Below are 115,343 nucleotides of genomic sequence, written 5' to 3' on the forward strand. Positions count from 1 at the left end.
CACAAATAAGCCCATGCACTCATCATAAACCGCCCAATTAGTGACCCAAAACGCAAACTCAAAACCCGCTGACTAGGCACGACACCTAACCCAACCGGAAAATCAGCACTCACTTGTGCAAGTCAGGTCTGATCAACACCGCCAGGGCGGCAAGCAAGCTGCTGCGAACACACAAAAGTGCCCCGCGAGTAGGCGGGGCACTTTTGTGTGTTCGTTTGACGCAATGCGTCGCCTCAAGCAGGCGAGTTAGGCAGCTTTGCGCACTGTACGGGCCGCTTTACGAGCAGCTTTGCGTTCCTCGCGGGCTGCTTCTCGAGCGGCTTCGAGCGCTTTCTGCTGCTCTTCGCGGGCGCTGTGGATTGCTTCAACTTTTTGTTCTTTTGCATCATGAATCTTCGCGGCACGGCGTTTCGCGGATCTGCGACGACGTGATGAAGTGTTCAACAGTGAATCAATAATCATCGACGCACCAGCGCCAAGCATCCAAACGTCCTTGGCAACCGGGGTGCCTTCCTGCGTTGGCCGCACACCGTCGTCCTGAGTCATACCAGGGGTGTTGAGATACATGTTGAGCATGCCGGCGGAAAACGCACTGAGCGCAGCTCCCGCAAACCAGCCCGGAACTTTCGGAATCAATTGTGCTGCTCCCACACCGATTTCGGTGGCCGCGATGAACTTACGGAACGCAGCAGGCGACATATCAGCCAGTACGGGGACACCATTGGAGGCCATCTGTTGCAGACCTTCGGCTTCTTCATCCGACAAGCTGAGCTTGGAAATACCAGAGTTCAGGACAAAAGCACCGGTGGTCAAACGTATTGGCAGCTGAGCTAAGCTCATAAGTCTTCCTTCCATTCGGGACTCGTTATGGTTAACTGTAATACTTTCTTGACCAAATCCAACACGTTCCATATGCGCACAGGCTGCACACGCGACACAGGCAAGCTCACGGAGTTCCGCCACGGGGCATGAACATGCCAATTCGCAAGAAGCATCCGCGCCGCGCACCCTGTGAACATACGCCATGCGAAAGACCAAAAACACCACTATGACGCCGACTTCTGATCACCCTAAAACCCCAAACACTCCTCAAGACCCAATGCCGACACACCCGCAGAACGACGACGAAAGCCCGCGCGACCCAAATCTGATCGATGCGATCCCCAAGGGCTACCAGCAAATCCAAACCCGTGAGGGCGTCAAGATTGTGCGTGACGGTCCGGTGTCTTTCGTGCGGCGTGAATTATCCATGTCCCCGACCCGACAACGCCTGTGGCAAGATCATCTGGGGACGACGATTCTGCCGGTTACCCGTACCTTTGCCGATACGTCCGTGGCCCCGCAGTCACACCTGAGTGTGCCTGACGTCTGGGGACAGGCAGGACCACTCATCGTCGACATCGGTGTGGGCCATGGCGAATCGACTTTTGCCGGTGCGGTGCAACATCCTCAAGCCAACTTTTTGGCCGTGGAGGTTTATCGTCCGGGATTGGCCAAACTCCTGGACCGTGTGGTGACCGATGGGTTGACCAATGTGCGAATGGTCGAGGCGAACGCCCCCGAGGTACTTGACCACATGTTACCGGCCGGTTCTGCGCAGGAAATCTGGATCTTTTTCTCTGATCCGTGGCAGAAGAACCGCTATCACAAGCGCAGACTGATTCAACCAAAATTCTTAGATCAGGTAGCCCGTGCGCTGACACCCGGAGGGGTCTTGCGGTTGGCCACCGACTGGTCAAATTACGCCGCCCAGATGCGTGAGGTTGCCGATGCGCATCCAGCCTTTGAAAACCTTCACCCGGGACGCTTGGCCGGACCGGACTCACCATTAACACTGGCCCGGTTGCACGGCACCGATGATGACACGCCGCAACCTCTGGAGGAAGCCTTGGACGACGTCGGTGGTTGGGCCCCGCGGTTTGAGACTCGTCCGGTCACAAGCTTTGAGGCCAAAGCCCAGCGTGCCGGTCGATATATCTTTGACTTGACGTACCGAAAGATCAGCTAAAGCAACAACCCCATCCATGGGTGACTTTCCCCCTCCTGCAGCGAGCATCGTGCGTTCTACATTAGGAAAGACACCGCTCCCCCAGGTCGGCTGGATGGCCGATTGTGGAAAAGGTACCCTGAGCAGCTTTGCTGTGGATAACAGCCATAACAAAACAGCCGGAGCCTGTTGAATAGGTTCCGGCTGTTGCATGACAAATTGATCCAGTCCGCGCGCTCAGGCGCACGATGAAGACAGCCTAGCGGGGCAGGGCAAAACGTGGACGGTTCAGCGCATATTGCGGTTTGGACTGTTCCAGGGCGAACATGACAGCTTGTTCTACCCGATCGCGATCGAAGCGCCTGCGACGACGCTCTTCGCGGTAGGCGGCAACGGCGTCGTCGTCATGATGCTGATTGGAGGCGTCAGGACCATGAATATTCGTGGTCACGCCCGAGGATCCTGCGGTAAAGGTACGAGAGAAGGAGACGTGAGAACGCATCACCGTAATTTGGTCGACCAGGTCGCCCACCGTATCGCGGAGCTCTTGGACCTCGGCCTCAAGCTCGACGATACGGCGGATACCCTCCAGGGAGACACCGTCACGGGACAACGATTGGATACGCCGCAGTCGCCGGACATCTTCGGCGGAGTATCGGCGTTGGCCGCCAGCCTGGCGCGCAGGCACCACCAATCCCATGCGATCGTATTGGCGCAGGGTTTGGGGGTGCATGTCGGCCAGCTGGGCTGCCACCGAAATGACGTAAACCGGATCGTGTTTGTGACGGTTGACCATTACAACTTAGCCTTCTTTATCAGCTCAGCCCGAGGGTCGATGTCTGCGGTGGCCGCCCGATACGCTTCGACGGCGGCGTGTGCCTCATCGTTCAGGTTGGCCGGCACCTCGATGACCAGTTCCACCAAGAGGTCACCGGTACGTTTTGCAGTTTTCACGCCTCGTCCGCGCAACCGCAGGACACGGCCCGACGACGACCCAGCGGGAACACCGATTTTCACGGTGCCATCCAGGGTTGGTACCTCGATCGTAGTACCCAGTACGGCTTCGTCGAAAGAGACGGGCACCTTGAGGCGAATGTTGTAGTCATCGCGTTCAAATACCGGGTGGGAAGCGACCGAGACTTTGACCATCAGGTCGCCTCGACCGCCGGTGCCTTGTTGGCCTTTGCCCTTGACACGCACCGTTTGACCGTCTTTGACGCCGGACGGCACGCGCACCTCGGTGGGCGCACCATAACCGGTGTTCACCTTGGTGGTCGTGCCGCGAATGGCATCGGCGAAGCTAATGGTGATGGCGCTTTTCAAATCGGCACCCTTGGTCGGGGCTTGTTGGAATCCGCCAAAGCTCTGGCCGCCTGCGCCTCCGCCGCCGAAACCACCGAACACGTCGCTAAATCCAGAGTGTCGTCCCCCGCCAGCTTGGCCAAACAGACCAGAGAAGATATCTTCGAATCCCCCGGCGTTGCCACCACCGGGTGCGGTAAAGCGCGCACCTGAAGCACCCATGGCACGCAGTTGATCGTATTCTTGACGCTGCTTGGGATCCGATAACACCGTGTTGGCTTCGGTGATCTCTTTGAAGCGTTGCTCCGCGGCGGCGTCGCCGGGATTAGCATCGGGGTGATACTTGCGAGCAAGCTTGCGGTAGGCCTTTTTGATCTGCTCTGCGCTAGCGTTTTTATCAACGCCCAAAATGGCGTAGAAATCCTTTTCTAGCCAATCTTGAGAGGCCATGGAATCTCCCTCCTGTTATTCATTACCAGCGGAGACCATAACCTGGGCAGCGCGCAGTACGCGTTCGTTGTACAGGTATCCGTTGCGGAATACTTGGACGATGTGCTCGGCATCAACCTCTTGTGATGGTTGGCGCAGCATCGCTTCGTGGTGCGCTGGATCAAACGGCTCGCCCACCAGCGTCTCGCCGTCCTGTTTCACCAGGCCCACACCCTCAAGGGTGGTCAAAAGTTTGCGCGCAATAGCAGCAAATGGGCCGTCGAGGTCGCCTGCGGCATCTGCGGCATCAATGTCGTCAAGTACTGGCAGCAAGGATTCCAGCATCGAGAACTTGGCGTTGTCTTTGGCGACGTCACGGTCGCGGTCGACACGGCGGCGATAGTTCACGAATTCGGCTTGCAACCGCTGGAGGTCTTCGCGCAGCTCGGCGGCCTGATCGGTATCGGCTGACGGCTCTGGAGCCTCTTGCTCAGATGCTTGCGCTGAAGCAGCGTTGAGGATGTCTTCAACCTGCGACAGCGGATCGGCGTGTTCCGACGACGCCTGCTCAGCTTCAGCAGACTCGGCCTCGGTATCCGATTGGTCGCGCAGCTGCCCGGTTTCTGGGTCGATACGGCGTTTATCGGTGAAGCGGATCGGTTCTTGGTCTTCGTTGTGTGGCTGATCGGTCATGATAATTCTCCTTGAAAAACTTAACACGCGAGGCCGGCCGGAAACCGGCCGGCCTCGGTTACAAACGTTGAGCAGCTCAACGATGAAGAAGGTTACTTCTTTTCGTCTTCGTCGATAACTTCGGCGTCAACGATGTCTTCGTCGTCCTGGGTAGCGTCAGCGTCAGGCTGTGCGCCCTCCTGCTGCGAGGATGCATACAGTGCTTCACCAATCTTGGTTTGGGACTGCTGCAGTTTCTCGAATGCCGCCTGGATTTCGTCGTCGTTATCCTGTTTTTCAAGGGCTGCCTTGAGCGCGTCGACGTCGGCCTGAACCTCGGTCTTGACGTCTTCTGGCAGTTTGTCGTCGTTGTCTTTGAGTAGCTTGTCGACCGAGTACGCCGTGGTTTCAGCAGCGTTGCGGGCCTCGGCGGCTTCGCGGCGCTTCTTGTCTTCCTCAGCGTGGGCTTCGGCGTCTTTGACCATGCGATCGATTTCATCATCCGATAGCGAGGTGCCACCGGTAATGGTCATCGACTGCTCGGTCCCGGTTGCGCCGTCCTTGGCGGAGACGTGGACAATACCGTTGGCGTCGATGTCGAAGGTGACCTCGATCTGTGGGACACCGCGTGGGGCCGGTGCAATACCGGTCAGCTGGAAGTTGCCCAGTGGCTTATTGTCACGGGTGAATTCGCGTTCACCCTGGTAGACCTGGATATCCACCGATGGCTGGTTGTCATCAGCGGTGGTGAAGGTCTCGGAGCGCTTGGTTGGGATCGCGGTGTTGCGCTCGATCAGTTTGGCCATCACGCCACCCTTGGTTTCGATACCCAAAGACAGTGGAGTGACGTCGATCAGCAGTACGTCTTTACGTTCACCGGCAAGCACGCCAGCCTGGATGGCCGCACCCACGGCGACAACCTCATCTGGGTTGACACCTTTATTCGGTTCTTTGCCACCGGCCAGTTTCTGAACGAGTTCAGCAACGGCTGGCATACGGGTCGAGCCACCAACCAGCACAACGTGGTCAATGTCCGAAACCGAGACGCCGGCTTCCTTGATGACGTCTTCGAATGGGCGACGGGTGCGTTCCAGTAGATGCGAGGTCATGTCCTCGAATTTGGCGCGCGAGAGGTGCTCATCCAGGTGGACCGGACCGTTTTCGGTCACGGACAGGTACTGCAGCGAGATGTTGGTCGAGGTTGCCGAGGACAGTTCTTTCTTGGCCTGTTCTGCGGCTTCCTTCAGACGCTGCAGGGCGATTTTGTCCTTGGACAGGTCGGCACCGGAAGCCTTGGCCTGATCCAGCAGCCAGTCAACGACAACCTGGTCCCAGTCGTCGCCACCCAGACGATTGTCACCGGCGGTGGAGCGAACCTGAATGGTCGAGAAATCGTCGTCGTCCTTGCCAACTTCCAGCAGGGAGACGTCGAACGTACCGCCACCGAGGTCAAAGACCAGGATCAGTTCGTCTTCTTTACCGCGTTCCAGACCGTAGGCCAGAGCGGCAGAGGTTGGTTCGTTGATAATACGTGAGACGTTCAGACCGGCAATTTCGCCGGCTTCTTTGGTGGCCTGGCGTTCGGCGTCGTTGAAGTATGCCGGCACGGTAATGACGGCGTCGGAGACCTTTTCGCCAAGGTACTCTTCGGCGTCGTGCTTGAGCTTCATCAAAATGCGAGCCGAGATTTCCTGGGCGGTGTACGTCTTGTCGTCAATTTCGGCTTTCCAGTCGGTACCCATGTGACGCTTGACCGAAGAAATGGTGCGTTCTGGGTTGTTGACGGCCTGGCGCTTGGCGATATCGCCGGTGAGGACTTCGCCGCCCTTGGTGAATGCGACCACTGATGGGGTGGTGCGAGCACCTTCGGCGTTGGCGATAACGGTTGGGTCGCCACCTTCCAGTACAGCAACCACCGAGTTGGTGGTACCCAGGTCAATACCTACAGCACGTGACATATGGGAATCCTTTCGTAGCAAATACTTTTGCAGTATTTCTGTTGCAATGCTCTGAGCCCACTCCTTGAGCTCTCTACACTCAAGGTGCCACAGATTGCGACGCTGTGTCAAATAAACCTGAGTCAAGCAGGCTCAACTTTTACCTGTTATCTACAGCGCCGCTAAACCCGGTTTTATTCCGTGCCGCAGGACAATGGAGTTTGCATATACACGCTGTGACGGGATCATCGACCGGTGCATCATGGTGGCCTAGCATAGAGTCATGTCACGCTACTCCGCCGCTCGTCCGCTCATTATTGGTATCGACGGCCGTTCTGGATCAGGCAAAACGGTGTTGTCGAAAGTCCTAGCCGACAGTCTCTCGGGTCACCACGAGGTCACTGTGCTGCGGCTGGAAGACTTTTATCACGGCTGGGACGGGCTGACCACTGGCATCGAAAAATTTAGCCAAGACGTCCTACCTGCCTTAGCCGCAGGCGAAACTGCCACGTATCAAACCTGGGATTGGAATGCGCCGGACACGCTGGACGGCGGGCCCGGACCGGTTGTGACAACCCGGCCAACCGAGGTCATAATCTGCGAGGGTGTAGGCATCGGAGCCCGCCCCAACCGCGAATACCTGGACGTGCTGATCTGGCTGCGAGTGCCCGATAAGGTCCGGCATAAACGCGCCATGGGACGCGACGGCGAAACCTACCGGGCCCACTGGGATCGCTGGGCAGCTCAGGAGCGCGCCATGTTGGATCAAGATCAGATTTACGACGCCGCAGATCTGGTCCTGGTGGCCAATGAGCCCGATGAACGCCACCACACCTCGGCGCTGGCCGTTGTCCAAGCGATGTTGGCCTCCGGGCGCAGCCTGGAAGATCCTACACCCGCCGAGCAGCCTGATTCCTAAACCCCGCGCATTGCCTCGGCTGTGCCGCAGCGCACGCCCGGGCTTATTGGAGCGCGGAGGTCAGCCGGAACACGTTATCTACCCAGCGGTGATAGCGCGGCCGGGCCAACCAGTCTTTGAGTAACAGGTGCTCACATTTGGCCTGATACATATCAATAATCGCATCGAGTTTGGCAACCTCCTCGGACCCGACCACCATCACGGTCAGCTCAGAGTTGAGCGAAAACGAGCGCATATCCATATTCGATGACCCAAAGACCCCGACGTCGTCGTCGATGGTAAACATTTTCGAGTGCAACACATCCGGGTCCGGGTAACGGTAGATGTGAATCCCGGCGCGCAACAGTTGCTCATAATAGGACTGCTGGGCGTGTTGCACGGCCAACTGATCGGCGCGGCGCACCACCAACACCTCGACGCGCACCCCGCGCTGGGCGGCGGTGGTCAGGGCATAGAGCATGGAGTCATCGGGCACCAAATACGGGGTGACGACCCGAATAATTTCCTGGGCAGAATAGAAGAGGTGGTTGAATGCCCGCAGATTATTTTCGTGCGAAAAGCCCGGCCCGGAGGGAATGACCTGGGCTGCCGGGCCCTCGTGATCTTCAATTTCGGCTTCGGTCACATCGCGCAGTTCTTGGTGCAGTTGCTTGCCGGTTTCCGAGAACCAGTCGGTGGCAAATACGACGTCGAGCGAGGCGACCGTGGGCCCCTCGATCCTGGCCATCATATCCACCCAGTGGCGGTTGAGCCGGTGGGCCGAGGCCCGCTTATAGCCGGGTTCAATGAGATTGATTGACCCGGTGTAGCCTACGATGCCATCGACGACGACCATCTTGCGGTGGTTTCGCAGATCCGGGCGTTGGTACTGACCGCGCCAGGGTCGCACCGGCATGAGCCGGAAGTACTCAATACCGGCGGCATCCAGGCGGGCTACCAGTTGCCGGTAGCCTTTGATTCGGGCGGTGCCGATGTGGTCAAAGAGCAACCGCACCTTCACGCCGCGGGCCACCGCCCGGGCCATCGCATCCAAGACCAGATCGGCGTAGCCGGCACGGTGTTTCGGATCGGTACCGATGATATAGAACATCACGTTGACGTAGTCTTGGGCCCGGTCAATATCGGCGGCCATTTTCTGCAGCGTCAAGCGGTAATCGGTGAGGTATTCAAATGAGTTACCGTCCAGCATGGGAAAACCCGTCAACCGACGGGTCAGTTTCGAATTTGCCGCCACATAATCCGGGGCCGCCCCCACCTGGTCCGGCAGATCCAGGTGCGCGGTTGCCCGGCGCAGTTCCGAATTGACTGCAACCTGGCGCGAGCGGCGCTGACCGCCCAGCCGGAACGACCCAAACGTCAAAAACAGCAGCAGACCGGGTAGCGGAAAGAAGAAAATAACCAACAGCCACGCCATGGCCACGGCAGGACGCCGGTTGCCCGGGACAATGCCTAAGAGCGCGATACGGATGGCAAAGTCGGCGGTTGTGAACAACGCACGCACCCAAAACGGGAAATCCGCCAAGTCAGCCACCGACCACATCATGCCAATAGTCTAAGCCACCGGCCAGGTCATCCCGGCTTCTGGGCACCCGAATATCAAATTTACGCACCCAACCGATTCCGATACAGTTGTATAGGGCTACAAACGGCTCACCACACTTTCATATACAAGGGTGAACATGGCAACGCTTCTTTATCGTCTTGGGCTCAAGGCAGCCAAACGGCCACTTGCAGTGATTTTCTCCTGGCTGGTCATGATCGCAATCGCTGCGGCAGCTTTCCTATCCTTCGGGGGAACGCTGGTGTCCACCGTGGATATTCCCGGCACGCCGACGGCGCAGACCACCGACCGGTTACAAGAAGAATTCCCGGATGCGGCACGTGGGACCGGCAATGTCGTATTCCAAACCGAGGACGGCTCGGCATTTAGTGCCCAGCAGCGTGAGGCCATCACCGCGGTCTTGGATGAAGCCCGCGACGTCGACGGGGTGGCCGACGTGATTGATCCGTTTGCCACCGACGCCGAGCTGGCCGACCAGCAACAAGAACTTGCCGACGGTCGTGCAGAACTTGAGGCTGCTGGTGAGCAGTTAGAGTCAGCGCCTCAACAGCTTGACGCCGCTGAAGAAGAACTCGATGCCGCCGAGGCTGAACTACAAGCCGCCCAAGAACAATTGGACGCCGGCAAGCAACAAGCCATCGGTGCCGGGATGCCAGAGGCGGCCGTTGAGCAACAGTTTGCCGCCCAGCAAGCCCAGTTAGATGCAGCAGTTGAAGAACTGCAAGCCGGTCGTGACCAGGTCGAACAAGAACGTGCCGCCTATGAAGAAGGCGTCACCGACTACGAAGACGGCCAAGTGCTCATCGAGTTGGGCCAGCGGCTGCTGACCGCAACCAATGATTACTCGGTGGTCTCCGAGGACGGCTCTGCTGCCATCGGTACCGTGCAGTTCGTGGATCATGACATGGATGTCTCCACTGATGTTCGCCAGGACGTGGTCGGCACATTCACGGATGCCTCGATCGACGGCGTGGAAATTCTGCCCTCTCAGGAACTGTCCATGGCCGTGCCAGAAGTCCTCGGCTGGGCCGAGGTCGTTGGCCTGGTGATCGCCGGTATCGTGCTGGTCATTATGCTGGGTACCTTCATCACCGCTGGCCTGCCACTGCTCAACGCTCTGGTCGGCGTCGGCGTGGGCGCACTGGCTGCCATGGCATTTTCCTCGGTCATCGAAATGAGCTCGGTGACCCCGGTGTTAGGAGTGATGCTCGGGTTGGCCGTGGGCATCGACTATGCCCTCTTTATCGTCCACCGGCACCGCACCCAGCTGAAATCCGGCATGGAGCTGCGCCACTCGATTGCCATGGCCAACGGCACCTCGGGCAACGCGGTGGTCTTTGCCGGCTCCACCGTTGTGATTGCCCTGCTGGCACTGAATCTGACCGGTATCCCGTTCTTGGGGCTGATGGGCACCGTCGGTGGCTTCGTGGTCGTGGTTGCTGTGTTAGTGGCCATCACCTTGACCCCGGCCATGCTCTCCCTGCTGGGCGTCCGAGCCCTGTCCAAACGCGAACGCCGCGCTGGGCAACGCCACGATCAGCAGGTCGCCGAGCGCAAACCGTTGAAACCCATGTCGACGGCGCGCGCCGTGCTGACCGCAATCGGCACCATTGCCGTGTTGGCCATCATCGCCATCCCGGTCTTTTCGATGCGTCTGGGGATCCCAGATGGTTCCTCCGAGGCTCCTGAAACCACCGAATACCAGGCCTATGCCGCCCAGTCCGAGCACTTCGGTGCTGGCCGCAACGCTCCCATCGTGGCCGTGGCCGATATTCCGGCGGACTTATCGGAACAAGATCTGCTAACCACTACAGCCCAACAGGCCGAACAAATCGCCGCACTTGACCAGGTCCAGCATGTGGTCCCGGTGGGTGAAAATGAAGCCGGCGACATGTTGATGTTCCAAATCATCCCGGTCCATGACGCCAACCATGAACAGACCGTGAACCTGGTCTATGAACTGCGCGGACTGGATCCGGCCGGGGAGGTCACCAATCTCGCACTGGCCGGGCATGCCACCGGCGTCATTGATATCTCCGATGCACTGGCCGAAGTGCTGCCGCTGTATCTGGGCGTCGTCGTGGGACTGTCGCTGCTGATTATGATCCTGGTGTTCCGCTCACTGGTGGTACCCCTGATTGCCTCCGGCGGCTTCGTGCTGTCCGTGGGCGCGGCCATGGGCGCCGTCGTTGCCATTTACCAGTGGGGCTGGTTGGGCGATATCTTCATGGTTCATAACCCGGCACCCGTGCTGTCGTTCTTGCCAACCATTATGATCGGTGTGCTGTTCGGCCTGGCCATGGACTATCAGCTGTTCATTTCCTCCGGCATGCGCGAGGCCTTTGCCCACGGCACCGAAGCCCGCCTGGCCGTGCAAAAGGGCTTTGTGCAAGGGCGCTCAGTGGTCGCGGCCGCGGCGATCATCATGGTCTCGGTCTTTGGCGGATTCATTTACGCAGATGACCCCTACATCCGTCCGATCGGTTTCGGGCTGGCCATCGGCGTGCTGTTTGACGCGTTCCTCGTGCGCATGCTCATGGTGCCGGCCCTGATGCACCTGTTGGGCAAATCCGCCTGGTATCTACCAAAATGGTTGGACCGTATTTTGCCCAACGTGGATGTTGAAGGCGCCAAACTGGCCGAATTGACCGACGGCGCTCAGCACGGGGCGCACGTGGAGCAGACCGTCACCGATACGCCCGTTACAACCACCAGTCGCAACGTCTAAGCTTAGAAACAGTCCCCTTTTGAGAAAGGCACAATCATGAATGATGTCACGCAACGTCTCCTGCGCACCGGGGTTTCCATCGGCGCCGGCTTCATTGGCACCAAAGTCGTCGAAGCCATTTGGAAAGCCGCAACCGGTGATGACGAGGCTCCAACCACCGACGACGATCAGGCCACACTGCTCAAGGTCGTGGCATTCGCAACGATTTCCGCAGGCGTCTCGGCGCTGCTAGAGGTCGGCTCCCAGCGCCTGGTTGCCAAGGCCGTGTCCAAGACCGGTAACAAAAAGACCAACCAACTGGGCCGGTCAGAAGTCTAAGCTCGCAATGAACTGATGCACTGGTGGTGCCGGAGGGAAAAAGCCTTCCGGCACCATAAGTGTTTAACAACGTCTTACCAAAAGGCTCGCGCGGTTTCAGTGGCACCCGAGACTTCAGTGAGGCCGGCATCCATGACCCGGACGTGTCGATCGGCGCGCTCCCAATCTTGGCGTGAGGGTTCAGTGACGCGGATGCGAAAATCATCCTCGCGCCAGTCGGTCAGCACCTGTTGGGCGGCCGGATCACCGGCGGCAACTTGCTCAACGAGTCGCTCATAGGCCAGTTGGGCGGCGTGGCCAACCTGGGCGGCGGCCTTGCCGGTGGTCAGTTGCGTGTGCGGGGTCAATTCCACCGTCACGAGCGTGTTGTCCTGCGCCGAATCATGCAGTCGGGGCAATTCGGTGTCGCGAACCTGCAGTTTCTTGATCGCGGCCGGCACCGGGTCTACCGGGCCGGGGACAAAGGCCCGCACCGCAGCGCTACCCGAGGCGGCGGTCACGCCGTCCAGCGACTGAACGTCATCCCAGCGTTTATTTTCCGCTCGACGGGCCACCTTGCGAATCCATCCGGCGCGCCAGTGGGCCACCGCATCAGCCCACGGCCCATTGGGCTCTGTGGTCTGCGGATCGTCCAACAATTGAACCACGGCCGACCCGGCGGCTTCTAACACGTCGATGTGGTTCGCGGGATCCTGCTTATTGCGATGGATCACCAATTGCATGGCCCAGGGTTGTTCATGATCGGGATGTTCGGGACGCGACACTGGATGACTCATATTGCTACTCTAACGCTGCCCCGGCCTAGCGGCGTCCTAGGGTAGAACCATGGACACCAAGCTTCCCGAGCCCTGGACCCCGTGGCGGACCCCTTCACCATTACAGGGGCGCCGTCCAACCAAAGAAGAGCTGGCCGAGGCAGCGGCCAACGGGATGACCTTGGACGACGTGCTGCCCTACCCCGCAGATCGTGACAACGCGGGCCTGCTGCGACTGCTCATCGTGGGGACAAATCCCAGCCCGTGGGCTGCCTCAGTGCAAGCGCCTTTCGCCCGCCCCGGGAACCGCTTCTGGAAATCTCTGTATGCCGGCGGTGTGACGGAAACCCTGGTCAATGATTCCAATGGGATGCAACGATCCGACGAGCTGATGTTGGCCCGCCGCGGAGTTGGGATCACCAATATCGTCTCCCGGCCAACCTCACGGTCCAGTGAGCTCAGCCGCGAAGAGCTGCGCGCCGGATGCGCCCAGCTGGTGCAGCGAGTGCAGGTGTTGTGCCCACCGGTGGTTGCCTTTACGGGGATCACGGCGTTTCGCAGCGCTTTTGATGCACCGAAAGCCGTGTTGGGGTTGCAGCCGACCCATAACCTCATCGGATGGCCCACTTCGTCGCAACTGTGGGTGGTCCCGGATCCCAGCGGCCTCAATGCCCACGAATCTGTCGAATCGTTGGGAGAAAAATGGGCCGAAGTCTGGGCCGTCAGCACTCAAGCAAGACAGGAACGCTAATATGACCGTCTGGAACCCGACCATCCTGCTCACCGGTGCAACCGGTGGCCTGGGCCAAGCCCTGGCCACCACGCTTGCCACTGGTAGTGGCCGACTCATTCTGCACGGCCGCAATGCCCAACGATTGCAAGACCTTCGAGAAGACCTAGCCGGTGCAACAGCGCAGCTCGACGTCGTACAGGCCGATCTGGCGGATTTGTCTCAGGTTGCGCAGCTGGGCCATGACGTGGCCCGGCTGACTGATCATCTGGATGTTGTGGTGCATAATGCCGGGGTGGGTAAAGGTGCCACGGATACTCGTGAGGTCTCTGCCGATGGCTACGAGTTGCGCTTGGCGGTCAATCACCTGGCACCGTTTGCCCTGACCAAGCACGTGCTCCCGCTGCTTGCGGCCGGGGCACCCAGCCGAGTCGTCAATGTGGCATCTGGAGCCCAAGAACCCATAGATTTTGACGATCCGCAGCTCGAACAGCACTATTCGGGCAAGCGTGCCTATGCGCAGTCTAAATTCGCCATGGTGGCCACCGGCTTCAAAATGGCGCGCACCTTGGCGCCCGAGGTGGTCACGGTCAATAGTTTGCATCCGGCAACCTTAATGCCCACCCGGATGGTTCATGAGGGCTACGGCCGAACGGTTGATGAGCTACAAACCGGTGTGGATGCCGTCATGCAACTGATCGTCTCACCGAAACTTGACGGGGTGTCCGGCAAGTACTTTTCAATCCAGCAACCCGCCACAGCACACCCGCAGACCTATGACGCACGGGTTCAAGACCGTCTCTGGGAGCTCAGCGAATTCCTGACCGGTGTGCGTTATTGACGCCAGCTCGAGCTGTCCTCGGCATCGGCCTCAGCCGCGAGGCGCTCTTGTTCAGCTATCGCCTCGGCTAGATCATCCACGGCGATATGTCCCGAGTCCAAGTGGTGCGAACGATACGTTGCCCGCCCCACCAAGTGCGCAGACACCGGAGCGGTAATGAGCTGTGCGAGCCATGCCACGATCAACACCGGCACCACGGCCCAGGTTTTCAGCGCAAACCCCAAACCGGCCAGTGCCAGAAACAGCCCCAGCACCTGGGGTTTGGTGGCCGCGTGCATGCGCGACAACACATCCGGAAAGCGCAGCAGGCCAAATCCGGCGACCGCCGATAGCAACGTGCCCAGCACTAACAGGACCGCGGCGACGATATCCATCCAGGAATCAAAGGTAATCTCCACTTAGACCTCACCACCCGTCGGGCCTTGTTGCGGTTCGGGTTCAGCTTGATTTGCTTGGGCGCCTTCAACGGTAAAGCGGGCCAGCGTGGCCGAGGAAATAAATCCGATCAGCGAGGCGACGACCACCAGCACAATAAAGTAGGTCGAGTCATTCAGCGCCATCCACACGGTGAGACCGGAGGAGAACACAATTAAGATGACGTCGACGGCGATGGCACGATCCAGCAGGGCCGGTCCGCGGATAATGCGATACAGCGCTCCGAAGGCGCCAAAGGCTAGGAAGAAGACACTGATCCAGCCGGCGAGGGACAAAATGCTCATGAACCTTCCTCCTGCTCCGTGAATGCATCGGCATCGGACAATTCGGTATGACGACGCACTATCCCGTCGTCGGCGGCATCTTCGGTTTTGACCAGTTCGTAGTCGCGTTTGGATCCGAAGCCCCGAATCATGCGGGCTTCAATATCCAAGGAATCCACCCGGAATGCTTCGGCTGCATCCTCGTCCGGAATGTCCAGCACGTGTAAGAACAAGGTGGAACTTGGTCGGTCGACGTCGATAACCAATGACCCCGGGATCAGCGCATACACGTGACCGACCAGTGTCAACAGCAAGTCATCTTGGGTGCGCAGTTTTACCGCCACCACCGAGTTGACCACTTTGGGGCCGGGCTTGCCGGCTTTGACGGCGACGTCCCAGGTGGCTGCGGTGATCTTCCACAGGAAGTAGAACATAAATTTGATGGTGTGATACACATTGAATCGGTCTGCAAAAGGTACCGGTGGCAGCCGGAGCAAGAGCATAACCGCTGTGCTGAAGATAATGCCCAGCACGAACGTGCCCAACGTAAGATCCTGCCACAGGGCCACCCAGATAAAGGTCAGGCCGACAATCATGGGCCACTGCGATAACCGTGAGCGTTTATCTTCGATGGCCGAAGGCATATCAGGATGCCGGTACTGCGAAGTCTTCGGGATATTCGGCATTACTTTGTGCCTCCTTCCGAATCCTGTAGGGTGCCCGCTCCATCAGACCCCTCGATCCCCCAACCTTCAAGTTGATCGGCTTCCAGCTGGGCCTGTTGGGCGGCCTCATCGCCTAGGACCGCCTGAATATACGGGGTCCGATGAATCATGTCATCGGCGGCTTCATCTGCAAAATCAAATAGCGGCCCGGCAACAACGGTCAGTGCCACACCCACGGTCACCAAGGCAATGGTGGGCGCAACCAGGCCTGGCGAGTCTTTGCGCAGTGGCTTTTTGCGCTGATCAACACGCTTGGCTTCTTCGGTACCACGCATCGCTGGGTCTTCGGAATCTTCGACTGGACGCCAGAAGACACGCGTCCAAATGCGCATCATGACCAGCAGTGTGAGCAGCGAGGTGACAATCGAGGCGGCAACGAGCACCCAGGCCAGGCCCGATCCATTGGACACGCCGGCTTGGACCAAACCGACTTTGCCGATGAAACCGGAAAACGGTGGGATACCACCCAGGTTCAGTGCCGGGATAATGTACAGCACGGCCACCAGCGGGGAGATTTTCAGCATCGACCCGAGACGGTCAATATTGGCTGATCCCGTGCGATATTCAATCAGACCGGTGACCAAGAACAGTGCGGTTTGAATGGTGATGTGGTGAACAATGTAGAACACGGTGGCGGTGAGGCCGATGTGGTTGGAGACCGCCACACCAAAGATCATGTAGCCGATGTGTGAGACCAGGGTGAACGACAAGACACGTTTGATGTCGAACTGTACTAGGGCGCCAAGGATTCCGACGATCATGGTCAGCGCGGCAACAACCAATAACAGCGAGTTGACGCGATCCCCCGGAAACAGCAGGGTTTCTGTACGGATGATTGCGTAGACGCCGACCTTGGTTAGTAACCCGGCGAACACGGCGGTGACCGGTGCTGGTGCGGTGGGATAGGAGTCCGGCAGCCAGAACGACAGCGGGAACACTGCCGCCTTGATCCCGAAACCAACCAAGAGCATCAGGTGCAACATTTGTTGAAGATCCGGGTCCAATTCTCCAAGTTTCATAGCCAGATCGGCCATGTTCACGGTGCCGGTTGCGCCATAGATCATGGCGATGGCCACCAGGAAGATCACCGATGAAACAACCGAGACGACGACGTAGGTCACCCCGGCTCGAACTCGCGGTCCAGTCCCACCAATGGTCAACAAGACATAGGACGCCGTCAACAGGATCTCGAAACCAACGTACAGGTTGAACAGGTCTCCAGCTAGGAACGCGTTGGAGACACCAGCGGTCAGAATCAAAAATGTTGGGTGGAAGATTGAAACGGGTTGTTGCGAAGACTCATCACTGCCCACACCCTGGGCTGATGAGAACAGCAACACGAGCATGACGACAATGGAGGAGACCACGAGCATCAGAGCTGAGAATCGGTCCACGACAAGCACGATGCCGATCGGTGCTTCCCATCCCCCTAACAGCACGGCTTGGGCGCCACCGTTGATCCACACATCGATCAGCAGCCAGATCTCCAGGCCGAGCGTGATGGCCAATGTGCTGAGTGTGACGGCCACCTGGCTCACTGGTTTGCGAACCAGAGTGAAAGCAATGGCTGCGCCCAGGATGGGCAGCAGGACCGAAAGGGGGGCCATATTGACCACGGAGAAGTCTGTCACCAGCGGTCACCTTCTTTCGGTTCTGCCGTGTCCACGTTTGGGTTGGCTTCGGTGGTGTATTCGTAGTAAATATTCGGGTCTTCGTGGTCTTCGAGGAATTCGGATGCTTCATCGGCGATGAGCGCGTCGTCTTCGGCGTCGTAGGTTGGCTGTTCAGCAACCTGAATGTCTTCGATATCGACTTGGACTTCATCACGCCGTGCCAAGACCCAGGATCGGTAGATCAACGCCAGGATGAATGCGGTGACCGCAAAGCTGATGACGATGGATGTCAGGGTGAGGGCCTGGGGCAGCGGATCTAAGTACTCATCGGCGGCGATGTCGTCACGGAAGATCGGCGGAAGTCCGGCGGGGCCTGCCATGATGATGATCAACAGGTTGGCGGCGTTCGTGAACATCATCAGCCCGAACATGATTCGAGTCAGGGTGCGGTCCATCAGCAGGTAGATGGCCGCAGCAAACATGACGCCCATCATGATGAGCAAGACGGCATCAATCGTCACGTTGGCCTCCTGAAGTTTGCGCACTGACTCGGGCTGCGGTCATGCGCTGTTCGGCTTCGATCCGGTCACGGGTCTCAATCTCATAGCGTCGGTCCACTTCCGAGCCCAGCGAACGCAGCACATCGACGACCAGGCCGATCACTACGAGGTATACCCCGATGTCAAAGACCATGGCTGAGGCGAAGTGCACGTGGCCAAACAGCGGCAGCACGACTTCAACATCGTAGGCCTGGAAGACCTGGCCGCCGAAGAACAGCGGCACCAAACCGGCCACGGCGGCGATGGCCAGACCTGAGCCGAGAATAATCCCGGCTGGGATCTTGATGGATTGCTCCAGCTCGAAGCGACCACCGGCAACATATCGGATGGCAAAGGCGATACCAGCTAAGAGTCCCCCGGCAAATCCACCACCGGGCAGGTTGTGGCCTGAAATCAGCAGGTAGAGCGACACGAGGATAATGGCGTGGAAGATCAGACGGGTAATCACTTCGAAAATGATTGACCGTCGTTCGGGCGCCATCGTTGCTCCGGCAACAATCCATGGTTGACGTTGTACATTGAAGAAGTTGCGGAAGCTTTTGACTTCGGCTTCGTTCATCGCTGACTCTTCGACACGGTACGCGCCCACAGTTCCTACGCTGATTTCCGATATGCGCTTGCGTCGTTTCTCGCGTTCAGCGATGAAGACCAATGAGGCAACGCCCGTTGCGGCGGCGGCGAGTACGGTAATTTCGCCGAAGGTGTCCCAGGCACGCATATCGACCAGGGTGACGTTGACGATATTTGTGCCGCCGCCTTCGTAGTAGGACAGTTCTGGCATGGCCAGCGAGATGGGGTCGGCAATTCGTGAGGCCATCACGGTCGCTGCGATCCACATCATGACCAGACCAAACCCAATGGCCAAGAGCGCTCGGGCCCACTGTTTGTCATGTTGCTCTTGGACTTTGGGAATCTCTGGGGGCAAGACGCGCAGTCCCAAGACCATTGCCACGGTCAACACGGATTCCACCAGCACCTGGGTGAGGGCGAGATCTGGTGAGCCTTGGAAGGCAAAGACTGCAGCCAGGGCGTAACCGGTGGTCGACACCAGCAGCACGGCCCAGAACCGCCGTTTCGCACGGATCGCTGAGATCGCAGCCAAGATCATGACGATGGCCACCACGAAGTACACCGGGTGACCGGTTAGCATCCAGTCGCCGGCAAATGCGGCGTTGGGCAGGGAGATGGTGGCGTCGTCGGAGTTTGTTGGGAACAGCAGGATGGCCAGCGGTGCCAGGCCCGTGACTGCCAGGATGATGTAGAGGTAGAACGACAAGTCACCGCGTTGGGTACGACCGGTGATCCAAATGGCCAGATCATCGAGCCGAGCCAGGCTATGACGGTAGACCCGCGACATATCAAGCCAAGTGGGTACTGCGGCTTGCACGCTGCTGACGTGACCGCGGATACCAAACAGGCCAATACCGATCAGGATGATCACCGCGGACAGGCCCAGAGCGAGGTTGAAGCCGTGCCACAACGCCAACGGTTCCACATGTTCACCTTCGATGTGTTCGAAGGTGTGGCTATATTCGTAGGGTAATGCTCCGACCCAGCTGGGGACGAAGGCTGCGATGACGCCGGCAGCCGAGAGCAGTGCTGCTGGGATCAGCCCAAGACGTCCAAAGCCGCGCAGTGCCGGAGTCTGAGGAAGCTCTTGCAGCTCGCCCCCTGCTCGAACTTTTTTGGTAGCAAATGCCGCCCACATGAAGCGTGCGGTGTAGGCAACGGTCAGGATGGAACCGAGCACAACAATCACCAATGGAGCCCAGCTCCAAACGGCGCCCCAGAAGTTGGGTTGGCCCAGCAGGAATGCGTCGGTTCGCCACAGTGCCCAGTCCGTGGCAGCCTGCATGACGGTTTCTTTACCGATGAAGCCGAACAGCGGTGGGACACCGGCCATTGAAAGTGAGGCAATAGCTGCGGTCCAGAATAAGCCCGGATGAGATGTGCGCAGTCCAGAAAGTTTTGTGAGGTCACGGGTTCCGGTGATCTTGTCAATGGCACCGACCACCATGAACAGTGGGGCTTTAAAGAGTGAGTGGGCCAGCAGCATGGCCAAGCCTGCTTGGGCGGCGGCAGCTGTTCCTAATCCGTTTGCGATCATCAGGAAGCCCAGCTGGGATACGGTGCCGTAGGCCAGGATGAGTTTGATGTCGGTCTGTCGCAGGGCTCGCCATCCACCCACCAGCATGGTCCACATGCCAACGCCGAGCACCATGAATTGCCAGATATTTTCCCCAGCAAAGGCCGGAGCAAAACGTGCCACAAGGTAAATACCGGCTTTGACCATCGCCGCGGCGTGGAGATAGGCGGAGACTGGTGTCGGAGCTGCCATGGCGGCAGGCAACCAGAAGTGGAAGGGCACTTGAGCGGACTTTGTAATTGCCCCCAGTAGGACCAACCCAATAGCCCAGGTCATGTAGGTCCCAGCGAAATCCCCGGTGAGAAGGTCAGCACCTTGGGCTACGATCTCCGAAACGCGATATGTACCGGCGGCATGACCCAACATGATCAAGCCGATCAGCATGCCCAGGCCACCCAGGGTGGTGATCATCAGAGCGGTCATCGCGGACCGGCGAGCGAAGATACGGTGGGCTTGATAGCCGATCATTAAGAACGACAGGATCGAGGTGATTTCCCAAAAGACATAGAGCACCAGCAGATCGTCAGTGACGACCAAACCAAACATGGCGCCGGCAAACGCCAAGAACTGGGCGCCGAAACTGCCTAAACGCGGTTCCTCTGCTTTGAAGTACCTTGCACAATAGACCAGGACGGCAGCGCCCACGCCTAAGACGATCAGTCCGAGAAACGCGCTCAAGGTGTCTAAACGAAATGAGAGTTCAATACCCAGCGGTTTGATCCATTCCCATGTTTGCACAAGGGATGTATCTTGCTGGTCCGCAGCAGCGCCCGACGCTAACAGTTCCTCGGATGCAAGGACTTTCGGTAATTGTGCCGCAAGCCAGATAAATCCAGCTGCAGGTATCGCTGCGAGAATGAGGAAGCCTGAACGTCCCGATTTATGAATAATCAGGGGTGCGATGAGTGCAACCACAAAAAGTGCGAGCAGCACAATCAGCACAGTTGCCTCCGTGAGGTCTAGGGGACGGTCACCTGCTTAACCTTACATAGTGGACGGCGGCTTTGGCGCAGAGCGCTCTAAGTCCACATTCTCGACCTATCCCGCTTAAGTCTTGTTTTATCGGTTCTAGTTTGGTTTATCCCACGAAACCTGGATCAAGAGCATTACAAAAATCACCGTTGTGTTACTCATCAGCGAACTGAAGTTTACGAACGTGCTTCCTTTCGTCAGCACATCGATGCGACAGTTGAAAACCCCGATCTGACGCCGAAAAAGCGCCATCAGTAAACTGACGTGCCACCTCGCAGACGGTACCCGAAGCCGGAATATGAAGCAGTTTCAAGTGGCGTTCTGTTATCAGCGCAACAAAATTTGCGTCGTAGATTTCAGCGGCAGTTTGCCCCTGACGTGGGGTTGAGACTGAGGAGGTGCTGACGTCTACCGTTCGATGATAGATCGGTGGAAATTCAGGTGTGACCTGGAGGCAGTCGGTCCGCGTTGATCCTGATAGCGGTTAAGGTTTGGCCCGGTACCGTAGGGGTGCTCGGATGGTGAGGTCAGGGCAAAGAATGCCATCTGCCCAATTTTCGAGCCCGGCCAAAGTTTTATTGGCAGGGTCGACATGTTGGATAGTTCCAACGTGACATGCCCGGAGAATCCGGGATCAATGAAGCCTGCGGTGGAGTGCGTCAACAAGCCCAGGCGCCCCAGGGAAGATTTACCTTCTAAACGAGCAGCAACGTCGTCGGCCAGCGTTACTTTTTCATAGGTTGAGCCCAATACAAATTCTCCGGGATGGAGGATAAATGGCTGGTCTGGTTCTACATCAACCATGCGCGTCAGGTTGGCCTGTTCTATGGCCGGGTCGATGAAGGGGTAGTTGTGGTTATCAAACAGCCGGAAGTACCGATCTAGGCGTACATCCACGCTGGCCGGTTGCACCATGGCAACATCCAGGGGATCCAGACCGATCCGACCAGTTTCTAATGTCTTCTTGATATCACGATCCGATAAAAGCACAGCTTAACGCTAGCGCACGATCCGGTTGAGGCTTTCATTATGGCACCAGGCGTGCCGTGGCGAAGCATCGATTAGAAAATCAGCGCGGATTCGGGCGGCAGATCGACTTTGACATCTAGATTGGGAGCGATCTCAAGGTAGGACGGTTTGCCGTTGTCTATAAATAGCATGACGATGCCTTCGGAGATAAAGGCTTCCAGAATGATGGGCTCTTGGCTCGGCGGCACTTCATGTCCGTCAACCAGTAACTGGAATGATGGGCACTTGCCACAGTCGCACAGTTTTCCAACCGACAGACGGTCTATCATTTCGTGGAGATCGTGACGCCAGTTTCGCCAGGCGACGGACCCTTTTAAACGATCAGGGTCGGATGCTTTGGCGCTGGTAATCATGGCGCTAATCAACGTTCGTTCTGCATCTGTGAGGGACCGGGTCATGGCTGCTCCTTTCCACCGGCACCAGCACCGTGAGCTATTCGCCAGGGCGAATAGCATCTAGCATTTCTTGGGCAAGATCCGCAGGCGCGTTCTGGCCCTCTTTGGTTCCAATAATTTTTGGACGTAAGACATGGACGTCGACAACTTCGGAATTGTATTCCCGCTGGATTTGTCGGGCCAAGCTATCGACCGCCATCTTTGATGTGGCATAGGCCCCGCCTTTGGCGAACCGTTTTTCGACCGCGGTTGCAGAGGTTAGCACGACCGTGCCCCCACCATGAGTTTGCCAGTGCGGCAGAATCCTGGAGAGGACCTTGGTAGTTGGGTAGACATTTTTGTCCATCATGTCTTGGAGAGCTTCGGTAAATCCATCGGCGCCAATGCCCTGATCACCGGTATAGCCACCATTCAAAAACAGTGCCCCGCGAAGCGTGTGTGCATATTGCAGCGCGGTTGTCACCATCGAATCAATACACGCTGTGTCATCCAATGAGCCCACTACAAGGCTGATCCGTGGGTCATCATAGGGTGGGCCTGAGACCTGTCGCCGAGAAAATACGACAAGGTGATATCCAGCATCTGCCAGTATTGGCAGCACCTGCGACCCGAGGTTTCCTGTCCCACCGAGGACGATGAGTGCTTCTTGCGCCGACTGTGACATGGCAAGCCTTCCTGTTCATATCGCGTGGCTCACTATAAGAATAACAAGCCCCCGGCATCGAAGCTCGACACCGGGGGCGGTTCCATCTGAAAGTTATGCTTTTGTCATGAGGTGGGGTGCAAGTGGCCTATTTACTTACGGTAAGGCTGGCACAAAACATTTCATTCTTTTGTTCGCGGGCCTTGGTGTAGACATAGCCAATAGCGGCCAGGACGGCGAGCTGAGTAATAATGAGGCTGACGGTAAGCGCGTACATCTGAGCGATCGCTGTCACAACGACCAATGCAGACAGGACGGCAACCGCAGCACCCAGCCCACCCAGTAGTGTGTTCTTATTCTGGTGATGAATCAAAGCTGCTCCCTCCTGATATTCATTCGTACTGCAGTTCAACATCTTCTTTTGAACTACTCATAATATATCGCGCCACGACCACCGGTTCCAGACAATTTGGGCTGACCAAATTAGCGAACATTCAATGTGCCCTAATTGGTTACGAAAGGCTAAACTACCGCAGAATTCCGCGATTTCCCGCCTCGGAATTACGCAACGTGAGCAAATTTCCGCCCACAGGACACAAGGTCGCTACCAAAGTGAGTCAGGCTACACCCAGTGCAGCGGCCATATTTCACTCATGGCGCATAAATTGGGTGGGATAATCCTATTTATCGGCCTCAGCGAGGACCGAACCCAACAGGATCGTCACAATAACAGCGAGACCCACGGTCACCAGAGTGACAACAAACAGTTCCATTGCAGCAAACATTGCAATACCTGCACCGAGAATAGCTAGAATTCCAGACAGCCACCAGATTCTGGTTCGTCTGCGTTGTTGGTCAGCCATTACTTCCTATCTCGGGGCGCTTCCGGGTTGTACCGGGTGTAGTTTAGTGCAGGTGCATCGCCGTCACGAATGATGTCGTGACGCCACTACTTGACGAAAGGTACCAGTGTCACAGGTTCTGTCGGGGTTTTTCATTATCTGGCTGATCATCCTGGTCGGGTATGCAGTCGGGAAAACTGGTGCACTGGGAAAGAACGCCCAACCGGTCCTATCCCGGGTAGCGTTCTTCGTGGCGTCTCCCCCACTGCTGTTCAACACCTTATCCAACAGCAACGTGTTTGTAGTCCTGGGACCACAACTATGGATCGCAACTCTCTCGGCAGGCATTGCCGCCGGACTGTATCTGATCAGCGCACGTTTTCTCCTCACGCAGCGAAGTGGCTCCGAGAAAATGATTGCCGCCCTCTCGGCGTCACTAATTAACTCTGCGAACCTGGGCATTCCGATTGCCGCCTATGTGCTGGGAGATGCCAGCTATTCAACGCCGGTGATTCTGTTTCAACTGGCGATCTATACGCCGATTTATGTATTCGTCCTCGACACCCAGACGCTCAAGGAATCACAGGACCGGACTTCGAGCACCAAGGTGGTGCGCGCCGGCTTCTGGCGCAGTCTGGGGCGCATCTTTGCCACCGTGATCCGCAACCCGTTGATCATCGGTTCTGGGGCGGGTTTGCTGTTTTCAGTCACCGAGTGGCAACTGTGGAAACCCTTAGACGAATCCATTACGCTCATCGCCGGTGCCGCGATTCCTACCATGCTGATGGCCTTTGGGATTTCCTTAGTTGGTTCCCGTCCACTGGATAAGGAACAGGGACGACGTCGCGACACCGTCCTGGCGGCGACCATCAAATTGATCATTCACCCGCTCGTCGCCTGGCTCCTGGCTCAGTTTGTGTTCCAGCTGGACGCGCACGAGGTTCTGGTGGCTGCGGTCTTAGCATCTTTGCCGACGGCGCAAAACGTGTTTGTCTCGGCGTCTCGCTATAACACCGGACTGATTGTTGCCCGAGACACCGTGTTTGTGACGACGATTCTTGCGATACCGGCGATGATCCTCGTTGCGGGTCTGTTAGCCTAGAGCATTATCCGTCATCTCGAAGGACATTAAGGTGCCCAAAACTTCCAGACAGCGGCCTGTTGCGACCCGGCCGGGCTTTTGGGGAATCATTATCGGCGCACTGGTACTTGTTGCTGCCGCCGTCATTATGCTGCTGAATTCCTTGGTATATAACGCTGAGTCGGTCGTCGAGGAATACGTCGATGCACTGCGTGCCGGTGACGGTTCCACGGCGATGGCGCTGTCGCAGGGGTACCTGGCGGAAAATGCTCCCGAGACGATCTCCACGGTGTTATTGGACGGTGAGGCGTTGGCCGCCTCGGCTGCAATGCTAGAAGACGCCGAGATCGTGGCGACCGATGCCGACGTGCCGGACAGCTTTCGAGATGCAGAAGTATCCCAGCAAGTAGTTGAGATCCGCTATCAGGATGCGCACGATGAGGCCCAGTCAACCTCGATTGTGGTCGATAAGGTGGACACCTCGTGGCTGTTCTTTAACACGTGGCAGCTGCATCCACTGCCGTTACAACAAGTTGAATTGACGCCGCTGCAAATGCCAGAAAATGCCAAGGCAGATGAACCGGTGGCTCACATCAACGATGAGCCCACTCCCCTGCTGGGGCTCAATGGTTCCCCGGCAACGCTGGCGGCTTTTGCGCCGTCGTCCATGGAACTTGAGTATCACGGCACGTATTTAGAAGTCGCTGAGCCGGTAGAACTGCTCGCCCACGATGTGTTGGCGGCTGGCGCGCATACGGATTTTGAATTCGAAGTCCAACCGACCCAGGCGGTCGATGACGCCATCACCCAAGAAGTACAAGAACAGCTGCAGCGGTGCACGCAGCAGCAGGTGTTGAAGCCCACCGGCTGTCCGTTTGGATATGAAACAACCAACCGGATTGTGCCGGAATCGGTGAACTGGTCGATTGATGTTCCAGAGGTGCAGTACTCCTGGGAGGAATCCGAGCCGACGATTGATCGGATCATGGCCACTGCCGTGCTCAATGCCCAAGAGATTGATATTGGGTCGGGTCAGCAGTCAGAAGTGCGCCACGAGGAACCCTTCGAGATGACTGCGCAGTTGGAGCTGACGCCAGAGAATCTGCGGGTGCGCCCCGACTGGCAGTAGCTAGGCGACACCGTGGAGGGTAATTTGACCGACCCAGGCGTTCAGCGCTGATTCATCAAGCGAATCGGTGCGGAAATAGGCGGTGTCGCGGGGGTCAAAGGCATCCATGGCGATCTGTTGGGTTTCGGTCGGTCCTGCTGCGGTGCCCAGCGCGACGATGAATAGCGATTTACTCTCAAGTTCAGCGTATTGGGCGGTCAAGAAGTTTCGTGCCGGGTGGTTGAAGGTTTCTTGTGTGGCTTCGGCAACCACAATGACGGCGTCGACGTTATCGACGTAGCGGGCCGCGCGTGCCAGGTCCACAACGGCGATGGTGACCCCTCGCTGCTCTTTCAACAGGGTGGCCAGGCGGTCGACGAAGTGTTGGGTTGCTGGTTCGGGGCTGTGTGCGATCAGAGTGGCCATGAAACAACACATCCGTTCGGGTAGACGACACGTTTGGTGCCTAGTCTATCCCGAACGGATGGTTGTGTTGAGTCTGGATTTTAGTGGATACCGCGCAGGTCGAGGTCCAGTTTGTCGTGTGCGCCGTCGGAAGTATCCGCGTGGATAGTTACCGGAATGCCCCAGTCTTGCTGGTACAGGTGGCAGGCGGCGGAATCCGGGATCGGTTGGCCGTGCTCGCCATCGCATGCGGCAGCACGTGCGGTGACATGCAGGACGCCTTCGGTGATCTCTGGGTTGAGCCTCAGCTGGCGGGTCAGCCCGGTTTCGCGGCCTTCGCCTTCCAGCAACAGGTTTTCCGGAGTTGAGGAGATGGTCAGCTGAGTTGGGTCGCCCCAGCGGTCATCGAGCTTCTGGCCCTTGGGTGCGGTGAACGAAATGTTGATCGGCACATCGCCGGCAACCAGCTTGGTTGGTGGGCGCTGCACCTGCATTGCGCCCTCGTCGACGTGTAGGAATTTTTCGGGCACCGAGATGCGCACCAGCTGATGGGCATTGGTTTCGACGACGACGATCGATACCGCTGTGCCTTCGGCATCGGTTTCGACCAGGATGTCGGAGGGTTCTTGCAGGTCGCGGGCGACCGTGGTGACTTCGGCCGGTTTGGTGGTGCCATCCGGGTTCAGGGTTTGTGGTGCCCAGCGACGAATCGCGTGGTTATAGGTATCGGCAATTAGCACCGAGCCATCGGGCAGGTTGGTGACACCCAGCGGGTGTTGCAGGCGGGCGTCTTGGGGTTTGCCGTCACGGAAACCAAAATCAAACAGTCCGGTGCCGACCACGGTGCCTACTTCTGGTTTCCCTGAGTCGCTCTTGGTCGACGGGATCACATAGCGGACAGCCGAGGTTTCGGAATCGGCAACCCACAGGGTGCCCTCGGCATCAATGGACAGCCCAGAGGACTGCGCCAGCCAGGCCTCATCTGCGGGCCCATCGAGCAGACCCTCCAGAGCGGTACCGGCATAGATCGCCAGTTGCTTGCTCACCGGGTCATACGAGAACAGCTGATGGGTACCGGCCATCGCGATGATCGCTTTGGACTCGGCTTCCGAGTACTGCACATCCCACGGGGTCGACAGTGAGGTTTGCACAGCCTCGGTGGCAAACGGTGCGAGGTCCACGGTTTCAGCATCGTCGCTATCGGCTTCTGCCTGGACACGCTCGGAGTCGATCAAACGTTGCACGCCGTTGCCGGCCACGGTCGAGACCTCTCCGGTGGCCAGGTTCACGGCGCGCAGTCGGTGGTTGACTGCGTCTGCGATCAGCACATCGTAACCAACCTGGGCGGCGATGTCTTCGGGCAGAAGAGCCAGACCCTGTGGCTCGTTGAACAGTGCGATCTCGCGGCCGCCGTCGGCATGGCCACGCACGGAGATCAGTTCGGGATTGGCCTGGGCAGCCGCTTCGGAAACCGAATCTCCCGTGCCATTACCACCAATGGTTTGCAGCACGGTTTCCAAATCGTCGGCGACCTCAACCAGGCGGTGGTGGCCGGTATCGGCAACCAAGAACGAACCGGTCTGGGTCCCGCGAGCGCCGAGCGCAATGGCCTTGCCCGGGAATTTCAGGTCACGTGCCACCGGTTCTGGTGCAACGTATGGTCCCTCTCCGCGGTGCAGGGTGCCCTTGGCATCGTGTTCTTCAATGAGCTGGTCGATCAGCGAGTACAATCCGGACACGTGTCCTTCACCGGTCAGGTGGGCCACCACGTAGCCTTCCGGATCCACGACCACCAGGGTCGGCCACGCGCGTGCTGTGTAGGCCTGCCAGGTGATTAATTCTGGGTCATTGAGCACCGGGTGGGCAATGTCGTAGCGTTCGATCGCTGCGGCCACCGCCGAGGTTTCGGCCTCGTAATCAAATTTTGGTGAGTGTACGCCAACGGTCACCAGCACATCGGAGTATTTGGCTTCCAGCGGGCGCAGTTCGTCGAGCACGTGCAGGCAGTTGACACAGCAAAATGCCCAGAAGTCTAAGATCACGATCTTGCCGCGAAGATCTTTGAGGCTCAAGTCTTTATCGCCAATGTTGAACCAGGTTTCGCCAACCAGTTCAGAGGCGCGGATACGAGGAGTCGATGGTGCCGAAGTCATGCCTTGTATTCTTCCTTATCCCCCATGCGATGCAAGCGATTGCGTCACATTCAGTAGTCAGTTTTCACGGTGAGCAAATCGCAACATTTCCCTAATGCACAGGTTCAACGCCACGAGGTGTTAAGATATTTCTTGTACCAATGACGACGGCGACCCTGGCCGTTGCACATTGTGCGGGTGTAGCTCAATGGTAGAGCGCTTGCTTCCCAAGCAAGATACGCGGGTTCGATTCCCGTCACCCGCTCTGTTTATGTCCGCGTGATCTTGCAGAACTTCGACTCACCAGTTTCGCGTTGACCTATTGTGTTTGCCGATGTTTTTGGCACTCTCCAGTCAAGTTTTTTTACTCCTCAGACTGATGTTTTAGGGCTCAGATCCACTAAAATGAGATAGCACCAGCAGCTACGCGAGGTGCATCAGCTGCGAGGATCAGCAGGAGGTTTCCATGCCCGAAACATACCTCATCCAAGATTATCTACCACCCAAGGCCCGCAAGATCATCTACCTCGCGTACGCCTTAGCTGGTCTGGCCATCGGTGCTACCCAGGTCGGAATGGCGGCGGCTGGGATGGCGTTGCCCGTGTGGTTGACGGTGACGCTCGCAGTCTATGCATTCCTTGGTGGTGCTGTCGGGCTGACCGCCACCAAACATACGCCGACGCAACGTGACACCGGCCCTGCGGATCCTACGACTCAACCACCTCAGGTGGTGCTGCCCTAAACGATCCGTTTACCTGCAATATACTTCGTCCCGCCACTGGCTATCATCGGCACGACGGGACGAAGTTATTTTTGTCTGGGGCATCTCGGCGCAGCACGCTATGTCAGTCCAACGACCAGCGCCGGAATTCTGTATTTTCAAAAATCTGCTGTGGGGCAAAGGATGAAAACAACACGACGCCCGGATAGTCGCGCAGTTGTCGGCGCAGCATGGCTAAGCCATCTTCATCAAGTGCGGCGTCGACATTTTCTAACATCAGCAACGGCGGGGTGCCTAGCATTGCGCGGGCGATTTTGAGCCGGGCGACATCGGAACGAGCCCAGGGTTCGCCGTCGTTTTTCAACATGGTTTTCAGACCCTTGTGCTCGACGTAGACCAGCGGGCTCAGACCCACTTGATGCAGCATGCCTTTGACCTCATCGACCGAGGCTTTCGGTGATCTGTAGGAGACCAACCGCTGCACCGAACCGCGCTGCAGCGGCACATGAATGGAGGCCGCCCCTACGAGGTCGCGGCGCACAGCCGGTGGTGCGGCGTCGTATTCAATGCCATCGATCAAAATGACCGGCCTGTTTTGGTCGTCGTCGTCGGATTCAAGCGGGTTAGCGCCCTGGATCAGGATGGTTTTGAGCACGGTGTGGATTTTTTCGGCATCAATGGAATCCACCAGGATGCGTTCACCGGCTTGAGCGTGTAAGTCTGGTAGCTGAGTGCGATCCACGGTGAGATTTTCAATGACGACGCCGGACTGGTAGTCCCGTTGTGGAAGGGGCGTGCCGCCGTTGTTCTCGGACGATTCGTCCTCGTTATCCGCAGCGTCGGCTTGTGCGGATTTCCAGGAGCGCTCTTGGGCGCGGACGGCACGCCGGATGTCTTTGGCGGAGTTCAGGATCGGGGCGATGATGCGTCGAGCGGCTCGGAAGTTTTGTCGGTATTCAACCACGCGTCCCAGGTCGCTCATCGGGGTGGCCATAACACCCAGCAGCGTCATGATCGAGGCAACGCCGGCGACGTCGATAATACCCAGTACCGCCAGGTAGACCACGCCTGCGGTACATAGGCTGGCTGCGGTGACGGTCAGGGCGCGAATGAACCCGGTAATGCGAGCGCGGTGGACTGCGGCACCCACAACTCTGGAGGAGTCACGATCCAGGGCGTTGAGTTCGCGGCGCACAGCACCGGCAACCTGGACGGATTCCCCGGCCTGGACCGTATCGGCAATCCGGGCCGACATGCGACCTCGATACCGGCGCACGGTGCGAGCCCGTTCGCGGGCTCGGCGGGCCAGAAACGGCATCATGAACCCGGTAACCGCCAGCGGGATGGCCACGGTGACGGCTACCGGCCAGTTGGTGATTGCCAGGCCGGCCAGGATCACCGCGACCAGCGGTAGGGCCGTGAGCATCGGCACGATCCCCTGGGCGATCCAGTTGCGCACTGCCGTGAGATCATTGGATGCGCGGGTGACGACCACGCCCAGCGACCGGTTACCGATGTTATGCAGTGCGGCGGCGACGAGGCGTCGTCGTTGTTCATAGACGTAGTCTTGGCCAAGATCTTCGGCCACCACACGTTCGACCCAGCGGGCCACCCCGATGCCCAGCACGGCACCGGCCAGCCCCGCCATGGTCCCCCACGGAGGGGTGTGGTCCTGGGCGGCCGGATCGGTGGTTGACAGTCCAGACAGCAGCCCGTCGACCGTCAACGCCATGACCAGCGCCAGTACCGCTTGAATAATGCCCAGGATCACCAGGGCGATCAGCAGGTACCGGCGTCGGCCGCGCCAGACTTTTGGCATGCGCTCGGCTTTTTTCTGCGCGGCGGTATCCGCGGGACCGGCTGCTTGGTTGGGTTGAGCCGCCGAGGTATGCGTGGATTGTGTCATGAGCGCACCAGCAGTGCTGCCGCCTCTTCTGGGTGGGTCAGATCAAAGGTTGGGATGACCGGCACATCGAGTACCTGGCGGGCTTCGATCGTGGCCAGCGGTGAGGCGGTCATAACCCCGGAGGCCACGGCCACGTGTAGTCCAGCGGCCTGGAGTTCCTGGACCCCGGCGCGAGCGCCCAGGGCATCGGTGGCCGAGAAAACCACCTGATCAATGGTGTCCTGGAAGACCTCATCGCGCAGCAGCTGGGCGGTTTCTTCCTGGTAAATCCCGTCGGCAATTTCTACGACGACGACGTCGGTCTGAGCGTCGGAAAGCTCTTCGACCAGGCCCAGGGTCAGAGCTTTGATATCGGCCATGTTGAGTTTGAAGGTTGTGGGGTAACCGAAGTCGGTGAAGTCTAAGACGCGGGCGGCACCGGCGTCATGATAGATCATGGGGTCGTTCCCAGCACCGGTTCCAGTAATTTTACCGGCGGTCACCCGGCGGCCCGAGGCGGTTAGCCCGTTGATGAGGCACGCCATGGTCGTGGATTTACCCGAGTTCATAGCCGTACCCAACACGGCAATGACTTCTGGACGACGCTGGTTGCCCAGCACCGGTGGGACGGCGTCGGCATGAGCCGGGATGCGGTGCGGGGCGAAGTCGGCAATATTGACCACACCGTGTTGGTTGGCCAGCAGACCGATCGGCTCGATGATCGTGGGGTCTTCCATGTCCTCGTGGGCCAGTGTCACAGTGCCTGCAATGCCGCCGGCGGCAACCAGGTGGCAGGGTTGAAGCGAGTCTGGCACGTGGGCCAAGAACTGGTCTGCAGCATAGCGGTTGCCGTATGCCAGCATGATCAGCGCGCCCTGAAACAGGATGGCTTTGCGAGACGCTGGGGTCTCGACGCGTTTGTGGTTCAGGATCTCGGTGACCCGGGCGATGACGACGTCGCCGCTGCGTGGCACCACGGAATCACCGAAAAGCAGGTGGAAAGCGGCCGGGTTCTCATCAACTGCAGCCCCCACGAAACGGGTTGTATACGAGGCCTGCACTCGTGACGGCATATCTACTCGAGTCACGACCGGAGGCAGCTGGTCCGTGAGGGGGTGCAGTGATGCTGACCGGTCAGTCATATCGGTTGTGTCTGGGGTGACAAATATGCTGGTCATGGTGGAGACCTTTCATCCGTTGCGGTTCGAGTAAGACTAGTTCAGCAACACATCATGAGGTTTTCATGACGGTTCCATGAGAGGCCTCTCATGAATCATCCTGCATCCGCATGATGCTGCGGATCTAGCCGCTCAGAAATGCTGAAAAGTTCATATGAAATTCACCCTGCTTCAAGCAAATTCCCAGCACTTTTCTAGGACAGCTGGGAACCTACCGGTAAGTAGGGCAGATAGGAGACCCCCGAGGTGTTGTACGTGAATTTAATTCCCATAATGTAACGGATGCCCACGTGCATGCCCCAGGCTGCGATCGAGAAGATCTGTCCGCAGCGTCTATTGACCATCGAGATGGGTGCGCCCAGTTCAATGAGCAGCGTGGCGACCCCGGCCAGCGTGAAGAATTCGCGGGCGTTGTACAGGTCGCCTGCGGGGTCTGGGGCTGTGGTACCGAAGACTTCTTTTCGGATCGCATCGGCTGCGATCTGATCACGCAGGGTGTTGCCTTTGGCCCAGGCCCACCCTGTGGGCTGCGAACCTTGGCCACCCCGGAAATACAATACACCGCAACCGTGGCGATATTCATTGCCGTGGGGATCCCGCCGTAGGCGCGATCAAACCGCTGCGGGGTCAGGGTTTTTTCTTTCACTAGGGCATCCACCGACAGTGCGTCGGCACTGCGAGTTGTGCCCAGCACCATCTGGTGCAGCAGCGCCATATTGTCGTTGTGGAAAATCATGCCCCACGAGTTGCGATAGCTCAGGGTCCACAGCTGCAGCGCCGCATTGACCGGTCCGGTCACGCGGTGGGCCACACCCAGTGTTGCCAACACGTTGGTGACCTGGGCAGCATCAAAGAGCACATTGGCAACTGTGGGCGGCAGTGGTCGACGCAGGACCTTCACCGGGCCAACCGGATAAAAACTCGAGGCATCTTGTGCATGCAGTGTGCGGAACATTGCACGACGACGCATATTATTCCAGATCGTAAACGCTCCGGCGCTGAGCCGCAGCACCGCTGGACGCACCGGTTGGGCAGCGGGCCGCAGGGTATTGACCACGCGATACAGAAGGTTACGGTGTTTCATGCGATATGCTCCTCGAGCAATTCGGCAACGCCGCCTACCTCACATTGGGCGTGGATGGTTTCTCGAAACGGCTGGTCGGAGGGGTCGGTGGTGGAAAAGTAGTCATCGAACCGAAACCGGCTGCGCACCACCAGAACCCGCACAACGTCTGTCTCGTTGCGTCGCGGGGCGGCTGCCAGTGCATCGGCGTACCGCTGGGCAATGTTTGCAGCCTCACCGCGACGGATCCCGCGAGCGATTTGTTTGCGCACCTGATTCAGACCGCCGGTGCCGTAATGACGGTAATGCAGTGGGATGCGCTCCCACTGGGAGGTTATACCGACGACGTGTGGGACCGTCACCCGACCCTTCCGATCGGCAGAAAACATCGGGTAGGTCGACATCGGAAACGAGTCGTGTTCGACCTTCTTGCGCTTTATCTCCCGTGGGGTACCGAGGTAATGACGCAGCGGTGATAAGAGGACCCCGGCAAACGCTGCATAGCCGGCAACCGCCCACAGGTCACGGTTGGTCACGGCTGGTTGTTGGGGTGGTTTGATCAGGCGAGATGTCAGATGTGAGAGCGTCGACATGGCGAGTGGGTCTTCCTTTCGGTGTTAATCAGAAAAATCACGAGCCACGGCTCGTGCCGCCCAGGCTCCGGGCATGCCATGGACGCCGGCACCCGGTGGGGTCGACGACGATGCCAGGTATAAACGTGGGCTGTCAGCACAGTGTTTCGTTCGAGTTCTGAGTCGGTAAGGATCAAGGGTGAGGCCGGGACGGAGGAGAGCTTGGAGCCCGGTCATGGCTCCGCCGGCGATATCTCCGCCGATCAAATTGGGGTTCCAGGTTTCCAGGGCTGCCGGTGATGTTGAGACCTGTTTTCGAATGCGCGCTGCAAAGCCCGGGGCAAAGCGTTCGATCTGGTGCATAATCAAACCAGCGATTTCCCCGCGTTCTGGTTCCCGATAACCGTGTGGCACATGTGCGTAGGTCCACACCACCGTGGTGTTGGTGTCCTGCCCGGTGAATCGTGTGGGGTCGGCTGCTTGTTGCTGGCCCACCATAACAAACGGATAGCGCGGCATGCGGCCCGCCGCGACCTCAACCGAGGCGTGCACCAGTTCACGACTATTGCCTGCAACGTGGACGGTGGCGGCTTTTGCAACCTCTGGATTGGTCCAGGGAATGGGCCCATCCAATAGGAAATCGACTTTGTAGGCAGCGGTGCCATAGCGCCACGTGTCCAGCCGACGCCGTGTCGAAGTCGCCAGCGCGTGGGCGGCAATGTTGTGTTGTCCTGTCAGACGCAGTACTTGGGCCGGGGTGACATTCAAGATGATCGCATCGGCGTGTGGCAGCTCAGCCAGATTGGTGACCTCGTGGTTCAGATGCAGTTGACCACCATGGCTGGTGAGCACCGAGACCAACGCTGAGATGATACTGCTGGTGCCGCCACGGGCTGCCGGCCAGCCGCGCGTCATGCCCAACGCACCAAATAGTGTGCCGAAGGCCCCGGTGAATGGTTGCGATAAGGGGACGACCGCGTGGGCCGCCGACCCTAAAAACAAGGCCCGTGCGGCTTCAGTGCTAAACAGGGTTTTGGTCAACCAAGAGGCCGACGGTAGTGCGGTGGGGGCGAATCGTGCCAGCCGCAGCGGGTGTGGTGGGATCCGTAGCATCGGTCCCAGCAGGTTCGTCAGGTGCTCATCGATGTGCTCGACCATGTGCTGGTGTACCTGTCGCCACCGTCGAGCATCGGGGCCCAGGCGTTCCGCCGTCGTCGTCAGATTCTGATAGAGCACAGCGGCTTGACCGTGTGGCAGCGGATGAGCCATGGGAACCTCGGTGTGGGCCCATTCCAGGCCGTGTGAGGTCAGATCCAGGTCACGAAACACGGGGCTGGCAACACCGAAAGGATGTCCTGCCGCGCCAAGGTCCACGATGGTTTCCGCTCCGAGAGTGCCTGCTGACGCCGCAGCTCCCCCGGGTTGCGCATTGCGTTCATAGACGTCGACCCGCCAGCCGGCTCGAGCCAGCAGGGCTGCCGCGGTGAGACCATTGGGGCCAGACCCAACCACAATCGCACGGCGAGCGCGGCCAGATGAACGCGGTGGGTGTGACATGCGACAATCCTTCGTGATGAGGTTTCGAAAGCACCTGAGGCGCTGTTTCCCATGGTTGTGCACCCAGATGAGAAGAATATGAGCCGGTCATGAGAAGCTGGTGAGAACACTACTGATGCAACTGGTGCCAATAGTTTTCCCAGCCACCGGCCGCGGTAGCATATTTGCCCGATTGCACAATCAGGCCGTGGAAACGTTGGTGTTCAGTGGTGGTGAGCTCGGATGCCAACATGGGTGCAGTGAGTGCACGTCGTGCGGCTTCGTAGCCATTGGGTACCGCGTAACCGGCTGCAGTCAGAAGCCTCCTGGCGTAATTGTCCCAGATGAACACCGGCCGCTCGTACACATATAGCATCAGCACATCTGCGGTTTCTGGCCCGATGCCATGCACCGCCATGAGGTTGTTTCGTAACTGGTCGGTGCGCAGTTCGCCGGCAGTGGTGTAGTTTGCCAGATACCAGGTGGTGAAGTTTTTCAGATACGTGGCTTTGGCGTTCATAAACCCGGCGGGTCGGATGAGTTCTTTGAGACCATTGAAATCTACAGCGGCAATACCAGTGGGGGTCAGCAACCGATTGGCATGTAGCGCGTCGATGGCCTGTTCGACGTTTGTCCAGGCAGTGTTCTGGGTCAGGATCGCACCGACACCGATTTCGAAATGCGTTTCGGCCGGCCACCAGCTGCCTGGATCAATGGCCGCATCCAGGATCTCATACAGCCTTCGGAAAGACTCCGGTGTCGAACGTGTATCAGCCAACGGTTTTTGCAAACACCTCATCACGGTGGGTCAGTAATAACGATGAGAACGTTACGGTCTGTGGGTAGACATCTACGATGGTTGCCCACCCATCTGCCATGCCCCGCAGGATGTCGCCCGGAGCAAAGAGATCGAAATTATATGACGCCGCAGCCGAGACCCATACTGGAATATGTCCCAACGTCCCAGCAACCTGGTAATGGTAATGGCCCGACAAAATGGCCCGCACATCAGAATCCTTGATGACCTCATAGAGTTTGTCGGCATCTCGCAGACCCGACCCACGTTGGGCTGTTGTTGTTGAAGGGATCGGCGGATGATGGACCACCAGCAGCGTGCCGTATTTGGCAGGCTCGGCGATCATCTGGGCCAACCAGTCACGTTGTTGTTGGGTCAGATGGCCATAGTTACTCCCGACGCCGTGCGAATCTAAGCCGATAATCCGTAGGCCCTGGACATCATGGACGGTGTCACCCAGTTCTGGACCGGAGGCGATCTTTGCCAGGTTAAAGGCTTGACCGACTGCATCAATGGGGTCGTGGTTGCCGCCAATCGCAATGAACGGGACGCCCAGTTGTTCCTGAAAATGTCCAATGTAGGCCGCTAAATCATCGTGAACATAGTGATTGCGTTGCCCAAGATCACCGGACAAGATAATGGCGGCCGGCCCCAGCGTGAGCACCCGGTCAAGGACGTCACGCATGCGGTTTGGCGTGTCCATCACATCGCGCAGCAGTCTGCCTTCTTCTACCAAGTGCAGATCGGAAATTTGAATAAGTCGCAGGGTCGGGGCAGGTGTGGTCATAAAAATATCCTAACGCCACATGGCGGGGTTACCCCGAATTCATAAACTTTCAACGAATCAGTGACTTCGGCGTCATGCAGCATGTTTAGTGTCTGTCAATGCGAGCTCAGGCTTGCTCAAACCACACCAGATAAACGTGTTGCACGTAGAAAGAACTCTCATGCGCAAATCACTTGCACGCGTTGTCACAGCTGTGACAACCACCTCGGTGTCTTTTGCACTGCTGGCCACCCCAGCATTTGCCGACACTGAAGTACCTGCCCCGGAAAACCACGGACCAAAAAACGTTATCTACATGATCGGCGACGGCATGGGCTACCAGCACGTCGTGAACACCAACGTGTACCAATCTGGTCAGTCTCGATACCAGACACAGACCAACCAGGACGGTACCGTCCAACAGGTCAACGGTGCTGCAGTTCAAGAATTCGAAGAGACCTTCGACCTCGTCGGACTGCAAACTACCCCTCACGGCGGGACCGACTACTCGCCATCGGAAGCGTGGTCAAACTTTGACTGGGCCAACCACGGCGTGACTGACTCCGCGGCTGCCGGTACCGCCATGGCCACCGGCGTCAAGACCACCAACGGTACCCTCGGGCTGCACCCAACAACCGGTGAGCACCTGACCAACATGTCCGAGGTTGCCGCTGAAACCGGCCGCTCCGCTGGCGTAATTTCTTCGGTGCAGTACAACCACGCAACCCCCGCCGCATTCGCAGTTTCCAACGCGTCGCGCAACAACTATCTGGAAATCGGCAAGGACATGATCGACGCCGACTACCTCGACGTTGTCATGGGCGCCGGACACCCGGAGTGGAACGACAACGGCGAACAGCGTTCCAACCCGAACTACAATCACATTTCCAAAAACGATCTGGACCGGCTGCGTCACGGCCAGACCGACTGGGACTACGGCGAAACTGTTGACGACTTCGAGGCCTGGGCTAACGGTGAAGACCTGCCAGAAAAGGCTTTCGGTCTAGCACAGGCTGCAACCACCCTGCAGCAGAACCGTGAAAACTCCGGTACCAATGAAGTTGCCGGCGACCCCTTTAACACCAACGTGCCAGATCTGCCAATCATGACCGCAGGTGCCCTGAATGTTCTGGACCAGAACGACGAAGGCTTCTCTTTGATGATCGAAGGCGGCGCGATCGACTGGACCGGTCACGCAAACCAGACCGTGCGCAACATTGAAGAAACCGAAGATTTCTTCAACTCCGTTGATACGGTCATCGACTGGGTCAACGAAAACTCTTCCTGGGATGAAACCCTGGTCATAGTCACTGCAGACCACGAAACCGGTTACCTGTGGGGCGACGAAGAAGGCTTCCACCCGATCACTGGTAATGCCGGTGAAACGCCAAACGTTGGCTGGTACTCCGGGGACCACACCAACCACTTGGTCCCATTCTTCGTTCGCGGTGCCGGTGCTCAAGACATCATGTCCACCGCAACCATGGAAGACCCAGTGCGCGGCAACTACCTGGATAACGTTGACCCCATCAACACCATCTTCGAGGCATGGGAGCAAACCCAGCAGCCTGCAGAAGGTGACATCCAGATCGAAGCAGAAGTCGAAAGCTTCGATCCAAACGGTAATGGCAACACTGAAGACGGCGCGCTGACCCTATCAGTCACCCCGGGTACTGCACAGCTGGAGAACGCTCGTAACGCTGGCGACCGCCTGCGTCTGCACGGCACCCTGCCAGAAATCAAGGTCACTGACACCCGCGCTGATGCAGCCGGATGGGCCGTATCTGGTCAGTCCTCAGACCTGACAACCGGTCGTTCAACCCTAACCGCAAACTACCTCGGCTGGCAGCCATTCGTGATGGACTCCGCCAACGGTGCTGCCCCAGGTACCGAAGTCACCGGTAAGCTGCGCGACGGCGAAGGCCTCGCTGTCCCACAGACCCTGGGTTCAGCAGACGCTGAGACCCGTTTTGGTTCCACCAGCCTCGCCGCCGACCTGAAATTAGAAGTCCCAGTAGATACGCAAGAAGGTACCTACCAGGGTGGCCTGTCGCTGTCACTGTTCCCACTGGACTAACACAGCACTGCTCGCCCTGTAATTGATCAACGCTGCGGCCGGGGCATTTCGCTCCGGCCACAGCCATATCTAGAGACGCATGAAACATATACACACTTTTCGTTCTGTCGCAGCTACCTCATTAGCGCTTCTCCTGTCTGGCCTCGCTACGATCCCGGCCCACGCCGAGACCGAATCTGAAGAGATCGTTTTCTCCCTAACCCCCGCCGAAACCGAAGACCACCCGGATGACCGAGTATCCATCCGCGCTGAAATTGACCCCGGTGCTAGCTACAGCGACTCCGTGACGCTGAACAACTACACCGAACAACCTGTGACCTTCCAACTCACAGCAGCAGATGGCATGACCTCGGAATCCGGGGCCTTTGACGTGCTGAGTCCCGATGCAGCATCTGAAGGTGCCGGGACCTGGTTTGAACTGGAACAAGAAACCATCACCGTAGCAGCCGAAGATGAAGCCACCGTTGATTTCACCGTCACGGTGCCCGACAACGCCACCCCGGGAGATCACCCCGCCGGTATAACTGCCTCACTTGCGGAACAGGCCGAAGAGCTCAACGTCCTCTCCCGCGTCGGGGTACGCACCCACCTGCGCGTCACCGGCGATATTGTGCCAACGTTGCAGATCGACGATATTGAGACCACCTACTCACCATCATGGAATCCCTTTGCCCCAGGTGAGGTGACCACCCGGTATTCGGTTACCAATGCCGGCAACGTGCGCTTGGGTACCGATACCACCGTGGCCACCTCCGGGCTGTTCGGGTGGAATTACGTCAGCTCGTCTATCGGCGAGGTTCGTGAAATCCTGCCCGGCGATACGATGAGTTTTGAAACCACCAACGAGCATGTATGGCCACTGGTCTTTGGTTCGGTGGATCTGGAAGCCGTGCCGAAGATTGTTGGCGACGACGAGATTGATGCTGAGTTGGTTTCCACGACGCATTCCGAAACGATCGTATTGATCTCGTGGGTCTGGCTGATCATCGTTGTGCTCATCATTGGCGCGATTATTCTGGCCATCTGGCAACGCAAGCGTCGGGCAGCCAAATTCGAAGCCGCCGTCGCTACGGCCGCAAAGAAGCAGACTGAACAGCAGCCCACACCGGTTGCTTAAATTGCTCTGGAGTTTACCGGGGCGCAATATTGCGGCCACGCAAAGCCACTAGGTTGGAAACCGTTCCAGTGACCTAGGGAACGCTCCAAAGTGACATGATGCACCAATGGTCAGGCTCGCAACAGCCTGACCATTGGTGTTTAATCCTTAGTCAAGTTGGGCTATAGCCGAGGCCAAGACTGCCTCGCTGATGTCGGTAAATTCCGGGTCAGCGATTTCTTCACTGCCAATAAACGCCACCATGATCGCATAGCCCTCATGCTCGGTCATCACCGTTAGTGCGGTAGTGGACTGACCTTCGGGATCATCAGCGGGATAGCGCTGCCATAGCAGTCCAGTTCCCGAGTCGGTTTCAACTGCTTGGGCGGTGAACGTGTAGGGCAATTCGGCCCAATCGGGTTCTGATTCATCGGCCAGCAACATCGTAATGTCGTTGCAGTTGGCCGTGATCTGCTCAACTGCTTGCTGGTGGGCAGCGACTTCGTCGGCGGCCTTAGCAGAGCCACCGGTGTCCTCGGTAATACCGGCGATTTCAATGCTACCGGCACCGGAGAAATTCGACCGGGTGAAATCCACCCTCGTTACTGACTCTGATGAGGCCTGGATGGGTGACCAGTCGAGTTCGGCAATCGGGGCGGCACAGCTGGCCGGTTCAACGTTGAGTTGTTGAGCCGCATCCGTGCGTTCCGCGGCGGCTTCGCGCACGCTGGTGATTTCGGCGTCGGAGGCGGCTTGGGCCTGGTCGAATCCTAGTTCCATGGCCATCGCAGTGGCACTGCCGGCTGCCCGTTGGTCTGGGCGTGCATCGGCGGTCATCAGACTATCGAGCTGATTGGCCTGGTCGTCGTCGGGGGCGTCGTCATCCGAGGAACACCCGACCAGCCCGAGTGTGGCTACCGAGAGCACGGTCAGGGTTTTGGTGATCTTACCGAGGGTTGTCATGGGTGGTGGGCTCCTGGGATGCGGCCATGCGGGCGTAGTATTCGTTGAGTTCATCAAGGTCGGCGTCGCCGTATTTATCTACGCGGGCGTCGCGGCGTTTGGCGTGCTGGACATCTTCGGTGCGCCAGCGATACAACACGATCAGGACCATGGCCACGGTTGGGAATTCACCGGTGCCCCACATGATCAGCCCGCCGGCCTTTTGATCATCAATGGCCGGTAGCCCCCAGTCGCGTCCGATCGAGGAGAACCATTCGGCCATCAGCAGCGAGTCCGAGCCGGTCAGTGCCACGGCGATGAACGCGTGGAAGACCATGGTGGCAATCAGCACCACCAGGCGCAGCGGGTAGGTTGGCCGGTTAGGTAGCGGGTCGATCCCGATCATCACGGAGGCAAAGATGAATCCGGTAAGCAAGAAGTGCACGTTCATCAGTTCGTGGCCGATGTGATAACGCAGCGCAAATTCAAAGACCGGGGTGAAGTAGAAGATCACCAGCGAGCCAGCGAAGTTCACGGCTGCAAAAATCGGGTGGGTAATGACCTTGGAGTACTTGGAGTTCAGGACAGCAAGCATGTATTCACGCGGGCCCCGGGTGCCATCCTTGCGCGATTCCATGCTGCGCATGGCCAAGGTGATGGGCGCCCCCAGCACCAAGAAGATGGGGATGAGCATGGTCAGGATCATGTGGTTGACCATGTGCGCGGAGAACAACACCAGACCGTAGATCGCCGGGGCGCTGGAGGTGTCCCAGAGCAGTATGGCCAGTCCGATGAAGAAGAAGATGGTGCGGACAATGGGCCATTTGTCTCCGCGGGCTGCCAGTTTGCGCAGGGCACGGATGTACCAGATGGCTAAGAAGATCACGACGGCGACCCACAACCAGTTGAAGCGCCACTCGGTGATCCACCGGACGGCGGTTAGTTCTGGTGGCAGTTCGTATTTGGTGGTGATCCGTGCCGGGGAGGCATCCGGTGGGATTTCTTCGGGCTTGGGTGGCTCGGATTTGCCCAGAATGCTGGCGGTGGTCATGACGCCGATCATGATCACGACTTCAACGGCGATCAAACGCCACAGGATCTTGCGGGCGTTTGCCGGTGGCTGGGTGGTGCCGGTTTTCAACCGTGGAATAACACGCACCCGGTGGGCTAGGCCAATGAGCCCCAGCACAACGGTCAGGGCGCCTTTGAGCAGGACCATCTGCCCGTAGGGTGCCATGAAGTGTTCGATACTGTCCATGCGGATGGCCGCATTGGCCACCCCGGAGGCAGCGACCAGGGCGATGGCCACACCGGCTATCGCGGAGTACCTGCTCAACACGGTGTAGATCAATGGCTGGGTGTGGCCCTTTTTGATCTTGGGTTTCAGCTGTGAGGTGCCGGTCAGTGTTGGGGCCAGCATGGCCAGCAGCACCAGTCCTCCGACCCACAGCAGCACCCCGAGCAGGTGTAGACCGATTGAGTTGACCGCGGCGAAGTGATCATCACCCGATGACGAGTGCCCCACCAGCGCCAGCGGGACGATCCCCAACAGTGCCATAAACGCACCCCAGGCCATGCCCGTTGGGGTGCGCACCGCAAAGATCAGGCTGGTGACGACGGCGGCGATGATCGTCATCCAGAACCAGGCCCGCCCCACGGCGATGGCCAGCACATAGTCCAGCATGCCCGAGGAGAAGCCTTCGGAAGTGTTGACCGGCATCCCGGCGACGTCCGAGTAGGTAAAGATAATCTGGGCGATCGCGCTGAATGTCCAGATGATCGCCGACACCCCGGCAATTTTCAGGGCGCGGGTATAGGCCGGGTGTTCTGTGGCGTCGTCGGCCACCGGTCTGCCGCGCTTGGGCATCGCCGTGAAGCGCGGCAGAATGATGGCCGCAAACATCAACGCCCCGAAGGTCAGCGACCAGGCCATGTTGTGGATAATCTTGGTCGCTGGCAGGGCCCAGCGAGTCAGCGCACCGGGGTCGGACAGTTGTTGGACGGCCGTCACGCCCGAGGAGATCCCGATGACGATTAAAAACGCGACGCCGGTGATCACCGCAACCGGCCATAGCCAGTTGGGTGACTGCGTCGTGGGGGTAGTAGTTTTCGTCAACGGTACTCCTTGGGGTGCTAGGCGAACAGTGCTTCGCCAATATAGCCATCCGGTTGGCAACCCGGCGGCACGGCAAATACGGCCGAGCCGATGGGGATGGTCCACAGGTTCAGGTGGTCGGTTTCGGCCAGCCGGTCCTGAATCGGGGTGTATTGCTGTTCGACGTCGCACTGGAAGGCCACGAAGATCAGCCCGGATTGCGATACTCCGGTTTGGCCGTGCAGCGTGTCGCCGGAGGCTGCCGGTTGTTCATCATAGTTGAAGCTGCGCCGAAACATAGCTTCGTCCGGGTCATCCGACCGTGCACGGCGAATGTGGGAGATATCCGAGATCACCGGGAATCCGGATGGCCCGAGTGCTTCGAAATCGGGCGCATCGTGTTCGTGTTCTCCGGTCAGTGGTGCCCCGGAGCCCAGGGTGCGCCCGACCACGCCTTCTTGGGCGGGGCGGTCCAGTTCGTCCCACTCGTCCACGTTCATCGCAATGCGTCGGATCACCATCGAGGTGCCGTTGTCGATCCACGGTTGCAGGTTCTTGGTGCCGCCACCGTCGCCTTGACCGACACCCCAGATAATGCGTTCAGCACGTTCTGACCCTGGTTCAGGGTTGCCGGTGCCATCAATCTGGCCGAACAGATTGCGCATGGTGGTGTTATCGGGCCGGGACGCGCGAGCGTGCGTGAAACCACTTTGCACCCAGGCGACCGTGGCAAAGGCGCGGGCATCCTTGAGCAGCATGCGCCGTGCGTGGGCCACTGAGAGTGGATCATCGCCTTGAATTTGGATGACGACGTCGCCACCCGTATAGGCCGGGTCCAGTTGGTCGATGCCGTAGGTCGGTAAGGGTTTCAGCCACGCGGGTTTCAGTTCGGGGCGGGTGCGGTCAAAGACCTCCGAGCCAAATCCGAAGGTGACTGTCAGGCGTGCCGGGGCCGCTGCGAGTTCTTCATCCAGATCGGCCAGTGCTCCTCTGCCCTGCGTCAGCCGTGCGGCGTCGTCGGTGAGTAAGCGCATCATGGAAGACAGCCGGTCGGCGTCGGTATCGTCTTTGAGGTTCAGCCCGATATAGATGGCGTGGGCTTGTTGCGGGGTGTCCACCCCGGCTTGGCGGGGACCGTAGAAGGCAATCGTGTCCGTGCCGTAGGGGTGGGAGACGGTCACCTGGGTATTGGCTACCCCGGGGCTAACGTCTACGGGTTGTTGGAGATCACCGGGTGCGGCGGGGGCCGCGGTCGATGCCACAGAGTATCCTGCTGCGGCACCGACCAGGCCACCACCAACGACTCCCCCGGCGCCCAACAGCAATCCGCGCCGCGAAACACCCCGGGTGGGTTGCCTTTCGGTGGAATGATTCGTGTTGGTCACTGGGTATCGTCGTCCTTAGTGCGTGTGATCGTGTTCGAGGTCACCGTAGTTTTCTTGTGCGCCAACATATTCTTTGGCAACAAAGTCGATGACCTGGGTTTCACCGTTTTCCAACTCCAGGGTGATCTCGATCAGATCTCCCGGCTTGATTTCTTCGGTGAGGTCCATGAGCATCACGTGGTCTTGGCCCGGGTTGAGTTCGTATCGCTCATCCGCGGCCACGGGGAAGCCCCCTTCTTTTTCTTGCATCAGGTTCACCCCGCCGTCGTCAACGACTTCGTGAAGTTCCACGACCTCGGCGATCTCGGCGTCAGCACCAACAATGGTCTGGTCCTCACCTGACACGTTGGTCAGGTGCACAAAGGCACCGGTCATGGAGTGGTCACTGGACGTATCCAGGGATTCTTCGGTGGCTTTGATCCAAGGATCTTCAACCGAGAAGAATTCGCCGTCTACTGCGTGTTCGTTTGTGGTTTCGGCAGAGTCAGCGGTGCCACATCCGGCCAGAGCCAGTCCAGCTAGTGCTGCGGTGGTGATGAAGGGAAGGGTTTTATTCATGAATGATGTCCTACAGGTTAGGCGTCATCCTCCGCATCCGACTGTTCTCCGACGCGGCTACCGCGCAGCAACATCACAACCACGGTTGCTACCACGACAATGCCGGCGATCGCAGAAATCCAGATCCATGCGGGAATGGACGCTGAAGAGTTTTCTTGATTGGCCTCTTCGGCGTCGGACGTAGCCTGCGGTTCGTTGGTCTGGGGTGCTTGAGTTTCACTTGCACTTGGTGAGTCTGCTGCCACGGCTTCACCGCAGTCCTGCGGAGCGCCCTGGGTGGGGGCATTCGGGTCGGCATTAGTAAAGCTGAAGCTTTCTTCACCGGTGTGACCATCCGAGTAGATCACTCGGTAGGCAACCGTGTATTCGCCCTGTGGGAGACCTTCACACAGGGGCACGGCCAGTTCGTAGCCTTCCACGGCGGGGTCGCCGTCTTGCCATTGGTTGCCTTGGGCATCTGTGACGCGAATCAGGTTGGCCAGCCCTTCGCCAGACAACGGCGTACCGGAGAAGCGCAACCGCACCTCGGCAGGGGTGGTTTCAACAGTTGAGCCGACTTCTGGCGTCGATTCAATTAGCACGTCATGGGCGTGTGCCAGCTGTGGGGCGAGCACCAGGCCCAGTGTGGTCATCAGGGCGGCGAACCAGACACCAAGTCTGGTGGTGAGAGTTTTTTGCATACTTCCTCCCCAAGAAGTCCTTGGGTTGATCCAACGAATGTGGGAGGGCCACTTCCACAGGTAGGCCACGTCTACGCTAATACAGGCGGGCCCCTGGTCGTGCGCGTTTGGGTGACATTCATCGGATGGGGAATCCACACCCGAACCTCAGCCGCCACCGAGGTGGGGCGCGCAAGGATCACCGGGCGGGTTGCTAGAACAATGCGCACCGGGGCCAGCGTCAGCCAGTGGGCCAGCCTGGTCAGGGTGTGCTCGCCGTGGGTTATGACGACGACGGTCAGTGCCGCAGCCAGCAGGTGGGCGGCAATCATAACGAGGTCTACGGCGGCTGTTGTGTGCGCGGCGTGCTGTACCGCGGGGGTCTCAGGCGCCACCAGGTGTGCCATATGACCGTGGTGGTCGTGGCCGTTGGGTAACTGCGAGACGCCGGTGTAGGGCAGCGAATACAGGACGTGAAAGACGATTTGGCCAAAGATCGTGGTGGCTGCCGTGGACCAGGTGGAGATGCGCTGGCCGGACAAGGCTACGGCGATTGGTGCTGTCAGTGCGGCAGCAAAGGCTAGGAGTGGCAGCGGGATCGTTTCAGTTGCCCCGTGCATCATGGAATGCGCAATTTGGTGGCCACCGGCGGCAAGAAGAACTGCTAGGACCGCAATGATCCACCCGCGGAGGAATCGAGCAAGACCGGAGCTACGTCTGTGCAAGACGGCATCGTCCGACATGTACTCTCCTGGGCAAGCGCACGTGCGGCGCTTCAGTGAATTCTACGGGTGGTCGAATTCATTAAACCATTTTTTGCTGGCCGCTGGCACATTGTTTGTTAAGAGCAAAGACGCCCCGGGCAATTCCGGAGCGTCTCGGTTCTATAGGAGAACTAGAACTTATTTTTTCTCACCGGTGGCGGCAGCCTTCAGTTTCGAACCAGCGGATAGTTTGACACCGTGACCAGCTGGGATTTCGATTGCTTCGCCGGTGCGTGGGTTGCGACCGGTGCGAGCTGCACGGTTGGTGCGTTCTACCGAGAACCAGCCTGGGATAGTGATTTTTTCGCCTTTGGAAACCTGGGATGCAAAGACTTCGAATACGGCGTCCAGCACACCATTGACGGCGGCAGCGGAGTTACCGGATTTCTCGGCAACTGCTGCAACAAGTTCACTGCGGTTCATAGCCATATGTCCTCCTGGACTTTATGTTGTCTTAAACCCGACGTTCGCCGGGCTCCTTTTGGAAAAACTACCACCATTGGGGCGGTTTGTGACGCTTTTGTCGGCGATTTTTGCGGAATTTCGCGGAAATCCGCCTTTTTTCTGCAAAAAGTCGCGGAAATCTCAGCTTCTTCCCAGTAATGACGCCTTATTTTTCGAAGAAATACCGCTGCAAGTTCATCTGAAAAGCCTCTCTCCCGGGCTATTTCTTCCGAAAACTCCGATAGCTGACGTTGGTCATCAACAGGCTCAACAGGGCTATCGCCAGGGTGAGAATGACACCGGCAATCTTGGTTTCCAGCATCAAAGAATTCTCGGTGAAAAACAGCATCACGGCCATGACCACTAACACCACACCGATGATGGTGAGCACCCCAAATAGGAATAGCCCAACGAAACCAAAGATCTGGTTCACGTTCGAGGTTCGTGCCGTTGGTTCTTCAACTCGTGGTCGCTCGGAAACCTTGATGGCTTGTACCGTGTGAGTTTCTGAGGGCGAAGCGTCTGCTGCTTCTCGTCGTGGGCTCATAGGTGGCGCAACGAGCGGCGTCGGAGAGGTCGCACTGGCAGTCGTAGACGGGGCCTCTGCATGATCTGACAGCTCTTGCGGCTCGTCGGGCGGCCGCTCCTCTGATGCCATGGCAATCTGCTCGGACTGTTCAGCTGCTGTGGGTTCAGTTTCTGTGGGTTCAACGTCCTGCGCTTCGAGTTCCTCAACGGTCGGTTCTTTGAGAAAAGCAGGTTGTTCGTCCGCTTCGCTGAGTGCCGTAGCAGCGTCAGTTTCGGGGTTGGCTAATGGTTCTTCCTCGACTGGCGCCGTTTGATCGCTGGAGGGTTCTAGCGTGAGCGACTGCACGTGATTGGTATTGGTATGGGACCTTTGGACCGCTTCTCTAAACACGGCGTCGTCCGACTCAGGTGCCGCTGCAGATTCCTGATCGTGATCTGTGACGGTCTCGGCTGTTTCAACTGGGTCTTCGTCAGTGTCGGGGTCTTCGATAGGAGTCGACCCTGTTGCAAGTTCAGGAACATGTTGTGGTGTACCCTCAACCGGCGTCGGCTCTGGTTGCCAGTCAGTGCGCTCGTCTTGGGTCGGTTCTTGCAAGAACACGGGCATCTCGTCTGAGGCTGCAGCAGGCGGTCCTACGACTGACTGATCCACGTCGGCTGCTGTCTCCTCGTCTGGAGAGGCAACAGGTGCGTCGGTGGTATCGGACGCCTCGCCGGATTCCCGGCTGGTGAGTGGCTCTTGTGCAATGACCGGTTCGTCAGGAGTTTCCTCGGCGACAGTCGCTGCGGGGAGATCAGCATCGCTAGATACTGGTGCGATAGGTTGTTGGTCTTCCGGTGAGTGTGATGATCCACCGGCAACCTCAGCAAGGGGCAGGGCCTCAGCGGCCAATGGCGCATCGACTGCTTCGTCGTCATCGGTGGAACTGCCTGAGTTTGCGGCACCTTCGAAGGTGGAGTCAAGGCCAAGGAAGTCCTCTGGGTGATCATAGAGTTCATCCCAGAGTTGCGCGACCGTAGTGGCGCCTTGTCGTTGGGCAAGTTCGATAACGATCTGGGTGGTCTGCTCGACAGCACTGCTATCGGCATAATCCTCATAGAGATCAAGGGTTTTCAGCACCGTGGACAATTGGACATCTGGCAATTCAGGTAGCAAGTGTCGCGCCAGTTCACGACAGTCCAACCAGTGTAATCGCAGCAGCTCAATATTCAGGTACCGAGAAGCCGCATGGAAGATTTCTTTATCGGCATCACGGTAGTAACTGACAATCGGCAACTTGCCAATCATCATGCCCAACTTTTCCAGTGCTTCATCCCAAGGGAGCAGCGATTTCTCGGTTTGCTCGTCAGGAATTCGCTTTTTGCTGGTCGGAGGAATGATGGGGACATCGTCTTGCCTGGTGATGTTTCCATCAACGAGTTTCACATAGGAGACTTTTGAAACCGATGCTGGATCCAGGTGTGTGGTCTGCAAGGAGAGGGCCACAAAACTCAACTTGGACATAATGATAATGCCTTCCCTCTGAGCAACTGATATGGCAAGGATAACGCATGGCATCGCCACTCGATATCTTCTCTGCTCGATGCCGTGTCACCTGTGTTGTTCTAAATGTTGATGGTGAAACGTCGTTAAAATAAAATCTGGCCGATGGATTCCCATCGACCAGATTTTGCTAAAGCTTTATGCGATTACCAGGAAGACTTGGTAACGCCTGGCAGTTCACCGCGGTGCGCCATGTCACGGAGGCGAACACGCGAGATACCGAACTTCTGCAGGGTACCGCGTGGGCGTCCGTCGATGGAGTCACGGTTGCGAACGCGGACTGGAGAGGCGTCGCGTGGCATCTTCTGCAGGCCAATGCGTGCTTCTTCGCGTTCTTCGTCGGTTGCATTCGGGTCGATCAGCTGTGCTTTCAGCTTTTTACGACGTTCATCGTAACGAGCAACGATTTCTTTGCGTTTCTCGTTTTTCGCGATCATAGATTTCTTAGCCAATGCTTAGCGCTCCTCTCGAAAATCAACGTGCTTGCGGGCTACTGGATCGTATTTCTTCAACGTAATACGGTCTGGGTTATTGCGACGGTTCTTACGGGTGACGTAAGTGTAGCCAGTGCCAGCGGTTGATTTCAGTTTGATGATGGGGCGCAAGCCTCTATCTTTTGCCATGGTTAGAGCTTCACTCCCTTAGCGATCAGTTCTGAAATGACAGAATCAATGCCGCGCGCATCAATGACTTTGATACCGCGTGCGGATACGTTCAGCGTTACTTTGCGACCCAGGGATGGGACAAAGTAGCTCTTTTTTTGGATGTTTGGGTTGAACCGGCGCTTGGTTTTGCGGTTCGAGTGGGAAACTCGGTTTCCTGACCCCGGTCCAGCTCCGGTTACCTGGCAGTGTGCTGCCATGATCACTCCTCGTGTTAAGCAGTAGTAAAAGTACGGGCGAAAGTATGGTCTGGCTGATGGAATCAGCAGAACTTTCGCCACCAGTTGTTACACCGCGCTCTTACTGCGACCTTCTCGAAGGAATACCAGGCTGGGTGAGAACCAACCGAAGTGCCCTTTATATCGCTAGGGTGAAGACGGTGAGTCCCTATCGATGCAAAGCATCAAAAGAGAGCCATATTTCGGTTGTCACGCACGCGCTCCGTTGCCATCTCCGAGTCATGGTTGGACCAGATTAGGCACAGTGCGGACAACAACCCCACAGTTTAGTATGACTAGATTGTTTAATCAAACCAGAACATGGGGCGTGCTCCCGCAGCGCTGCGGGAGCATACAGGAGACGCTACACGGAGAAGAGCCAGTGGTTTGGCTCATTTTTACGCAGCATGCTGTCCAGGAGACCGGTCACTTGACGAAGCTCTTCCGGTGACAGCGACTGCAATACCCGAGTCTCTACAGACTGACGATAGATCTCGCGAATACCATCAACAAGATACCGGCCCTCTTCGGTCAGCTCGGCAACGGTAACCCGTTTGTCTTCCTCAGATAGACGGCGGGTCAGTAATTGGCGGCCTTCCAGTTTCCGGGCGACATGCGACAGGCGAGACAATGATGAGTTACATCTGGTCGCCAATTGCGTCATGCTCATGGCCCCTTCGATTGACGAGAGGTGTTCAAGCACCTGGTACTCGAAGAAGCTGAGTTTTCCAGCTTTTTGGAGGTCACGTTCGAGTTCAGGGAGCACACCCATGTAGACCGCGACGACTCGGTGCCAGAAATCTAGTTCTTCCGAGGTCCACAGTGCGGCCTTATAATCTCGCTCGTCAATGTCATATGCTGCAGTCAAAACCAGGTCCCTTCTAGCTATCTTCGAAAGCTTTCGTCTATCAGCGCTTGAAGGTCACAGGCTTGTTGCTTTCAAGGCGCTCATTGTCGTTCGTTTTCGAATACTGGAACGCTTGGTCACGATGACTTCAGCACTCCAATTCAATGATTGCCTTTACGTTAATGTTAAATTTCCCGTTTTCTGCATTTTGGGTTCGACTTCACCCTCAAAATCACCCGGGCCGCACTAGGCCCGCCTCCGTCGCAGTCGATTGACCAATGTCAAGATACCTCCTACGGCGATTGTGCCAAGCGCTACCAGCACATTTCGTGTTTGGTGGGCGCCAGTTTCGGCCAGTTCTTCTGCAGGAGCCTCATCTACCCGGACTGTGCCTTCGGTTTCAATAGCGTCTCTGGCTGCCTGCGATGGCGCTGGTGTTTGTGTGGTTTTCTCGACAGCCACGTTGAGTGTGTTCGACTGACTGTCATGGTGTTCTTGCACCGGGGCGTTGGTCACCGTTTGCGCTGCAGGCGCGCTTGGTTCAGCAATGACGTCGTCGACTTGAGGCGTCTGCTCTACTCCGTTCTCTGTCGGCGGCGTTGTGATTGGCGGTTCCGGGATTCCGGGTTGTTCCCAGTGCAATGCGAGATCAGTGGTGGCACTATCTGAGGTCTGGTCGACCACCACGATGGTTTGGAAGCGGCGATCTGGCGCAGGCTCGGGAATGATGAGGCGGCCGGTATACCCGTATTCTGTCGACTCTGCAGCCAGCTGCACACTGCCAGATGTGGCATCTGCGGGCACGTGCACCCAGAGTTCCTCAACTGCCACCGGTGTCGTGACGTCGATGCGTTGTCCTTGCGGATCTAATAGCGTGACATCGTCCGGTGAGATATCGGCGGTGGTTTCTAGGTGGAGGTTGACGTGCTCCGATGAGCTATTGATGATCACCGGTCCTAAAATGTGGTCTGCTTCGGCGGTCTTGGATTCCAGTACCGCCTCGGGCGCGTTGACGTCCGCGGTGCTGGCATCGGTGAGCGTGACGCTGGCCTGTAATTCTTGCTCGGTGAGCCCGGTGTTATCTTCGCCGGTGAGATAGTCAAAGATCTTTTGGACGTTTTCGTCAGACGTGTCTCTCAGACTGGCGGCGTTGCCTGGCGTTGGTTCAACGGTCAGGTCACCGTCGGAGACAAAATCATCGGTATAAAACCAGATGGCAGCCTGTGTGGCAGCGATGGCTTCGGGTTCAGTCAGCGCGCTCGACGATGTGCGTTCTTCCAACTCGCCCAAGGAGAGTGCCGGATAGGAATTGTGCAGAATCCACGCCACGGCTTCCCGCACCTGTGGGTTAGTTTTGAAATGATTATCTCCAGTAAAACCATCCCACCCGGTGACTGCTGCTTGATGGTCAGGGGATGCGGCTCGAACCCAATATTCAATACAGTAGGCAAGAATAGATTCCCCATCGACGGTGACTGATCGTAGGGTTGGGGCGACATCATTGACGGTCAACCCTCGTTGATATTCCTGCTCTGGTCCCATCACCGCATGAATTTCATGTTCCACCTCATCACTCTGACTAGCCTGGGCTGGGGCAGCACCCAACGGGGCACTCATCGACAGTGTGACCGTGGCTAACGATGCCAAAAACGTGTGTTTCAACGTGTCTCCTCAACTCTGGTGGACTGCCTAATGCAGTCTGATGTGAGTTCGAGACTATGGAACCTGAGGAATAGACACGCCAGGAAAGACCATCATCTGTGGATAACTCGACGACGTCGTTCGGGGGGTGACAGCGGGCTTGCTTAGGAGCTGACGGTTGCGGCAGCCTGTTCAACCAGTTGCTTGCTGCGAGCGCGGTGGTCGATTCCAGCAAAGATCAGCGCCACCAGCGAGAATAATATGAGCACGGCCATTGCCATCTGGAAAGCGTATGCATATGTGGCAACGCTCGCCGGATCGGTGGGGTCAGGTAAACCAGAGGCATCACGCGGCACAGCGACGACTAATGCGTAGAAGATGGCTGAACCTACCGCGATGCCGATCGCGTTGCCCAGACGCTGGCCGACTTGCTGGAAGGAACCCGCGACACCACCCTGGGTGACCGGAACATCCATGAGGGTGCGCATTTGGTTTGCGGCCATAATGAATCCCGGCCCAACACCAGCTATTGCCAACACGATGGCCATAGCCAACGGGTTGTGCTCCGGTGGGACGAGCACAGCGATGGCCACCAGTCCAATCAGGGCCGCGATAAAGATAATGAAACCCCAGATGATGAGGCTGGTGGCATGCCGGAACGTGTATTTCCCAACGACCGCCGCGACAATCGCAGAAACGACGGCGTATGGCACGGTGATCAGTCCAACGACCACTGGATCGTGGCCGAGCCCCTGTTGATTGAACAGGGTCATGACCAAAAACATTGCAGGCATCGCCGCAAACCATAGGGTAGTAATAATGACGCCGTTGCGGTATGAGGAGAAACTAAACAGTGTGAAATCCAAAACGGGACTTTTCCCCGCGGCACGGTAACGGTTTTCCCATCGCACAAACAACACGGCTGTGATGGTGCCCAGACCAAGAAACGCCCAGCGAATGGGATGATCTCCTGAACCTGTTGTCAGCACGAATGGCAGCATGACAAATAACACGCTGACGGCCATCAGCACCACGCCCACGAGATCAAGATCGGCGCGTCCGTCACGTGGTTGTGCTGCGGGGATGAGCCATAGTGCCAGTGGAAGAACCACCAGCACGAGTGGAACATTCATCCCAAAAGTCCATCGCCAGCCCAGTTCAGAGCCAAAACCTCCCAGGAAGAGTCCTCCGACCGTTGGCCCGAATGCTGTCCCCAGGCCGATGGCGGCTCCAAGGATTCCGAAGGCTTGACCGCGGGCTTGGCCGTGAAATGTTGATTGGATCAGGCCCAACACTTGGGGCATAAGGATCCCTGCTGCGATCCCTTGCAGGATGCGAGCAATGACCAATAGGCTGGCGGTCGGAGCTAAGGCTGAACCCAGAGACGCAATGGCGAAGATGACCAGTCCAATCATGAACATCGCTTTGCGATTCCACTGGTCCCCGAGTCGTCCCGCGGGTACAAGGGCGATACCGAATGCCAAAACGTAACCAGCAACGACTAATCCTGTTTGGGTAGGTGTTGCCTGCAGCGTCTCCTCTAATGGAGTCAACACCACATTGACCTTGACCACGTCAAGGATGGTTAGCACCGCTACAGAGGCGGTCACGGCAAAGGCGATCCACGGGGAACGGCTATGGCGGGGTTGTTGGACAGTCACAACGACAGGCTAGCCTATCTAGCAGTCCAGGGGTATGGTCCTGCAGACCAGCAGACTGGTCATATCGCTGTTGAAGACGTTATAACCAGCGCTCGGCCCGCAGGCCAAGGCCGAGCGTTAGCCTTGGTAGCCCAGAAATGGTTTCTCTACGACGGTGGCTGTCTCCATTCCGTGTCGTGTTTCGACCTGCAAGGTGATGTCGTTATCTGAACAATCCACCGGAACCATGGCGAAGCCGATGTTCTTTTCTAATCGTGGCGAATAGCAGGCAGAGCTGACATATCCGATTTCCGTACCGTTACGGTGGACAGGGAATACTTCAGGCATGGATCCGTCGATATAAGACCCCACCGATGGCCCACTGATTTCCACGCCCACGAGTTTCCGATCGACGCCTTTGTCGCGGATTTCTTTGAGCGCTGCTTGACCAATGAATGACGCTTCTTGATCGATTTCATCGAGCCATGGATAGTGGAATAACACTTCGAATGGGTTGGTATCCAAATCCATGTCTGCATCGTAGGACAGGATGCCGCCTTCGATCCGGCTAATATGCACCGGTCCGGTAACGCGCATACCGTGTGGTTGGCCTGCCTCATAAACAGTTTCCCACAGTTTGTCGGCGTCGCGTTTGGCGTTTTCTAGGTAGATCTCGTAACCAGCAACGTTAGTAAATCCCGTTCTCGACACGACCACGTCCATGCCATCAAGTTCGTAGCGCTTCGACCAGTATCGACGCATGTCTTTGATCGAATCGTCGAATAAATCCACCATGACATCCAGGGCCTTTTGCCCTTGAACTTGTACGGGGCTGATATCTGCTTCCTGGACGTGGACGTCCATGCCAGACCAGTGAGCACATGCGTAGGCCCAGACCAGCAGGGTGGATTCCGCTGTGGAGAACCAGAAGCGTTGATCATCGACCCGCAGTAACACCGGATCAGAGATAATCCCACCGTCGGCTTTGGTGATCAAAGCGTATTTGCCCTGGTCGACTTTCAAATCACTCAGATCGCGCATGGTGAGCATATTCGAAAATTCCCAGGCATCTGGCCCGGTAATTTCGACCTGTCGTTCCGCACCTACATCCCAGAGGGTGACGTCGTTGACAAGCGTCCAATATTCTTTGATCGGGTCGCCATAACGGCGCGGATGATATTGGTGGTTGACCACGCTGTACGCTTCAACCCCGTGCCGTCCTGATGCATGAAAATACGGGGATTTGCGCAGCCTGGTATACAGCAGAATTTCTGGGTGCCAATTCATGGTGTACCTCCTCCTCGTTGAGGGGCAGAGCCCTTCGGCCATAACACATTGTGGCGGGCACCACAATGTAGCGTCAGCCTAGCTTTCGCCATCGGTCTATGCAATAGGATTCAATTCCCTTATCTCTCTTGCCGTGAGTTGGCACCTGGGCTAGCGTGAAGCTACATCGAGAGTTGTGAAACAAATCACTCAAATTTTTCGGTTTCGAAGTGGACTCACACTCTTATATCGGAAGTGAGACCAGGAGGCGACATGCCGAATCGGTTATTGCTCAAGGCCGCACAAAGCAAACAGCTTGAATCGTTTACCACGCGCAACCGTTTCACTCGCCCGGTGGTGCACCGGTATGTGGCCGGATATACGGTGCAAGATGCCTGGAATATCGCAGCAGAGCTCAAGGCTGACGGTATCGATGTCAGCCTGGATTTTTTGGGTGAGTCCGTTGAGGATCTCGCCCAGGTTCCAGATGCAATCCGTGAGTATCGTACAGCGATGGAGCGTTTGGCAGAGGTATCCCCCGGGGCGACCATTTCAGTGAAACTTTCCCAACTGGGCGTACTGATTGATCCGCAGCAGTGTGCCGAACATCTTGAAGACCTCTTACACACCGCAGCCGAATACAACATCGGCGTCGAACTGGATATGGAACACAGCAGTGCGGGCCGACCGACCTTGGAGATTTTTCGGCAATTTTTGCCACGGTTCCCGCGGTTGCGTCAGGCGTTTCAGTCCTATTTGCGCTCCACGTTGGCGGATTTGGCGTCCTTTGACGACGTACAACCCTGTATCCGGTTGGTCAAAGGCGCATTTGATGAGCCGGTGACTTTAGCATTCCAAGACGCCGCCGAAGTGACCAACCAGTATAAGTATCTGTCTGCCTGGGCTCTGCAGCATCTTCCGGATCCAGCATTTGGTACACACGATGAAAGCTGTATCAGTTACGTGATCTATCTGGCCAAAGAGTTGAACATTGCGCCGTCGGATTTTGAATTTCAAATGCTCTACGGCATCCGGCGTGACCGACAGCGCGAACTCGCCCAGCAGGGATACCGAGTTCGGGTGTATCTGCCCTATGGGGCCCAGTGGTATCCGTATCTGATGCGGCGGATGGCGGAACGTCCGGCGAATCTTATGCTCTTCTTGCGCTCGGCTATCGGCAAATAACTGGCCGCGTGGCGTCATCCAGGCGGCCGAAAGGAGCAGGCAATGTGGCCTCGTGTCAGCATGACCGGAAACTTCCGGGTCCCCAAGCCCGTCAATGAACCACCGTTAGACTATGCACCGGGTTCGGCCGAAGCCAAAGCGGTCACAGCACGGATTGCTGAATTGTCCGAGCAGGTATTGCAGCTGCCGCATGTCATCGCCGGGCAGCGGGTGATGAGCGACATAACCACCCCGGTGGGGTCACCGCATGATCACCAACGAGTCATCGCACAATTATCAACCGCAACCCAGGCCATTGTCCCTGATGCCATTGAGGCTGCCCTAGCAGTGCGGGAGCGGTGGGCGGCAACCCCGTGGTGGGATCGGGCAGCAATATTCTTGCGTGCAGCAGACCTGGCCGCTGGAAAATATCGCACCGAATTAGTCTCCACGACAATGCTGGGCCAGTCGAAAACCTTTCACCAGGCCGAGATTGATGCGTCGTGTGAGACCGCGGATTTTTTCCGGTACAACGCCTATAACGCCCAGCAGATCTATACCGACCAGCCCCAGGCGCTGCAGGGCGATACCACCTATTTGGATCAGCGCCCCCTTGAGGGATTCGTCCTGGCCATGACGCCGTTCAATTTCACCGCGATAGCCTCCAACCTCCCCACCACGGCGGCACTGATGGGCAATGTGGTGGTGTGGAAACCATCAGAAAAATCGGCCTATGGCAACGCGGTGCTCATGGATCTCCTCGAAGAAGCCGGGCTGCCGCCGGGGGTCATCAACCTTGTCCACGGCTCAGGCCAGCTGGTGTCCGACGTCGCCATGGCCCACCGGGATTTCGCAGGGTTATCGTTTACCGGATCTGCCCGGGTGTTTCGAGACCTGTGGCAAAAGGCTGGCAATACTATCCACGCCCAGCGCGCCTTCCCACGGCTGGTTGGGGAAACCGGTGGCAAGAACGCCGTCGTCGTCCACCCATCTGCCGATGCCACTGCCGTACGCGTGGCACTGATCCGTGGCGCGTTTGAGTATCAAGGACAAAAATGTTCCGCCGCATCGAGGGCCTATCTGCCCAGAACACTGTGGGAGCAGCTCAAAGACGAACTGATAGCCACCACCGAGTCGTTGACCGTTGGGGACGTGGCCCGCCACGAAACATTTCTGGGCGCGGTCATTGATCAGACCGCCCTGCGGCGGCTGCAACGCGTCATTGAAGAAGCCAAAGCCTCCGACACCCACCAGGTGCTGGCTGGCGGAAGCGTCGACGATAGGACCGGCTGGTTTGTGCGCCCCACGATTCTTCAAACCACTGACCCGCATGCCGCTACCTTGCGCGACGAGTTTTTCGGTCCGCTACTCACCGTCTATGTGTATGACGACGATTGGGACCAGACCTTAGAGTTGGTGGATTCCGCAACGGATTATGCGCTGACGCTGTCAATCTTTGCCCGTGACCAGCTGGCCATCGCCCAAGCATTAGACCGGTTGCGCTACGCGGCGGGCATGACCTATATCAACGATAAACCCACCGGAGCGCTCATGGGACAGGTGTCCTTTGGCGGGGCACGAGCTTCCGGTACGAACGATAAAACGGGGTCTCGTTTGGCGCTGCAGCGGTGGATCAGCGGCCGGTTTATTCGCGAAAACTACTCCCCCGCCTTAGATTGGCGCTACCCGTACCTGCGCGAGTAATGCCTGCAAGTGCTCCTGGCACCGACTAAGGTAGCTGCGATAGCCCACACCAGGGCACCACGGTGGAGTGAAAGGCAGCGATGACCATATCCCAAGATGATCCGTGTCCGTGTGGCACTGGAGAATTATTCCAACACTGCTGCCAACCTTTTCTAACAGGTGCAGCAGCCCCGGAAACAGCCGAGGCGTTGATGCGCTCGCGGTATACGGCTTTTGTTGTGGGCGATGACGCCTACCTGGCGGCCAGTTGGCATTCGGCCACGCGCCCGGAGGATCCTTCGGCTCCAAGAGGCATCGACTGGCGCCGGCTACGCATTCGCGACACCGTGGCTGGCGGCCCAACCGATCAAACCGGCGAGGTCGAGTTCGTCGCCCACTTCCGTTCTACCGAGGGCCCCGGGATTTCCTGCACGAACGTTCCCGGTTTACACGCGAAGCTGGTCGCTGGGTCTACGTTGACGGAGAGCTTTTCTAACCGGTCCCCTTTACAATAGCTTCATGAGCAATGTGCATGTAATAGGTACCGGCGGCACAATCGCGTCCCGGGCTGACGTCGGTGGTTCAGTGGTCGCGGACTCGGCCAACGAGGTGCTGGATACCACGGGCCTGGACACCACGGTCACCACCGAAGACGTGTTACATATTAACTCCTTCCATCTCACGTTTGCTGATCTGCTGAAGATCCGCGCCGCCGTCGCACAAGCTACCCACGACCCGAATATCGACGGGATAGTTATTACCCACGGCACCGACACCATGGAAGAAACCGGGTTCTTTTTATCCCTGCTGCACGACTCCGATAAACCAGTTGTGCTCACCGGCGCCCAACGTGCTGCCGATCTGCCAAATACCGACGGCCCAGAAAATCTCCGACAGGCCATCCTGGCTGCGGGATCTGCCAAGCTGCGCGGCGCCGGCGTCGTCGTGGGTTTTGACTCGCAATTTCATGCGGCCCGGCGCACCCGCAAACACCACACGCTGGCCACCTCCACCTTTTGGGGCGGCACGCTGATCGCCGAGTTTTATCACGACGAGGTTACCCGCCTGGCATCCCCGGTGACCTACCCAGCCCTTGATGAGCCCACCGATCGTTTTGCCAACCTGAACATCCCCGTCATCGATGCTGCACCGTCCACGGATGCGGCCTTATTTTATGCGGCCCTGGAATACGGCGTCGACGGGGTGGTTCTGCAGGGTGTCGGCGCTGGCAATGCCCCTCCAGCATTCACCGACGCCGTCAAAACCGCCGTGGATGCCGGGGTACCGGTCGTGTTGTCCACCCGGGTGCCCAGTGGCCCGGTGGCACCCATCTATGGCAATGGTGGGGCGGTTACATTGTTGGGCGCAGGCGCTATGAGCGCGAATCAACTCAATACGTATCAGGCGCGCATTGCCTTGGGCGTACTGGTGTCTCAATCCCTGCCGGATGCCTCACTGCGCGCTCAGTTCGCTGATCAAACTCGCTAAGGAACACGATGAATACCGCTCAACAACAGCTCAAGATCGTCGATCATCTCAAGGCGCTGGCCGTGTCCAATAAGCCTGTTGTGGTGGTCACGGGTGCCACCGGCGGTATTGGCCGGGCAATCGTGGAGGAACTCGTTGGCGACTATGCGATTGTGGCGCAGGGGCGTGACGAGGCCCGGTTGTTGACCCTGTCGCGGTTGGGCGAAGAAATCTATCCGGTGCAGTGCGATCTGGTCAACACCGACGAGTTCGCCACCACCTTCGGGCTGTTGCCGCGAGTCGATGCCCTGCTCAATGTCGCTGCCATTGCACCTCGGTTAGCCTTCGACGACGCCACTGCGGCCGTCTGGTCTGAGGTCATGCACCTCAATGTCACCGTGCCTTCCGAACTGACCCGCACATTATTGCCCCAGCTGCAGGAATCCACCGGAACCGTGGTGTTCTTGGGATCGGGCGCCTCGCGGACGACGTCGCCAAATAACGTCGTCTATGCGGCGTCAAAGCACGCACTGCAGGCACTAGCCGATGGGATCCGCCTGCGCACCGAGGCCGACCGGATGCGGGTCGCAACGATCGCGCCGGGATATGTGGATACCCCGATGATTGCCTGGGACGACGATTACCCGCTGCTCCTGCCCGATACGCTCATCAAGCCTTCAACGGTGGCCCGAACCGTTCGGCACGTGATCGAAGCACCCTCGGATACGCAAATCACTGAGGTCTGGATTCGACCCCGCACCGAGGCCTAAGAAAAACCTTGGCCTGGCATTGCGACATGCCATCCGGGGGCCGTTATCTATACACCCGATGGGCGGTTATGATCTGGGCCAGGCTTTTGCCGGTTCAGTCAACCACTTCTGGCACGCCGATCAGTCGCAGATCTATCACCCTCTGGAGCGCCAACGGGTGAAACTGCCATTTTGGGCGCGGCTATTTTTGTGGGTGACCACGGTGACGACGCCGCCCAGCGGCTGCTAACTCACAGCCGAACATGACGGCGCCGCCATCCGTCCTAAACCTTGCTGGCGTAGAGCGGGTTGTTTGCCGGGTCCACTCCTTCACCCTGGCGAACCGGGCCCGGGGCGGTGCCGTCACCAAATGGTGAGCCGCCCAGGTCTTCGCGGCCGTGGTCGCTCAGCCACTGGGTCAGCACCGGGCCCTTGGGCACAATGCCGGTGGGGTTAATATCGTGGTGGACAATGTAGTAGTGGTCTTTGACCTGTTGGAAGTCCACGGTGTCGCCGAAGCCCGGGGTCTGGAACAGATCGCGCGCGTAGGCCCACAGTGCCGGGAATTCGATGAGTTTATTGCGGTTGCATTTGAAGTGACCGTGATAGGCGGGGTCAAAACGCACCAGCGTGGTGAATAAGCGAACATCAGCTTCGGTGATGTGTTCACCCATCAGATAGCGCCGGGTGGTCAAACGTTCTTCTAGCCAGTCCATTGCGGTGAAGAGGCGGTCAAAGGCGTCGTCGTAGGCTTCTTGCGAGCCGGCGAATCCGGCGCGGTAGACACCATTATTCACCTCGGTGAACACACGTTTGATGACGTCGAACATCTCATCAAGGTGTTCTTCGGGCAGCAGGTTTGGTGCGCCGTCGCGGTGAAATGCCGTCCACTCGGTGGAAAAGTCCAGGGTGATCTGCGGGTAATCATTGGTGACCACACCGCCGGTTGGGATATCCACAATGGCCGGTACGGTGATGCCGCGGGGATAATCCGGGAAGCGTGTGAAATAGTTTTGCTGCAGTCGTTCGGTTCCCAGTACCGGGTCGACGCCGTTGGGATCCAGATCAAAAGTCCAGGAGTTGGCATCGTGGGTGGGGCCCGGGGTACCCAGGGAAATAGCATCTTCTAATCCCAGCAGTCGGCGCACGATGATGGTGCGGTTGGCCCACGGGCATGCGCTGGCGGCAACCAGACGGTAGCGCCCGGCCTCGACCGGCCAGGCTTCAGCACCTTCGGTCAGACCGGTGGTGAGTGTTCCGATGGTGTTGTATTCATAATGGTCAGCGGCCCGATGGGCTTGAGGGTCGGCGACAATGCGGTCATTGATGTAGTTTGTATCGCGAGTAAAGGGTTTGCCGGGTGTGGAGTATCCAGAATTGGTCGAAGAGTCCATAGACTTCAATATATGAGTTCATCCAGCACCGTGGCTAGTAGCCAGTTCACAACCCGAATAACCCAGGACAATCCCTCCGGGATGACACTTAGCGGCACAAACACGTATATCATCGCCGCCCCCGGGGCTGATACGGCGGTGATCGTAGACCCTGGTTTCGCTACCGGCGCCGCCGAACACGCCGATGCGGTCAGCAAAGTGCTGGGCGGTCGCGCCGTCGATGCCATATTGATCACCCACCATCACCTAGACCACACAGGTGCCCTTCCAACCTTTCTTAAGCGCTTTGACGCTCCGGTTCGGGCAGCTGATGAACACTGGTGCCGAGATGCGCTGCCCCTGGTGAATGGCGAGGTCCTCACCGGTGGCGGGACCCGGATCCGGGCGGTGGCCACACCGGGCCACACCTCAGATTCCATGTCATTTTTTATCCCCGCGGATAATGCCGCACCACACCCTGGCGGGACCGTACTGACCGGGGACACGATCCTGGGCGAAGGCACCACCATGCTGGACTACCCCGACGGCACGCTTGCGCAATACTTTGAGTCACTGGCCACCTTGGCGGCATTAGAAGGTGCCGGGCGTCAGGTTGCCGTACTGCCGGCCCATGGTCCGACCCTTGCCTCGGTTGCGCGAACCGCACAAGAGTATCGCGAACACCGGCTGGAACGCGTCGATCAGGTAAGCGAGCTGATCACCGGACAGCCTCCCATCTTGACGCCGGTGGACTGGGAATCGGTGGTCGTCCACGATCTGTCGATGCGCCTGTACCCCAACCTGCCCGATGTGGTCCGGGGCCCCGCCATGAAAACCCTGGCAGCAACTCTGGACTATGTACTTCACAACTCCAAGGATTAATACATGACCATTATTGTGGGATACACCGAGTCAGAACCATCACGCGCAGCCCTAAATTTCGGGTTGGACCTCGCCGAGAAACTGTCCATGAAGGTGGTCGTCGTCAATGCCGGCCCGGGTGCCGAACGGCGCTCCGAATCAGAACTAACCCGGGCTGAAACCGAACAGCTGGAACACTACCTGTCGCGCTTTACCGTGCCCACGGAATTACGCAAATACTCACGGGGCCGCTCAACCGCCGATGAGTTTAAAGACGTCGTCGCCGAACTCAATCCCTATGCGGTGGTCATCGGAGCGGCAAAACGTTCTGGTTTTACCAAGTTCATGATGGGATCCGTCGCCGACGAACTGCTGCGCGAGCTGCCCGTTCCCGTCATGTCGGTCAAGGTTCCCGAAACCTCTGTGACGAAGCGTGACAAGCACGACAAGGAGTAGGTATGGAGCTGGTTGTTCAACGTGGAGACATCACAACCGTAGAGGTTGATGCAATCGTCAATGCGGCTAACTCCACATTATTAGGTGGCGGTGGTGTAGACGGCGCCATCCACCGTGCAGGCGGACCCGAAATCCTCGAGGCGACCAAAGCTCTGCGCGCATCCGAGTTGCCCGATGGGCTGCCAACCGGTGATGCAGTGGCCACCACAGCCGGCAGGCTGCCCGCCCGCTGGGTCATTCACACCGTGGGCCCGGTCTATGCAAAAACCAAGGATCGTCGCCACCTGCTGGTCAGCTGTTACCGGCGCTGCCTCGAGGTCGCGGACGAACTTGGTGCGAACTCGGTTGCCTTTCCTACCATTTCCGCCGGGGTCTACGGGTGGCCCCACGACGACGCCGTAGCCGTAGCGGTCGACACCGTACGTTCCATGGCCTTGGCGGTTGCTGTAGAAAAGGTCGTATTTGTGCCGTTTTCCGAAACGATGGAAACGCTTTACAACGACCAGCTTGCCAAAGAAGCCTAATTAGTCATCTTCACGACGGCGACGTTCGTCATCGGAATGTTCCTCGTCGTCGTCCCGACGTTCTTGTTCTACGACGTCAAGTTCGCTGGTGTGCTGCGCACGGCTACGGTAGGCCTCTTCACCGGGGCCTGCCATATCGGCACTGCGTTCAATGGCCGAGACTGATCCGGTGTACATCGACCCGTCCTCGGAAGGTTTGGTTAGCGGCACCGATGAGGTGTCCGGTCCGGTGGGTGCCAGGTCCTCGTGCGACGTCGGCCGTTTGATCGTCGGAATCGAACCGAGTTCAACCGGCGGTTCAGCCTTATTTCGTTGCACCCGTTCATGATCAACGCTCGGTACTGAGTTCATATCCCAGCGGCTGCTGCGATGTGCTGGCTCCTTGGCACGTTTGCGTTGACTAGGCTCACGGTCGGGTTGCTGTTCAGCTACCTCAGCGGCAGGTTCCTCAACGCTGGGTTCTGGTGGGGCCTGTTCGACACGCAGGATATTCATTGCATGCGGATGTTCCTCAGAGATGAACTTGATGAAGTCCTCGCGCACCAGGCACTGCAGATCCCACAGCTCACCGGCGTTGCGAGCCGATACGGCCACGCGCAGGGTCGCACGATCATTGGCAATATCAAGCACCTGAATCTTGGCGTCGCGACCGTCCCACAGATCCGAGGATTCCACCAGCGCGCGCAACCGGGCACGCAATGCGTCAACCGGTACCCGCCAGTCGACTTGGAAGTCGATCCCGGCAGAGATCTCGGTCCCCACACGCGTGTAGTTCTCAAACGGGGTGGTGGTGAAGTATGACGACGGATATATGATGCGCCGTCCATCCCAAATTTTCAGGACCACATAGGACATCGTGATGTCTTCGATGGTGCCGTAGTAATCGTCCATCACAACGACGTCGCCCACGCGAATCGCGTCGGTAAAGGCCAACTGCATACCAGCAAAAACGTTGGTCAAAGTGGTCTGGACCGCCAGTGCGGCAACCACCGAAATCAAACCGGCCGAGGCCAACAGACCGGCACCAAGAGCGCGGACCTGTGGAATCGCCAGCAAGATGGCCGCGATGGCAATCACGATAATGATCGCGTGCAGGACGCGTTTAATGAGCTGCATCTGGGTCTTGATGCGCCGTCCGCGGCGATCTTCGGTGGTCACCTCATCATAGCGAACTTCCACACGATACTCGACCACGTTCACCACGCGCAGCGCTAACCAGGCGAAACCGGATGCCGTGCCGATCAGTAATAAGAATGCCAGCAGGTCGTACATGGCGATGTCGCGGCCGGACAGTTCCAGCCCAATACGGGCGCCGAGGAACGCCATGGCAGTAAAGGTGGGTACCAGAAGTATTTTCAGATGCGACAAAAAGCGTTTGCGGGTGCGTAAGAAGAATCGCACCATCAGCGCCACCACGGCGGTGAGTATGAGTCCCGCAAGCACCCCGATGGCGATGTTCAGTGAGACGCCAAAAACAGGGCCTAGCGATTCTATATTTTCTAATGCCGAGTTCTGCACATCTTCGGGGACGGCTTCTTCCATATTGGGTAGTGAAGGCACCTCGGTCGGCTCAGCCGGGGCCTCTTGGGTTTCTAGTCGCAACATAGGCTCCATTCTGACAACGAGATCTGAACTAAACCTGGAAACCGCTAGACTAACAGGCATGCTTCACATCACCGATTTGCGCAACACGACCTACGATCCTGCAACCGTGATGCCGCGGGCAAAACTCGAAATTTCTGATGCCTCAGTCATCGTGGAACCCATCCTTGACAAGGTCAAAAACGGTGGTGCCGAAGCAGTGCTGGAGTTGACCGAACAGTTCGATAAGGTTCGCCCGGCAAGCCTTCAGGTACCGGCTGCAGCCCTCGACCAGGCACTGGTCGAGCTTGATGACGATGTTCGCGCAGCGCTGGAAGAATCCATCCGCCGTGCCCGTGCCGTGCACGCTGCCCAGTTGCCACCGAATTCTGTCGTGCCGCTCGGTGACGGCGCCGCAGTAGAAAACCACTGGGTTCCCATCCAGCGTGTTGGTCTGTATGTGCCGGGCGGTCGGGCCGTGTACCCGTCGTCGGTCATTATGAATGTCGTGCCGGCCCAAGCCGCCGGAGTCCCGGGAATTGCGATTACGTCTCCCCCACAGGCCGACTTCAATGGTCTCCCCCACCCCACGATTTTGGCCGCATGCAAATTATTAGGAATCGAAGAGGTCTATGCCACCGGTGGCGCTCAGGCCATTGCGATGCTGGCGCTGGGCGTTGATGATGCCGACGGCAATCAAGTCTGTGCCCCAGTGGATCTGATCACCGGGCCGGGAAATGTGTACGTCGCTGCAGCAAAACAAGCGTTCTTCGGTCAGGTCGGTATCGATGCGGTTGCCGGGCCTTCTGAAATTCTGGTGTTGGCTGATGAGACCGCCAACCCAGCCTGGGTTGCCGCCGACCTCATCTCCCAGTCGGAACATGATCCATTAGCGGCCTCAGTACTGGTGACCACCTCGATGGATTTTGCAGAATCCGTGGTCGCGCAGATTGAGGCGCAAGTTCCTGGTGCCGTATTGGAAGATCAGATCCGCGAGGCTCTGACCGGACAGCAGTCGGGCGCCCTGGTGGTTGACACCATGGATGAAGCCATTGCGGTCACCAATGCTATTGCCACTGAGCACCTGGAAATCCAAACCTCGGACAATGACGCCGTGCTGGCCAACATTACCCATGCCGGTGCGATCTTCATGGGGCCCTACGCTCCGGTGCCGCTGGGTGATTATTCGGCAGGCTCCAACCACGTGTTGCCGACCTCGGGTACCGCGCGATTCTCCTCTGGACTCAACACCGTCTCCTTCCTACGGCTGCAACAGCGCATTCGCTACGACGAAACCGGTCTGCAATCGCTTTCAGAGGGCATTCAAACTCTGGCCGCATCCGAAGGTCTGCATGCCCACGCAGCAGCTATTGCTCAGAGATTTAACGGAATGTGACAATCTGCACTGTCGCTGTCATCCGAAATAGGTTAGTCTATTTTGCAGAATCACGAGTTCTTACCGCACCGTAGCCCTGGCTGGTAAGACGGCAACCCTCCCACGTTGTAGTGGGGTGCCCCAGGTGATGATTCGGCCTCACGGACCACCCCGTGTCGGGCAAGTACAGCGTTCGAGCGCATATTCGGGCGCAAAACCTTAAAGGCATGATTGTGACAACTACTTTGCAAGCCCACCTGCAGACCACTACTCAACTTTCCAATGACCTCTCCCCACTGTCGCTGCGCGGTGCTTTTGGACAATTTCCTTCCGGTGTTGCCGCACTGGCTGCTTACTCACACGACGGCGTAGCGCAGGGCATGGTCGCCTCCTCATTCACCGTTGGCGTTTCGCTGGAACCACCATTGGTGTCTGTTGCCGTGCAAAACACCTCGACCACCTGGCCACTATTGCGTGAAACCAACCGGATTGGCGTTTCCATCCTCGGTGAAGGTCAAGGAACGATTGCCCGTCAGATGGCTGCCAAGGGTAGCGATCGCTTCGATGGTCTCAACATCGAAACCAATAGTGATGCGATCTTCGTCGCTGAATCAGCACTGTGGTTGGAAACCTCGATCTACGGTGAATTCCCAGCAGGCGACCACGTGGTAGCACTACTCGAGGTACATAATCTCGCTGATTTCACCGACGTGCACGAACCATTGGTCTTCCACAAATCCCAGTTCCGTAATATTCGAGACCACTAGCACTGCATCGTATGGATTTTGTTCGCGTTGACATTTGGTTGCATTCGGTTCGGTTATTCAAAGCCCGTTCCGCCGCCAATACTGCGGTCAAAGGCGGCAAAATCAAGATTGATGGAGAAACGGTCAAACCCTCACATAAGTTACGGGTAGGGCAAACCGTGACATTTCGTGAGCCTGGACGTGAGCGCATTATTGAAGTCACCGGACTCATCAATAAACGCGTCGGGCATCCGATCGCCATCAAACAATACAAGGACCACTCTCCAGAGCCTGTTGCACGCCATCTCTTAGCCGTGCCTCGGCGTGAGCGCGGGGCAGGTCGACCTACTAAAAAACAACGTCGCGAGCTGGATCGACTCCGCGGATACACCAACCGATAAAGCGTCCAGGAACTTCCCAGCTAACGTTCGGACAATTTAAAACAAGGTTCCTTAGACTGTAGTTACCTCTTCAAGGTGCGAGTGATGTTGTAATCCCGCCGCCCGATGATCCCCTTTCATCAGGCGGCGGGATTTTTCATACCGCAAGACAGCCACCTTTGATCACAAACGGTGGTCTTTTCGCGGATCTAGGTCTATTTGTTCACATCTAGTTTTATAAAACGCGCTGTTTCCAGTAGCCTAATCCGTGGTGGCCACTATGCTGCGCTACAGTGCCCCTGCCGAGATAAGGAACGAGAGCTGACCCATGTCCGATCGCCAGACCGGAACCGTCAAATGGTTTAACGTCGAAAAGGGCTTCGGTTTCATCATCCCAGACGACGCGAGGGACGATATCTTCGTCCACCACACGGGCATCGAACAGGAAGGGTTCCGGCGGCTCGATGAAGGGCAGCTCGTCGAATTCAGCGTCACGAACAGCGAACGAGGCCTCATCGCCCAGAAGGTTACCACCTTGTCATGAGATTTCCCGCACGCGTGGGAGTTGCTATAACCGCAGGTCTACTGGCCTGCGGTGCAGTCCCTGCCGCCCACGCTGCAACGACGTCATCAACAGCTCAGCCGCCTGCCGGTGAGGCTCAGCAGGAGACACAATCCAGCTCACTGAAAATGTCCTGCCAGCTCAGTGTAGACAGTGCCGAGGTGACTATTACTTTCTCCCCTGAGGTTCCTTTCGATGAGCTCACAGTGTCAGTAGATGATCAAGCTGTGGCGCCTCAAGAGATCCACGACAACTCGGTGGTCCTGGAGCCACCAGAATCTGGCGGCACAGCAACGCTTGAACTCTGGGAAAACGAGTCACTCACCGGCGAATGTGACAAGACCATACCTCCGGCCACAACCGAACCAACGCCGTCAGAATCTCCCGAGCCTTCAGATACAGCCGATCCGACACCGACTGAATCTGACAGCGCGCCTCCATCGACGAGTCCCACACCAAAGCCTACGACGCCGACGTCCCCTACTACTACACCGACCGAAGAAACGCCTACCAAGTCGTCAACCCTCACGCCAAGCTCGTCGTCGCCCAGTGCAACGTCCAGCGATTCACCAAGGTCTACCAGGCCAACGGCTCGACCAAGGAACAGGCCACAAGGCTCAGCTCAGCGACCGCATGCGCCTGTACAACAGCAGCCTGAGCACATCGGCCCACGCATCATTCGCCAATTCTCAAATGACCCACGATACCTGCTGCACCAATTACTTGGCATTCCTGGACAAACTCGTTCCGAGCTCATCATGCCTCGTCCCCGCAACGACGACCAGGGACCGCCAGATTTAGAAACCCTGCCGCCAGTATCTGAAGATGAACTCGAAGCGATCAAGGCACGACTCACCGCTCCTCATCGCGCAGACCAACCATCAGGGAACCACGTGGCCACCGCTGACGAGCAGGCATCGAATCAGACCTCAACGTGGCTATGGCTGCTCTCAAGCTTTATCGTGGTAGCTGTGCTGGGCGGCGTGACGTTTTGGTTGCTGAAACGCCGTCAACATAATCTTTAGCTCACCGGTGGATTTGGGCCAGTCCGTTTATTGATCAACCGCTCAGCGCCTGATATGCCCAGGATCGCACACGCGAACCAAATGCCTCCGGCCGGGCCGACCGGGCCTGCAACCACACTTGCGGCAATCGGCAGGACGACCTGTCCAATGCGATTGCCCATCAGCCGCAGCGCGAGTGCAGTGCCGCGCCAGGACCGAGGGACGGCCTGAGAGATCATGGTCATGGTCAAGGGCTGTCCCACGCCCAGGGTAAAACCGCCAATGGTCATGCAGACAAATGCGGTTGCTATCCCCACCGGCCCCAGGCCAAGCACTGCGGGCACCACGGCAATAACTGCGGCGGATACGATCAGTGACACCAGGACCAACGTATTTCGGGAATAGCGTGCAGATAATGTCCGGATAAATATTCTTGACAGGACGGATGTTGCGCCACGAGTGGCTAGCAGGGCACCGATGATCATCGGTGAGACGCCAACTGATTCGCCAACCAGCGGCATGAATGCCACCAGGATATCCAGGATGGCCAGCAGCGCCAGGGCCGCCAGCATGTGCGAAGCAATCCCGGGCAGACGCAGAATATTCATTGCCGAGGGTTTCGTTCCAGCCTCGACTGTCACAAGATCTTGGGTCGCCGTTGGGGGTGGTGGCTGTGTGGAGCGCAGGATATACAGGACCGGCACTGCGATAAGCGAGGTGATCGCCCCGACCCACAGCGCCAGGTTGATACTGAAGGATAAGTCAGCCCCACCAGCTTGAGCCTGGGCCAGGGAACTACCACCCAAGATGAATCCCGAAAGCAGCGGCCCTAACATTTGTCCGACAGAAAACGAGGCAGTAAACCACCCAAAGTTAGCATCCATCTGGGTGGCTTTCGACCGTCTGGCGACCATGCTCTGGCCGCCAATCGTAAACATCAGGTGCCCGACACCCAGCACAGCCGATGCAACCATCAGGTGGACCACACTGTTGGTCACCGCTAGATAGGCCGCCCCGGCCGCCAGGATGAGCACGCCCAGGGCAACAAAGTTGCGGGGTGAACGCAGTCGCGCCTGGAGCCGACCAAAAGGTAGTGCAACAAATAGCGGTAGCAACGCATAAGCTGCGGTCGCCAAACCAATTTCGGTTTCGCCCCAACCCAGCAGGATGAGCTTATAACTGGTGACGGGCCGAACCAGGTTTGCTGTCGTCTGGGTCAACACACCGGCGGCCACCATCAGCCATAACCAACCGGGCAGCGGAGTTCTGGAGCGTTTCGTCATAGGTTGCGAAGAAGTTTCCTTTTATATAACCGCGGCCGGAACCGACCGACGATATCCTTGGACCAGACTACCAAGCACTTATTCGATAACGCGCTGTCATACACAATGTGCAAGCCGACGGCACGGCAAATAAAGCGCAGGATAGTTCAAGTATTGATCGCCATCGATGGAGAGCAGCATGCACGCATCATTTCGACCGTCGGATCACCGAGCTCGGGCTGCACTGGTCGCCGCACAATCATCAGCCTTGGGTCGACAACTCTTCTTCGCCTTATCGCAGGTCGAATACGAGCTTCGGACGAAAATGCAATTGGCCCTCGAACAGGTAGGGCTCGACGTTAGGCAATACACCACGCTGGCCTATATCGCAGGAGGTCATACGCCGACCCAGCTGGAGTTAGGCCAGATTTTGCATCTTGACCCATCCCAGGTTGTGACCCTGACGAAGGGCTTAGCAGAACGCGGGCTGCTGGTACGACAAACTGTGCCAGCGGATCGACGTGCACACGCGCTCGGAATCACTACCGAAGGCAAGGTGCTGTATCAGCAGGCTGCGGCATTGGTTCAGCAGGTCGAGGAGGCGCTGACTGCCTCGTTGTCACGCCGTGACCGCAGTGCTTTGAAAAACTCATTGGATCGAATGCTTCCGCTGTCTTAAATGTTTGTGGTCAGGTCCCCAACGGAACCTGACCACAAACTTATAAAGCTTAGAGACTACTGCGCGCTAGAAGCAGTGTGGAGGCGCTTTTCGCCACCATTAGAGTCTGATGGCAAGTAGTATTCGGGATCAACCCATTTGCCGTTAATCTGGATTTCATAGTGAATGTGGGGACCGGTCGAGTTACCTGTGGAACCTGCAAGGGCAACGGTCTGTCCCTGAGAAACGGTGTCGCCAACGCTCACTTTGAACTGCGAGTTGTGACTGTAGGCGGTGGTTACCCCATTGCCGTGATCGATTTCTACACGGTTTCCGCCGGTGCTGTGCACGCCTGCAAAGGTAACCGTACCGGCCTCGGTTGCTTTGACTGGTGTGCCGGTTGGGACCGGGAAGTCGGTTCCAACGTGGAACTGTGAGCCGGCACCGGTTGGGTTGCCACGCATCCCGAAGGTAGAAGAAGTCCGGGTTGAGTCAGCAGGAAAGATCATCTGCAGATTACCTGGCAGTGATTTCAACGACCCATTATGTGTGTTCTGGGCTTCTGCCACGGCCAATTGTCCGGCTGCGACGTCGCCTTCGCCTTCTTGGTAGAGACGACCGAGACCAACCTGAGAGGCAGCCATCTCGTTGGTCATCTTGGCGACAACGCGCTCGTCGCCGCCCGAGATAGCAGCCGGGATGACAGTGGTCTGTCGGGGTGCTGCTTCGAGAACAGATTCGTTACTACCGGCATGCGCGGTGTCACCGAAAGCCAATAGGTTGCCGTCCGTAACAGTGTTACCACCGAATGTCACGGCCGCCGAAGAGACGGCAACTGCAACGCCTGCCGTAATGACGGTGGCTTTGCGTCCGTTCTTCTTTTTAGCAGCTGCTTCGCGCAGCGCTCGGCGAGATGGGTATTCAGAAACTGTCATAAAAGCTGGTCACCAAGAAAGGGGAAATTTGAATTGCCTGTTACATAGTAGCGTTATCATTTCGTTATCTCCAATCGTCAAGTGTCTCGGCGTGTATACCAAATCGTTAGCAGCGAAGGCCATTTCGGTACAAAGTTCACAGACTCCTCTCACCCTCATTACATGACATGGAAAGACAAAGTCCTCGTGAGATCAGCATCACACTCGCGCACTAAGTCATGTTCACCCGCAAAGTAAACAAAGTTCGTCCAGCAGCGAAATAGCAAGTAACTAACGATTTCTTCGCCGTGGAACATGGTGTTTAGCTTATAAATCATGTATTTGGTGCGGGAGACTCGAACCGTAAAATGTGGATAACCGCCGTGCTTCCACATGCTCAGCACACCTTCGGTGTCTTGGGTTGTATGCTAGACACAGTGTGCCAGCCACAAGCTGGGGTACTGACGTTACCCACAACGACGTGCGTAACGCCTCAGAGGCGGACGGTGTTTCCGCAAGATATGCTCCACATCCAGGAGCGAATATGAATTTTTGCCCGGGTACGTGCCCGGGTCTTCGTATGTATAAACCGCTTACGATGCAGTCCTATGGCAGTACGCACTCGTAAGCGGGTACGGAATAAGAGAGTCATGACTGAAGTTCAAACACAGATACGCACCGAATCGGATCTGATCGGCGCAGTCGAGCTACCTGCCGATGTCTACTACGGTGTCAACACTGTTCGTGCGGCAGAAAACTTTCAGCTGTCGTCAACACGGGTCGAGCAATTCCCTGAGCTGATCGAGGCTCTGGCCATCATCAAGCATGCTGCTGCCGCTGCGAATCGTGATGTTGGCGCGCTGGACGAAACCATTGCCAGCGCGATTATTGCTGCAGCCAAAGATGTGGCCGTAGGCCAGCTGCACGACCAATTTATTTTGGACATGATTCAGGGTGGAGCAGGGACCTCCACCAACATGAACGCTAATGAAGTGATTGCTAACCGCGGCCTGGAACATATGGGTCTTGCCAAAGGCGATTACGATGCTCTGCACCCACTGAACCACGTGAACATGGGCCAGTCGACGAACGACGTCTACCCAACCGCGCTGAAACTGGCACTGCACAAAATGACCGGCACCCTGTTGGAAAGCCTCGAAGGGCTCAAGAACGCCCTGCGTGCAAAAGCCAAAGAGTTCCACACCACCGTGAAAATGGGCCGCACCCAGATGCAGATCGCCGTTCCCATGACGCTGGGTCAGGAATTTGCTGCTTGGGCCGTCATGCTCGAACGCGCAGAAACCGGTTTGAAACGTGTTCGCTTTGACCTACTTGAGCTCAACCTGGGTGGTACCGCAATCGGTACCGGAATCAACGCCAACCCTGGTTACCGCGAGCGCGCCATTGAGTACTTGCGCGAGATCACCGGTCTGACCAATATTTCTTCGGCCCCAGACCTGATTGCTGCTACCGCCGATACTCAGATCTTTGTTGACCTGTCCGGTGCTCTAAAGCGCGTGGGGCTGATCATGTCGAAGATCGCCAATGACCTACGCCTACTGTCCTCTGGTCCTTCCGGTGGTTTCGGAGAAATCAATCTCCCAGCCCGCCAGGCAGGCTCTTCGATTATGCCGGGCAAGGTCAACCCAGTGATTGCTGAAGCCGTCAACCAGGTCGCCTACCAGGTTGCCGGTCACGATGCCGCCATCAGCATGGCAGTTGAAGCCGGTCAGCTGGAACTGAACCCATTTGAACCGATCATGGCCCGCGGCCTGTTCGACTCCATCGGCATCCTGTCGAATGCTGCCACCATGTTTGCCGATAAGTGCATCGTGGGCATTACCGCCAACGAGCAACTCATGCGCGACGTCGTCGAAGGCTCCGCTGGCCTGGCCACGGTTTTCTCCCCCGTCGTCGGGTATAAAGCGGCTACCGCCCTGGCTGTGGAAGCAACCAAGACCGGTGCCAAAGTCACCGATCTGGCCGTTGAAAAAGGCTTACTGACCAGCGCACAGGTAGAAGAACTCATCAACGAAGCGCTTGCCGTCTAAGCAAAAATTTTCGGGGCATTCATCACGAACACCCCGCCGATCATCAAAAGCAGTCCGATCACTTGGAGTGGTCGGACTGCTCTTTTTGGTGCAGATAACAGCCCGAATTGATCCACGAGCAGTGACCCTGAGATCAGCCCGACCTGCACCACGACAACGGTGACCGCCGAACCAATCAGCGGCGATAAAAAGGCCACGCCCGTGACATACAGTGCACCCAAGATTCCACCGAGCCACATCCACCACGGATTATGCGTCACACCCTCGGGCACTCGCAGGCGCAGCGACGGCCGAGTCAGCACCACCACGGCGATCAGCACCAAGGTCCCCACCAAAAATGAAATAAAGGCACTGTGCACCGCGGAATCTAACACCAGTGTCAGCTGCCCATTAATCGCAACTTGCAGCCCAAAACACACCCCAATACCTAAACCGGCCAGATACCAGGCCTTGGAGGTCGGCTGTGTATTCAACTGTGGCCGCCTCCGGCCGCCAACGACAGCCAATGCTGCGGCGAGCATGACGAGCACGGCACCGGTGACCCGCCAGCCATCGGCCGGGTAGCGGTCCACACCGAAAAGCCCCAAGTGGTCAATAATCATCGTGGTGATGACCTGTGCGGTCAGATTCAACATGGTCGAATACAGTGCGCCGATCACCGGCAGTAACAACACATTCGTTGTCATGCCAATGACGCCAAAGACTCCCCCAGACCATATCCACCAGGGTTGGGTAATAAAATTGCCCAGCTCAAAACCCATGGTGCCCACGGTTGCCCAGGTGAGGAACACCAGACAGACCGTGCCCACCAGAAATGAGATGACAGCCATGACCCACGGTGTGGACACCGCATTGCGCAGTCGGTTATTTATGGCCGACTGGCTGGGCATCAGCACGCCAATGGCAACACCCAGCACCATGTAAATCATTGCACTCCTGAATGCTTGCAAACTCCTTGAGGAGCTGCGGGTCTAGATGGCGCGGTCTGGGGTGAGGATGCCGTTGGGATCAAGCGCCTGTTTGATCGCGCGCTGGGTATCCAAAACCGCAGCGTCGAGTTGAATCGGCAACTCGTGGTGTTTGACCGCACCGATGCCGTGTTCACCGCTGATTGTGCCGCCCAATGAGACGGCAAGCTGAGAAATGTCCACGATCACGGCCTCGGCGGCTGCGTATTCTGCTTCGGTATCGCCGGCTTCCACGGTGGGGTGCAGGTTGCCGTCCCCAGCGTGGGCCACAATGGAAATCTTGCGGTTGTGTTTGGCCGCGATCTCATCAATGCCCCGAAACACATTTGCCAACTCGCCAATCGGTACGCCTACATCACACGAGACCCGCAGACCACGTGCCGACAGTGCTGGATTCGCCAGTCGGCGGGCTTCTAACAGCTCGTCGCTTTGGGCAATGACGACGTCGCTGCCGCCGTGCCGAGCACAGATGTCGGTAATGGCCTTGGCGTCATCGGCGGCGTTATGTCCCACCGTCTGGCCGATCAGCAGTGCCGCTTTGGGAACTGTGAGTCCGGAAGGGTAAAACTCTTCGATAGTTTTCACACTGTGAGTATCCAATAGCTCCAGGACCTCCGGTTGGGCTTCACCGTTGACAATTTCGGTGACCGCCTCACCTGCGGCATGGATCGAATCAAAATTGACCCGGAACGTATGCGAGGTGCCCGGTGGGATCGGCTTGAGCCGCACAGTGGCCGCAGTAATGACCCCCAGCGTGCCCTCGGATCCGACAAATAAACTCGTCAAATCCAAACCGACGACGTTTTTGCGGGTCCGCGTACCGGTGTGCATGATCCTGCCATCGGCCAACACGACTTCCAGGGCCGCGACCGAATCGCGCGTCACGCCGTGGGAAATACAGCGCAGACCACCGGCGTTGGTTGCGATATTGCCACCGACCGTGGAAGTTTCCACGCTGGCGGGATCGGGTGGGAAGAACAATCCGTGTTCACGTGCCGCACGATCAAGATCGGCGGTAATGACGCCGGCTTCAACAACTGCCAGTCGGTTGACCGGATCAATCTGACGAATCGCATTGCACCGTTCCATCGAGATGACCAGCCCCTGATCATAGGCCACGGCCCCACCGGCCAGGCCAGTGCCCGCGCCGCGCACCGATACCGGCACGCCATGCCGATTGGCCCAGGCCAGGGCAGTGACGACGTCGTCGGTGCAGGTAGCCATCACCACGGCCAACGGGTGGCCCTGGGGCGAATAGCGGGAGCTATCGCGAGCCAGCCGGTCGAGGTCGGGACCGGCTTCAACAATCTGCTCGGGCAGTTGGTCTTTGAGTTCAATCAGCGCGTGGCGCTCAGGCAGTGGGGTGTGGGGCATGGTTTTCCTTTTCATCCAGTCACCACATTAGCTGTGTGATGGATCACGAGCTAGTAACATGCAGCAGCATACCGGCTGTGATCTGGGCGTGGTGGCTGGATCTTGGCTGCATCTTGACCCGCAGTGCCACCGGGGCGGTTGTGAACCAAGTAAGATAGCTGCAGCAGTTTTTGCAAGAATATGTTTGGCTCATAATGAGCGCCCTGCCTGGCGCGGCGTTTGTCACACGCACAAGCAGGTACAATAAGCCGCAAGGCCTCGTGCAGTTATTATCCCTTGTGGCAGTCCAGTATTATCAGCTGAAGACATTTCAAGGAAAGAGAGGAATTCCTGATGGTCCTAGGTTCACGGTGGGTTGTCCCAGCCGAAACTGAACCGGTCCAACGTGTCTGGATGAGCTTTCCTCGTGCCGGTGCCGCAAATTTTCGGGCTTCCTGGCAGCTCTCTTCTGCCCGCCGCGCCTGGGTCCGACTGGCCGAAGACATTGACAACCACGTTCCGGTGACCCTGCTGGTTGATCCGGACGATCAGCGCACCGTTGCCTCATATGTGTCCAAACCGCTCGACGTCGTCGTCATTCCTTTTGATAACGCGTCGATTCGGCGCACCGCAGCGACCATGGTGGTTTCCCGTCAGGCCCAAGCCAATAGTGGACGACGCCCGCGCCGTGTGCTGGGCATGGTGGATTTCACGTTCAACGGTTTTGGACATCTGCCCGGGGTCGCATACGGGCTGGATGACACGCTGCCTGGCACACTGAGCGAACTGCTGCCCGGAGATCGTGGCTGGGGTCAGCGCAATTTGTCGATGATGGTCGGCGAGGGCGGCTCGTGGGTCACCGATGGCGCCGGCACCGCGATTGCCTCCGAGGCGATTCTGACCGATCAGCGTCGCAACCCGGGGTGGAATACCCGCTCGGTAGAACGCGAGATGCGCCGCAATTTGGGCCTGGAACACATCATTTGGATTCCCAAGGGGCTCACCCGCGGGTCCGCGCCGGTGGGCTGGGGCGGCTACGTCGATCAGGTCGTGGCCTTCCACTCCCCCGGCCGGGTACTGTTGCACAACCAACCCGATCCGACCCACCCGGATCACGAAGTCACCCAGCAGGTGCGCGAAATTCTCAGCACCGCCCACGATGCGACCGGCCAAGGGTTTGAAATTGTTGATGTGCCCGCACCCCAAACGCACTCAGATCTCAACGGACCGGTCAACTGGTCCTACCTGGACTACCTGATCCTCAACGATGTGATCATCATGCCGCGGTTCATCGACCCATTCGATGCCCAAGCCTTTGAGCTGATGCAGAAACTGTATCCCGAACACCGGCTCATCCAATTCACCGCACAGGCACTGTTTGACCACGGTGCCTCCATCCGGGCGATCACCCTGCCACAACCGCGCGTCAGCCGCCGGCGCTAAAGGTCAGCTAACCGGGGCAAAGCCTGAGAAACCACGACACCGCAACCCACAAAGCGCTATCGTTAGGATGACGACGTCGCAAGGAGAGTGGAGTTGGCAAAACAACAGATGACCGGTATCCAGAAAGCCATCCTGGTGGTGGTCCTGGTCCCCGTCTTTATGTCACTGTTGTCGATCTCCTCGATCAACGTGATCCTGCCATCGGTCCAAGAATCCCTAGACGCATCCAATACAGCCATCCAGTGGGTACTGTCCGGCTATACGCTGGCCTTTGGTGTGCTGCTGGTGGCCGGCGGTCGCGCCGGTGACACCTTCGGACGCGGCAAACTCTTCGTCGCGGGCCTGGTGCTCTTCGGGCTGGGGTCGCTGCTAGCCGGTTTTGCACTCAACGGGCCCATGCTGGTTGCCGCCCGGCTGATTACCGGATTCGGTTCCGGGCTACTCAACCCACAAACCGTGGGCTTTATTCAACAGTTTTTCGACGGGCCGCTCAGGGCCCGCGCATTCGCATCCTTCGGATCGGTGGTCGGAGTATCCGTGGCCATCGGACCGGTGCTGGGTGGCGGACTCATTGCCCTGGCCGGACCGGACTGGGGCTGGCGCTGGACCTTTTTGGTCAACGTACCCATCGCCGTCACCGCCATCATCGTCGCCTACCGCACGTTCCCCACAGCCGCCTGGGTCCGGCACGTGCCCGAAGGGGCCTCGGCCGAACCCGGTAAACCCGACCTGGACCCGGTGGGCACCGTGGCATTTACACTGGGCACGCTGTTGGTCATGTGGACGTTTCTGGAAATCGACACGGGCGGGATCTACTGGGCCATGCTGCCGGTGGGTATTGTCATTCTGATCTGGTGGGTGTGGTGGGAACGCCGCTACAAACGCCGCGGCGGTGCACCCATGGTCGATATGGCGCTCTTCCGCAACCGGCCCTACCGCAACGGCTCGCTGCTGATCAGCCTATTTTTCACCGGGTCAACATCCGTGTGGGTTACCGTGGCAATCTTTTTGCAAACCGGCCACGGCATCTCAGCGCTGACCGCAGCGCTGGTGGGCGTCCCATCGGCCATTGCCACGACCATCTCCTCACAAATTGCTGGACGCTACGTGCTCTCGGCAGGCCGCGCGATGGTCGCCTGGGGCATGAGCGTGACCCTTCTTGCGCTGAGCTCCTCAATGCTGGTGATCGTTGGTGTGCAATTATGGGACTGGTCAATATGGTGGCTCATCGCAACCCTATCCCTGCTGGGAGTCGCCCAGGGCTTCATCGTCTCACCGAATCAGACCCTGTCGCTGATCGAAGTACCCGCTCATGTCTCGGGCGTTGCCGGCGCTGTAATGCAAACCGGCCAACGCGTCGGCACCTCGGTGGGCACCGCCATTATCACCTCAACATTATTTGGGGTGGCCGCCGTCTACTCGTGGAACTGGGCCTTCGTCAGCGCATTTGGCATCATTATGCTCCTGGTCGCCATCGCTATGGCCGTGGCGATCACCGACATTCGCGGCACTCGTCGCACCCATGCCGCCGTCCCCCAGGGACGCGAGGCACGCTAAGATCAAGGCATTTTGTACAACCGACCCGCTCGTGAGAAAATCCCACCAAATATTCTCACTAGTGGGCCGTTCTACGAAACCGTCATATGGTTTCGCATCGACACCGAGTGTTCACCTATGCGGTAGATTGGTTCTATCGACAGGGGAGCAGCTGAGATTTTGCTGCTGAGAGTGCACCAGCAGACCCTCGAACCTGATTCCAGCTCATACTGGCGGAGGAAGTCGTAACTCTCCACGCATTGCGTGCCCTCCTAACGACAGGAGGAACACATGAAAAAATCACTACCCTTAGTTGTCATTGCCGCGCTCGGATTCACCGGGTGCTCGGTGGCTGATCAAGCGCAAAATACCGACGACGACGCCGCTGCCGGCTCAGTCACCATCATGACCCACGACTCGTTCAACGTCGACGAAGAACTCGTGGCCGCCTTCGAAGAAGAATCCGGCTACACGGTGACCACCACCTCCCCCGGTGATGCCGGAGCCGTGCTGAACCAGCTGATCCTGCAAAAGGACAACCCAACCGTTGACGGCGTCTACGGGATCGATAACTACTCGGCCGAAACCCTGCTGGGCGAAGACATGCTCACCCCCCACGACGCCGAACTGGGCTCAGCAGAACGCTTCGCCCTGGAATCCGACGGCAACCTGGCACCCATCGACCACGGCCAAGTCTGCGTGAACATCGACAACGAATGGTTCGAGGCTGAAGATCTCACCCCGCCCGAAACCCTGGAAGACCTCACGGATCCGGCCTATGAGGGCCTGTTTGTGACCACGGACCCCACAACGTCGTCCCCGGGACTCGCGTTTCTGGTGGCCACGATCGCCGGTACCGATGACTGGCAGGCCTACTGGCAAGACCTGTTAGATAACGGGGCAAAAGTTGCCGGTGGTTGGTCGGATGCCTACTACTCGGACTTCACCTCAACCGGTGACGGCGACTACCCGCTGGTGTTGAGCTACTCGTCCTCCCCGTCCGCCGAAGAAGGCCGCACCTCCTCGATTCTGGGCACCTGCACCGAACAGGTCGAATACGCCGGCGTGCTAGCCGAAGCCGCCAACCCCGACGGCGCTAAAGCGTTCATCGAATTCCTGCTCTCCCAAGACTTCCAGGAAACCCTGCCAGAAGAAATGTACATGTACCCGGTCCTTGAAGAAGCAGCCCTACCTGAAGAGTGGAGCCAGTACGCCGAATTGTCGCCAGACCCGATCACCGCAGACCTGACCGAGGTCACCGAAAACCGTGACGCCTGGTTGAACGACTGGACCGAACTGACCGAAAACCACGCCGGCTAATCTATGCGCGCACGCCTCGGGTGGGGTGCCGCCATCGCGGTGATCCTCACCTTCCTCACCATCTTCTTCGCCTGGCCCGTCGGCGCGATGCTCATTCGCGGTATCACCAACGACGCCGGCGCGCTCGACTTCAGCGCCTTCGGTGAGGTCCTCACAACGTCGCGCACCTGGGCCATCATCGGCCACACGCTGGTGATGGCCCTGGGCGGCACGCTCGGCTCCGTGGCCTTCGGGGTCCCGGCCGCCTATATCCTGTATCGCACCGAATTCCCCGGGCGCACCGTCTTGCGCTCGATCACCCTGGTGCCGTTCGTGTTGCCCACCGTGGTCGTCGGTGTTGCATTCCGCGCGGTCTTTGGCACCAACGGGCCACTGGGCTTCCTCGGCCTGGACCAGACGACGTGGGCCGTGATCGCCGCGATGGTGTTTTTCAACATCAGCCTCATCGCCCGCCAAGTCGGTGGCCTGTGGCAAATGCTGGACCCGCGTACCGGGCAAGCCGCCCGCAGCCTGGGCGCCTCGGCACCACGCGCATTTTTTACCATCACCCTGCCAGCCATCACCCCGGCCATCGGCGCCTCGGCCGGGCTGGTCTTCCTATATTGTTCCACTGCCTACTCGCTGGTGCGCACCCTGGGCACCCCCGGCGTCGGCACGCTAGAAACCGAGGTCTTCCGCCAGACCCAAACCTTCCTGGACCTGCGCACCGCCGCCGTGTTCTCCGCGCTGCAAGTGGTGTTCGTGCTGACGTCGGTGTGGATGACCCAGCGCCTATCCCACCGCACCACCACCGCCCTGCGCCTACAACAACCCGTGCGCCAGCCCCTGGCCCGCACCGACTGGTTCCCGCTGGCCGTGACGCTGTTCGCCGTCGTCGTCATTATTTTGCTGCCCATGCTCACGCTGGTTGAACGTTCACTGGCCACCGACACCGGCTACAGCCTGCACTACTACCACCTGCTGATTACCTCACCGGGCAGCGGATTCGCCGGCGGAGCCACCGCCGCCCAAGCGCTGGAACACTCCCTGAAAATCGCCCTGGACGCGACCATCATCTGCATGGTCATGGCCATACTCACCGCCCTGGTGATCACCCGGCATGTGCGTTCGCGCGCCCTAGCTCGCGCCCAACAGGCGCTGGACACGTTCATTATGATGCCCATGGGCGTCTCCTCGGTCACCATCGGCTTCGGGTTTCTGGTGTCCATCCACGCGTTCAACCCCGCCCTGGGCCAATCCGGTGTGCTCGTGCCACTGGCCCAAGCCGTGGTCGCACTGCCGCTCGTGGTGCGCAGCCTGATCCCCATACTCGCCGCCGTCGACCCCCGCCAACGCCACGCCGCCGCCGTGCTGGGCGCCTCACCAACGCGCATTCTAGCCACCATCGACGGACCGTACCTGCTTCGAGCCATCGGCCTGGCCGCCGGGCTGAGCTTCTCCGTTTCGCTGGGCGAATTCGGCGCCACCAGCTTCTTGGCATCCCCCGAATACCAAACCCTGCCCGTATACATCGTGCGGCTACTATCCCGCCCCGGCGCCGACAACTTCGGTATGGCCCTGGCCGCCGCCGTCGTGCTAGGTATCGTCGCCTCGATCGCGTTAATCCTGGGCGAACGCATCCGCCCGCGCACCCTTGGGAGCACCTCATGACCGCCATTAACATCACCAACCTGCACGTCGACTATGACGACGGCAGCCCAAACTATCGCGGAGAGCCCGTACTCACCGGCGCGAACCTGACCGTTGACGACGGCGAAATACTGGCCGTACTGGGGGCATCTGGTTCTGGAAAGTCCACTCTGTTGCGCACGATTGCCGGCCTACAGCAACCCGGCTCCGGACGGATCGAAGTCGCTTCAGTCACCACTGACGACGACGGCGAGCATCTGCCACCGCACCGTCGCAACTGCACCATGGTCTTTCAGGACGCCCAACTGTTCCCGCACCGCACCGTGGCCGGCAACGTGGCATATGGCCTGGAAGCCGCCAAAGTCCCGAAGGTTCAACGTCGTCGTCGCGTTGCCGAAGTACTCGAGATGGTCGACATTGCTGAACTGGCCGACCGTGCGATTACTGAGCTGTCGGGTGGGCAAGCACAGCGTGTTGCGCTGGCCCGGTGTTTAGTCATCCGCCCGGCGGTCATTTTATTCGATGAGCCGCTGTCTGCCCTTGACCGGGGCTTGCGTCAGCGACTTGCCGTGGAGATTCGCCAGCTGTTGAAACAAACCGGCACCTCGGCCATCTATGTCACCCATGATCCAGCTGAAGCTACGACTGTAGCCGACCGGCTCGCAGTGGTAGAACATGGCAAAATCATAGACCTCGGGCCGGTTGCGACACTAGATATCTCGAAGCTGTCGGACTCGGTAGCCAGTCTGCTCGGCGGGCTAGGTGAAGTCACAGGTGTGATTACTGCGGTCTCGGATGAATCCACCACCGTAGAAGTCGTGGAAAACATTGTTGTGTTGCCCGGACGCCAGGGCGGTCTTGGTGACACCATCACCGTGAATCTCAGCCGCTAACTTCCCATTGTGGGCGCCCCTTTCAAGGGGCTCATTGGCATGGGAAAAAACAATAATTCGATGGCTTGTGGACACTTTGCGTGTACCGGCGCGATTCGCAACCGTGTCGCGCTGATTGTGGATAACTGAGATGAGACTATTCGGATATCCACAATATAACCAAGAAGCATGTCGATTACCACAAGAAGTGCTATAGAGCGACGTTAGCTTATTTAAAGTGTTAAACAATTACTATAAAACCATTGCTTAGGTACAGCAGCGCGGGTACAATAGAGCTATTAGTCATTCATTCTTTCCCACTCATGATTTTTCACTCGAGGTTCACTGCACCCATTTCCCGTTTTGCTGCTGAGAGGACACGGTCATGGTCGCCACCAATGCACTCCCGGATATCGGTGTTGCGGTGCCCATGCCCCATGATCTCAATCTCGAAGCGGTCAAGGAGCTCAGTCCTGGACAACTGGCGTATCTGTACTTGGTGGTTGGTACCGAAATGTCCCAGCGGATGGCCAACCCTGCCACCGAGTTCGCGCAATTTACCAGGGTGTCGGGTGCCGATTGGTCTGGGCATCAACCGCAGGTTCACGACCCGGAGTCTTCCGCCGCGGCAGCCTCGCCCCACGATGCCGGCGAGGATGATCCCACACACGCGGATGGCACACCAGTCATTCCCCCGCGTCCACTGCCAACACCACCGGAATGTCGCTATGACACCGTGCCGATGATTGCCGACATGCTGCGACGGGTGCAGCACCTGCAGGAAGCTTCGATGACCGGCTTTGCTCGACATCTGCAACCGATGTTCCAGGCTCAACCGGAATACTTCGGCACGCCAGAAGGCGTGCAAGCATTCCGGGATAGCACGGCCTATTTCAAAGACGTCTTCCGGTTCTCTGGGCAGACGACCAAGAAGATTCACGATCGACTACCCTATGTCACCTGGAATCCAGGACAAGACCCCACTCTGGGCATGAATCAACCCAAGCTGTCCAAATTGGCCGTCGCGTTCACCGAAGGAACCATTCCTGCCGAGAATCTGGATCGGATCGTGTGGTTAGACAAAGATCTCACCAAGCACGTGCACAAGACCACGGCTACCGCCGAGCAGAAAGACGCGGTCTTACAAAAATTCCAACCAACGCTCATCGAGGCAGCCCAAGCCTCCAACCCGGATGCATTCAACGCCGCCAGACGCCGGTGGGCCGACAAGATCGCCCACGCACTGGATGCCGATGGGCCACCCATTGCCCAAACGCTACGGAAGCAAGCCGATAATGTCATCCGGGATCAGGCCTACGCGGACGGGTCGGGCAAAATCTGGATCCATGCCACCCCGGAGATCTTTGCCGAGTACAAGAATTTCGTAGTCAATCAACTTAACAAGAGTGGCGCCCCAGTCAAAACGGATGAGAAACTCACCGAATGGCTCTACAGCCCTGCTGAAGAGAAGTCCGATGAGCAGGAAGCAACGTCCAGCATGGCTCCCACAGATTCCGAAGACATCAGAAACACCGACACTCCCGTCAACGATGACTCGATGAGCGCGGCCGCCTTGGCTGCAAACCGAGACACCAGCGACCAGTCGACAACGGATTCGGGGCACGCCGGACTGTTTGATGATTTCGAAGCCGATCATCCCCTGGCCACGGCCACGTTAGAGGATCTTAGTATTGATCGCGATCCCGACGCACTCGTCGCCGAAGATGACCAAGGGAACCCGGTTACTCAAGAGACCCTAGATGATATTGAAACGTTGAACCCGGGACAGCTCGTCAGCGCGATACTCATCGGCGCAATGAAAGCAATTTTCAGTATGGCTCCCGATGAACTCCAAGTCAAACGCTCCCACGGGGCAGATGCCACCCTGGTGGTGGTCCAAGATATTGAAACCGCCTATCAAACCCTGGGCATTGACGCGATCCCGCCCGAAGCCCAACGACCCCGCGGCCCCGACGGGATCGTGCCCACCATCCTGCAACGCCCCAACCCCAAGGACCCCAACACATTATGTAACAACCCGGATCACCTTCTCGGGGTCAGCCCACCCCCATGGACCGGGTATATCTCCGAGGCCATAAATGTGGGGGCCTTGCATCCGGTGGATGCCGAAAAACTGGCCTGTGATTGTCAGATCGTGGGCCAAATCTGGAACCAGCACCACAGTGTGCTCAACCAACGCCGCGCCTACCGCTCCTTCACCCGCGACCAACGCCGCGCCATCCTGGCCCGAGACCGCGGCTGCCAAGCCCCCGGCTGTACGATCATCGCCGCCTGGTGCCAAATCCACCATCTGAAAGCCTGGGCACACGGCGGCGCCACCGATATCGACAACGCCACCACCCTGTGCGCCTTCCACCACGCCGCGGTGCACAACGGCAAATGGACCATCCACACCATCAACAGCACCCACTTCTTCCAACCCGCACCCTGGTTAGACCCCACCCAACCACTGCTACGCAACATGTACTGGGCGATATAACCTGAGCTCGGTGAGCGTCAGCAGGTGACGTGGAACTACTCGCTAGTCCCCTGGACAACATCTTCTTGCATATCTGCAAGATCGACTGGACTATCGTCAAACAGAGCACGAATGTCGTCGGCGGTCACACTGGAAGCAAATGCCGTATCGTCTTCCGTAAGCGCGGCAAACATTTCAACCTTTTGCTGCTGGAGCGCAAGAACCTTTTCTTCGATCGAGCCCTTCGATACCATGCGGTACACCATGACGTTCTTTTCTTGACCGATACGGTGTGCACGGTCAACAGCCTGAGCTTCCACGGCAGGGTTCCACCACGGATCCAACAGGAATACATAATCAGCTTCGGTCAGTGTCAGGCCGAAACCACCAGCACGAAGTGAAATCAAGAACACAGGTGCTTCACCGGAGCGGAACTCTTCGACCACCGCTGCACGGTCACGAGTCGAACCATCAAGGTATGCGTAGTCGATCTCGCGCTCATCGAGTTGTTGTCCCAGGCGTGCCAGGAACGACGTGAACTGCGAGAAGATCAAGACTCGGTGGCCCTCTGGCAGAATCTCGGACAACCGCGACATCAATTCATTGAGTTTCGAGGACGGCACATGGGCGTGCTCTTCATCCACAATGGCCGGGTCCAGCGCCAACATCCGCATCAACGTCAGCGAACGGAAAATCGACATCCGGTTCGAATCCATATCCGCAACCAGATTCAACACGCTCTTGCGCTCGCGCTGCAGGATCTGTTGGTAGAGCTTCTCGTGCTCTGGTTCCATTGGAACACGAAGCACCATCTCTTGCTTATCGGGCAGCTCAGCAGCCACCGATTCTTTGGTACGACGCAGCATAAACGGCCGGATCTTCGTGCGCAGTTTGGTCATTGCTTCGCGGGAGCGGGTCTGCTGTTGGACGCGTTCTTCGACGTCGTTATCTGTCGATGGTTCCGTGCGCGCCACACGTTGGCCGGCTTCAATCGGGCGTAAGTAGTCATCCCGGAACTTAGCGAACCGCGGCAGCATGCCGGGCACAACCAACCGGAAGATTGACCACAGATCCGACAGCGTGTTTTCCATCGGAGTACCGGTAATGGCCAGTTTGAAACCGGCCTTGAAATTGCGAATAGCCCGGTGGGCTTTGGTCTGGTGATTCTTGACGAACTGAGCTTCATCGAGGATCAGTCCCGCCCACTGTTCTTCTGCCAGGAAGTCCTCGTCCAGGCGAGCAATCGCATAGGAGGTGACCACAATATCTGCGCGATCCCGGATCGAACCAATCGATTCATTACGACGAAGGTTCGATACATCCACCACTGCGACACTCAGATCTGGGGCGAATCGTTCGACTTCATCACGCCAGACCGTCAACACCGACGACGGCGCAATCACCAGAAACGGATGTTTTTCACCCAGCGCTTTGGCACGAGCGATCATCGCAATGGTTTGCAGGGTCTTCCCCAACCCCATGTCGTCGGCGAGAATCCCACCCAGACCTAGGTCGTATAGGTAGGACAACCACTCGTAGCCCTCGTGCTGGTAGTCACGCAACTCTGCGTGCAGCGCTGCAGGTTTCTGCAGTGCCGGGATGTCTTTGGCGTCCCGGAGAACAGCAAGCGCTTTTTGCCATGCAACGATCGTTGGGTCCGCGGTGAATGCGTCGGCAACTTCTTCGGCGTCTTCCAACAGGGTGGCGTTGAACCGAGAAATCGATGGGTTATCGGCTGCGAAATCATCCAGGGCGGCTGCTTCTTCTAGCAGCTTGCGCAGTGGTTGAAACGCTGAGTGCTGCAGTGAGAAGTAGGTGCCGTCGGATAACAGCAGGCTGTCCTGATTCCGCACCAGCGCAATGAACAGCTGTCGGAATGGGATGGTGCGTTCTTCAATGGTGACCTGGAAGCCCAGATCAAACCAGTCGTTCTTCTCCGAAGGGGTCGCGTTAATGGCGATGTGGGGTTCGCCGGTGAGCCGGGTGTAGACCGGGCGGTCTTCGGTTTCTACGATCCGCACGTGTTCGTGCTGCTGTAAGTCCGGCAACGCTTCGTCCACGAAACGGGCAGCGGCGGCACCGATCAACGTCGTCTTTCCGGGGACGGCGGTGAGTTCCACGTGGTCTTCGACTTCTTGCAGCACCTGGTGGCGGTGTTCGGTTTGATCTTCGGTGCCCAGGTAATCCCATTGCGCGGAAATACGCACGTGGTCTTGGCGTTCGCCTTGGTGGGTGGCCTGGTAATACTCCAGGGTCAGTTCAAGCGTGGAGGGTGGAATATCCGGTAGCTCGACCGACTGGTCATGGCTGGCCAGTGGGATGACGCCGGCCAGTATTGGGTAGATGTTGTCGAAGAACTCTTCGGTGTCGTCGGCGGGGATGATCATCGGATCGGGTGATTCGATGAGATCCATGACGGTCCGGGTCAGCGGTTGTTTCAGCGGGATAACGTTGATGTCTGCGGTGGCTGATTCCGGATAGTAGTCAATCGTGTAGAGGCCAATGGCCCCGAGCGTGCCGGATGGTTCGAGCGCTTCGGAGGGCAGCTGCGCTTGGATGTTCAGGGCAATGTCGTCGTCGGCGGTTTCTGCGGCGTCGAAAATAATCCGCGCGGCTTCGGTGATGGTGACCCGGTTGATAATTTTTTGCAGCGGGACCAACGGGATGCCGGCGTTATCAATTTTGGCCAGCACATCCCACATCTGCGGCATGTTAATGGTGGCCAAGGTGATGACGTCGGTGGAGCCCAGCGAGGATACCGACGTGGTGTAGAGCTGGTTGAGCTCGTGCAGCGCGTCGTGTTGTTCGGGCAGGAATTGGAACTCGCCGTGTGCTGACTGGTGGAACGGCAGATCAAACAGCGTCCAGTTCATATTGCCCTTGATCCAGCCGCCGCGAGCACCGATGCGCAACGGACGCAGGCGCACGGTCAGATCGTTTTGGTGCTCAAGGTCATCGGGTGTGGCTTCGCGCCAAGTAAACCGGGTGCGATACCCCGAAGGCTCGGTGTGGAGCGCATCGATTTCAACGCCCAGGGCGACGTCGGTGAACTCTTGATTCGAGTCAATCGTGGGCAGCAGTTCGTTGACGACTTGGCGCCATGGCAGCCCGGGCACACCGTGTTCGGGCTCTTCGGGCTCGCGCGAGCCCTCAAGGTCGGCAGCGGTCAGCACTGCGGAATCAGCGACCGCGCGCTGATTCGATTCAAAAATCAGGGCGGCACCGTGTTTGCAGTCGACGCCCACCGGGCAGCTGCAGGTGGCGTAGTCGATATCCCAAATGGACACCCCGCCCAAGGTGCGGTCGGTTTTGCGCAGGGTGACAGCGGCCCGGTAGATCTTGTCTTCGGACCCTTTGACCCGACCGACCAGCCGGCCGGTGTCATCGTTGAATTTGAGCGTCATCACCCGATCGTCGGCCGCGTATTTGCGGCCGCGCTGGGTCATGGTGTCGCCGAATGCGGCGGCGAGAGCTTGGATGTCAACGAATGGGTAACTCACTGTGCCTCGTAGCGGCGTTGGTGCTCGGTGACGCCGCTCAACCGGAAGGGTGCATTGGTCGTTTTGGTGGTGGTGAACGTCTCGGAGGTGGCCGCGAAGTCACTGTGGAGTTCGCGGTACTCGTCGTAGGTCAGTGCCACACGGTTGTCGAGCTGTTTGGCCACGTGCTGTGGATAAATGTGGTCCTGGTAGTTGTCCTGGACAACACCGGTGAAGAATTCGGCCACCGCACCGGAACCATACGAGAAGAAACCGAGGCGTTTACCGGCCAGGTCACTGTTGTTGTGCAGCTGGGCGGTCAGCGCGAAGTACAGCGACGCCGTGTAGGTGTTGCCCAGCGCGCGGTTGTAACTCATGGACTCTTCGATCAGGTCATCAGACAGCTCGGTGCCGGTGTGTTCGGCCAGTGCGGCCAGCTGTTTGCGCGCCATTTTGGTAAATGGCTGGTGGTGCAGGAAGCGGTGGATGTCCTCCAGGCCCAGTTCGCGGCGGGCCAGCAGATCATCCCAGGCAGCGGTGGTGGCACCCAGGTAGGCGTCCAGGGACAACTGACCATCCACAAACGGGGTGGTTGAGTCATTAGGACGCCAGAAGTCATTGACGTCGGTGGTGTGCAGGCCCGAGCCGGGTTCAATTTCGATCAGATTGGGGTCAGCGCTGATCAGCATCGCCACCGATCCGGCACCCTGGGTTGGTTCGCCGCCGGAGTCCAGCGCGTAGCGTGCGACGTCGGAGGTAATCACTAGGACCTGTTCCTCGGGGTTGCGGGCAATCGCGTTGACGGCCATCTGCAGTGCAGCGGTGCCCGAGTAGCAGGCTTGTTTCAGTTCCACAGAGCGCACGTTGGCGGGCAGGCCCAGCAGCTCGTGTAGGTACACGCCGGCGGCTTTGGACTGGTCGATCGAGGATTCGGTGGCAAACAGCACCTGGCGGATCTTGGAGGCATCGTGCCGCTCGAGCAGGGTGTGTGCTGCTTCGGCGGCCATTGTGACGATGTCTTCGTCCGGGGCGGGCATCGAGAAGGTGTCTTGACCCAGGCCAATACTGAACTTCTTGGGGTCGATGTCATGGCGTTCGGCCAGCGTATCGAGGTCCAGAACGTAATGGGAGGTGGCGACTTCCAGGTCGTGGATGCCTATTTTCACGAATGACTCCTTTAAAGTTATGCCTGTGTGCCGGGGCGTTCGTAGGCAACGTGCGCTTGCATCAGTTCGCCCGGATTCGTCTGGGCAGCCAGCAGGGACAGTTCACCCGCCAGGACACTTGCAGCAATCAAGCTAGCTAGTCTACGCGAATCTGCTCCGGGTTGACTACTGTGTCCAATGCCCATGCGTGCCATGGCGTCTTCAATATAGGGCAGTTGCTTGCCGTTGCCCACGGTTCCAACGATCAGATGCGGCAGGGTCACGGCAAAGTAGAGCCCTTCGTCACGGTTCTCGGCCCACACAAATCCCTGGGATCCTTCTACAATATTTGCCGCATCCTGGCCGGTGGCCAAATAGAACGCTAAGAGCATATTGGCAAAGTGCGCATTGGCCGAACGGATGGCGCCGGCCACATTTGAGCCCACGTAATTCTTGGTGACGACGAGCTGGACGACCTTGGCCGCCGTCGTGTGCAGGTTTTTTTCCACAATGTCGTGGGGGATGATGACTTCTGCGGTGACCTTTTTGCCACGGCCCAGAATCCCGTTGACGGCGGTGGCTTTCTTATCGGTGCAGAAGTTGCCCGAGATCGACCCGTAGGACAGCCCGATATTCCAGGACAGGATGGTGGACATGAGCGTGTCCGAGGCGGCCGTGGCCATGTTGTGGCCCGAGGCATCCCCGGTCAAATAGGCAAAGCGCACGAATAGCAGGTTGCCCACGATCTCTGGGTGAATCTCGATGAGTTTGGCGTAGCGGGAACCAGCGGTGACGACGGCGGCGAGTTCCTCAAACCGGGCGGTGATGATGTCGGCGGCCTGCTGGGCGGCACCGGCGTCGTCGGCAGTGAATAGCACGGAGCGGGTCATGCGCTCATCGTGGACGGTTGCGGTGATGCCCGAGGTCAGCATGCGCGAAATTTTGGCGCCGCGTCCAACCGATGGCCACAGTGGGGTTTCGTAGGTGGCCAGGGGAACATCGATTTCTTCGACGCCGTTGAAGGCCTCACCGGTCATGCGCAGCGGGCCGACCCAGCGGGTGGGGACCCCGGTGGTGAAGGTGTCGTGGTAGGTCGAGGCGGAGGGTTCAATGGGTGTTGGATCGATCACGGTGTTCCTTTGAAGGCGGGCGTGTTCATTATCGTGGACGGTTGCGGGCCTGCTGGTCAAATTCTGCCCCGATCGGCGAACCGTGTGACGTCAATATTGCGTGCGCGGGCGCGTTCGGCGCTGCGTCCGGTGATCATCAGGTCGGTTTCATAGATGATCGCATCGAGATTGGTGGCCCCGAGCAGTGCGTAGATTTGGCGGATGCGGGTTGTGAACAGTTCAAGGACCTCGGTGACGCCTTCGGCGCCGTCGGACAGGGCGACTTTGAGCATTTGGCCGGCCATGCCCACGGCTTTGGCGCCGAGGGCTTGGGCGCGGACGACGTCCAGTGGGTTGCGCACCCCGCCGGAGGCCATGATGGTCAGGTCTTCGGGCTGCGGGGTTTCGGCGAGGTCTAACAGGCAGTCGATGGCGGTCAGGCCCATGGATTCCAGCCAGTCCCATTTGGCGTGGGCGTCGATAGCGGACGATGGGTGCGGGGTGCGATCGTTTTCAATGCGCGCAAAGTTGGTGCCGCCGGTGCCGGCCACATCCACGATGCGCACGCCCATGTCGGTGAGCTGTTGCACGGTTTTGGCGCTGAGCCCGAAGCCGACCTCTTTGATGATCAGCGGCACGTTGATCTTGGCCACAATGTCATCGATCAGGCGCAGCCAGTCGGAGAAGTTCCGGGAGCCTTCGGGCATGACGGTTTCTTGGATTGGGTTCAGGTGAATCTGCAGGCCATCGGCGTTGAGCAGGTCGACGGCGGCCTTGGCGTGATCCAGGTTGCGGCCCGCGCCCAGGTTGGCCCACACGATCCCATTCGGGTTGTGTTCGCGGATCACGGTGAATGATGTTGCGGTTTCGGGTTGTTCGAGTGCTACGGCCACGGATCCAGAGGCCATGGGTACACCGGTTGCCGCGGCTGCTTGAGCCAGGGCCGTGTTGATCGGGGTGGCCATGTCGGTGCCGCCGGTCATGCCGTTGATGTAGATTGGCGCGGCGAGGCGCCACGGGCCGATGCGGGTGGAAATGTCAACGGCGTCGTCGTTGATTCCGGCCAGGGCGTGGTGAATGAAGTCGACGTCGTCGAAAGCATTTTTGGCGCCGGTGAGCTGGTCTTGCTGGGCGGCGGCAAGCCGAATGTGATCGTCTTTGCGGGATTGTGCCATGGTTACTCCTTGAGTCCGGCGCCCAGTTGCGTCACGGATAGTTGCAGCGGTTGGATGTCGTGGGCGCGCCAGGCGTCGTAAATTTCGGCGGCGTTGACCCAGGGTTCGGCCAATACGATACCGCAGTCGCCGCCACCGGCGCCCGAGGTTTTGGCCGAGGTGCCCGCGAAATGCTGGGCGGTTTCGATCAGGTCGGTCAGAGCGGGGGTTTCGACCAGGGTGGTGGTGTGGGCTGCCATGCGGGTCAGCAGGTTCCGGGCGGTGCGGATGCCGGAGTGGATCAGCGCGAATTGTTCCTCGGCCAGGGCCAGCAGCAGATTATTGACGTTGGCTGCCGAGGGGCGCAAGAACGCGTCCTGCCAGTCAAACCCGTTGCCGTTGGTTGTGGCCTGGGTGACCAGCTCATCGGTTTTGGCCGGGCTACCGGTCCAGCCAATGAGCACTTGCACATCGGCCGGGGTGGGCATACGCCGGGCGCGCAGCGGAATCCATGCCGGGCCGGTGAGCGCATCGGTCACGTCGGCGCCATCGGTGAGCACCCGGGCGAGTTTCTCGCGATCGGGGGCCTGGTAGTAGACCCACCCACCCAGGGCTCCTGCGGCGAGGTCGCCGCCCGAGGCGCGCGGGGAGATTTCAATCGAGGCCAAAATACCCAATTTGATGCGCTCTGATACGCTCAAGCCCAGGCCGTAGAGTTCATTGACCGCGGTGATCACGGCCATGGTGGCAGCACCCGAGGAGCCCAGCCCGTATTTTTCCCCGGCCTCGGAGCGCAGATTTGAGCTGAAGTGAAAGTCCACTGCACGGCGTTCAAACCCGCGTTCGGCACGCAGGGCATCCATGACCAGCCAGGCGGCCAGCGCATAGTCGGTGCCAAATTGTTTGGCCTGCGCGGCGGCCACGCAGTGGTCGTGGGCCAGCAGCAAGGCGGTGGGCTCAGGGGTCGGTGCGGGTTCGGCGTCGGTCACAGTGACGGTCATGTACCGGTCCACGGCAATCAGGATCGCGGGTTGACCGGGCGTGACCACGGCGTATTCACCGGCCACATACAGTTTTCCGGGGGCGGCCACGGCAAATGGCGTGGCCCTCATGCAGTGTCCACCAAATGCGCGCCCGGTCCGGGAGCAAATGTCTCAACCGCACCGTAAGCGGCAACGCGGGCTGCCACCGCGGCGGCGTCGTCGGGTCGGCAAATTATGACGACGTTGGGCCCGGCGTCGGCGGTGGCATAGGCTTCCAGGCCGTCCTCGCGCATCGCGGCGACCTCGTCAAAAACCTGCCAAGACACCGGTGCCAGGTAGCGGATTGGTGGTTCGGTGGCCTGAATCACCGCGTGCATGCGGTGGGCGTGGGTTTCGGTAATTTCGCCCACGCGCGTGAAGTCATCGGCAGCACAGGCTGCGATCATCTCATCCAGGGTCTTGTGCGTGACGTCAATCCAGGCCTGATAATACGGGCTGGTCTCACGCGTGGCGACCATACCGTCGCGCGAGGACACTTTTTTGGCCTTGGCGTTGACGGTCACCGAAACCATGGCCATCTCCGGGGCCGCAAGAGCCTCGGCAAAACTCGTTTCGTCACTGGTGCCGGCGTGCCACACCGCAAACCGGTCAATCAGCGAGCGCGATGCAGACCCCGATCCGCGCCGGGCCAGGCGCGAGAGATCTTTGGTAGACAGTTTCAGCCCGTAGGCATCGGCTGCGGCCACGGCCAGCGCGGCAAAACCGGACGCCGACGACGCCATCCCGGCAGCGGTCGGACCCTCGTTGACCGAGGTGACCTTGGCCGAAGCGGTGGCAGTCTCCAGTCCGGCATCGGCGGCTAGGCGGCGCACCAAGTCCAGAAACACGGTGGTGCGCCCGGTGGCTTTGGCATCGGCACGGCTGCCGTTGAGTTCAAATGAGTCAGCACTGGCGGTGAGTTCAACCGTGGTGGTGGTGGCAAATTTATCCAGGGTCATCGACATTGACCCGGCCACCGGAATGATCAGCTCATCATCGGCCTTGCCCCAGTATTTGACCAGGGCGATATTCGGATGGGCACGCGCAATCGAGACCAATTAGCGGCCCTCCTTGTGCACCCGAGCGGTCGGGGCGGTCATCAAATCGAAATCATTGGGCACCAGCGTGGTGGTCCAGGTCCGGGTCGCACCCACCGCGGTCATCGCGGCGGCAACATCTCCAGCCTGTTCTTGATCGGGCACGACGGCGAGCACGCACCCGCCCAGGCCCGATCCGGTGAGTTTGGCGCCGTACGCGCCGGCTTCCAGAGCTGCGGCCACCACGGCATCCAGCGCCGGGGACGACACCCCAAGATACGCCAGCAGCGAGTGCGACTCATGCATCGACTGGCCCACGCGAATCGGATCGCCAATACCCAGCGCGTAGACGACGTCGTCGGTCAAATTCGCCAGATCTTCCACGACCCGGTCCACCACACGAGGTTGGATATCGCGCAACATTGCTACACCGTCAACTGCGGCCGCAGTCGAGCCCGAAGTGCCGGTATCGGCAATAACAAACGTAAATTTATCGGCCACCTTCACAGTGGTCGGCTTGCCCTGTTGGAAGCGTAACGGCGTCATCGACTGCACCGCGTGTGCATCCAGACCCGATGACGTGCCATGGGCAACGTGCTCAGCCTCTTGCACCAGCGCGTGGGATTGCGCGGCATCCAAGCGCACACCGGCAAGATTCGCCACCGCACGCACCACGGCAGCCGAGGTAGCAGCAGACGATCCCAGCCCGCGCTCAAACGGAATCGTGGAGCGCAAAATCAGCTCCACGCGATCCCCGCGCACATCCAACTGCTCGGCCGAAACCCGCAGCGCGGTCAGCACCGGATCCATGTGATTGGGCGCCGAAGCCAACGGCCCGGTGTACAGATCCGAGGTAATAAATCCGCGCCGGGCACGCCGAATGGAAGCGGTGGCCTGCAGATCCAGCAGCGGCAACACAATCGCTGGCGCCCCGTACACCACAGAGTGTTCGCCTAATAAAATGGCCTTGCCGTGGGCTGAGCCCAGCCCGGTCTCCACCGGATGCCCCGAGGCCTTCCCAGCTGCCGCACCGGATAAGGGGTCGGCGAACCGATCCCGGCCCGTACGTGGTGGTTCAAATACAGGTTCGGCCCGCTGGGATGTTTTCCCGGTCGGCTCACCGTGGGGTGCACTGTGTCTCATCGGTATGGTGAAAACCTCAAAGTCAAAACAAATCTGAACTATTTATTCTAAGCCACGCAACCACCAGCACCGAATGTTTAACCGGTTTGGCGAACAATACAGGTTAGAATCGCTGTCGAAACCGATTGCCGTTGGACCTCACGGCGCCTAGGAGAACAATCTTGAAGAACCTTTCCACCCTCGTAGCGCTAGCTGCCTGTACTACAGGACTCCTCGCAGGTTGTGGAATCATCCAAGACTCCCCCGACGCCGCGCAAGCGCCGCAACCAGAGCCGACTGAAACCGAGGCCAGCCCAGCCGTTGACCCGGCCGATCCCTATCAGTCGCTCAGTGTGAATATGGTCGCCCAATCCGGAACGTATTTTCCCGACGGCGTTGATGGCGTCAGCTTTGGATGTTCCGACACACTTGTGACAATCGACACGGTACCCATCCACGCCGACTCACCCCAAGAACACGTCTCGGCCGCCATTCAATTCTTGTTGGATGACTCGCAGTACTATCACGGCTCCCCGGCCGTCACGAACTCGCTGACCTTATCTGAAACCTTGGAACTCGGTGAGGTTGAGGTCAATCGCGACTCTGTTGATATTGCCTTGTCTGGCGACGTCGTCGTCCAAGGACAATGCGAGGCCTATCGCATTCAGGCCCAGCTCTATGGCACTGCCGCCTTAACCGCCGGGATCGACGACGTGAGCATCACCGTCAACGACGAGGAACTCAATGGCGTTCTGGGTCTAGAACCCTTCGATACCGCGCAGTTACTAAACGACCACGCCGACTCCTAAACCAGGTCAGTCTGTTCCCCCAGCGTCTGAGTCAACAGGTATTAATTCGAGAAGTTCATTATCTTGGCCAGATAAGCCGTGGCGTTGGTCCTTCGAGTCGCGCTACGGAGATTTTGACCTCGGTTAGATCTGCCCGAAGCTGACTCATTTCTTCACGAACCTTGTCAAACTCTTTGTAGACTTTGTCGAACTCGTTGTATACCTTGTCAAACTTTTCATCGACCTTGTCGAATTTTTCATCGACCTTATTGAACCGTTCGTTGACACTCGCCTCAGCTTGATTGAATCGTTCGTCCATACGCCGCAGCATCCACGCAAAGCCAGCAAACAGTCCACCGCCGAGCGCAACGAATAAACTGGCGGCGGCGATGATGATCGTAAGCACTTCAACCGACATGAACACACTCCCATTCTGCCCTAAGTATCACTTCATATGCCAGCAACCGTACGAGCTTCGGAGTTCGTTGACAGCAGCAACATCATTATGTGTGGATAACTTCAGCGTAAGAACGTGCAGCATGAGCTGAGTGGATTTTCCCGGTCGTGTCTGCGCATTTCGTGAAGGCATAGATCTCAGCTGCATCAAGTAAAGCACCGTAGACTCTGCCAACGACACTCACACTCATTTCATCGAGATGACACGGACAGGAAAAGGCAATGACAAGACGCGTATGTAATCTGCCTCCGGGTCCTGAGCGATGAACTCCGGGAAATAGGTATTCTGGGTGGAGTATGCAAGAGATGCTAATGGGCCACCGGTACATCGTCAGTGGCATTCTAGCAGCGCCTGTGGCCGAGGTCGAAGGTCTGCAGCTCGGACGCCGTCGTCCAGTCCACTTTGTACGCTCACCCACGTCCAGGCGCGACCCACATCACTTCGTGGTCGCAGCCGACGCCGCACGGGCGCGCGCGGCGGCGTCGTCATTCGGCTGCTCGATCGCAAGCAAGTAAGTCGCAGCCGAGGCAAGATAGGCAGCTGTCTCGGTGGCGCGCCGGGCAGGGCTCCATCCGAGTTCTGCCTGTGCGATGTCAGCGATTTCCTCGACTGCTTGGGCGCCGAGTTTCGGGTACTCGAAGCTGATGCGTGTACGGCGGTGCATGAGGTCATCGAGGTGCAGCGCACCCTCATGATGGATCGCGAACATAATCTCGGCGCGCAAATAGGCTGGAGCGTGGGCGAGTGGTTTGGCCGCATGTGGGTCGGACTCGCAAAGCCGCGCGAGTTCGGCGACCTCCGCGCCATAGCGGCGTACCAGGTGGTCGGACACGGTGGAGGGCAGTCCGTGGCGCACCGCAAATCGCCGCGCATCCATGATCGCGCATCCATGGTCGACCGCTCCAACCAACGGAATCCGATGCGTTCGCGATGGCTTCCGCGCCGCCTCTGTACCGAGCGCGAAATCCACCGCATCCTTGGCCATCACCCGGTAGGTCGTGAGCTTGCCGCCGGCGATTGCCACGAAGCCCGGCATCGGCGCGGCGACCGCATGCTCACGCGACACCTTCGCCGATCGTGTTCCGGGTTTGAAACGCGGCTGCAGCAGTGGCCGTAACCCAGCCCAGCTGCCGACCACGTCCTCGCGGTTCAGGGGCGCTCGCAGGGCCTTATTCACCTCCATCAGGAGGTAATCGATATCGCGTTCGTTGGGTACCGGGTGCGTGCGGTCTTCGGTCCAGGGGGTGTCGGTGGTGCCGATGATCCAATAACGATTCCAGGGAATGACGAAAAGTACGCTCGTGGCGGTGCGCAGAATGAGCCCACGGTGACCATCGATGCGGTCCTTTGGCACGGCAAGGTGGATGCCTTTGGACGCGAGCACCTGTAGGCCACTGGTGCTCGCGAGTGCTTGGGTGGTCTCCGTCCACACGCCTGTGGCGCTGATGACCGTTCTAGCACGGGCCTGAAATTCCTCACCGGTCTCCAGGTCGACAAGGGTGACTCCCTCAATGTGCCTCATTTCATCCTGGTGCAGACCGATGACTCGTACCCGGGAAGCTGCCTGGGCACCGTATGCCGCGGCGGTCCGCACAAGTGACGTGACCAGGCGTGCATCATCAACCGTCGCATCCCAGTACTCAATGGCACCGACCGCGGCCGCCGGGTTGACATCTGGGAACACTTTCCCCAGCGAGCGCTTGCTCATATGCCGGTGCCAGGGCATTGCGCGCCCGCCGGGTCGAAGGGTAGCGAGCAGGTCGTAAAGTGCGATACCGGTGCCGTAAAACAACCGGTCGATGACGGGACGCTTGAGTGGATGCAGGAAAGGTGTCGGACGGACGAGATGCGGTGCAAGAGTGGTTACCAGGCGGTCCCGTTCGGTGAGCGCTTCATGCACGAGTTTGAAACCGAGCATCTCGAGGTAGCGCAGTCCGCCGTGAACAAGTTTGCTCGAACGGCTAGACGTTCCCGATGCCCAGTCCTGGGCCTCGACAATCGCAGTGTTCAGGCCTCTGCTGGCGGCGTCGAGCGCAATTCCGGCACCGGTCACCCCGCCGCCGATGATGAGTACATCAAGCTTGTGATCGTCCTCGACGCTTTGCTTCATCCTGCGGATCGCGGCGTCGCGGGTTGCTTGGTTGAGACTGTGGTTCGACATGGCAGTGCCGCCAGTCTATCAAGGCGCGACAGCAACACCCAGCAACGGGGTGAATCGAAATCCTGCGAACCGAACCCAATCGCATCCGCCGCGGCGCAGCAGATCCATGTCGTTGATGCTGTCAGCACCCACGGCCAGCCCTGCCACCAGCGACAGGATTTTCGCGCCCAGATTGGCGCCTTTATCCGCGCCGACGTTAGCTACGGTGACCCATTGGTCAGCAATTGACGAGCTAACAGTCGATGAAATTGACGAAGTCACGTTGCGATGGCTATCCACCAGCTTCATGGTGACCATGGCCATTACCGACGCCGGGCCTGAGCTTTGCCTTCAGTAGCCAAAGAATCTGCTGTTTTAGAATTTTTCATAACTATTTACACTGTCGAGTTGAGTGTCGCCACGTGAGCCATTGTCCTGCGAGGATAGCGAGCTGGAACATTATTCGCGAGGTTAAGCCAACCTGAAAGCTCCGAATGCACTCAACGTAAAGACCTCCGGGGTGTGAATGGGAGTTGTTATACATCCCATCCGGCCGGAGGTCTTCACGGGGTCAAAGACCGACTGTTTACAGCGCCGAGAAAATGAAAATTAGCAATGCGACGATCGCCAAGATTCCAACGATCGTCCAGATCAAACCACTTCCACGCATGGTACCTTCCTTTCGTGAAACCTCTTTAGTTTCATTCAATCCATACTGGAACACTTCGTCTGAAATACTCCAGTATTGAAGCACTCTGGACTTTAAATAATTTCACGAGGCTCGGAGCTTGAGCCTGCTCCAATGATAACTTCCATCGGATTCGAGCGGTATCTGAAAATCCAATAGTCTCGTGACCCCCGGAGGTGTTGCGAGTTATCTTTTTGGTCGACGATGAGCATGTTTCTGAACAGGACCTTACTCTGTGTCATAGTCCGAATGGCAACACGCTATGAATCCAGAGTGTCCTGCCCGATGTTTTAGGTCCGTTGGTTATGTGGGTCCATCACTCTCGAGGTTTGTGGTGAGAATGGATTACACGATGAGTACTCAACGAAAGTGCCACACTCCAGAACAGATTGCTGGCAAGCTTGGCACAGCAAATCGCCTCCTTACAGAGGGCGAAACCGTGGCTGATGTATGCCACGAACTCGAGGTTGCTGAGCAAACCTAGTATCGGTGGCGCAACCAAGACGGCGGCACGAAAGCCGATGACGCTAAACGCCTGAAGGAACTCGAGTAGCAAAACGCCACACTGAAACGACTGCTCGCCGAAGCCGATCGATTAAAAGCCGCCTTGAAGGCGCTTGCAGCGCGAAACTTCTCGGCCCAGGATCACGCCGTGCCGCGATCGCTCACGTACTCAGATCGTTTGGGATCAGTGAGCGTATAGCCCGCCACCGTGGCTGATCCTCACCAGCCGTTGCGCGCCTGGGCTACGGCAGTACGCCAGAGACCGTCCACGATTCAGTATGATCGTGATACTCCGCGATAATGACGTCGATATCGTCATTTTAGGACAGTGCCTCGGCGTGCTCGTTCACTGCGTCTACGGGATCGGTGAACGTTAGCCCTTGGACGCCGGAAGGGTCCACCAGAGTCAGCGTTTCTTGTGTCACCGCACCGATCACCGCAACAGTATGGTCTTGTGTCTCGACGATTGTGTACGGGTCGACGATGGTGTCGCCGCTCTCGTCGACGACGTTGGCTGCAATATGGTCAAAGTTGGCCCGCTCGACGACGCGACCGGTTAAGTCGTCTGCTCCACGGTCGAACTCGTAGTTCCCTAGCGCAGTAGCTTCTAAGTCCAAAGCATTGAGATAGTCGATGGTGGGTTCGTCTTGTTGAACGGATGAAACAAACAAGCTGGCACCAATATTGTCACCGGCCGACAGAAAGATACTATTGGGATTATCAGCCCGGTTGGCTTCCACGGTTGCAGCAAGGCTCATGCCAACTCGGTGATCCACTCGTCCGTGGAAGTCGTTAATATTGAGCAACGTCAACGTCGAGTCAGCTTCCGACTGCATTGGAGTCGCGAGTCTGTCTACTTGAAAGCTCTCGGGGTCTTCAGTACCCGTCGGCTCGTCGGTCTGTGATGAATTCTCCGTGGCGTCTGACGGATCAGTGATCGGTTCCAGGTCGGTTTGTGTTTCATCTGATGCGCCAGACGACGGCGACTCCGGCGTTCCTGGATCGAGAGTCGATTCCTGCGACGGTGCTGGTGACTGAGTTTCTGTCACCGCCGGAGCAGTAGGTGTTGGTGATTCCGTAGTTGCCACCGCTGACGATACAACGATAGGTGTAACCAAAGCAGCAGTGGCAATACCACTAAGCGCTCGGGACATGTGTGACGACATGAAAATTATTCTCCTTCAAGGTGCTGAGACGCCCTCACCCTAAAGCCATCACCTAACGGCCAGGTGAACCAGAGTTGACCTGAACAGGACAACTACTCAAATTCCCACGAGCCGAAGACGGTTCTTTCTTCTACTGCCAAACGCACCACAACACCATTGTTGAACCGACCGCTGGGCAATCCCGGCTCATGACCGTCTTGCATTGAGCATTTTGGAAGCTGCCAGTCATGTCGCATTCAATTGACTCCATTACAGTCATCAATGGCACGGCGTGATGTCACAGAGCTGAATTTCAGATATTAACTTCACAGAATCGCCAACATCGTATACGATCTGATTTAAGAGATTTCCATCAACCCCCATGGAGGTACGGTCTCGATGACAGTCACTGCTTACGATTTTTCAATCAAGCAGAATCGGCCGGGCAAAATCGTTGCCCTGCACTTGAATTTCCCATCCCGCATCAATGAACGCGGGCGTAATCCAAAATTCCCTGGCTACTTCCTCAAGGCCACCTCTTCAATCGCACCAACCGGTGCAACCATTGAACGTCCAGCCGGAACCGAACTACTCGCCTACGAAGGCGAAATTGCCCTGATCATCGGTAAAGACGCCCGCCGCGTCTCCCCCGAAGACGGTTGGTCCTACGTTTCTGGCATCACCGCCGCAAACGACTGGGGCCTGTACGATCTGCGTCACGCAGACAAAGGTTCCAACGTCAAGAACAAGTCCGGAGATAACTACACTCCGCTGGGTCCTGCGATCATCAGTGCCGAAGGTATTGATCCAACTCAGCTGCGCATCCGCACCTGGGTCAACGGTGAAGTTGTTCAGGACGACACTACCGAAGACCTCGTCTTCCCATTCGGCCAGCTCGTTGCCGACCTCTCCCAGCTGATGACGTTGGAAGAAGGCGACGTCATTCTGACAGGTACCCCTGCTGGCTCATCTGTTGCGCAGCCCGGCGACGTCGTCGAAGTTGAAGTCGATGCACCAAATGCTGACGGCGCACCATCGACCGGTCGTCTGGTGTCCAACGTCAAGGAATCCTCCTTTGCCATGGCCGATTACGGTCACGGTCCAAAGGTTGATGACCTGCAGCGTGAAGAAGCCTGGGGCTCGAAAGCTAAGGCTGGCCTGGAAGATCCACGCGCCATTCTGACCCCAGAACTGCGCGAGAAGATCTCCAAGACCGCCGTCGCCACGATTGTTGCCAACATGCGCAAGCGCGGCATCAATAACTGCACCATCGATGGTCCACGCCCAATGCACCCGGGCCAGCAGATCCTTGGTTTTGCCAAGACCCTGCGCTATGTGCCAAACCGTGAAGACCTGTTCAAGAAACACGGTGGCGGTTTCAACAAGCAGAAACAGGCCATGGACTCGGTGCAGCCAGACGACGTCGTCGTCATGGAAGCACGCGGGGAAAAAGGCACCGGAACCCTGGGTGACGTCTTGGCCATGCGTGCCAAGGTTCGCGGCGCAAACGCTGTGATCACCGACGGCGGTGTCCGCGACGCTGCTGCCGTAGCTGAAGTTGGCATCCCGGTCTATTCCAACGGCAACCACCCTGCTGTGCTTGGTCGCCGTCACGTGCCGTGGGAAATGGATGCAACCATTGCTTGCGGTGGCACCACCGTGCAGCCAAACGACATCATCATTGGTGATGACGACGGCGTCGTGGTGGTTCCACCTGAAATGCTCGTCGAGATCATTGACGAATCTTACGAGCAGGAAAAACAAGACGAATGGGTCTACGAACAGGTCAAAAACGGTGCTGCCGTTGACGGTCTGTTCCCACCAACCGGTGAGTGGAAAGCCAAATACGAGGCGTACCGCGCAGCCCAAGGTGAGTAAATGATTTCGAATGGTCTCTCGAAAGCCGACCAGGCTCACCAGCATGTACTGAACGGGATCACAACTGGTCAGTACAAGCCCGGTGACCGACTGGTGCTATCGAGCATCGCCAATGAATTGGGGATGTCGGTGGTACCGGTGCGGGAAGCCATTCGACGGTTGCAAACCGACAATTTGGTGACATTTGAACGCAATGTGGGTGCCACGGTTACTGGTATCGATCCAATCGAATACCAGTACACCATGGAAACCCTGGCCCTGGTTGAGGGGTATTCCACGGCGCTGTGTGCCCCACTGGTCACAGCCCAAACCCTCACCAAGGCCCGCGGGATCAACCAACAGATGCGCGAGATGCTCAACGAAGAGTTCGCACCGGAGTTGTTCACGGAACTCAATGAAAAGTTTCATTTAGCACTATTTGAACACCATCCGAATCCGCACATCTTGGATCTGGTCCACCGCGGTTGGAACCGGTTGGCGGCACTGCGTTCGTCAACCTTCACGTTTGTGCCAACGCGAGCTCCGGCCTCGGTGGTTGAACACGATGAATTGTTGGATCTGATTTCTGACGGGGCCGAGTTCTCGGTCATCGAAGCGGCAGCCCGCAACCATCGGCTCAACGCTATGCACGCCTACCTCGACCACCATGCCAAAGCCAATCCAAAAAGTTTTTGAAAATATTCGAAAGGACGACATGACAAACGGCAAACCAGCTAACCTGCCAGATCAAATCCGTCACTACATCAATGGTGAATTCGTCGACTCAATCGACGGCGACACATTCGATGTGCTCAACCCGGTCACCAACGAGGCCTACATCAAAGCGTCCTCTGGTAAAGTCGCCGACATCGACGCCGCTGTTGCAGCTGCAAAAGAGGCCTTCGACAACGGCCCATGGCCACACATGCTGCCACGTGAACGTTCTCGCGTGCTGCACAAAATCGCCGACGTCGTGGAAACCCGTCAGCAGGAACTTGCCGAAATGGAAACCTGGGACTCGGGTCTGCCCATCTCCCAGACTCTGGGTCAGGCACGTCGTGCAGCCGAGAACTTCCGGTTCTTCGCTGACCTGATCGTTGCCCAGCACGACAACGCATTCAAGGTTCCTGGTCGTCAGATCAACTACGTCAACCGCAAACCAATCGGTGTTGCCGGTCTGATCACCCCGTGGAACACCCCGTTCATGCTGGAATCCTGGAAACTGGGCCCAGCTTTGGCCACCGGAAACACCGTTGTCCTCAAGCCAGCCGAATTCACCCCGCTGTCTGCTGGTCTGTGGCCAGGCATCTTCGAAGAAGCCGGTCTGCCAGCTGGTGTCTTCAACATGGTCCACGGTTACGGCGAAGAAGGCTACGCCGGTGACTCACTGGTCAAACACCCAGACGTTCCACTGATCTCGTTCACCGGTGAATCATCAACCGGTCAGCTCATCTCAGCCAACGCTGCACCGTACCTCAAGGGCCTGTCCATGGAACTGGGCGGTAAATCCCCAGCCGTGGTCTTCGAAGACGCCGACCTGGAAGCAGCCATCGACGCCACCATCTTCGGTGTGTTCTCCCTCAACGGTGAACGCTGCACCGCAGGCTCCCGCATCATCGTTCAGCGCAGCATCTACGACGAATTCGTCGAACGCTACGCAGCCCAGGCCGCCAACGTCAAAGTCGGCATGCCAAACGATCCGAAGACCGAAGTCGGCGCCCTGGTTCACCCAGAACACTTCGACAAAGTCTGGTCCTACGTACAGATCGGGAAAGAAGAAGCCCGTCTGGTCGCAGGTGGTGACCGTCCGGAAGAATTCCCAGAAGGTAACTTCCTGCAGCCAACCGTCTTCGCCGACGTTTCCCCAGATGCTCGCATCTTCCAGGAAGAGATCTTCGGCCCGGTCGTCGCAATCACCCCATTCGACACCGATGAAGAAGCTCTAGAGCTAGCCAACAACACCGATTACGGTCTGGCAGCCTACATCTGGACCAACGATCTGCAGCGTTCGCACAACTTCGCGCAGAAAGTTGATGCCGGTATGGTCTGGCTCAACTCCAACAACGTTCGTGACCTGCGCACCCCATTCGGTGGTGTCAAGGCCTCAGGACTTGGCCAAGAAGGTGGCTACCGCTCGATCGACTTCTACACCGATCAGCAGGCAGTCCACATCAACCTGGGCGAAGTCCACAACCCAGTTTTCGGCAAACAACAGTAATTCAGGCTGGAACCTAACCGAAGGAACACCATGAAAATTGATAAAAACACGCGCACCAAAACCAGCTCGGGATTCCACGTATCCCAGGATGCGCCAATCAACACCGATAACCCGATCCCAACCCCGGAAGCACCAGCACCAGATGTGCTGCGCGTAGCCTACATGGAACTCCAGGTCACCGACCTGGCAGCATCCCGTGAATTCTACGTCGATGTCCTGGGTCTGCACGTCTCTCACGAAGACGACAACGAGATCTACCTGCGGTCATCGGAAGAATTCATCCACCACAACCTGATCCTCAAAAAGGGTCCGGTCGCAGCCGTTGGTGCCTTCTCCTACCGTGTGCGTTCCCCCGAAGACGTAGACAAAGCCGAAGCGTTCTACAAAGAACTCGGCTGCCGCGTTGAGCGTCGCAAAGATGGTTTCGTTGAAGGCATCGGCGACTCAGTCCGCGTCGAAGACCCACTGGGCTTCCCATACGAATTCTTCCACGACGTCGATCACGTAGAACGCCTGGCATGGCGCTACGATCTCCACGTCCCAGGTGCGCTGGTACGGTTGGACCACTTCAACCAGGTCACCCCGGATGTGCCACGTGCCGCCCGCTACATGCAGGACCTCGGCTTCCGCGTCACCGAAGAAATCTCAGATGGTGAAACCGTCTACGCTGCCTGGATGCGCCGCAAACCAACCGTCCACGACACCGCGATGACCGGTGGCGACGGCCCACGCATGCACCACGTAGCCTTTGCAACCCACGAGAAGCACAACATCCTGGCGATCTGTGACCGCCTGGGTGCACTGCGCCGCTCGGATGCCATCGAACGTGGCCCAGGCCGCCACGGTGTCTCCAACGCGTTCTACCTCTACCTGCGCGACCCAGACGGTCACCGCGTCGAGATCTACACCCAGGACTACTACACCGGCGACCCAGACAACCCAGTTGTCTCCTGGGACGTCCACGACAACCAGCGTCGTGACTGGTGGGGCACCCCGGTCGTCCCATCCTGGTACACCGATGCCTCGACCGTCCTGGACCTCGACGGCAACCCAGTAGAAATCGTTGCTCGCACTGATGACAGCGAAATGGAAGTCACCATCGGTGCCGATGGTTTCTCCTACACCCGCGCTGACGACGACGAAGAAATGCCAGACTGGAAAAAGGGCGAGTTCAAACTCGGCAACCAGCTCTAAAAACCTATGACACACCTCGTGTGACATAGCCTCCAAAACTAGCGCCTGCGAAGTACGGTTCGCAGGCGCTAGCGCATTTAACGCTGACTTCTTGTTCCGCTACAGGGCTGTAGGCTTTCCATAGATACCAAGAAAGGGTGCTCTCGGTCATGTCGACATCACACGCTCATCCAGACAAATCAGCCGGTGATCAAGCTGTCATGACCGACTATTCACCCGAGCTGTATGCATTCCGCTTCCCTAACGCCTTCGTCAACCACATCTGGAGCGGTCGTATCCCGCCCCTTATTGGACGCAAGGTCCAGCTGTCCACCGCTGGTCGTTGCGGAGGGATGGCATTTGCGTCCTTGGACTTCTACCATCTCAAAACGCCCGTTCCGCCTCTGAGCACTGACGATCTAGCGCCATCGTTGGTCCCTAGCGATGGCCACCCGTTGGCCAACTATATTTACACACGCCAACTACACAGCATGCTGACCACGGTGCGCGGGCTGCGCGACGGTGTTCGGTATATCCGCTGGAGTGGTTATACAGCAGCCACCATTGCGGCGAAGACACAGCTGGAAGAACAAAAAGTCATCGCGTCCCTGGATCGAGGCCAGCCCGTGGTGCTTGGACTCATCAAAGCCACAAGCAAGCGTTTGAAGGCTCAGGGCGTGAACCACCAGGTTGTATGCTACGGCTACCGCCTCGATACCTCTGGCCGCCTGGAGTTCACTGTGTATGACCCAAATGGCCCATTTCAGTCCTCCCCGAATGAACACCGGCCCGGAATACTTCGGAAGATCGACGACGTCGAGCACTCCGGCTTTGTGTACCAGGAACGCCTATCAAACCGAACCCATCGATGGCGTGGCTTCTTCGTCGTGGACTACCGCCCACATCAACCAAATCCTGCCGTGATCCAAGCGGCCAAGACTGACGAACACTAAACCCAGCTCCAGCGCTTAGATGAGCGGCCAGGGAAAGCGTCGGCCCGTGAGGTCACGAGGATAGGCCCCAGTCTCGAGCACTTTTTGAATCCGGTCTTGCAATGCAGACGTTTCTATTGAGCTCAGCTGTGCCGCAATGGCCTCTGGGATCCGTTCGGCAAATGGTGCGATGTCGTCGAGGAGTTCTTGGTCAATATCTTCATCGGCAAATTCCCACATCACGGTGCGTAATTTCATCAGGGAAGCAAAACATAGGCCGTGGTCGATTCCCCAAATTTTGCCGTGGTTGTCATACAGGACGTGGCCGGACTTGCGATCAGCATTATTGGCAATCAGATCAAATAACGTGAGTCGACGCAGTTGCTGATGCGTCTCGGGTTTACGTTCGAACAGGGTGAAGAAGTGCTCTGCAGGATTGTGGTCGATAAACAACTGCAACGACCCGATCCCCAGTGGGCCATCATCGCGGATAACGGTGGTGGGCACCTGATGCCACCCCAGTGCTTCACTGAGGAGATAGGCTGCGAATTCTCGACGGTGCAGGCCATGGTCAAAGTCCATCAGAGGCCGCTCCCCGAGTTCGGGTTTATAGATTCCCCAGACTTGTTCAGTCCCGTGGGTGACTTCGACTAGGAAGGTCTCATTGCTGCTGTTCGCCAATTGACCCAGCAGCCTGAATTGGCCGCATCGCAGTACTTCAGCGTCCAACAGCGATTCGTTCTGGGGCGTTGGGACTTCTGGTTCCTGCGTCATATCGTCACCGTTTCTATGAAGGCCGCAGACCTGCCAGCGATTCCAGTGTGGAATTGACGGTCAGCACACTGGGTTCACTGTCTGCCGGTTCGGTTTGGTAGGCAATAGCCGAGACGGAACACGGGCTGATACTGATCCGTTGAAATCTATTCAACGGGGTACCCAGCGCATCGGCAACCGCAATGCGGATTGGGTCGGCATGGGAGAAGCACACCACGGTGCCACCGGGATGCTGCTGCCGCAACTTTTCTAGGGTCTCTGCCATCCGGTCGCGGATTTCTACAAAGCTCTCCCCATTGGGAAACCGGAACTGATCCGGCTGGTGCTGCACTGTTGTCCATTCGGGCAGGTTCATCAAGGCCGTGAGTTTAGCTCCGGTCCAATCTCCGAAGTCACCTTCAAGAAGTCCCGGCTCTTCAACTACCGGCAGGCCACACCGTGCTCCGGTGGGCTCGGCTGTCTGTTTTGTTCGTTCCATGGGTGATGAATAAATCGCGGAGATGGGTAGGGTCGCCAGCCGTTCGGCCACGCGTTGCGCCTGTTGCATTCCATGCTCGCTTAAGTACAGGCCGGGCGCTCGGCCTGGCAGAATCTTGCCGGTTGTGGGGGTCTGACCATGCCGAACCAGCAGAACCAGCGTGGTGCGTGTCTCATTTTCAGCATTCATCACTGCTAGCTTACCGAACCTGTCCTAAGATCAACCCCTGTACACTTTGCCCGATCAGCACTAGCGTGATGACTGTGACTACCTCACCTGAAATCAACACGTTGGCTGAGCTCCGGGCCTCCGGACATGTTCAGAAATCTCTGCGCGAAGAATTACGCGACAACCTGCTGGCAAAGCTTGCCGCCGGGGAAGATCCGTGGCCTGGGATGCACGGATTTGAAAACACCGTGCTCCCCCAGTTGGAGCGCGCACTGATTGCCGGCCACGACGTCGTTTTACTCGGCGAGCGCGGACAGGGTAAAACCCGCCTGCTTCGTACGTTGGCAACCCTGCTGGATGAGTGGACACCGGTTATTGATGGCTCTGAACTTCATGAGCACCCCTACGAACCCATTACCGTCGAATCGCAGCGTCGAGCTGCAACCGACGGCGAGAATTTGCCGGTTGCTTGGCTGCACCGGGACGAACGCTATGTTGAAAAACTCTCCACACCGGATACGTCAGTTGCAGACTTGATTGGCGATGTTGACCCAATGCGAGTGGCCGAAGGACGGCGTCTGGGTGACCCGGAAACCATCCACTTTGGGTTGGTGCCTCGTGCCAACCGCGGGATCGTAGCACTCAATGAGCTGCCAGATCTGGCCGAGCGTATTCAGGTAGCACTACTGAACGTGATGGAAGAACGCGATATCCAGGTTCGCGGTTATGTGTTGCGCTTACCCTTGGACGTGTTGATGGTAGCCAGCGCCAACCCGGAAGACTACACCAACCGCGGTCGCATCATTACCCCGCTCAAAGACCGATTTGGGGCAGAGATTCGCACCCACTATCCGGTCGAGTTGGAAGATGAGATCGCCGTTATCCGGCAAGAAGCCCAACTCAGCGCCGTCGTTCCAGACGTGTTATTAGAAATTCTGGCCCGTTTTACCCGGGCCCTGAGAAATTCCCCTGCGGTCAATCAAGCATCTGGGGTCTCGGCGCGCTTTTCGATTGCCGGGGCCGAAACCATCGCGGCGGCTGCTCGTCACCGCGCCACTGTCTGTGGGGAAGATGCCGTAGCCCGGCTGGTCGATGTGCAGACCGCAACCGATGTGTTGCGTGGCAAGGTCGAATTTGAACCCGGAGAAGAAGGTCGCGAGGGCCAAATCCTAGAGCACCTGCTGCGCACCTCCATGGCACAAGCTGCCCGAACACATTTCGGTGGCCTGAATTTCAGTCCGCTGGTGGAGGCTTTCGACGGTGCCACAACTATCACCACCGGAGAGCATGTCACCGCCGAACACTTTTTGGCCGAACTACCAGAGCTTGAAGCTTCCAACCTCTATGACGAGATCGTTGAGCGGTTAGATGCCGACGCCTCCGCGGGGCACCGTGCCGGTGCCATCGAGCTGGCCTTAGAGGGGCTGTATCTGGCACAAGAACTATCGAAAGAAACCGCAGACGGGCAAACCATCTACGGCTAAGGAGGCGTTATGCGCCACGGAAAAGCATCACGCTATGGCCGCTATACCGGCGGCCCCGATCCGTTGGCTCCGCCCATTGACCTGACCGAGGCGCTGGAAGAGATCGCCGACGACGTGATGGCCGGCTACTCGCCCGAACGCGCCATGCGCGAATACCTACGGCGCGGTTCACGCGATATGACCGGGCTGGATGAACTGTCCAGACGGGTGCAACAACGTCGTCGTGATTTGCTCAAACGCCACAGCCTGGACGGCACGTTGGACCAGGTGCGCGAACTCCTCGATGAAGCCGTGTTAGAAGAACGCAAACAGTTGGCCCGGGACATCACGATGGATGACATGGATCGTGATTTTCGCGAGATGCAGCTGATGAACCTACCCGAGGCCACCGGGGCCGCGGTAACCGAACTGTCGGACTATGATTGGCAGTCCTCCACCGCCCGGGAAAAATACGAACAGATTAAAGATCTGCTGGGCCGGGAAATGTTAGACCAGCGGTTCCAAGGCATGAAACAGGCGCTCGAAGGTGCAACCGAGGAAGATCGAGCGGCCATCTCGGAAATGCTCAACGATCTCAACGACCTACTCGACAAACATGCCCGCGGCGAAGACACCCAGCAAGATTTCGATGATTTCATGGCCAAACACGGTCATCAGTTCCCCGAAAATCCACAGAATATTGACGAACTGATCGACACCCTGGCCCAGCGTGCGGCGGCAGCCCAGCGGATGCTGGCCTCGATGACCCCAGAACAACGCGCCGAGCTGATGGAACTGTCCATGCAGGCTTTTGGGTCGCCGGAATTAATGGATCAGCTCAACCGACTCGACGCCAATCTGCAGTCGCTGCGGCCCGGAGAAGATTGGACCGGTTCCGAACAATTTGAGGGCGATCAGGGTCTGGGACTCGGGGATGGTACCGGCGTGCTGCAAGACTTAGCCGAACTGGATGCCCTGTCCGAACAACTATCGCAGTCCTATGCGGGCTCAACCCTGTCGGATGTGGATATCGACAAGCTCAGCCGTCAGCTGGGCGACGACGCCGCCGTCTCAGCGCGCACCCTGGCAGAGTTAGAGAAAGCCCTGAAAGAATCGGACATGTTGCGCCGCAGCTCCGATGGCGATCTGCGGCTTTCCCCGCAGGCCATTCGACGGCTCGGCAAGACATTACTGAAAGACACCGGTTACCTGTCGGATCGTCAGGGACAGCGCGATACCCGCAATGCCGGGGCCGCCGGTGAACTCACCGGGTCCAGTCGGGCCTGGCATTTCGGTGACACCGAACCCTGGAATGTCACCCGCACGATCACCAATGCCATTACCCGTACCGCTTCCGAGGGTGGCAATCCAGGCACCGGGCTGCAACTTGAAGTTGGCGACGTCGAAATTCAAGAAACCGAAGCTCGCACCCAAGCCGCCGTCGTGCTGCTGGTCGACACCTCGTTTTCCATGGCTGCCGAGGGACGCTGGGTGCCCATGAAACGCACGGCGCTGGCCCTTCACCAACTCATTTCAACACGCTTCCGGGGCGATGAATTAGAGCTGATCAACTTCGGTCGCTACGCCAGCCAGGTCCAGCTTGATGAACTCACCGCCATGGCCCCAGCTTATGAACAGGGCACGAACTTGCACCACGCGCTGATGCTGGCCACCCGGTTTTTCCGACGGCATCCGACCATGCGCCCGGTGCTGTTGGTGGTGACCGACGGCGAGCCGACGGCGCACCTGACCAGTCACGGCGAGGCCCGCTTCTGGTACCCACCCCGCCCAGAGACCCTGGAGCTGACCGTCACCGAACTGGATCGCGTGCAGCGACTCAATGCCGCCATCACGTTCTTTCGGTTGGGAGACGACCCCGGCCTGAAGCGCTTCCTGGAGGCCATGGCATCGCGAGTCGACGGCAAAGTGGTGGCCCCAAGCGCCCAAGATCTCGGTGCCGCCGTGGTCAACGAATTCTTACACGTGCGCAGCCCTCGCCTACCAGACTGGTAACTACCTGCCAATCCTGCCGGCCTGCAAACTTTGCGTGGCAACGGCGCTATGCTTAAACCCACCAGTACCCTCAAGGAGACCATGGCAACGCGCACCCCACCACCAATCGTGACCGTCGAAGAAGTTCTCGCTGAGCTCGCTGCTCTCGAAGACCCCAGAATGCGTGAGGTCAATCAACGCCACGGCAACGACATCGGCGTGAATTTATCCAAGCTGCGTGCCATCGCCAAACGACTCAAGACCCAACACGATTTTGCCCAAGAACTTTGGGCCACCGGCGATTCCCAGGCACGACTTGTCGCCATCCTGATCAGCAGTCCCAAAAAGTACACGGTTGAACAACTCGAGACCATGCTGCGTGAAGTACGCGTCCCCAAAGTGCATGACTGGCTGATCAGCTACATCCTGAAAAAGAACCCCGAAACAGAAACTCGGCGGATCAACTGGATGAACGACGTCGATGAAGAGGTCGCCAGTGCAGGGTGGGCGTTGACCAGCCAAGCCGTGGCACAACGCATAGAAAACTTGGACATCTCCGAGCTCCTGGACACCATCGAAGCACAAATGAAATCCGCCCCGAAACGCCTGCAGTGGGCAATGAACGAATGCTTGGCCACCATTGGGATTCACTATCCCGAATACCGCCAGCGCGCCATCGAGATCGGCGAACGGCTCGAAGTGCTCAAGGACTACCCTACCGCCCCGAACTGTGTTTCACCCTTTGCACCCATCTGGATCAACGAAATGGTGGCCCGACAACAAGCCACCACCGACCTGAAATAGCCAACCCACAAGAGCCGTTGTTCTCTGCCACCTCTCGCATTCTGTAAGGTTGCCATCTATCGTGGTGATTATGACGGATACAGCGCACCCAACAGCCGCCGAACTCTTCGAATTGTCCGATAATCAACTGCGTGGTCGTGCAAGTCTCAAGTGGTCTACCGTTGAGCCCGATGTCTTGCCGGCCTGGGTCGCCGAAATGGATGTAGCTCTTGCTCCAGCGATCATCGACACCCTACAAAACGCCCTACTGCGCCACGATGCTGGCTATCCCGGTCAGTCAGACGACGTCGTGCAAGCATTCACCAGTTTCGCTGAAGACCGCTGGGATTGGCACATCGAACCGGAACACATCAGTTTCCATGTCGACGCCGCAACTGCTGCTTCAAAGCTCATGCGCCACTACTCCGGCCCAGACCGTTCAGTGATCATCATGCCGCCTGTCTACAACCGGTTTTATGATTGGCTTGCCGGTAGCGGCGTCAAACCCCTAGAAGTGCCGTTGACGAATGTACCCAACGGCGGCTTCTTTGATTTGGACGGCATTGAAGCCGGACTCAATGCTGGGACCAGAGTCATTTTATTGTGCAATCCACACAACCCCCTGGGCAGGGTCTTTTCTCAACAAGAACTCGCCGAATTGGCAGACCTTGCCCACCAATATGACGCTGTGGTGCTATCTGATGAAATCCACGCTCCCATGGTGTATCAAGGCGTGGAATTTACGCCCTGGCTCACCGTGTCTGATACGGCACGAAAAACAGGTATCGCGCTGCATACCGCAACCAAGTCCTGGAATTTCGCGGGCCTCAAATGCGGTATCGCCATTCGATCAGCAACCGGTCCATGGCCTGCTGAACTTGATCCTACGATGACGCGTACCGACACGGGATTCTGGGGATTGTTAGCCACCGAAGTCGCCTTCCGGGACTCCCGCCCCTGGCTCGATACCGTCCGTGACCACTTTCAATCACAGACTGATGCGCTCCAGCGGTTGGTTGCCCAACACCTTCCCGGTGTCACGTTCCACCCACCACAGGCCAGTTTCTTGGCGTGGCTGAATTTCCGCGACACCGATCTCACTGAGGAACCCGCTGACTATTTCTTACGTGAAGCCCGCGTTGCGCTGAGCCCCGGCATAAATTTTGGGGACGCCGGCCACGGTTACGCTCGCTTGAATATGGGAACCTCAACGGTGCGGCTGGAACGAATCATTGCAGCGATGGGCTCAGCCTGGCCACCACGCTGAGGTCGGTCAATATCAGAATTCATAGGGCACTGCGTGCTCGTCAATGGCGTACATGCCTGGTTCAGGAACACGTTGACCGACGCCGTTGGCACGAGCCCACGCAGCAATTTCTTGAACTTCTGTAGTCTCAAAATCTGGATGCTGGCGTTGAAACTCTAGTGGGTCTCGCATCGCCAGCAGTTTCTGCTCATACCCACCAGGACCGCCAGAGTCTTCAGGTGGACAGGCGCCTTCTACAGCCAGCAATTCGCCATGCGGTTCGGCAATGCGTGTACCAATCGGAGTGATCAGCATCTGCCAGCCGTCCCCGTAGTCATAGATCAGGACGACCTGAGGTCCTTCAGGAGTCAGTACATTTGAAACTTTCAGATCAGCGGCAAGCGGGGCGTCTTGGTCCATATCGGAAAATGATGCCGCCAAAGTTTCATGCATCCCGTTGTCCTTGAGGAGGTCCAGCTGCCACAGGTGTGTCAGTTCCCAGCCAAACATGATCAAAATGGTTTCTATGCTGGCGTGTAAATTCGCGTCACACGGAACAGACATGCGCCGGATGACCGGCGGCGACATACCAAGGAGTTCGATACTGAACTCAAGATGCTCTCGGGGCTCATCGAGTTCAAAGAGCTGC

The 115,343-nt window shown here is 58.0% G+C and carries 105 protein-coding genes, 1 tRNA gene, 1 pseudogene and 1 riboswitch (1 of these 108 running past the window's edge); of the genes and pseudogenes, 45 read left to right on the plus strand and 62 right to left on the minus strand.

Going from position 1 to position 115,343, the window contains the following annotated elements:
• Window positions 1–246: 246 nt before the first annotated feature.
• A complete protein-coding gene (locus A6F49_RS06360; RefSeq protein WP_043057804.1) occupies window positions 247–840 on the minus strand; it encodes a hypothetical protein in 594 nt (197 codons plus the stop codon).
• 208 nt (window positions 841–1,048) lie between these two features.
• On the opposite strand from A6F49_RS06360, the gene trmB reads away from it, so the two are divergent.
• Window positions 1,049–2,008 (plus strand): tRNA (guanosine(46)-N7)-methyltransferase TrmB, encoded by a 960-nt coding sequence (gene trmB, locus A6F49_RS06365; protein WP_235604889.1) that lies wholly within the window; start codon window positions 1,049–1,051, stop codon window positions 2,006–2,008.
• A 238-nt stretch (window positions 2,009–2,246) separates the two neighbouring features.
• On the opposite strand, the gene A6F49_RS06370 is transcribed toward trmB, so the two are convergent.
• From A6F49_RS06370 to dnaK, 4 genes are all read right to left on the minus strand, one after another.
• Window positions 2,247–2,783 (minus strand): heat shock protein transcriptional repressor HspR, encoded by a 537-nt coding sequence (locus A6F49_RS06370; RefSeq protein WP_052504849.1) that lies wholly within the window; start codon window positions 2,781–2,783, stop codon window positions 2,247–2,249.
• A complete protein-coding gene (locus A6F49_RS06375) occupies window positions 2,783–3,739 on the minus strand; it encodes a DnaJ C-terminal domain-containing protein (RefSeq protein WP_043057803.1) in 957 nt (318 codons plus the stop codon). Before A6F49_RS06375 ends, A6F49_RS06370 begins: the two co-directional genes overlap by 1 nt.
• Before the next feature lie 15 nt (window positions 3,740–3,754).
• Window positions 3,755–4,411: a nucleotide exchange factor GrpE gene (locus tag A6F49_RS06380; protein WP_043057802.1), complete on the minus strand. Its 657-nt coding sequence runs from the start codon at window positions 4,409–4,411 to the stop codon at window positions 3,755–3,757.
• A 92-nt stretch (window positions 4,412–4,503) separates the two neighbouring features.
• Complete coding sequence (dnaK, locus tag A6F49_RS06385; RefSeq protein WP_043057801.1) at window positions 4,504–6,348, minus strand: molecular chaperone DnaK; 1,845 nt, start codon at window positions 6,346–6,348, stop codon at window positions 4,504–4,506.
• Window positions 6,349–6,610: 262 nt separating this feature from the next.
• On the opposite strand from dnaK, the gene A6F49_RS06390 reads away from it, so the two are divergent.
• Window positions 6,611–7,246: a nucleoside/nucleotide kinase family protein gene (locus A6F49_RS06390; RefSeq protein ID WP_052504848.1), complete on the plus strand. Its 636-nt coding sequence runs from the start codon at window positions 6,611–6,613 to the stop codon at window positions 7,244–7,246.
• A gap of 43 nt (window positions 7,247–7,289) precedes the next feature.
• Here A6F49_RS06390 and cls read toward each other — a convergent pair whose 3' ends face one another.
• Window positions 7,290–8,789 (minus strand): cardiolipin synthase, encoded by a 1,500-nt coding sequence (gene cls / locus A6F49_RS06395; RefSeq protein ID WP_082911634.1) that lies wholly within the window; start codon window positions 8,787–8,789, stop codon window positions 7,290–7,292.
• Window positions 8,790–8,925: 136 nt separating this feature from the next.
• Here cls and A6F49_RS06400 point away from each other — a divergent pair, with 136 nt between their 5' ends.
• Both A6F49_RS06400 and A6F49_RS06405 read left to right on the plus strand, forming a co-directional pair.
• Window positions 8,926–11,535 (plus strand): MMPL family transporter, encoded by a 2,610-nt coding sequence (locus tag A6F49_RS06400; protein ID WP_067605651.1) that lies wholly within the window; start codon window positions 8,926–8,928, stop codon window positions 11,533–11,535.
• Window positions 11,536–11,571: 36 nt separating this feature from the next.
• A complete protein-coding gene (locus A6F49_RS06405; RefSeq protein WP_043057800.1) occupies window positions 11,572–11,853 on the plus strand; it encodes a DUF4235 domain-containing protein in 282 nt (93 codons plus the stop codon).
• 74 nt (window positions 11,854–11,927) lie between these two features.
• Here the strand turns inward: A6F49_RS06405 and A6F49_RS06410 are convergent, their stop codons facing one another.
• The gene (locus A6F49_RS06410) at window positions 11,928–12,629 is read right to left on the minus strand and encodes an aminoacyl-tRNA hydrolase (protein ID WP_201120263.1); all 702 of its coding nucleotides are present in this window, start codon (window positions 12,627–12,629) and stop codon (window positions 11,928–11,930) included.
• Between the two features lie 49 nt (window positions 12,630–12,678).
• Between A6F49_RS06410 and A6F49_RS06415 the strand changes: the two genes are divergently transcribed.
• On the plus strand, window positions 12,679–13,359 hold the full coding sequence (locus tag A6F49_RS06415; protein ID WP_043057799.1) for a mismatch-specific DNA-glycosylase: 681 nt from the start codon (window positions 12,679–12,681) through the stop codon (window positions 13,357–13,359).
• A 1-nt stretch (window position 13,360) separates the two neighbouring features.
• A complete protein-coding gene (locus A6F49_RS06420; protein WP_043057798.1) occupies window positions 13,361–14,179 on the plus strand; it encodes an SDR family NAD(P)-dependent oxidoreductase in 819 nt (272 codons plus the stop codon).
• On the opposite strand, the gene mnhG is transcribed toward A6F49_RS06420, so the two are convergent.
• The 11 genes from mnhG to A6F49_RS06475 all read right to left on the minus strand — a co-directional run bounded on the left by mnhG (window position 14,173) and on the right by A6F49_RS06475 (window position 23,823).
• A complete protein-coding gene (gene mnhG, locus A6F49_RS06425; protein WP_327019949.1) occupies window positions 14,173–14,577 on the minus strand; it encodes a monovalent cation/H(+) antiporter subunit G in 405 nt (134 codons plus the stop codon). The genes A6F49_RS06420 and mnhG overlap by 7 nt on opposite strands.
• On the minus strand, window positions 14,578–14,898 hold the full coding sequence (locus tag A6F49_RS06430) for a monovalent cation/H+ antiporter complex subunit F (RefSeq protein ID WP_082911635.1): 321 nt from the start codon (window positions 14,896–14,898) through the stop codon (window positions 14,578–14,580).
• Entirely contained in the window at window positions 14,895–15,563 is a 669-nt protein-coding gene (locus A6F49_RS06435; protein ID WP_052504847.1) for a Na+/H+ antiporter subunit E, read from the minus strand. Before A6F49_RS06435 ends, A6F49_RS06430 begins: the two co-directional genes overlap by 4 nt.
• Window positions 15,563–17,209, minus strand: a complete 1,647-nt coding sequence (locus A6F49_RS06440; protein WP_082911643.1) for a Na+/H+ antiporter subunit D — start codon at window positions 17,207–17,209, stop codon at window positions 15,563–15,565. Before A6F49_RS06440 ends, A6F49_RS06435 begins: the two co-directional genes overlap by 1 nt.
• A gap of 20 nt (window positions 17,210–17,229) precedes the next feature.
• The gene (locus A6F49_RS06445) at window positions 17,230–17,736 is read right to left on the minus strand and encodes a Na(+)/H(+) antiporter subunit C (RefSeq protein ID WP_043057797.1); all 507 of its coding nucleotides are present in this window, start codon (window positions 17,734–17,736) and stop codon (window positions 17,230–17,232) included.
• Complete coding sequence (locus A6F49_RS06450; RefSeq protein ID WP_052504846.1) at window positions 17,726–20,863, minus strand: Na+/H+ antiporter subunit A; 3,138 nt, start codon at window positions 20,861–20,863, stop codon at window positions 17,726–17,728. The genes A6F49_RS06445 and A6F49_RS06450 overlap by 11 nt, the downstream gene beginning before the upstream one ends.
• A 438-nt stretch (window positions 20,864–21,301) precedes the next feature.
• Window positions 21,302–21,883, minus strand: a complete 582-nt coding sequence (dcd, locus tag A6F49_RS06455) for a dCTP deaminase (protein WP_043057796.1) — start codon at window positions 21,881–21,883, stop codon at window positions 21,302–21,304.
• A gap of 71 nt (window positions 21,884–21,954) precedes the next feature.
• Window positions 21,955–22,320 carry a hypothetical protein gene (locus A6F49_RS06460; protein ID WP_043057795.1) on the minus strand — a complete coding sequence of 122 codons (366 nt, stop codon included), beginning with the start codon at window positions 22,318–22,320 and terminating at the stop codon, window positions 21,955–21,957.
• 34 nt (window positions 22,321–22,354) lie between these two features.
• A complete protein-coding gene (locus tag A6F49_RS06465) occupies window positions 22,355–22,981 on the minus strand; it encodes an SDR family NAD(P)-dependent oxidoreductase (RefSeq protein WP_043057794.1) in 627 nt (208 codons plus the stop codon).
• 127 nt (window positions 22,982–23,108) lie between these two features.
• On the minus strand, window positions 23,109–23,333 hold the full coding sequence (locus tag A6F49_RS06470; protein ID WP_150119413.1) for a hypothetical protein: 225 nt from the start codon (window positions 23,331–23,333) through the stop codon (window positions 23,109–23,111).
• 307 nt (window positions 23,334–23,640) lie between these two features.
• Window positions 23,641–23,823: a hypothetical protein gene (locus A6F49_RS06475; RefSeq protein WP_043057792.1), complete on the minus strand. Its 183-nt coding sequence runs from the start codon at window positions 23,821–23,823 to the stop codon at window positions 23,641–23,643.
• Window positions 23,824–23,929: 106 nt separating this feature from the next.
• Between A6F49_RS06475 and A6F49_RS06480 the strand changes: the two genes are divergently transcribed.
• Complete coding sequence (locus A6F49_RS06480) at window positions 23,930–24,904, plus strand: AEC family transporter (RefSeq protein WP_043057791.1); 975 nt, start codon at window positions 23,930–23,932, stop codon at window positions 24,902–24,904.
• Between the two features lie 31 nt (window positions 24,905–24,935).
• Window positions 24,936–26,012, plus strand: coding sequence for a hypothetical protein (locus A6F49_RS06485; protein WP_043057790.1), 1,077 nt, complete (start codon window positions 24,936–24,938; stop codon window positions 26,010–26,012).
• Here the strand turns inward: A6F49_RS06485 and A6F49_RS06490 are convergent, their stop codons facing one another.
• Both A6F49_RS06490 and A6F49_RS06495 read right to left on the minus strand, forming a co-directional pair.
• Window positions 26,013–26,417: a flavodoxin domain-containing protein gene (locus tag A6F49_RS06490; protein WP_043057789.1), complete on the minus strand. Its 405-nt coding sequence runs from the start codon at window positions 26,415–26,417 to the stop codon at window positions 26,013–26,015.
• A gap of 80 nt (window positions 26,418–26,497) precedes the next feature.
• Window positions 26,498–28,549 carry an NHL domain-containing thioredoxin family protein gene (locus A6F49_RS06495; RefSeq protein ID WP_043057788.1) on the minus strand — a complete coding sequence of 684 codons (2,052 nt, stop codon included), beginning with the start codon at window positions 28,547–28,549 and terminating at the stop codon, window positions 26,498–26,500.
• A 173-nt stretch (window positions 28,550–28,722) separates the two neighbouring features.
• Here A6F49_RS06495 and A6F49_RS06500 point away from each other — a divergent pair.
• Window positions 28,723–28,793, plus strand: a tRNA-Gly gene (locus A6F49_RS06500).
• Window positions 28,794–28,994: 201 nt separating this feature from the next.
• Window positions 28,995–29,270 carry a hypothetical protein gene (locus tag A6F49_RS06505; RefSeq protein WP_043057787.1) on the plus strand — a complete coding sequence of 92 codons (276 nt, stop codon included), beginning with the start codon at window positions 28,995–28,997 and terminating at the stop codon, window positions 29,268–29,270.
• Window positions 29,271–29,373: 103 nt separating this feature from the next.
• On the opposite strand, the gene A6F49_RS06510 is transcribed toward A6F49_RS06505, so the two are convergent.
• The 7 genes from A6F49_RS06510 to A6F49_RS06540 all read right to left on the minus strand — a co-directional run bounded on the left by A6F49_RS06510 (window position 29,374) and on the right by A6F49_RS06540 (window position 37,066).
• The gene (locus A6F49_RS06510; protein ID WP_052504845.1) at window positions 29,374–31,155 is read right to left on the minus strand and encodes an ABC transporter transmembrane domain-containing protein; all 1,782 of its coding nucleotides are present in this window, start codon (window positions 31,153–31,155) and stop codon (window positions 29,374–29,376) included.
• Window positions 31,152–32,312, minus strand: a complete 1,161-nt coding sequence (locus tag A6F49_RS06515) for a DUF1611 domain-containing protein (protein WP_201120264.1) — start codon at window positions 32,310–32,312, stop codon at window positions 31,152–31,154. The genes A6F49_RS06510 and A6F49_RS06515 overlap by 4 nt, the downstream gene beginning before the upstream one ends.
• A gap of 211 nt (window positions 32,313–32,523) precedes the next feature.
• On the minus strand, window positions 32,524–33,396 hold the full coding sequence (locus tag A6F49_RS06520) for a hypothetical protein (protein WP_235604890.1): 873 nt from the start codon (window positions 33,394–33,396) through the stop codon (window positions 32,524–32,526).
• Window positions 33,393–33,968: a hypothetical protein gene (locus A6F49_RS06525; RefSeq protein ID WP_052504844.1), complete on the minus strand. Its 576-nt coding sequence runs from the start codon at window positions 33,966–33,968 to the stop codon at window positions 33,393–33,395. Before A6F49_RS06525 ends, A6F49_RS06520 begins: the two co-directional genes overlap by 4 nt.
• Window positions 33,969–33,992: 24 nt before the next feature.
• Window positions 33,993–35,504: a phytoene desaturase family protein gene (locus A6F49_RS06530; RefSeq protein WP_043057786.1), complete on the minus strand. Its 1,512-nt coding sequence runs from the start codon at window positions 35,502–35,504 to the stop codon at window positions 33,993–33,995.
• Window positions 35,505–35,613: 109 nt separating this feature from the next.
• Window positions 35,614–36,261, minus strand: coding sequence for an endonuclease III domain-containing protein (locus A6F49_RS06535; protein WP_201120265.1), 648 nt, complete (start codon window positions 36,259–36,261; stop codon window positions 35,614–35,616).
• Complete coding sequence (locus A6F49_RS06540) at window positions 36,254–37,066, minus strand: metallophosphoesterase family protein (RefSeq protein WP_052504843.1); 813 nt, start codon at window positions 37,064–37,066, stop codon at window positions 36,254–36,256. The genes A6F49_RS06535 and A6F49_RS06540 overlap by 8 nt, the downstream gene beginning before the upstream one ends.
• A gap of 160 nt (window positions 37,067–37,226) precedes the next feature.
• Here A6F49_RS06540 and A6F49_RS06545 point away from each other — a divergent pair, with 160 nt between their 5' ends.
• Together A6F49_RS06545 and A6F49_RS06550 are read left to right on the plus strand one after the other, a co-directional pair.
• Window positions 37,227–39,122, plus strand: a complete 1,896-nt coding sequence (locus A6F49_RS06545) for an alkaline phosphatase (RefSeq protein WP_043057784.1) — start codon at window positions 37,227–37,229, stop codon at window positions 39,120–39,122.
• Between the two features lie 79 nt (window positions 39,123–39,201).
• Window positions 39,202–40,239, plus strand: a complete 1,038-nt coding sequence (locus A6F49_RS06550) for a WxL protein peptidoglycan domain-containing protein (protein ID WP_043057783.1) — start codon at window positions 39,202–39,204, stop codon at window positions 40,237–40,239.
• A 147-nt stretch (window positions 40,240–40,386) separates the two neighbouring features.
• On the opposite strand, the gene A6F49_RS06555 is transcribed toward A6F49_RS06550, so the two are convergent.
• From A6F49_RS06555 to A6F49_RS06625, 15 genes are all read right to left on the minus strand, one after another.
• Window positions 40,387–41,181: a hypothetical protein gene (locus tag A6F49_RS06555; RefSeq protein WP_043057782.1), complete on the minus strand. Its 795-nt coding sequence runs from the start codon at window positions 41,179–41,181 to the stop codon at window positions 40,387–40,389.
• Window positions 41,165–43,276 (minus strand): cytochrome c oxidase assembly protein, encoded by a 2,112-nt coding sequence (locus A6F49_RS06560; protein ID WP_043057781.1) that lies wholly within the window; start codon window positions 43,274–43,276, stop codon window positions 41,165–41,167. The genes A6F49_RS06555 and A6F49_RS06560 overlap by 17 nt, the downstream gene beginning before the upstream one ends.
• A 17-nt stretch (window positions 43,277–43,293) precedes the next feature.
• Window positions 43,294–44,640: a Dyp-type peroxidase gene (locus A6F49_RS06565; RefSeq protein ID WP_043057780.1), complete on the minus strand. Its 1,347-nt coding sequence runs from the start codon at window positions 44,638–44,640 to the stop codon at window positions 43,294–43,296.
• Window positions 44,641–44,655: 15 nt separating this feature from the next.
• The gene (locus tag A6F49_RS06570; RefSeq protein WP_043057779.1) at window positions 44,656–45,198 is read right to left on the minus strand and encodes a copper chaperone PCu(A)C; all 543 of its coding nucleotides are present in this window, start codon (window positions 45,196–45,198) and stop codon (window positions 44,656–44,658) included.
• Window positions 45,199–45,215: 17 nt separating this feature from the next.
• A complete protein-coding gene (locus A6F49_RS06575; RefSeq protein WP_043057778.1) occupies window positions 45,216–45,878 on the minus strand; it encodes a copper resistance CopC family protein in 663 nt (220 codons plus the stop codon).
• 71 nt (window positions 45,879–45,949) lie between these two features.
• On the minus strand, window positions 45,950–46,600 hold the full coding sequence (locus tag A6F49_RS06580; protein WP_043057777.1) for a hypothetical protein: 651 nt from the start codon (window positions 46,598–46,600) through the stop codon (window positions 45,950–45,952).
• Between the two features lie 159 nt (window positions 46,601–46,759).
• Window positions 46,760–47,050, minus strand: coding sequence for an HU family DNA-binding protein (locus tag A6F49_RS06585; protein WP_043057776.1), 291 nt, complete (start codon window positions 47,048–47,050; stop codon window positions 46,760–46,762).
• A gap of 235 nt (window positions 47,051–47,285) precedes the next feature.
• Window positions 47,286–49,097 carry a hypothetical protein gene (locus tag A6F49_RS06590; RefSeq protein ID WP_043057775.1) on the minus strand — a complete coding sequence of 604 codons (1,812 nt, stop codon included), beginning with the start codon at window positions 49,095–49,097 and terminating at the stop codon, window positions 47,286–47,288.
• Window positions 49,098–49,282: 185 nt separating this feature from the next.
• Window positions 49,283–49,588 carry a 30S ribosomal protein S14 gene (rpsN, locus tag A6F49_RS06595; RefSeq protein ID WP_043057774.1) on the minus strand — a complete coding sequence of 102 codons (306 nt, stop codon included), beginning with the start codon at window positions 49,586–49,588 and terminating at the stop codon, window positions 49,283–49,285.
• Between the two features lie 3 nt (window positions 49,589–49,591).
• Complete coding sequence (gene rpmG / locus A6F49_RS06600) at window positions 49,592–49,759, minus strand: 50S ribosomal protein L33 (RefSeq protein WP_043057773.1); 168 nt, start codon at window positions 49,757–49,759, stop codon at window positions 49,592–49,594.
• Window positions 49,760–49,761: 2 nt separating this feature from the next.
• Window positions 49,762–49,998: a 50S ribosomal protein L28 gene (gene rpmB, locus A6F49_RS06605; protein ID WP_043057772.1), complete on the minus strand. Its 237-nt coding sequence runs from the start codon at window positions 49,996–49,998 to the stop codon at window positions 49,762–49,764.
• A gap of 382 nt (window positions 49,999–50,380) precedes the next feature.
• Window positions 50,381–50,884, minus strand: a complete 504-nt coding sequence (locus A6F49_RS06610) for a MarR family winged helix-turn-helix transcriptional regulator (RefSeq protein WP_052504842.1) — start codon at window positions 50,882–50,884, stop codon at window positions 50,381–50,383.
• Between the two features lie 225 nt (window positions 50,885–51,109).
• The gene (locus A6F49_RS06615) at window positions 51,110–52,525 is read right to left on the minus strand and encodes a thioester domain-containing protein (RefSeq protein ID WP_043057771.1); all 1,416 of its coding nucleotides are present in this window, start codon (window positions 52,523–52,525) and stop codon (window positions 51,110–51,112) included.
• A 143-nt stretch (window positions 52,526–52,668) separates the two neighbouring features.
• Window positions 52,669–54,165 carry an MFS transporter gene (locus tag A6F49_RS06620; protein ID WP_043057770.1) on the minus strand — a complete coding sequence of 499 codons (1,497 nt, stop codon included), beginning with the start codon at window positions 54,163–54,165 and terminating at the stop codon, window positions 52,669–52,671.
• Between the two features lie 117 nt (window positions 54,166–54,282).
• Entirely contained in the window at window positions 54,283–55,431 is a 1,149-nt protein-coding gene (locus tag A6F49_RS06625; RefSeq protein ID WP_052504840.1) for a glycine cleavage T C-terminal barrel domain-containing protein, read from the minus strand.
• Between the two features lie 252 nt (window positions 55,432–55,683).
• Between A6F49_RS06625 and A6F49_RS06630 the strand changes: the two genes are divergently transcribed.
• The 6 genes from A6F49_RS06630 (at window position 55,684) to A6F49_RS18280 (ending at window position 60,723) form a co-directional block, all read left to right on the plus strand.
• Window positions 55,684–56,595 carry a proline dehydrogenase family protein gene (locus A6F49_RS06630; RefSeq protein WP_043057768.1) on the plus strand — a complete coding sequence of 304 codons (912 nt, stop codon included), beginning with the start codon at window positions 55,684–55,686 and terminating at the stop codon, window positions 56,593–56,595.
• A 42-nt stretch (window positions 56,596–56,637) separates the two neighbouring features.
• Window positions 56,638–58,278: an L-glutamate gamma-semialdehyde dehydrogenase gene (gene pruA / locus A6F49_RS06635; RefSeq protein ID WP_235604892.1), complete on the plus strand. Its 1,641-nt coding sequence runs from the start codon at window positions 56,638–56,640 to the stop codon at window positions 58,276–58,278.
• Window positions 58,279–58,358: 80 nt separating this feature from the next.
• Window positions 58,359–58,772 carry a YchJ family protein gene (locus A6F49_RS18955; protein WP_456072988.1) on the plus strand — a complete coding sequence of 138 codons (414 nt, stop codon included), beginning with the start codon at window positions 58,359–58,361 and terminating at the stop codon, window positions 58,770–58,772.
• Between the two features lie 4 nt (window positions 58,773–58,776).
• Window positions 58,777–59,745, plus strand: coding sequence for an asparaginase (locus A6F49_RS06640; RefSeq protein ID WP_043057767.1), 969 nt, complete (start codon window positions 58,777–58,779; stop codon window positions 59,743–59,745).
• Between the two features lie 8 nt (window positions 59,746–59,753).
• Complete coding sequence (locus A6F49_RS06645) at window positions 59,754–60,494, plus strand: SDR family NAD(P)-dependent oxidoreductase (RefSeq protein WP_043057766.1); 741 nt, start codon at window positions 59,754–59,756, stop codon at window positions 60,492–60,494.
• 58 nt (window positions 60,495–60,552) lie between these two features.
• A complete protein-coding gene (locus A6F49_RS18280; RefSeq protein ID WP_201120266.1) occupies window positions 60,553–60,723 on the plus strand; it encodes a hypothetical protein in 171 nt (56 codons plus the stop codon).
• A 34-nt stretch (window positions 60,724–60,757) separates the two neighbouring features.
• On the opposite strand, the gene A6F49_RS06650 is transcribed toward A6F49_RS18280, so the two are convergent.
• The gene (locus A6F49_RS06650) at window positions 60,758–61,867 is read right to left on the minus strand and encodes a glutathione S-transferase family protein (RefSeq protein WP_043057765.1); all 1,110 of its coding nucleotides are present in this window, start codon (window positions 61,865–61,867) and stop codon (window positions 60,758–60,760) included.
• A gap of 12 nt (window positions 61,868–61,879) precedes the next feature.
• Between A6F49_RS06650 and A6F49_RS06655 the strand changes: the two genes are divergently transcribed.
• From A6F49_RS06655 to A6F49_RS06665, 3 genes are read left to right on the plus strand one after another with little or no spacing between them, the layout of a single operon-like run.
• Window positions 61,880–62,728, plus strand: a complete 849-nt coding sequence (locus A6F49_RS06655) for an MBL fold metallo-hydrolase (protein WP_043057764.1) — start codon at window positions 61,880–61,882, stop codon at window positions 62,726–62,728.
• A 3-nt stretch (window positions 62,729–62,731) separates the two neighbouring features.
• Window positions 62,732–63,163 carry a universal stress protein gene (locus A6F49_RS06660; protein ID WP_052504838.1) on the plus strand — a complete coding sequence of 144 codons (432 nt, stop codon included), beginning with the start codon at window positions 62,732–62,734 and terminating at the stop codon, window positions 63,161–63,163.
• Between the two features lie 2 nt (window positions 63,164–63,165).
• Window positions 63,166–63,687 (plus strand): O-acetyl-ADP-ribose deacetylase, encoded by a 522-nt coding sequence (locus A6F49_RS06665; RefSeq protein ID WP_043057829.1) that lies wholly within the window; start codon window positions 63,166–63,168, stop codon window positions 63,685–63,687.
• Here A6F49_RS06665 and A6F49_RS06670 read toward each other — a convergent pair whose 3' ends face one another.
• Window positions 63,688–65,292 (minus strand): mechanosensitive ion channel domain-containing protein, encoded by a 1,605-nt coding sequence (locus tag A6F49_RS06670; protein ID WP_052504837.1) that lies wholly within the window; start codon window positions 65,290–65,292, stop codon window positions 63,688–63,690.
• Window positions 65,293–65,350: 58 nt separating this feature from the next.
• Between A6F49_RS06670 and hisD the strand changes: the two genes are divergently transcribed.
• The 5 genes from hisD to A6F49_RS17690 all read left to right on the plus strand — a co-directional run bounded on the left by hisD (window position 65,351) and on the right by A6F49_RS17690 (window position 69,356).
• Window positions 65,351–66,664, plus strand: a complete 1,314-nt coding sequence (gene hisD / locus A6F49_RS06675; RefSeq protein WP_043057763.1) for a histidinol dehydrogenase — start codon at window positions 65,351–65,353, stop codon at window positions 66,662–66,664.
• 48 nt (window positions 66,665–66,712) lie between these two features.
• Window positions 66,713–66,836: riboswitch (SAM riboswitch) on the plus strand.
• Between the two features lie 40 nt (window positions 66,837–66,876).
• Entirely contained in the window at window positions 66,877–67,410 is a 534-nt protein-coding gene (locus A6F49_RS06680) for a flavin reductase family protein (RefSeq protein WP_235604893.1), read from the plus strand.
• An 11-nt stretch (window positions 67,411–67,421) separates the two neighbouring features.
• Complete coding sequence (locus A6F49_RS06685; RefSeq protein WP_043057761.1) at window positions 67,422–67,790, plus strand: RNA-binding S4 domain-containing protein; 369 nt, start codon at window positions 67,422–67,424, stop codon at window positions 67,788–67,790.
• A 307-nt stretch (window positions 67,791–68,097) separates the two neighbouring features.
• Complete coding sequence (locus A6F49_RS06690; RefSeq protein WP_043057760.1) at window positions 68,098–68,313, plus strand: cold shock domain-containing protein; 216 nt, start codon at window positions 68,098–68,100, stop codon at window positions 68,311–68,313.
• The gene (locus A6F49_RS17690) at window positions 68,310–69,356 is read left to right on the plus strand and encodes a hypothetical protein (RefSeq protein ID WP_150119415.1); all 1,047 of its coding nucleotides are present in this window, start codon (window positions 68,310–68,312) and stop codon (window positions 69,354–69,356) included. Before A6F49_RS06690 ends, A6F49_RS17690 begins: the two co-directional genes overlap by 4 nt.
• On the opposite strand, the gene A6F49_RS06700 is transcribed toward A6F49_RS17690, so the two are convergent.
• Complete coding sequence (locus A6F49_RS06700) at window positions 69,353–70,618, minus strand: MFS transporter (protein ID WP_043057758.1); 1,266 nt, start codon at window positions 70,616–70,618, stop codon at window positions 69,353–69,355. The two genes, A6F49_RS17690 and A6F49_RS06700, sit on opposite strands and share 4 nt — an antisense overlap.
• A 178-nt stretch (window positions 70,619–70,796) precedes the next feature.
• Here A6F49_RS06700 and A6F49_RS06705 point away from each other — a divergent pair, with 178 nt between their 5' ends.
• Window positions 70,797–71,276: a MarR family winged helix-turn-helix transcriptional regulator gene (locus A6F49_RS06705; RefSeq protein ID WP_052504836.1), complete on the plus strand. Its 480-nt coding sequence runs from the start codon at window positions 70,797–70,799 to the stop codon at window positions 71,274–71,276.
• 56 nt (window positions 71,277–71,332) lie between these two features.
• Here A6F49_RS06705 and A6F49_RS06710 read toward each other — a convergent pair whose 3' ends face one another.
• Window positions 71,333–72,190, minus strand: a complete 858-nt coding sequence (locus A6F49_RS06710) for a M23 family metallopeptidase (RefSeq protein ID WP_052504835.1) — start codon at window positions 72,188–72,190, stop codon at window positions 71,333–71,335.
• Between the two features lie 629 nt (window positions 72,191–72,819).
• Here A6F49_RS06710 and A6F49_RS06720 point away from each other — a divergent pair.
• Complete coding sequence (locus tag A6F49_RS06720; RefSeq protein WP_043057756.1) at window positions 72,820–74,220, plus strand: aspartate ammonia-lyase; 1,401 nt, start codon at window positions 72,820–72,822, stop codon at window positions 74,218–74,220.
• Here A6F49_RS06720 and A6F49_RS06725 read toward each other — a convergent pair.
• Together A6F49_RS06725 and A6F49_RS06730 are read right to left on the minus strand one after the other, a co-directional pair.
• Complete coding sequence (locus A6F49_RS06725) at window positions 74,217–75,149, minus strand: DMT family transporter (protein ID WP_043057755.1); 933 nt, start codon at window positions 75,147–75,149, stop codon at window positions 74,217–74,219. The two genes, A6F49_RS06720 and A6F49_RS06725, sit on opposite strands and share 4 nt — an antisense overlap.
• 42 nt (window positions 75,150–75,191) lie before the next feature.
• The gene (locus tag A6F49_RS06730; protein WP_052504834.1) at window positions 75,192–76,562 is read right to left on the minus strand and encodes an FAD-binding oxidoreductase; all 1,371 of its coding nucleotides are present in this window, start codon (window positions 76,560–76,562) and stop codon (window positions 75,192–75,194) included.
• A gap of 333 nt (window positions 76,563–76,895) precedes the next feature.
• On the opposite strand from A6F49_RS06730, the gene A6F49_RS06735 reads away from it, so the two are divergent.
• The 6 genes from A6F49_RS06735 (at window position 76,896) to A6F49_RS06760 (ending at window position 85,841) form a co-directional block, all read left to right on the plus strand.
• A complete protein-coding gene (locus A6F49_RS06735; RefSeq protein WP_043057754.1) occupies window positions 76,896–77,984 on the plus strand; it encodes an agmatine deiminase family protein in 1,089 nt (362 codons plus the stop codon).
• 93 nt (window positions 77,985–78,077) lie between these two features.
• Window positions 78,078–79,541, plus strand: a complete 1,464-nt coding sequence (locus tag A6F49_RS06740) for an MFS transporter (protein WP_235604894.1) — start codon at window positions 78,078–78,080, stop codon at window positions 79,539–79,541.
• A 270-nt stretch (window positions 79,542–79,811) separates the two neighbouring features.
• On the plus strand, window positions 79,812–80,840 hold the full coding sequence (locus A6F49_RS06745; RefSeq protein WP_043057753.1) for a thiamine ABC transporter substrate-binding protein: 1,029 nt from the start codon (window positions 79,812–79,814) through the stop codon (window positions 80,838–80,840).
• A gap of 3 nt (window positions 80,841–80,843) precedes the next feature.
• Entirely contained in the window at window positions 80,844–82,490 is a 1,647-nt protein-coding gene (locus A6F49_RS06750; RefSeq protein ID WP_052504833.1) for an ABC transporter permease, read from the plus strand.
• The gene (locus A6F49_RS06755; protein WP_067605657.1) at window positions 82,487–83,362 is read left to right on the plus strand and encodes an ABC transporter ATP-binding protein; all 876 of its coding nucleotides are present in this window, start codon (window positions 82,487–82,489) and stop codon (window positions 83,360–83,362) included. The genes A6F49_RS06750 and A6F49_RS06755 overlap by 4 nt, the downstream gene beginning before the upstream one ends.
• A 364-nt stretch (window positions 83,363–83,726) precedes the next feature.
• Window positions 83,727–85,841 (plus strand): HNH endonuclease signature motif containing protein, encoded by a 2,115-nt coding sequence (locus tag A6F49_RS06760; protein ID WP_043057752.1) that lies wholly within the window; start codon window positions 83,727–83,729, stop codon window positions 85,839–85,841.
• Between the two features lie 35 nt (window positions 85,842–85,876).
• On the opposite strand, the gene A6F49_RS06765 is transcribed toward A6F49_RS06760, so the two are convergent.
• From A6F49_RS06765 to mvk, 7 genes are read right to left on the minus strand one after another with little or no spacing between them, the layout of a single operon-like run.
• Window positions 85,877–89,320 carry a DEAD/DEAH box helicase gene (locus tag A6F49_RS06765; protein ID WP_052504832.1) on the minus strand — a complete coding sequence of 1,148 codons (3,444 nt, stop codon included), beginning with the start codon at window positions 89,318–89,320 and terminating at the stop codon, window positions 85,877–85,879.
• Complete coding sequence (locus tag A6F49_RS06770) at window positions 89,317–90,465, minus strand: hydroxymethylglutaryl-CoA synthase (RefSeq protein ID WP_162840619.1); 1,149 nt, start codon at window positions 90,463–90,465, stop codon at window positions 89,317–89,319. Before A6F49_RS06770 ends, A6F49_RS06765 begins: the two co-directional genes overlap by 4 nt.
• A 17-nt stretch (window positions 90,466–90,482) precedes the next feature.
• The gene (locus tag A6F49_RS06775; protein ID WP_235604895.1) at window positions 90,483–91,574 is read right to left on the minus strand and encodes a hydroxymethylglutaryl-CoA reductase; all 1,092 of its coding nucleotides are present in this window, start codon (window positions 91,572–91,574) and stop codon (window positions 90,483–90,485) included.
• Window positions 91,575–91,630: 56 nt separating this feature from the next.
• Window positions 91,631–92,728, minus strand: a complete 1,098-nt coding sequence (gene fni, locus A6F49_RS06780) for a type 2 isopentenyl-diphosphate Delta-isomerase (RefSeq protein ID WP_043057750.1) — start codon at window positions 92,726–92,728, stop codon at window positions 91,631–91,633.
• A 2-nt stretch (window positions 92,729–92,730) separates the two neighbouring features.
• Window positions 92,731–93,819 carry a phosphomevalonate kinase gene (locus A6F49_RS06785; protein ID WP_043057749.1) on the minus strand — a complete coding sequence of 363 codons (1,089 nt, stop codon included), beginning with the start codon at window positions 93,817–93,819 and terminating at the stop codon, window positions 92,731–92,733.
• A complete protein-coding gene (gene mvaD / locus A6F49_RS06790) occupies window positions 93,816–94,787 on the minus strand; it encodes a diphosphomevalonate decarboxylase (RefSeq protein WP_043057748.1) in 972 nt (323 codons plus the stop codon). Before mvaD ends, A6F49_RS06785 begins: the two co-directional genes overlap by 4 nt.
• Window positions 94,788–95,909, minus strand: coding sequence for a mevalonate kinase (gene mvk / locus A6F49_RS06795; protein ID WP_052504831.1), 1,122 nt, complete (start codon window positions 95,907–95,909; stop codon window positions 94,788–94,790).
• 161 nt (window positions 95,910–96,070) lie between these two features.
• On the opposite strand from mvk, the gene A6F49_RS06800 reads away from it, so the two are divergent.
• Window positions 96,071–96,697, plus strand: a complete 627-nt coding sequence (locus tag A6F49_RS06800) for a GerMN domain-containing protein (RefSeq protein ID WP_043057747.1) — start codon at window positions 96,071–96,073, stop codon at window positions 96,695–96,697.
• A 58-nt stretch (window positions 96,698–96,755) separates the two neighbouring features.
• Here A6F49_RS06800 and A6F49_RS06805 read toward each other — a convergent pair whose 3' ends face one another.
• The 3 genes from A6F49_RS06805 to A6F49_RS06815 form a co-directional block, all read right to left on the minus strand.
• Window positions 96,756–97,094, minus strand: coding sequence for a hypothetical protein (locus tag A6F49_RS06805; RefSeq protein WP_067605660.1), 339 nt, complete (start codon window positions 97,092–97,094; stop codon window positions 96,756–96,758).
• A gap of 475 nt (window positions 97,095–97,569) precedes the next feature.
• A complete protein-coding gene (locus tag A6F49_RS06810) occupies window positions 97,570–99,294 on the minus strand; it encodes a glycerol-3-phosphate dehydrogenase/oxidase (RefSeq protein ID WP_043057746.1) in 1,725 nt (574 codons plus the stop codon).
• Between the two features lie 18 nt (window positions 99,295–99,312).
• On the minus strand, window positions 99,313–99,555 hold the full coding sequence (locus A6F49_RS06815) for a hypothetical protein (RefSeq protein ID WP_150119416.1): 243 nt from the start codon (window positions 99,553–99,555) through the stop codon (window positions 99,313–99,315).
• Window positions 99,556–100,313: 758 nt separating this feature from the next.
• Here A6F49_RS06815 and A6F49_RS18410 point away from each other — a divergent pair.
• Window positions 100,314–100,666, plus strand: a pseudogene (locus A6F49_RS18410) (transposase); the annotation flags it as partial.
• A gap of 119 nt (window positions 100,667–100,785) precedes the next feature.
• Here A6F49_RS18410 and A6F49_RS06820 read toward each other — a convergent pair.
• Window positions 100,786–101,631 (minus strand): bifunctional UDP-sugar hydrolase/5'-nucleotidase, encoded by an 846-nt coding sequence (locus tag A6F49_RS06820; RefSeq protein WP_043057744.1) that lies wholly within the window; start codon window positions 101,629–101,631, stop codon window positions 100,786–100,788.
• Window positions 101,632–102,009: 378 nt separating this feature from the next.
• Between A6F49_RS06820 and A6F49_RS06825 the strand changes: the two genes are divergently transcribed.
• The 5 genes from A6F49_RS06825 to A6F49_RS06845 all read left to right on the plus strand — a co-directional run bounded on the left by A6F49_RS06825 (window position 102,010) and on the right by A6F49_RS06845 (window position 107,811).
• A complete protein-coding gene (locus A6F49_RS06825) occupies window positions 102,010–103,488 on the plus strand; it encodes a fumarylacetoacetate hydrolase family protein (RefSeq protein WP_043057743.1) in 1,479 nt (492 codons plus the stop codon).
• Window positions 103,489–104,163, plus strand: coding sequence for a GntR family transcriptional regulator (locus A6F49_RS06830; protein WP_043057742.1), 675 nt, complete (start codon window positions 103,489–103,491; stop codon window positions 104,161–104,163).
• A 19-nt stretch (window positions 104,164–104,182) separates the two neighbouring features.
• Window positions 104,183–105,685 carry a 5-carboxymethyl-2-hydroxymuconate semialdehyde dehydrogenase gene (gene hpaE / locus A6F49_RS06835; RefSeq protein ID WP_043057741.1) on the plus strand — a complete coding sequence of 501 codons (1,503 nt, stop codon included), beginning with the start codon at window positions 104,183–104,185 and terminating at the stop codon, window positions 105,683–105,685.
• Window positions 105,686–105,715: 30 nt separating this feature from the next.
• Entirely contained in the window at window positions 105,716–106,879 is a 1,164-nt protein-coding gene (hpaD, locus tag A6F49_RS06840) for a 3,4-dihydroxyphenylacetate 2,3-dioxygenase (RefSeq protein WP_043057740.1), read from the plus strand.
• 149 nt (window positions 106,880–107,028) lie between these two features.
• Window positions 107,029–107,811, plus strand: a complete 783-nt coding sequence (locus A6F49_RS06845; RefSeq protein ID WP_067605663.1) for a hypothetical protein — start codon at window positions 107,029–107,031, stop codon at window positions 107,809–107,811.
• 15 nt (window positions 107,812–107,826) lie between these two features.
• Here the strand turns inward: A6F49_RS06845 and A6F49_RS06850 are convergent, their stop codons facing one another.
• Window positions 107,827–108,564: an SCO1664 family protein gene (locus tag A6F49_RS06850; protein WP_043057738.1), complete on the minus strand. Its 738-nt coding sequence runs from the start codon at window positions 108,562–108,564 to the stop codon at window positions 107,827–107,829.
• Between the two features lie 13 nt (window positions 108,565–108,577).
• Window positions 108,578–109,231 carry a histidine phosphatase family protein gene (locus A6F49_RS06855; RefSeq protein WP_043057737.1) on the minus strand — a complete coding sequence of 218 codons (654 nt, stop codon included), beginning with the start codon at window positions 109,229–109,231 and terminating at the stop codon, window positions 108,578–108,580.
• A gap of 74 nt (window positions 109,232–109,305) precedes the next feature.
• Here A6F49_RS06855 and A6F49_RS06860 point away from each other — a divergent pair, with 74 nt between their 5' ends.
• The 4 genes from A6F49_RS06860 to A6F49_RS06875 all read left to right on the plus strand — a co-directional run bounded on the left by A6F49_RS06860 (window position 109,306) and on the right by A6F49_RS06875 (window position 114,715).
• A complete protein-coding gene (locus tag A6F49_RS06860; protein WP_043057817.1) occupies window positions 109,306–110,694 on the plus strand; it encodes a sigma 54-interacting transcriptional regulator in 1,389 nt (462 codons plus the stop codon).
• Window positions 110,695–110,703: 9 nt separating this feature from the next.
• Window positions 110,704–112,686 carry a vWA domain-containing protein gene (locus A6F49_RS06865; RefSeq protein WP_043057736.1) on the plus strand — a complete coding sequence of 661 codons (1,983 nt, stop codon included), beginning with the start codon at window positions 110,704–110,706 and terminating at the stop codon, window positions 112,684–112,686.
• 81 nt (window positions 112,687–112,767) lie between these two features.
• Window positions 112,768–113,469: a DNA alkylation repair protein gene (locus A6F49_RS06870; protein WP_043057735.1), complete on the plus strand. Its 702-nt coding sequence runs from the start codon at window positions 112,768–112,770 to the stop codon at window positions 113,467–113,469.
• Between the two features lie 70 nt (window positions 113,470–113,539).
• Complete coding sequence (locus A6F49_RS06875) at window positions 113,540–114,715, plus strand: MalY/PatB family protein (protein WP_043057816.1); 1,176 nt, start codon at window positions 113,540–113,542, stop codon at window positions 114,713–114,715.
• A 12-nt stretch (window positions 114,716–114,727) separates the two neighbouring features.
• Here A6F49_RS06875 and A6F49_RS06880 read toward each other — a convergent pair whose 3' ends face one another.
• Window positions 114,728–115,343: the 3' portion of a plasmid pRiA4b ORF-3 family protein gene (locus A6F49_RS06880; RefSeq protein ID WP_052504828.1), read on the minus strand. The gene runs 1,247 nt beyond the window's last position; the window shows 616 of its 1,863 coding nt (coding positions 1,248–1,863); the start codon falls outside the window, past its right edge — the gene reads right to left on this strand; the stop codon is at window positions 114,728–114,730.

This window comes from Enteractinococcus helveticum (assembly GCF_001657475.1).
Taxonomy (GTDB): domain Bacteria; phylum Actinomycetota; class Actinomycetes; order Actinomycetales; family Micrococcaceae; genus Yaniella; species Yaniella helvetica.

Coding starts and splice junctions, on each gene's coding strand:
- A6F49_RS06360 (WP_043057804.1), bottom strand. CDS start 840: ATGAGCTTAGCTCAGCTGCCAATACGTTTGACCACCGGTGCTTTTGTC.
- trmB (WP_235604889.1), top strand. CDS start 1,049: ATGACGCCGACTTCTGATCACCCTAAAACCCCAAACACTCCTCAAGAC.
- A6F49_RS06370 (WP_052504849.1), bottom strand. CDS start 2,783: ATGGTCAACCGTCACAAACACGATCCGGTTTACGTCATTTCGGTGGCA.
- A6F49_RS06375 (WP_043057803.1), bottom strand. CDS start 3,739: ATGGCCTCTCAAGATTGGCTAGAAAAGGATTTCTACGCCATTTTGGGC.
- A6F49_RS06380 (WP_043057802.1), bottom strand. CDS start 4,411: ATGACCGATCAGCCACACAACGAAGACCAAGAACCGATCCGCTTCACC.
- dnaK (WP_043057801.1), bottom strand. CDS start 6,348: ATGTCACGTGCTGTAGGTATTGACCTGGGTACCACCAACTCGGTGGTT.
- A6F49_RS06390 (WP_052504848.1), top strand. CDS start 6,611: ATGTCACGCTACTCCGCCGCTCGTCCGCTCATTATTGGTATCGACGGC.
- cls (WP_082911634.1), bottom strand. CDS start 8,789: ATGATGTGGTCGGTGGCTGACTTGGCGGATTTCCCGTTTTGGGTGCGT.
- A6F49_RS06400 (WP_067605651.1), top strand. CDS start 8,926: ATGGCAACGCTTCTTTATCGTCTTGGGCTCAAGGCAGCCAAACGGCCA.
- A6F49_RS06405 (WP_043057800.1), top strand. CDS start 11,572: ATGAATGATGTCACGCAACGTCTCCTGCGCACCGGGGTTTCCATCGGC.
- A6F49_RS06410 (WP_201120263.1), bottom strand. CDS start 12,629: ATGAGTCATCCAGTGTCGCGTCCCGAACATCCCGATCATGAACAACCC.
- A6F49_RS06415 (WP_043057799.1), top strand. CDS start 12,679: ATGGACACCAAGCTTCCCGAGCCCTGGACCCCGTGGCGGACCCCTTCA.
- A6F49_RS06420 (WP_043057798.1), top strand. CDS start 13,361: ATGACCGTCTGGAACCCGACCATCCTGCTCACCGGTGCAACCGGTGGC.
- A6F49_RS06430 (WP_082911635.1), bottom strand. CDS start 14,898: ATGAGCATTTTGTCCCTCGCCGGCTGGATCAGTGTCTTCTTCCTAGCC.
- A6F49_RS06435 (WP_052504847.1), bottom strand. CDS start 15,563: ATGCCGAATATCCCGAAGACTTCGCAGTACCGGCATCCTGATATGCCT.
- A6F49_RS06440 (WP_082911643.1), bottom strand. CDS start 17,209: ATGGCCCCCCTTTCGGTCCTGCTGCCCATCCTGGGCGCAGCCATTGCT.
- A6F49_RS06460 (WP_043057795.1), bottom strand. CDS start 22,320: ATGACCCGGTCCCTCACAGATGCAGAACGAACGTTGATTAGCGCCATG.
- A6F49_RS06465 (WP_043057794.1), bottom strand. CDS start 22,981: ATGTCACAGTCGGCGCAAGAAGCACTCATCGTCCTCGGTGGGACAGGA.
- A6F49_RS06475 (WP_043057792.1), bottom strand. CDS start 23,823: ATGGCTGACCAACAACGCAGACGAACCAGAATCTGGTGGCTGTCTGGA.
- A6F49_RS06490 (WP_043057789.1), bottom strand. CDS start 26,417: ATGGCCACTCTGATCGCACACAGCCCCGAACCAGCAACCCAACACTTC.
- A6F49_RS06495 (WP_043057788.1), bottom strand. CDS start 28,549: ATGACTTCGGCACCATCGACTCCTCGTATCCGCGCCTCTGAACTGGTT.
- A6F49_RS06505 (WP_043057787.1), top strand. CDS start 28,995: ATGCCCGAAACATACCTCATCCAAGATTATCTACCACCCAAGGCCCGC.
- A6F49_RS06510 (WP_052504845.1), bottom strand. CDS start 31,155: ATGACACAATCCACGCATACCTCGGCGGCTCAACCCAACCAAGCAGCC.
- A6F49_RS06515 (WP_201120264.1), bottom strand. CDS start 32,312: ATGACCAGCATATTTGTCACCCCAGACACAACCGATATGACTGACCGG.
- A6F49_RS06520 (WP_235604890.1), bottom strand. CDS start 33,396: ATGAAACACCGTAACCTTCTGTATCGCGTGGTCAATACCCTGCGGCCC.
- A6F49_RS06525 (WP_052504844.1), bottom strand. CDS start 33,968: ATGTCGACGCTCTCACATCTGACATCTCGCCTGATCAAACCACCCCAA.
- A6F49_RS06530 (WP_043057786.1), bottom strand. CDS start 35,504: ATGTCACACCCACCGCGTTCATCTGGCCGCGCTCGCCGTGCGATTGTG.
- A6F49_RS06540 (WP_052504843.1), bottom strand. CDS start 37,066: ATGACCACACCTGCCCCGACCCTGCGACTTATTCAAATTTCCGATCTG.
- A6F49_RS06545 (WP_043057784.1), top strand. CDS start 37,227: ATGCGCAAATCACTTGCACGCGTTGTCACAGCTGTGACAACCACCTCG.
- A6F49_RS06550 (WP_043057783.1), top strand. CDS start 39,202: ATGAAACATATACACACTTTTCGTTCTGTCGCAGCTACCTCATTAGCG.
- A6F49_RS06555 (WP_043057782.1), bottom strand. CDS start 41,181: ATGACAACCCTCGGTAAGATCACCAAAACCCTGACCGTGCTCTCGGTA.
- A6F49_RS06570 (WP_043057779.1), bottom strand. CDS start 45,198: ATGAATAAAACCCTTCCCTTCATCACCACCGCAGCACTAGCTGGACTG.
- A6F49_RS06575 (WP_043057778.1), bottom strand. CDS start 45,878: ATGCAAAAAACTCTCACCACCAGACTTGGTGTCTGGTTCGCCGCCCTG.
- A6F49_RS06580 (WP_043057777.1), bottom strand. CDS start 46,600: ATGTCGGACGATGCCGTCTTGCACAGACGTAGCTCCGGTCTTGCTCGA.
- A6F49_RS06585 (WP_043057776.1), bottom strand. CDS start 47,050: ATGGCTATGAACCGCAGTGAACTTGTTGCAGCAGTTGCCGAGAAATCC.
- A6F49_RS06590 (WP_043057775.1), bottom strand. CDS start 49,097: ATGTCCAAGTTGAGTTTTGTGGCCCTCTCCTTGCAGACCACACACCTG.
- rpmG (WP_043057773.1), bottom strand. CDS start 49,759: ATGGCAAAAGATAGAGGCTTGCGCCCCATCATCAAACTGAAATCAACC.
- rpmB (WP_043057772.1), bottom strand. CDS start 49,998: ATGGCAGCACACTGCCAGGTAACCGGAGCTGGACCGGGGTCAGGAAAC.
- A6F49_RS06625 (WP_052504840.1), bottom strand. CDS start 55,431: ATGAATTGGCACCCAGAAATTCTGCTGTATACCAGGCTGCGCAAATCC.
- A6F49_RS06630 (WP_043057768.1), top strand. CDS start 55,684: ATGCCGAATCGGTTATTGCTCAAGGCCGCACAAAGCAAACAGCTTGAA.
- pruA (WP_235604892.1), top strand. CDS start 56,638: ATGTGGCCTCGTGTCAGCATGACCGGAAACTTCCGGGTCCCCAAGCCC.
- A6F49_RS18955 (WP_456072988.1), top strand. CDS start 58,359: ATGACCATATCCCAAGATGATCCGTGTCCGTGTGGCACTGGAGAATTA.
- A6F49_RS06640 (WP_043057767.1), top strand. CDS start 58,777: ATGAGCAATGTGCATGTAATAGGTACCGGCGGCACAATCGCGTCCCGG.
- A6F49_RS06645 (WP_043057766.1), top strand. CDS start 59,754: ATGAATACCGCTCAACAACAGCTCAAGATCGTCGATCATCTCAAGGCG.
- A6F49_RS18280 (WP_201120266.1), top strand. CDS start 60,553: ATGGGCGGTTATGATCTGGGCCAGGCTTTTGCCGGTTCAGTCAACCAC.
- A6F49_RS06650 (WP_043057765.1), bottom strand. CDS start 61,867: ATGGACTCTTCGACCAATTCTGGATACTCCACACCCGGCAAACCCTTT.
- A6F49_RS06655 (WP_043057764.1), top strand. CDS start 61,880: ATGAGTTCATCCAGCACCGTGGCTAGTAGCCAGTTCACAACCCGAATA.
- A6F49_RS06660 (WP_052504838.1), top strand. CDS start 62,732: ATGACCATTATTGTGGGATACACCGAGTCAGAACCATCACGCGCAGCC.
- A6F49_RS06665 (WP_043057829.1), top strand. CDS start 63,166: ATGGAGCTGGTTGTTCAACGTGGAGACATCACAACCGTAGAGGTTGAT.
- A6F49_RS06670 (WP_052504837.1), bottom strand. CDS start 65,292: ATGTTGCGACTAGAAACCCAAGAGGCCCCGGCTGAGCCGACCGAGGTG.
- hisD (WP_043057763.1), top strand. CDS start 65,351: ATGCTTCACATCACCGATTTGCGCAACACGACCTACGATCCTGCAACC.
- A6F49_RS06685 (WP_043057761.1), top strand. CDS start 67,422: ATGGATTTTGTTCGCGTTGACATTTGGTTGCATTCGGTTCGGTTATTC.
- A6F49_RS06690 (WP_043057760.1), top strand. CDS start 68,098: ATGTCCGATCGCCAGACCGGAACCGTCAAATGGTTTAACGTCGAAAAG.
- A6F49_RS17690 (WP_150119415.1), top strand. CDS start 68,310: ATGAGATTTCCCGCACGCGTGGGAGTTGCTATAACCGCAGGTCTACTG.
- A6F49_RS06700 (WP_043057758.1), bottom strand. CDS start 70,618: ATGACGAAACGCTCCAGAACTCCGCTGCCCGGTTGGTTATGGCTGATG.
- A6F49_RS06705 (WP_052504836.1), top strand. CDS start 70,797: ATGCACGCATCATTTCGACCGTCGGATCACCGAGCTCGGGCTGCACTG.
- A6F49_RS06710 (WP_052504835.1), bottom strand. CDS start 72,190: ATGACAGTTTCTGAATACCCATCTCGCCGAGCGCTGCGCGAAGCAGCT.
- A6F49_RS06720 (WP_043057756.1), top strand. CDS start 72,820: ATGACTGAAGTTCAAACACAGATACGCACCGAATCGGATCTGATCGGC.
- A6F49_RS06725 (WP_043057755.1), bottom strand. CDS start 75,149: ATGATTTACATGGTGCTGGGTGTTGCCATTGGCGTGCTGATGCCCAGC.
- A6F49_RS06730 (WP_052504834.1), bottom strand. CDS start 76,562: ATGCCCCACACCCCACTGCCTGAGCGCCACGCGCTGATTGAACTCAAA.
- A6F49_RS06735 (WP_043057754.1), top strand. CDS start 76,896: ATGGTCCTAGGTTCACGGTGGGTTGTCCCAGCCGAAACTGAACCGGTC.
- A6F49_RS06745 (WP_043057753.1), top strand. CDS start 79,812: ATGAAAAAATCACTACCCTTAGTTGTCATTGCCGCGCTCGGATTCACC.
- A6F49_RS06750 (WP_052504833.1), top strand. CDS start 80,844: ATGCGCGCACGCCTCGGGTGGGGTGCCGCCATCGCGGTGATCCTCACC.
- A6F49_RS06755 (WP_067605657.1), top strand. CDS start 82,487: ATGACCGCCATTAACATCACCAACCTGCACGTCGACTATGACGACGGC.
- A6F49_RS06760 (WP_043057752.1), top strand. CDS start 83,727: ATGGTCGCCACCAATGCACTCCCGGATATCGGTGTTGCGGTGCCCATG.
- fni (WP_043057750.1), bottom strand. CDS start 92,728: ATGGCACAATCCCGCAAAGACGATCACATTCGGCTTGCCGCCGCCCAG.
- A6F49_RS06785 (WP_043057749.1), bottom strand. CDS start 93,819: ATGAGGGCCACGCCATTTGCCGTGGCCGCCCCCGGAAAACTGTATGTG.
- mvk (WP_052504831.1), bottom strand. CDS start 95,909: ATGAGACACAGTGCACCCCACGGTGAGCCGACCGGGAAAACATCCCAG.
- A6F49_RS06805 (WP_067605660.1), bottom strand. CDS start 97,094: ATGTCGGTTGAAGTGCTTACGATCATCATCGCCGCCGCCAGTTTATTC.
- A6F49_RS06810 (WP_043057746.1), bottom strand. CDS start 99,294: ATGTCGAACCACAGTCTCAACCAAGCAACCCGCGACGCCGCGATCCGC.
- A6F49_RS06820 (WP_043057744.1), bottom strand. CDS start 101,631: ATGTCGTCACACATGTCCCGAGCGCTTAGTGGTATTGCCACTGCTGCT.
- A6F49_RS06825 (WP_043057743.1), top strand. CDS start 102,010: ATGACAGTCACTGCTTACGATTTTTCAATCAAGCAGAATCGGCCGGGC.
- A6F49_RS06830 (WP_043057742.1), top strand. CDS start 103,489: ATGATTTCGAATGGTCTCTCGAAAGCCGACCAGGCTCACCAGCATGTA.
- hpaE (WP_043057741.1), top strand. CDS start 104,183: ATGACAAACGGCAAACCAGCTAACCTGCCAGATCAAATCCGTCACTAC.
- hpaD (WP_043057740.1), top strand. CDS start 105,716: ATGAAAATTGATAAAAACACGCGCACCAAAACCAGCTCGGGATTCCAC.
- A6F49_RS06845 (WP_067605663.1), top strand. CDS start 107,029: ATGTCGACATCACACGCTCATCCAGACAAATCAGCCGGTGATCAAGCT.
- A6F49_RS06850 (WP_043057738.1), bottom strand. CDS start 108,564: ATGACGCAGGAACCAGAAGTCCCAACGCCCCAGAACGAATCGCTGTTG.
- A6F49_RS06855 (WP_043057737.1), bottom strand. CDS start 109,231: ATGAATGCTGAAAATGAGACACGCACCACGCTGGTTCTGCTGGTTCGG.
- A6F49_RS06865 (WP_043057736.1), top strand. CDS start 110,704: ATGCGCCACGGAAAAGCATCACGCTATGGCCGCTATACCGGCGGCCCC.
- A6F49_RS06870 (WP_043057735.1), top strand. CDS start 112,768: ATGGCAACGCGCACCCCACCACCAATCGTGACCGTCGAAGAAGTTCTC.
- A6F49_RS06875 (WP_043057816.1), top strand. CDS start 113,540: ATGACGGATACAGCGCACCCAACAGCCGCCGAACTCTTCGAATTGTCC.